This window comes from Hymenobacter polaris (genome assembly GCF_012927305.1).
GTDB classification, from domain to species: Bacteria; Bacteroidota; Bacteroidia; order Cytophagales; family Hymenobacteraceae; genus Hymenobacter; species Hymenobacter polaris.
Map to the genome: position 1 here is coordinate 1 of NZ_JABBGH010000003.1, position 112,562 is coordinate 112,562.

General features: G+C 63.6%; 102 protein-coding genes (1 of these 102 running past the window's edge). 55 read left to right on the forward strand and 47 right to left on the reverse strand.

The annotated features are described in order from the left end of the window. Positions 1-141: 141 nt before the first annotated feature. From HHL22_RS16355 to HHL22_RS16365, 3 genes are all read left to right on the forward strand, one after another. Complete coding sequence (locus HHL22_RS16355; RefSeq protein WP_169532497.1) at positions 142-1,515, forward strand: lysophospholipid acyltransferase family protein; 1,374 nt, start codon at positions 142-144, stop codon at positions 1,513-1,515. A gap of 82 nt (positions 1,516-1,597) precedes the next feature. Continuing rightward, complete coding sequence (locus HHL22_RS24405) at positions 1,598-2,878, forward strand: AAA family ATPase (RefSeq protein ID WP_169532498.1); 1,281 nt, start codon at positions 1,598-1,600, stop codon at positions 2,876-2,878. An 8-nt stretch (positions 2,879-2,886) separates the two neighbouring features. Continuing rightward, positions 2,887-3,924 (forward strand): 5-methylcytosine restriction system specificity protein McrC, encoded by a 1,038-nt coding sequence (locus HHL22_RS16365; protein ID WP_169532499.1) that lies wholly within the window; start codon positions 2,887-2,889, stop codon positions 3,922-3,924. 270 nt (positions 3,925-4,194) lie between these two features. Here HHL22_RS16365 and HHL22_RS16370 read toward each other — a convergent pair whose 3' ends face one another. Next, on the reverse strand, positions 4,195-4,437 hold the full coding sequence (locus HHL22_RS16370) for a hypothetical protein (protein WP_169532500.1): 243 nt from the start codon (positions 4,435-4,437) through the stop codon (positions 4,195-4,197). 135 nt (positions 4,438-4,572) lie between these two features. Here HHL22_RS16370 and HHL22_RS16375 point away from each other — a divergent pair, with 135 nt between their 5' ends. The 5 genes from HHL22_RS16375 to HHL22_RS16395 all read left to right on the forward strand — a co-directional run bounded on the left by HHL22_RS16375 (position 4,573) and on the right by HHL22_RS16395 (position 10,430). Further along, positions 4,573-5,172 carry an RNA polymerase sigma factor gene (locus tag HHL22_RS16375; protein WP_169532501.1) on the forward strand — a complete coding sequence of 200 codons (600 nt, stop codon included), beginning with the start codon at positions 4,573-4,575 and terminating at the stop codon, positions 5,170-5,172. A gap of 102 nt (positions 5,173-5,274) precedes the next feature. Beyond that, entirely contained in the window at positions 5,275-6,429 is a 1,155-nt protein-coding gene (locus HHL22_RS16380) for a S1C family serine protease (protein ID WP_169532502.1), read from the forward strand. 271 nt (positions 6,430-6,700) lie between these two features. Then, positions 6,701-8,407 (forward strand): DUF1800 domain-containing protein, encoded by a 1,707-nt coding sequence (locus HHL22_RS16385; RefSeq protein ID WP_169532503.1) that lies wholly within the window; start codon positions 6,701-6,703, stop codon positions 8,405-8,407. 109 nt (positions 8,408-8,516) lie between these two features. Beyond that, complete coding sequence (locus tag HHL22_RS16390) at positions 8,517-10,094, forward strand: DUF1501 domain-containing protein (RefSeq protein WP_169532504.1); 1,578 nt, start codon at positions 8,517-8,519, stop codon at positions 10,092-10,094. Positions 10,095-10,190: 96 nt separating this feature from the next. Then, the gene (locus tag HHL22_RS16395; RefSeq protein ID WP_169532505.1) at positions 10,191-10,430 is read left to right on the forward strand and encodes a hypothetical protein; all 240 of its coding nucleotides are present in this window, start codon (positions 10,191-10,193) and stop codon (positions 10,428-10,430) included. Between the two features lie 149 nt (positions 10,431-10,579). Here the strand turns inward: HHL22_RS16395 and HHL22_RS16400 are convergent, their stop codons facing one another. Beyond that, positions 10,580-11,410 (reverse strand): septal ring lytic transglycosylase RlpA family protein, encoded by an 831-nt coding sequence (locus tag HHL22_RS16400; protein WP_206680736.1) that lies wholly within the window; start codon positions 11,408-11,410, stop codon positions 10,580-10,582. A 497-nt stretch (positions 11,411-11,907) separates the two neighbouring features. Between HHL22_RS16400 and HHL22_RS16405 the strand changes: the two genes are divergently transcribed. Next, positions 11,908-12,822: a DUF72 domain-containing protein gene (locus HHL22_RS16405; RefSeq protein ID WP_169532506.1), complete on the forward strand. Its 915-nt coding sequence runs from the start codon at positions 11,908-11,910 to the stop codon at positions 12,820-12,822. A 69-nt stretch (positions 12,823-12,891) separates the two neighbouring features. Here the strand turns inward: HHL22_RS16405 and HHL22_RS16410 are convergent, their stop codons facing one another. After that, positions 12,892-13,578 (reverse strand): DUF1345 domain-containing protein, encoded by a 687-nt coding sequence (locus HHL22_RS16410; RefSeq protein ID WP_169532507.1) that lies wholly within the window; start codon positions 13,576-13,578, stop codon positions 12,892-12,894. A gap of 34 nt (positions 13,579-13,612) precedes the next feature. On the opposite strand from HHL22_RS16410, the gene HHL22_RS16415 reads away from it, so the two are divergent. Beyond that, on the forward strand, positions 13,613-15,112 hold the full coding sequence (locus HHL22_RS16415) for a nicotinate phosphoribosyltransferase (RefSeq protein WP_169532508.1): 1,500 nt from the start codon (positions 13,613-13,615) through the stop codon (positions 15,110-15,112). 6 nt (positions 15,113-15,118) lie between these two features. Here the strand turns inward: HHL22_RS16415 and HHL22_RS16420 are convergent, their stop codons facing one another. The 16 genes from HHL22_RS16420 to HHL22_RS16500 form a co-directional block, all read right to left on the reverse strand. Then, on the reverse strand, positions 15,119-15,802 hold the full coding sequence (locus tag HHL22_RS16420; RefSeq protein WP_169532509.1) for a hypothetical protein: 684 nt from the start codon (positions 15,800-15,802) through the stop codon (positions 15,119-15,121). Next, complete coding sequence (locus HHL22_RS16425; protein WP_169532510.1) at positions 15,795-16,892, reverse strand: AIR synthase-related protein; 1,098 nt, start codon at positions 16,890-16,892, stop codon at positions 15,795-15,797. Before HHL22_RS16425 ends, HHL22_RS16420 begins: the two co-directional genes overlap by 8 nt. Positions 16,893-16,945: 53 nt before the next feature. Then, positions 16,946-17,338, reverse strand: coding sequence for an endonuclease domain-containing protein (locus tag HHL22_RS16430; protein WP_169532511.1), 393 nt, complete (start codon positions 17,336-17,338; stop codon positions 16,946-16,948). 113 nt (positions 17,339-17,451) lie between these two features. Continuing rightward, complete coding sequence (gene purF / locus HHL22_RS16435) at positions 17,452-18,948, reverse strand: amidophosphoribosyltransferase (RefSeq protein WP_169532512.1); 1,497 nt, start codon at positions 18,946-18,948, stop codon at positions 17,452-17,454. Positions 18,949-19,136: 188 nt separating this feature from the next. Next, a complete protein-coding gene (purN, locus tag HHL22_RS16440; RefSeq protein WP_317172680.1) occupies positions 19,137-19,868 on the reverse strand; it encodes a phosphoribosylglycinamide formyltransferase in 732 nt (243 codons plus the stop codon). Positions 19,869-19,873: 5 nt separating this feature from the next. Further along, the gene (purD, locus tag HHL22_RS16445; protein ID WP_169532513.1) at positions 19,874-21,166 is read right to left on the reverse strand and encodes a phosphoribosylamine--glycine ligase; all 1,293 of its coding nucleotides are present in this window, start codon (positions 21,164-21,166) and stop codon (positions 19,874-19,876) included. Positions 21,167-21,181: 15 nt separating this feature from the next. Further along, entirely contained in the window at positions 21,182-21,928 is a 747-nt protein-coding gene (locus HHL22_RS16450; protein WP_169532514.1) for a nuclear transport factor 2 family protein, read from the reverse strand. A gap of 32 nt (positions 21,929-21,960) precedes the next feature. Continuing rightward, complete coding sequence (gene purC / locus HHL22_RS16455; protein WP_169532515.1) at positions 21,961-22,884, reverse strand: phosphoribosylaminoimidazolesuccinocarboxamide synthase; 924 nt, start codon at positions 22,882-22,884, stop codon at positions 21,961-21,963. Positions 22,885-22,978: 94 nt separating this feature from the next. Next, a complete protein-coding gene (locus tag HHL22_RS23655; protein WP_195809329.1) occupies positions 22,979-24,328 on the reverse strand; it encodes a phosphoribosylformylglycinamidine synthase subunit PurQ in 1,350 nt (449 codons plus the stop codon). 85 nt (positions 24,329-24,413) lie between these two features. Beyond that, positions 24,414-27,500, reverse strand: a complete 3,087-nt coding sequence (locus tag HHL22_RS16470; protein WP_169532516.1) for an AIR synthase-related protein — start codon at positions 27,498-27,500, stop codon at positions 24,414-24,416. Positions 27,501-27,625: 125 nt separating this feature from the next. After that, on the reverse strand, positions 27,626-28,249 hold the full coding sequence (gene pyrE / locus HHL22_RS16475; protein ID WP_169532517.1) for an orotate phosphoribosyltransferase: 624 nt from the start codon (positions 28,247-28,249) through the stop codon (positions 27,626-27,628). Positions 28,250-28,364: 115 nt separating this feature from the next. Further along, entirely contained in the window at positions 28,365-29,120 is a 756-nt protein-coding gene (gene pyrF / locus HHL22_RS16480; RefSeq protein WP_169532518.1) for an orotidine-5'-phosphate decarboxylase, read from the reverse strand. Positions 29,121-29,714: 594 nt separating this feature from the next. Next, on the reverse strand, positions 29,715-30,500 hold the full coding sequence (locus HHL22_RS16485; RefSeq protein ID WP_169532519.1) for a S1/P1 nuclease: 786 nt from the start codon (positions 30,498-30,500) through the stop codon (positions 29,715-29,717). Between the two features lie 242 nt (positions 30,501-30,742). After that, on the reverse strand, positions 30,743-31,336 hold the full coding sequence (locus HHL22_RS16490; RefSeq protein ID WP_169532520.1) for a Uma2 family endonuclease: 594 nt from the start codon (positions 31,334-31,336) through the stop codon (positions 30,743-30,745). Between the two features lie 52 nt (positions 31,337-31,388). Continuing rightward, positions 31,389-32,822, reverse strand: coding sequence for a carbohydrate porin (locus HHL22_RS16495; RefSeq protein WP_169532521.1), 1,434 nt, complete (start codon positions 32,820-32,822; stop codon positions 31,389-31,391). 253 nt (positions 32,823-33,075) lie between these two features. Beyond that, the gene (locus HHL22_RS16500) at positions 33,076-35,139 is read right to left on the reverse strand and encodes a M13 family metallopeptidase (protein WP_169532522.1); all 2,064 of its coding nucleotides are present in this window, start codon (positions 35,137-35,139) and stop codon (positions 33,076-33,078) included. 125 nt (positions 35,140-35,264) lie between these two features. Here HHL22_RS16500 and HHL22_RS16505 point away from each other — a divergent pair, with 125 nt between their 5' ends. From HHL22_RS16505 to HHL22_RS16515, 3 genes are all read left to right on the forward strand, one after another. Continuing rightward, positions 35,265-35,738: a hypothetical protein gene (locus HHL22_RS16505; RefSeq protein WP_169532523.1), complete on the forward strand. Its 474-nt coding sequence runs from the start codon at positions 35,265-35,267 to the stop codon at positions 35,736-35,738. Between the two features lie 28 nt (positions 35,739-35,766). Continuing rightward, positions 35,767-36,033 (forward strand): hypothetical protein, encoded by a 267-nt coding sequence (locus HHL22_RS16510; protein WP_169532524.1) that lies wholly within the window; start codon positions 35,767-35,769, stop codon positions 36,031-36,033. A 120-nt stretch (positions 36,034-36,153) separates the two neighbouring features. Then, on the forward strand, positions 36,154-36,624 hold the full coding sequence (locus HHL22_RS16515) for a GNAT family N-acetyltransferase (RefSeq protein ID WP_169532525.1): 471 nt from the start codon (positions 36,154-36,156) through the stop codon (positions 36,622-36,624). A 49-nt stretch (positions 36,625-36,673) separates the two neighbouring features. On the opposite strand, the gene HHL22_RS16520 is transcribed toward HHL22_RS16515, so the two are convergent. After that, on the reverse strand, positions 36,674-38,803 hold the full coding sequence (locus HHL22_RS16520; protein ID WP_169532526.1) for a T9SS type A sorting domain-containing protein: 2,130 nt from the start codon (positions 38,801-38,803) through the stop codon (positions 36,674-36,676). Between the two features lie 215 nt (positions 38,804-39,018). Here HHL22_RS16520 and HHL22_RS16525 point away from each other — a divergent pair, with 215 nt between their 5' ends. From HHL22_RS16525 to HHL22_RS16550, 6 genes are all read left to right on the forward strand, one after another. Continuing rightward, on the forward strand, positions 39,019-39,426 hold the full coding sequence (locus HHL22_RS16525) for a carboxypeptidase-like regulatory domain-containing protein (RefSeq protein ID WP_169532527.1): 408 nt from the start codon (positions 39,019-39,021) through the stop codon (positions 39,424-39,426). 125 nt (positions 39,427-39,551) lie between these two features. Further along, positions 39,552-39,851 (forward strand): hypothetical protein, encoded by a 300-nt coding sequence (locus HHL22_RS16530; protein WP_169532528.1) that lies wholly within the window; start codon positions 39,552-39,554, stop codon positions 39,849-39,851. A gap of 142 nt (positions 39,852-39,993) precedes the next feature. Next, positions 39,994-40,617 (forward strand): response regulator transcription factor, encoded by a 624-nt coding sequence (locus HHL22_RS16535; RefSeq protein WP_169532529.1) that lies wholly within the window; start codon positions 39,994-39,996, stop codon positions 40,615-40,617. Positions 40,618-40,729: 112 nt separating this feature from the next. Next, on the forward strand, positions 40,730-41,251 hold the full coding sequence (locus tag HHL22_RS16540; protein WP_169532530.1) for a hypothetical protein: 522 nt from the start codon (positions 40,730-40,732) through the stop codon (positions 41,249-41,251). Next, positions 41,238-42,425: a hypothetical protein gene (locus HHL22_RS16545; protein WP_169532531.1), complete on the forward strand. Its 1,188-nt coding sequence runs from the start codon at positions 41,238-41,240 to the stop codon at positions 42,423-42,425. Before HHL22_RS16540 ends, HHL22_RS16545 begins: the two co-directional genes overlap by 14 nt. Before the next feature lie 20 nt (positions 42,426-42,445). Then, positions 42,446-42,925, forward strand: a complete 480-nt coding sequence (locus tag HHL22_RS16550; RefSeq protein ID WP_169532532.1) for a hypothetical protein — start codon at positions 42,446-42,448, stop codon at positions 42,923-42,925. Between the two features lie 51 nt (positions 42,926-42,976). Here HHL22_RS16550 and ettA read toward each other — a convergent pair whose 3' ends face one another. Further along, positions 42,977-44,647 (reverse strand): energy-dependent translational throttle protein EttA, encoded by a 1,671-nt coding sequence (gene ettA, locus HHL22_RS16555; protein ID WP_169532533.1) that lies wholly within the window; start codon positions 44,645-44,647, stop codon positions 42,977-42,979. Positions 44,648-44,910: 263 nt separating this feature from the next. Here ettA and HHL22_RS16560 point away from each other — a divergent pair, with 263 nt between their 5' ends. The 3 genes from HHL22_RS16560 (at position 44,911) to HHL22_RS16570 (ending at position 47,344) form a co-directional block, all read left to right on the forward strand. Then, positions 44,911-46,233 (forward strand): DUF349 domain-containing protein, encoded by a 1,323-nt coding sequence (locus HHL22_RS16560; RefSeq protein WP_169532534.1) that lies wholly within the window; start codon positions 44,911-44,913, stop codon positions 46,231-46,233. A gap of 75 nt (positions 46,234-46,308) precedes the next feature. After that, positions 46,309-46,530, forward strand: coding sequence for a DUF2795 domain-containing protein (locus tag HHL22_RS16565; protein WP_068339058.1), 222 nt, complete (start codon positions 46,309-46,311; stop codon positions 46,528-46,530). Positions 46,531-46,615: 85 nt separating this feature from the next. Next, positions 46,616-47,344 carry an ABC transporter ATP-binding protein gene (locus HHL22_RS16570; RefSeq protein ID WP_241738162.1) on the forward strand — a complete coding sequence of 243 codons (729 nt, stop codon included), beginning with the start codon at positions 46,616-46,618 and terminating at the stop codon, positions 47,342-47,344. 62 nt (positions 47,345-47,406) lie between these two features. Here the strand turns inward: HHL22_RS16570 and HHL22_RS16575 are convergent, their stop codons facing one another. Continuing rightward, a complete protein-coding gene (locus HHL22_RS16575; RefSeq protein ID WP_169532535.1) occupies positions 47,407-48,621 on the reverse strand; it encodes a lycopene cyclase family protein in 1,215 nt (404 codons plus the stop codon). A gap of 153 nt (positions 48,622-48,774) precedes the next feature. On the opposite strand from HHL22_RS16575, the gene HHL22_RS16580 reads away from it, so the two are divergent. From HHL22_RS16580 to HHL22_RS16590, 3 genes are all read left to right on the forward strand, one after another. Further along, positions 48,775-50,853 carry an OmpA family protein gene (locus tag HHL22_RS16580; protein ID WP_169532536.1) on the forward strand — a complete coding sequence of 693 codons (2,079 nt, stop codon included), beginning with the start codon at positions 48,775-48,777 and terminating at the stop codon, positions 50,851-50,853. 120 nt (positions 50,854-50,973) lie between these two features. Beyond that, on the forward strand, positions 50,974-51,990 hold the full coding sequence (locus tag HHL22_RS16585) for a PorP/SprF family type IX secretion system membrane protein (protein WP_169532537.1): 1,017 nt from the start codon (positions 50,974-50,976) through the stop codon (positions 51,988-51,990). A gap of 69 nt (positions 51,991-52,059) precedes the next feature. Continuing rightward, a complete protein-coding gene (locus HHL22_RS16590; RefSeq protein ID WP_169532538.1) occupies positions 52,060-53,337 on the forward strand; it encodes an SUMF1/EgtB/PvdO family nonheme iron enzyme in 1,278 nt (425 codons plus the stop codon). Between the two features lie 226 nt (positions 53,338-53,563). Here the strand turns inward: HHL22_RS16590 and HHL22_RS16595 are convergent, their stop codons facing one another. Further along, positions 53,564-54,259 (reverse strand): ComF family protein, encoded by a 696-nt coding sequence (locus HHL22_RS16595; protein ID WP_169532539.1) that lies wholly within the window; start codon positions 54,257-54,259, stop codon positions 53,564-53,566. 178 nt (positions 54,260-54,437) lie between these two features. On the opposite strand from HHL22_RS16595, the gene HHL22_RS16600 reads away from it, so the two are divergent. The 3 genes from HHL22_RS16600 (at position 54,438) to HHL22_RS16610 (ending at position 56,095) form a co-directional block, all read left to right on the forward strand. After that, positions 54,438-54,836, forward strand: coding sequence for a carboxymuconolactone decarboxylase family protein (locus HHL22_RS16600; RefSeq protein ID WP_169532540.1), 399 nt, complete (start codon positions 54,438-54,440; stop codon positions 54,834-54,836). Continuing rightward, complete coding sequence (locus HHL22_RS16605) at positions 54,826-55,200, forward strand: hypothetical protein (RefSeq protein WP_169532541.1); 375 nt, start codon at positions 54,826-54,828, stop codon at positions 55,198-55,200. The genes HHL22_RS16600 and HHL22_RS16605 overlap by 11 nt, the downstream gene beginning before the upstream one ends. Positions 55,201-55,321: 121 nt before the next feature. Beyond that, a complete protein-coding gene (locus HHL22_RS16610; protein ID WP_169532542.1) occupies positions 55,322-56,095 on the forward strand; it encodes an exodeoxyribonuclease III in 774 nt (257 codons plus the stop codon). Positions 56,096-56,246: 151 nt separating this feature from the next. Here HHL22_RS16610 and HHL22_RS16615 read toward each other — a convergent pair whose 3' ends face one another. Beyond that, positions 56,247-58,403, reverse strand: coding sequence for a hypothetical protein (locus tag HHL22_RS16615; protein ID WP_169532543.1), 2,157 nt, complete (start codon positions 58,401-58,403; stop codon positions 56,247-56,249). A gap of 324 nt (positions 58,404-58,727) precedes the next feature. Here HHL22_RS16615 and HHL22_RS16620 point away from each other — a divergent pair, with 324 nt between their 5' ends. Then, a complete protein-coding gene (locus HHL22_RS16620; protein WP_169532544.1) occupies positions 58,728-60,098 on the forward strand; it encodes a sigma-54-dependent transcriptional regulator in 1,371 nt (456 codons plus the stop codon). Positions 60,099-60,462: 364 nt separating this feature from the next. Here the strand turns inward: HHL22_RS16620 and HHL22_RS16625 are convergent, their stop codons facing one another. Further along, the gene (locus HHL22_RS16625; RefSeq protein WP_169532545.1) at positions 60,463-60,843 is read right to left on the reverse strand and encodes a T9SS type A sorting domain-containing protein; all 381 of its coding nucleotides are present in this window, start codon (positions 60,841-60,843) and stop codon (positions 60,463-60,465) included. A gap of 139 nt (positions 60,844-60,982) precedes the next feature. Here HHL22_RS16625 and HHL22_RS16630 point away from each other — a divergent pair, with 139 nt between their 5' ends. After that, positions 60,983-62,134 carry an NAD(P)/FAD-dependent oxidoreductase gene (locus HHL22_RS16630; protein WP_317172681.1) on the forward strand — a complete coding sequence of 384 codons (1,152 nt, stop codon included), beginning with the start codon at positions 60,983-60,985 and terminating at the stop codon, positions 62,132-62,134. Positions 62,135-62,372: 238 nt separating this feature from the next. Beyond that, entirely contained in the window at positions 62,373-63,533 is a 1,161-nt protein-coding gene (locus HHL22_RS16635) for a type III polyketide synthase (RefSeq protein ID WP_169532546.1), read from the forward strand. A 14-nt stretch (positions 63,534-63,547) separates the two neighbouring features. Here HHL22_RS16635 and HHL22_RS16640 read toward each other — a convergent pair whose 3' ends face one another. After that, complete coding sequence (locus HHL22_RS16640) at positions 63,548-64,711, reverse strand: PA14 domain-containing protein (protein ID WP_169532547.1); 1,164 nt, start codon at positions 64,709-64,711, stop codon at positions 63,548-63,550. Between the two features lie 204 nt (positions 64,712-64,915). After that, entirely contained in the window at positions 64,916-65,635 is a 720-nt protein-coding gene (locus HHL22_RS16645) for a methyltransferase domain-containing protein (RefSeq protein ID WP_241738163.1), read from the reverse strand. A gap of 170 nt (positions 65,636-65,805) precedes the next feature. Between HHL22_RS16645 and HHL22_RS16650 the strand changes: the two genes are divergently transcribed. Further along, positions 65,806-66,711 (forward strand): NHL repeat-containing protein, encoded by a 906-nt coding sequence (locus HHL22_RS16650; protein WP_169532548.1) that lies wholly within the window; start codon positions 65,806-65,808, stop codon positions 66,709-66,711. Positions 66,712-66,802: 91 nt separating this feature from the next. On the opposite strand, the gene HHL22_RS16655 is transcribed toward HHL22_RS16650, so the two are convergent. Beyond that, entirely contained in the window at positions 66,803-68,023 is a 1,221-nt protein-coding gene (locus tag HHL22_RS16655; RefSeq protein WP_169532549.1) for an NAD(P)-dependent oxidoreductase, read from the reverse strand. 222 nt (positions 68,024-68,245) lie between these two features. On the opposite strand from HHL22_RS16655, the gene gcvP reads away from it, so the two are divergent. Together gcvP and HHL22_RS16665 are read left to right on the forward strand one after the other, a co-directional pair. Then, the gene (gcvP, locus tag HHL22_RS16660; protein ID WP_169532550.1) at positions 68,246-71,170 is read left to right on the forward strand and encodes an aminomethyl-transferring glycine dehydrogenase; all 2,925 of its coding nucleotides are present in this window, start codon (positions 68,246-68,248) and stop codon (positions 71,168-71,170) included. Positions 71,171-71,498: 328 nt separating this feature from the next. Beyond that, positions 71,499-72,122 carry a DUF4136 domain-containing protein gene (locus HHL22_RS16665; RefSeq protein WP_169532551.1) on the forward strand — a complete coding sequence of 208 codons (624 nt, stop codon included), beginning with the start codon at positions 71,499-71,501 and terminating at the stop codon, positions 72,120-72,122. A gap of 135 nt (positions 72,123-72,257) precedes the next feature. Here HHL22_RS16665 and lipA read toward each other — a convergent pair whose 3' ends face one another. Continuing rightward, positions 72,258-73,193, reverse strand: coding sequence for a lipoyl synthase (lipA, locus tag HHL22_RS16670; RefSeq protein ID WP_169532552.1), 936 nt, complete (start codon positions 73,191-73,193; stop codon positions 72,258-72,260). 116 nt (positions 73,194-73,309) lie between these two features. After that, positions 73,310-74,146 (reverse strand): hypothetical protein, encoded by an 837-nt coding sequence (locus HHL22_RS16675; protein WP_169532553.1) that lies wholly within the window; start codon positions 74,144-74,146, stop codon positions 73,310-73,312. Positions 74,147-74,224: 78 nt separating this feature from the next. Between HHL22_RS16675 and HHL22_RS16680 the strand changes: the two genes are divergently transcribed. From HHL22_RS16680 to HHL22_RS16690, 3 genes are all read left to right on the forward strand, one after another. Next, the gene (locus HHL22_RS16680; RefSeq protein WP_169532554.1) at positions 74,225-74,644 is read left to right on the forward strand and encodes an OsmC family protein; all 420 of its coding nucleotides are present in this window, start codon (positions 74,225-74,227) and stop codon (positions 74,642-74,644) included. Positions 74,645-74,793: 149 nt separating this feature from the next. Then, a complete protein-coding gene (locus HHL22_RS16685; RefSeq protein WP_169532555.1) occupies positions 74,794-75,435 on the forward strand; it encodes a sulfite oxidase-like oxidoreductase in 642 nt (213 codons plus the stop codon). Beyond that, positions 75,432-76,175, forward strand: coding sequence for a ferredoxin reductase (locus HHL22_RS16690; protein WP_169532556.1), 744 nt, complete (start codon positions 75,432-75,434; stop codon positions 76,173-76,175). Before HHL22_RS16685 ends, HHL22_RS16690 begins: the two co-directional genes overlap by 4 nt. 26 nt (positions 76,176-76,201) lie before the next feature. On the opposite strand, the gene HHL22_RS16695 is transcribed toward HHL22_RS16690, so the two are convergent. Then, complete coding sequence (locus HHL22_RS16695) at positions 76,202-76,615, reverse strand: hypothetical protein (RefSeq protein WP_169532557.1); 414 nt, start codon at positions 76,613-76,615, stop codon at positions 76,202-76,204. Positions 76,616-76,952: 337 nt separating this feature from the next. Between HHL22_RS16695 and HHL22_RS16700 the strand changes: the two genes are divergently transcribed. Further along, positions 76,953-77,993, forward strand: a complete 1,041-nt coding sequence (locus tag HHL22_RS16700; protein ID WP_169532558.1) for a glycoside hydrolase family 43 protein — start codon at positions 76,953-76,955, stop codon at positions 77,991-77,993. Positions 77,994-78,067: 74 nt separating this feature from the next. After that, entirely contained in the window at positions 78,068-78,769 is a 702-nt protein-coding gene (locus HHL22_RS16705) for a TMEM175 family protein (RefSeq protein WP_169532559.1), read from the forward strand. A gap of 61 nt (positions 78,770-78,830) precedes the next feature. Here HHL22_RS16705 and uvrA read toward each other — a convergent pair whose 3' ends face one another. Further along, a complete protein-coding gene (gene uvrA, locus HHL22_RS16710) occupies positions 78,831-81,713 on the reverse strand; it encodes an excinuclease ABC subunit UvrA (RefSeq protein ID WP_169533492.1) in 2,883 nt (960 codons plus the stop codon). Positions 81,714-82,121: 408 nt separating this feature from the next. On the opposite strand from uvrA, the gene HHL22_RS16715 reads away from it, so the two are divergent. From HHL22_RS16715 to HHL22_RS16740, 7 genes are all read left to right on the forward strand, one after another. After that, a complete protein-coding gene (locus HHL22_RS16715; protein ID WP_169532560.1) occupies positions 82,122-82,535 on the forward strand; it encodes a hypothetical protein in 414 nt (137 codons plus the stop codon). A gap of 138 nt (positions 82,536-82,673) precedes the next feature. Next, complete coding sequence (locus HHL22_RS16720; protein ID WP_169532561.1) at positions 82,674-83,084, forward strand: hypothetical protein; 411 nt, start codon at positions 82,674-82,676, stop codon at positions 83,082-83,084. 258 nt (positions 83,085-83,342) lie between these two features. Then, on the forward strand, positions 83,343-83,825 hold the full coding sequence (locus tag HHL22_RS16725) for a hypothetical protein (protein ID WP_169532562.1): 483 nt from the start codon (positions 83,343-83,345) through the stop codon (positions 83,823-83,825). Positions 83,826-84,060: 235 nt separating this feature from the next. Next, positions 84,061-84,882: a hypothetical protein gene (locus HHL22_RS16730; RefSeq protein ID WP_169532563.1), complete on the forward strand. Its 822-nt coding sequence runs from the start codon at positions 84,061-84,063 to the stop codon at positions 84,880-84,882. Between the two features lie 84 nt (positions 84,883-84,966). Continuing rightward, complete coding sequence (locus tag HHL22_RS16735; protein ID WP_206680737.1) at positions 84,967-85,938, forward strand: MBOAT family O-acyltransferase; 972 nt, start codon at positions 84,967-84,969, stop codon at positions 85,936-85,938. A gap of 21 nt (positions 85,939-85,959) precedes the next feature. Next, complete coding sequence (locus HHL22_RS23750) at positions 85,960-86,442, forward strand: MBOAT family O-acyltransferase (RefSeq protein WP_206680738.1); 483 nt, start codon at positions 85,960-85,962, stop codon at positions 86,440-86,442. Positions 86,443-86,454: 12 nt separating this feature from the next. Then, entirely contained in the window at positions 86,455-87,825 is a 1,371-nt protein-coding gene (locus HHL22_RS16740; RefSeq protein ID WP_169532564.1) for an alginate O-acetyltransferase AlgX-related protein, read from the forward strand. Here HHL22_RS16740 and HHL22_RS16745 read toward each other — a convergent pair. The 3 genes from HHL22_RS16745 to asnS all read right to left on the reverse strand — a co-directional run bounded on the left by HHL22_RS16745 (position 87,822) and on the right by asnS (position 91,929). After that, the gene (locus tag HHL22_RS16745) at positions 87,822-89,450 is read right to left on the reverse strand and encodes an FAD-dependent oxidoreductase (RefSeq protein ID WP_169532565.1); all 1,629 of its coding nucleotides are present in this window, start codon (positions 89,448-89,450) and stop codon (positions 87,822-87,824) included. The two genes, HHL22_RS16740 and HHL22_RS16745, sit on opposite strands and share 4 nt — an antisense overlap. Before the next feature lie 84 nt (positions 89,451-89,534). After that, positions 89,535-90,215 carry a S41 family peptidase gene (locus HHL22_RS16750; RefSeq protein WP_169532566.1) on the reverse strand — a complete coding sequence of 227 codons (681 nt, stop codon included), beginning with the start codon at positions 90,213-90,215 and terminating at the stop codon, positions 89,535-89,537. A gap of 295 nt (positions 90,216-90,510) precedes the next feature. Beyond that, positions 90,511-91,929, reverse strand: coding sequence for an asparagine--tRNA ligase (gene asnS, locus HHL22_RS16755; RefSeq protein WP_169532567.1), 1,419 nt, complete (start codon positions 91,927-91,929; stop codon positions 90,511-90,513). A gap of 178 nt (positions 91,930-92,107) precedes the next feature. Here asnS and rpoN point away from each other — a divergent pair, with 178 nt between their 5' ends. The 3 genes from rpoN (at position 92,108) to HHL22_RS16770 (ending at position 95,062) form a co-directional block, all read left to right on the forward strand. Further along, positions 92,108-93,724: an RNA polymerase factor sigma-54 gene (gene rpoN, locus HHL22_RS16760; RefSeq protein ID WP_169532568.1), complete on the forward strand. Its 1,617-nt coding sequence runs from the start codon at positions 92,108-92,110 to the stop codon at positions 93,722-93,724. Between the two features lie 42 nt (positions 93,725-93,766). Then, a complete protein-coding gene (locus tag HHL22_RS16765) occupies positions 93,767-94,327 on the forward strand; it encodes a hypothetical protein (RefSeq protein ID WP_169532569.1) in 561 nt (186 codons plus the stop codon). 90 nt (positions 94,328-94,417) lie between these two features. Next, positions 94,418-95,062: an NAD-dependent epimerase/dehydratase family protein gene (locus tag HHL22_RS16770; protein WP_169532570.1), complete on the forward strand. Its 645-nt coding sequence runs from the start codon at positions 94,418-94,420 to the stop codon at positions 95,060-95,062. Positions 95,063-95,074: 12 nt separating this feature from the next. On the opposite strand, the gene HHL22_RS16775 is transcribed toward HHL22_RS16770, so the two are convergent. Then, entirely contained in the window at positions 95,075-96,622 is a 1,548-nt protein-coding gene (locus HHL22_RS16775; protein ID WP_169532571.1) for a hypothetical protein, read from the reverse strand. 392 nt (positions 96,623-97,014) lie between these two features. Between HHL22_RS16775 and HHL22_RS16780 the strand changes: the two genes are divergently transcribed. Then, positions 97,015-97,278, forward strand: a complete 264-nt coding sequence (locus HHL22_RS16780) for a CsbD family protein (RefSeq protein ID WP_169532572.1) — start codon at positions 97,015-97,017, stop codon at positions 97,276-97,278. Between the two features lie 96 nt (positions 97,279-97,374). Here the strand turns inward: HHL22_RS16780 and HHL22_RS16785 are convergent, their stop codons facing one another. Beyond that, entirely contained in the window at positions 97,375-98,286 is a 912-nt protein-coding gene (locus tag HHL22_RS16785; RefSeq protein ID WP_317172682.1) for a histone deacetylase family protein, read from the reverse strand. 177 nt (positions 98,287-98,463) lie between these two features. On the opposite strand from HHL22_RS16785, the gene HHL22_RS16790 reads away from it, so the two are divergent. Beyond that, positions 98,464-98,667, forward strand: coding sequence for a hypothetical protein (locus HHL22_RS16790; protein ID WP_169532573.1), 204 nt, complete (start codon positions 98,464-98,466; stop codon positions 98,665-98,667). 23 nt (positions 98,668-98,690) lie between these two features. On the opposite strand, the gene HHL22_RS16795 is transcribed toward HHL22_RS16790, so the two are convergent. The 6 genes from HHL22_RS16795 to HHL22_RS16820 form a co-directional block, all read right to left on the reverse strand. Continuing rightward, positions 98,691-99,473: a TIGR00266 family protein gene (locus HHL22_RS16795; RefSeq protein WP_169532574.1), complete on the reverse strand. Its 783-nt coding sequence runs from the start codon at positions 99,471-99,473 to the stop codon at positions 98,691-98,693. A 127-nt stretch (positions 99,474-99,600) separates the two neighbouring features. Then, positions 99,601-100,008, reverse strand: a complete 408-nt coding sequence (locus HHL22_RS16800) for a hypothetical protein (protein ID WP_169532575.1) — start codon at positions 100,006-100,008, stop codon at positions 99,601-99,603. Between the two features lie 126 nt (positions 100,009-100,134). Next, the gene (gene gltX / locus HHL22_RS16805; protein WP_169532576.1) at positions 100,135-101,682 is read right to left on the reverse strand and encodes a glutamate--tRNA ligase; all 1,548 of its coding nucleotides are present in this window, start codon (positions 101,680-101,682) and stop codon (positions 100,135-100,137) included. An 81-nt stretch (positions 101,683-101,763) separates the two neighbouring features. After that, positions 101,764-102,150 carry a RidA family protein gene (locus HHL22_RS16810; protein ID WP_169532577.1) on the reverse strand — a complete coding sequence of 129 codons (387 nt, stop codon included), beginning with the start codon at positions 102,148-102,150 and terminating at the stop codon, positions 101,764-101,766. Positions 102,151-102,281: 131 nt separating this feature from the next. Next, positions 102,282-104,117, reverse strand: a complete 1,836-nt coding sequence (gene glmS, locus HHL22_RS16815) for a glutamine--fructose-6-phosphate transaminase (isomerizing) (RefSeq protein WP_169532578.1) — start codon at positions 104,115-104,117, stop codon at positions 102,282-102,284. Positions 104,118-104,337: 220 nt separating this feature from the next. Further along, entirely contained in the window at positions 104,338-105,150 is an 813-nt protein-coding gene (locus HHL22_RS16820; protein ID WP_169532579.1) for a glycogen/starch synthase, read from the reverse strand. 117 nt (positions 105,151-105,267) lie between these two features. Here HHL22_RS16820 and panC point away from each other — a divergent pair, with 117 nt between their 5' ends. Beyond that, positions 105,268-106,116: a pantoate--beta-alanine ligase gene (gene panC / locus HHL22_RS16825; protein WP_169532580.1), complete on the forward strand. Its 849-nt coding sequence runs from the start codon at positions 105,268-105,270 to the stop codon at positions 106,114-106,116. Positions 106,117-106,252: 136 nt separating this feature from the next. On the opposite strand, the gene HHL22_RS16830 is transcribed toward panC, so the two are convergent. Continuing rightward, the gene (locus HHL22_RS16830) at positions 106,253-107,263 is read right to left on the reverse strand and encodes a sugar phosphate nucleotidyltransferase (protein ID WP_169532581.1); all 1,011 of its coding nucleotides are present in this window, start codon (positions 107,261-107,263) and stop codon (positions 106,253-106,255) included. 157 nt (positions 107,264-107,420) lie between these two features. On the opposite strand from HHL22_RS16830, the gene HHL22_RS16835 reads away from it, so the two are divergent. The 3 genes from HHL22_RS16835 (at position 107,421) to HHL22_RS24260 (ending at position 109,460) form a co-directional block, all read left to right on the forward strand. Next, positions 107,421-108,086: a LemA family protein gene (locus HHL22_RS16835; protein WP_169532582.1), complete on the forward strand. Its 666-nt coding sequence runs from the start codon at positions 107,421-107,423 to the stop codon at positions 108,084-108,086. A gap of 64 nt (positions 108,087-108,150) precedes the next feature. Beyond that, positions 108,151-108,612: a TPM domain-containing protein gene (locus HHL22_RS16840; protein WP_169532583.1), complete on the forward strand. Its 462-nt coding sequence runs from the start codon at positions 108,151-108,153 to the stop codon at positions 108,610-108,612. Continuing rightward, positions 108,609-109,460: a TPM domain-containing protein gene (locus tag HHL22_RS24260; RefSeq protein ID WP_169532584.1), complete on the forward strand. Its 852-nt coding sequence runs from the start codon at positions 108,609-108,611 to the stop codon at positions 109,458-109,460. Before HHL22_RS16840 ends, HHL22_RS24260 begins: the two co-directional genes overlap by 4 nt. Before the next feature lie 67 nt (positions 109,461-109,527). Here the strand turns inward: HHL22_RS24260 and HHL22_RS16850 are convergent, their stop codons facing one another. From HHL22_RS16850 to HHL22_RS16860, 3 genes are all read right to left on the reverse strand, one after another. Next, positions 109,528-110,154: a 3'-5' exonuclease family protein gene (locus HHL22_RS16850; RefSeq protein ID WP_169532585.1), complete on the reverse strand. Its 627-nt coding sequence runs from the start codon at positions 110,152-110,154 to the stop codon at positions 109,528-109,530. A gap of 96 nt (positions 110,155-110,250) precedes the next feature. Then, a complete protein-coding gene (gene recJ / locus HHL22_RS16855; RefSeq protein WP_169532586.1) occupies positions 110,251-112,125 on the reverse strand; it encodes a single-stranded-DNA-specific exonuclease RecJ in 1,875 nt (624 codons plus the stop codon). Between the two features lie 247 nt (positions 112,126-112,372). Further along, positions 112,373-112,562 carry the 3' end of a tetratricopeptide repeat protein gene (locus HHL22_RS16860; RefSeq protein ID WP_169532587.1) on the reverse strand. Its footprint extends 1,667 nt past the window's final position, so only the last 190 of its 1,857 coding nucleotides appear in the window; its start codon lies off the right edge, out of view; its stop codon occupies positions 112,373-112,375.

A 112,562-nucleotide genomic window follows, 5' to 3' on the forward strand; every position in this document is an offset into this window, starting at 1 on the left:
TGTCTTGCCCGCGTCCACCCTTGCACCCTTCCCGACCTGGAAGCAGCGGGGCAATCCGCGTCCACTGCGCGTCCGTCAACAGGTATTCCATACCCAAACATACCCTAGACTGTTAACACCTCCTAGTCACTAATATTGCCCATGCTCTTTTATACCGTGATGAAGCCCCTGGTGAGCCTGGGGCTGCGCGTGTTTTTTCGCCGCTACGAGGTGCGCCACCTCGACCGCCTGCGCCTGCCGGGGCCGCTGCTGCTGTGTAGCAACCACCCCAATACCCTCATGGACCCGCTGCTGACGGCCGTGCAGCGCCGGGCGCCGGTGGCGTTTCTGGCCAAGAGCACCTTTTTCAAAAACCCCATCCTAGGGGCCATTATGCGCTCGGGCAACTGCATCCCCATCTACCGACGGCAGGATGTGGAGGGCGGCGCCGAAAAGCTGACGGCCCAGCAGCTGGCCGCCAGCAACGAGGCCAGCTTCGGGCGCTGCTACGACTACCTGGAGCACGGCGGCACGGTCATGATTTTTCCGGAGGGCACCAGCGTGAGCGAGCGCCGCCTACGCCCTCTCAAAACTGGCGCCGCCCGCATTGCGCTGGGCACCGAGGCCCGGCACGACTTCCAACTGGACTTGAAAATCGTGTGCGTGGGCACCAACTACTTCGACCCCACCCGCTTCCGCTCCGATGTGCTGCTGAACGTGGCTCCGCCCATTCGGGTGGCCGACTACGCCGACCGCTACCACCAGAGCCCCGACGACGCGGCCGACGAGCTAACCGAGGAAATTGCCCGTCGCCTTAGCCGCCGCCTCGTCATCAGCCGCGCGGCCGACGACGATGCTCTGGCCCTGCGTGTAGAGCGCACCTTCGGCGACCACCTCAACCCCGACGACGACCCCAACACGCTGTGGGACAACTTCCAGCTCAGCCGCACCTTGCTCAACGCCGTGGCCTGGTTTGAGGAGCACGCCCCCGGCCGCCTGGCCACGCTGCGCGCCAGCCTCGACGAGTACCTGGCCGCCCTGCACCAGCACCGCCTCACCGACGACGCCCTCGACCAGAGCCGCCGCCCCGGCACCCGCCTGGCCGACTATTTTAATTTGGTGCTGGGGTTGCCTGTGTGGCTTTATGGCTTGATTACCAACTACATTCCCTACAAGATTCCGGCCGAGGTAGCCAGCCGCGCCACCTCCGACACAGCCTTCGTGGCGGCCATTCTGCTGGCGGTGGGCATGGTTACGTTTCCGCTGGCCTACGCCCTGGAAATCGCCGCCGTGCAGCACTGGCTCACCCACGACTGGCGGCTGACCACCTTATTTGGGCTGAGCTTGCCCTTGGCCGGTTTTTATGCCCTAGGGTACTGGCAAACGCTAACGGCCCGCCGCGAGCGGCTGCGGGTGCGGCGCCTGCCCGCCACCACGCTGGCCGCCTTGCGCCAGCAGCGGGCGCAGGTACTAGCCCGGCTCGATGAGGCGCGCACCGAGTTTTTGAGCCGGCGGCCGGCCCCGGCCCAGGGCTAGCGTTCCTCGCCAAGGCCGGCCCTATGGGCTTTCTTTTTGGTAAGGCTGCGCACTTACCGCTTCTCAGCGCTGTTTTTTTGTGGTGACAACTTCTGACCCGGCCCCGCTGCTCACCCGCGAGCAGGTGCTGCGCGCCCTGCGCCTAGTGGAGCGCGAAAACCGCCGCCTGCCGCCCAGCACCGTGTACGAACTGCTGTACCGGGGCCGGCGCTACCCGCCCCGCGCCGTGGCCGAGTTGGCTTACCGCCTGGCCCAGGCCGATGCCCAGGCGCGCTGGCCCCTGCCCGCCGGCCAGCCCACCAACGCCCAGCTCGAAGCCCTCGATTTTACGGTGGTAGCCAAGCGCCCCGTGCTGGCGGCCGGCTCGGCCCAAGACCAGGAGCAGGCCGCCGAGCAGCAAGCCGAGGCCCTCTACACGGGCTCGCCGGTGGCGCCGCGCGCCGGGGCGTCGGCGCTGGCGGCCGAGCCTGCCGCCCCCTACGCCACCGCTTCTTACACCAAGGCCGACGCCCTAGGCGAGCTGTTTAGTACGGAGCAAGAATTGGATGACGCCCTGGCCGGCCTGCGCCGCCGCCGGGCGCTGCTGCTGCAAGGCCCGCCCGGCACCGGCAAAACCTATTTAGCCCGCCGCCTTGCCTGGCTGCTGCTGGGAGCCCGCGACGAGCGCCGCATCGAGCTGGTGCAGTTTCACCCCAGCTACGGCTACGAGGACTTTGTGCTCGGCTTCCGGCCCGGCCCCGGCGGGCAGTTTCAGCTAGTGCCGGGGGTGCTGCCGCTGCTGTGTGCCCGCGCCGCCGCCGACCCCGACCGGCCTTACTTTCTGCTGATTGACGAGCTGAACCGGGGCAACGTGGCGCGCATCTTCGGCGAGTTGCTTTTGCTGCTGGAGCCCGACAAGCGCGGCCCCGCCCACGCCCTGCGCCTACCCTACGCCCCGCCCGAGGCCGCCCGCTTCTTCGTGCCCGACAACCTCTACGTCATCGGCACCCTCAACTTGGCCGACCGCTCGCTGGCGCCGCTCGACTACGCGCTGCGCCGCCGCTTTGCCTTTGTGCCGCTGCGGCCGCAGTTTGGCGCGCCGCTGCGGGCGCTGCTCACCCAGGCCGGCGTGCCGGCCGCACTCATTGCGCAGCTCCTCGAGCGCCTGACGGCCCTCAACCAAGCCATCGCCGCCGACCCCGAACTGGGGCCCGACTTTGAGATTGGCCACAGCTACTTCTGCACGCCGCCCCTAGGGCCACCCGCCGAAGCCGAAGCCTGGCTGCGCCTGGTTTTCGAGCAGGAAATCGGCCCGCTGCTGGCCGACTACTGGCGCGAGCAGCCCGACAAAGCCGCCGCCCAGCTACGCAAGCTACTAGCCTAGGGGAAGTTATGATTCCGCTCGCCACGCTCTACTACCTGCTGTGCTACGCCTGGCAGCGCCTGCCCGAGCCGGCCGTGCTGCAAGCCGTGAAGGCCACGCCTTTTCACCGGCCCCTGGAACTGCTGACCCAGATGCTGCTGCACGCCGCCCGGCCCCTACTGCGGGCGGGCCTGCCCCTAGGGTATGTAGCTACCGAGCAAGAGGAGAGTGAGTTGCGTGGCCGCATAATGCTGGCGCCCACCATCGGACGGGGGCTGCTGCCGCGGGGCCGCGCCGCGTGCGAGGTAGATGAGCTGACGCCCAACCAGCCCCTGGCGCGGCTACTGGCCGGCACCTTGGCGGCGCTGGCCAGCCTGCCGGCCCTGCCCCTGGCCTTGCGCCGCGAGGTAAGCCAGCTACACCGCCGGGTGCCCGCTACCGTGCCGGCGCCCGCTCCTACGGCTGAGGCGCTGGCCACTTTGCGCCGCCAGCGTCTACCCGCCGCCCAGGCCTTCGTGCTGCACGTTTGCCAACTACTATTCGACACCGCGCTGCCCGCCCCGGCCGCTGAGGGGCGCCGCCGCTTCGCCGACTTCCGGCGCGATGAAGCCTTGATGGCGCGCATTTTCGAGCAGGCCGTGCGCAACTTCTACCGCCGCGAGCAGCGCCAGTACCGCATCTTTACCGAAACCATTACCTGGCAGGCTACCGCTGCCCAGCCCGCCGACCTGGCCCTGCTGCCCACCATGCTCACCGACACCACCCTGGAGAGCCCGGCCCGCAAAATCATCCTCGATACCAAGTACTACGCCGCCGCCCTGCGCCCGCGCTACGACCAGCCGCGCCTCATTGCGCCGCACCTCTACCAGCTCTACGCCTACCTCCAAAACCAGCGCCCTAGCCCCGGCCAGGCCCTCGAAGGCATCCTGCTCTACCCCGCCGCCACCGCCACCGTCGATGCGCGCTATACCTTAGGCGGCCACCCCGTGCGCATCGCCACCCTCGACCTGGCGCAGCCCTGGCCCGGCATTGCGGCCAGCCTACTGGCGCTGGTGAGCGTTAGCTAATAGCCAGTTAGCAGTCAACGCCGGAAGCGCAGAGTAAGCCAAAAAGCGGTCATGCTGAGCTTGTCGAAGCATCTCTATCGCGCCGCCTAGGGGTTGGTTCGGTAGGGATGCTTCGACAAGCTCAGCATGACCGCTTTTTGGCAAGCCTGGCCATTTAATGCCGTTGCTCACCCCTAGGGCCGGCCACAAAAAAAGCCCCAGGCGCGGGGCCCAGGGCTTTTCCTCCACAGAGGGAAACTGCTGTGCCGGGCCGCGAAGCCCGGCGCGCAATTACATTTTCTTCTCTTCGGTGGTGGTAGTGGTGGTCGAGCCGTTGGCAGGAGCCATCATCTTGGTGGTGTCACCAGCCATCGGGGCAGCACCCATGGTGTTGCTCGAGTCGGTGCTCATCGTGGTGGTCGACTCGGTGGTAGCGGGGGTCGTGGTGGTGGTTTCGGTGGTCTTAGCGCCATCGCCGCACGAAGCCAGGCCTACAGCCAGGAAAAGGGCCGATACTTTCAGCAGATTGTTCATCTTGGGTAAATTTGAGGGGAGATTAGAAAAAAATCTGCTCTTAATAGCACTGCGTACCCCTAGGTAACCCACCCGAAAAAATCTTTTTTCGGCGGGTTACTACTACTGGCTCGCTGGCATTAACCCCCGAAGCGAATGAATACAGACAGCACCTCGGCGGCGCTGGCGGCAGATGCCCAGCTCATCCAGGCCATCCGGGCCGGCGACGAGCGGGCCCTGAGCCGGCTCTACCGCCTGCACTGGCCCATGGTGTCGCACTTCGTGCTGCAAAACAGCGGCTCGGAGGACGACGCCCGGGACGTGTACCAGGAGGGCGTGATGGTGTTTTACGAGAAGGTGCGCGAAGGCTCGCTGGAGCTGAGCTGCCTCATCAAAACCTACCTCTACGCCGTGTGCCGCCGCCTGTGGCTCAAGCGCTTGACTACCAAGAGCCGGCTGCACGGTGTGCGCCTGCTCGACGAGGAAGAGTACGGCCCCTACCTCAACACGGGGGCCGAGGACGACCTGCTCGAAGCCGAAGAGCGCGACCGGCGCTTTGCCACCATGAGCGAGGCGCTCACCCACCTGGGCGAGCCCTGCCGCTCGCTGCTCGAAGGCTTCTACCTGCTCGACAAATCTATGCTCGACCTCACGGCGGAGCACGGCTACACTAACGCCGACACCGCTAAAACTCAGAAGTACAAGTGCCTAGCGCGCCTGAAAAAATTATTTTTCGCCAGTTATAAAGAAGCTTGATTTTTTGCTGTTAGCCCTTAGCTGCCAGCTGTTCGCCCTGACAATTCAGCGCAGCAGCCAAGCCGCCAGTTGCTACCAGCCGAAAGCCGTCAGCTAACCAAGATGCAAACCGAAGCCGACTACTACGCCCTCTTCGAGGCTTACCAGCAGGGAGCGCTGGCGGCCCCCGAACGGGCCAGCCTGGAGGCTCGCCTCACTGCCGAGCCCCGGCTGCAACAGCTCTACACCGACTACCTGGAGCTGACCAGCACCCTGCATGACTATGCCGAGCGTCGCCGCACGCGCCGCACCATTGGCGCGCTGCACACGGCCATGCTGGCTGCCGACGCTACCGTCGAGGAAGCCCCCGCGCTGAAAGCCACCGTAAACCCACGCCTGCGCATTTCGCGCACCGAGCAGCGCCTGCGCGAGTTTTGGGGTGGGCACCGCGCCACCGTGGGCGTGGCCGCCTCGGTGGCGGTGCTGGCCGTTTTTGGCACGCTGCTGGGCCTAGAGGCCTACCGCACGGCCAACACGCCCTCGGCGGGTGGCTACCAAAAGCTGCGCCTCGAAATGGCGCAAATTCGCCACAGCCAGCAGGCTCTTATTAACAAGGTGAACACGCGGTTGCCGGGCGCCGAAGTGCCCCCGGTGCGCGAAAGCAAATACGGCGGCACTGGCTTTGCCCTTACGGCCGACGGCTACCTAGTTACTAGCGCCCACGTCATTCAGGGCGCCGACTCGCTGCTGGTGGAGGGCCGCGACCACCAGCGCTTCCACGCCGAAACGGTGTATGCCGACCAGAAGCATGACCTGGCTATTCTGCGCATCAAGGACGCTGATTTTAAGACCTTCGGCAAGCTCCCCTATACCTTCAAGGCCGGGCAGGCCGACCTGGGCGAGCGCGTGTACACCCTAGGCTACCCGCGCGAGGACGTGGTGTACGGCGAAGGCGCGCTGAGCGCCCGCTCGGGCTTTGACGGCGACACGGCCTTTTACCAAGTCAGCATTCCGCTGAACCCTGGCAACTCGGGCGGGCCGCTGCTCGACGCGCAGGGCAACTTGATTGGCGTCGTAAACGGCCGCGATAAAGACGTGCAGGGCGCCGCTTTCGCCACCAAGTCGTCGTACCTGGTGCGGCTGGTTGACTCGCTCAAGAACCGGCAGCCCGCGGCGGCCTACCACCTGCCCCACCTCAACCAGCTGGCGGGCGCCGGCCGGCCCCAGCAGCTCAAGCGCCTGCAAGATTTTGTGTTTGTTGTGAAAGTATACGAGTAAGCTTTTCTCCCTTTTTTCTGCCTTGGTTACGCAAAGCCTCGCCCTTCCCGGTGGGGCTTTTTGCTGCCCGCCCCCTAGGGCCAGCGGCGCAGCCAGACCACCTATTTTAATCCTAAATTTCTTTCAGTCAGTCATTAAACTTTCATTCGGCAGCGTCATCTTTAGGGTAAGGTGCGCCACCTGGCCCTCGCCAGCTGGTAAAGCCTTTCGGATTTACTCACTTGCTTTCGCGCGCCGACTGCCCTAGGGAGCGCCGCCCAGCCTGCTGCCTATGGAACGTAGAGCTTTCCTCCAACGCCCTCTGGCGGGCGGCCCCATCAAGCCCGCCCAGCCGGCCACGCCCAGCCTGCTCGACCAGGCCAGCCCCTTTGCCAATACTACGCTGCCGGTCCGCACTAGCGCCGCCACCGCCACTACGCTGGCGCCCTACACCGGGCCGTGGAGCGCGGCGCAGGCGGCCCACTTGCTGCGGCGCTGCCTATTTGGGCCCACGCGCGCCGAAATCCAGATGGCCGCTACCACCACGCTGGCCGCCACCCTCGACAAGCTGCTGACGCCGGCCGCCACGCCCGGCCCGCCCCTGAACATCAGCGCCGCCGACACCACCGTGCCCCTAGGGCAAACCTGGGTAGGCCAGCCTTTCGACCAAACGCTGGAGGGCGCGCGCCGCACCTCGCTGCGCGACTGGTGGCTGGGGCTGCAGCTCAGCCAGGGCACTTCGCTCACGGAAAAGATGACGCTGTTTTGGCACAACCACTTCGTGGTAGAGTTTGGCGACATCAACAGCGCGCAGTACGGCTACGCGTATGCGCGGCTGCTGCGCCAGCACGCGCTGGGCAACGTGCGCCAGCTGGCCACCGACGTGACCGTGAACCCGGCCATGCTGCGCTACCTCAACGGCAACGCCAGCACGGCCGCCGCGCCCAACGAGAACTACGGCCGCGAGCTGCTGGAGCTGTTTACCCTGGGCAAAGGACCGCTGATTGGGGCGGGCAACTACACCACCTACACCGAGGCCGACGTGCAGGCCGCCGCCAAGGTGCTGACCGGCTGGCGCGACGACGCGGCCACCGTGGCGGGCTACTTCACGGCCAGCCGCCACGATACCAGCACCAAGCAGTTCAGCGCCGCGTTTGGCAACGCCAGGATTGCGCCCAACGGCGCGGGCGAGTACCAGGATTTAATTAACCTGATTTTTCGGCAGCCGGCCACGGCGGCATTTCTGGTGCGCAAGCTCTACCGCTGGTTTGTGTACTACGTGATTGATGCGCAGGTAGAAAGCGATATTATTCAGCCGCTGGCCGCCCTGCTCATTGCCAGCAACTACGAGGTGGCGCCGGTGCTGCGCGCCTTGTTTAGCTCCGAGCACTTCTTCGACGCGGCCAACGTGGGCTGCCTCATCAAGAGCCCGCTCGATTTTGTGGTGGGCGTGTGCCGGCAGCTAGAGCTGGCGCTGCCCCCCGCCAGCAACTACCTGGGCCAGTACGGCGTGTGGGACTACCTCTACGGCCTAGGGGTGGTGCAGCAGCAAAGCCTGGGCGACCCGCCCAACGTGGCCGGCTGGGTGGCTTACTACCAGGCGCCGCAGTTTCACGAGCTATGGATAAACGCCGTGACGCTGCCGCGTCGCAACCAAGCCACCGACTTGTTTATCGGCACAGGCATTACCAAGAGCGGCTTCGCGTTCAAGGCCGACCCGGTGGCGCTGGTGCAGGCCCTGCCCGCCGCCACGGCCCAGGACCCCAACCTGGTTATTGCCGAATTCGTGCGCCTGATGGTGCCCATCGACCTGACGGCCAGCCAGCTGGCTTTCCTCAAGAACGCGCTCATCCCCGGCCTGCCCGATTTTGAGTGGACCAGCGAGTGGAGCCAGTTTTTGGCCACGCCCACCAACACTGCCAAGCGCGCCGCCGTGCAAAGCAAGCTGCAAGCCATGCTGCGGGCCCTAGCCGGCCTAGCCGAGTACCAGCTGAGTTGAGCTGCTGGCAGCTGGCTTTTCCGGCTGGAAGCCCCTAGGGTGCGTCAACTTCTAAACTACTCATTTATAAAGAGCTAACAGCCATTGGCCAGCAACTAACAGCTATTCTATGAAACGGCGCACATTTATTCAAACGACGGGCGCGACAGTAGCGGGCGCGGCTTTTTTGGGCGGCTTCCCCATTGGCGCCTACGGGCACTCGGCCGAGCTGGCGGCCCTCACCAACGCCACTACCCAGACTGATAAGGTGCTGGTAATCGTGCAGCTGCAGGGCGGCAACGACGGGCTGAACATGATTATCCCCCTCGACCAATATTCGGCCCTGATGGCGGCGCGGCCCACCCTGGCGCTGCCTCAAAGCCAGGTGCTGCCCCTCACGCAAGCCACTGGCATGCACCCGGCCATGGCCACGGCCCAGCAGCTCTATAAGAATGGGCAGCTGGGCGTGGTACAGAGCGTGGGCTATCCCAACCCCAACTTCTCGCACTTTAGGGCCACCGACATCTGGACCTCGGGCTCGGCTTCGGACGTGATGTGGAACACCGGCTGGGGCGGGCGCTACCTCGACGGCGAGTTTCCGAACTACCCCACTGGCTACCCCAGCGCCCAAAACCCCGACCCGCTGGCCATCAGCATCGGCTCGGTGGTGAGCAACTGCGTGCAGGGGCCGGCCGTGAACATGGGCATGGCCATTGCCAGCACCAGCAGCTTTTATCAGTTGCTGAGCGGCGGCGTCGATGCCGCGCCCGCCACCCCGGCCGGCCACGAACTGACGTTTATTCGGCAGGTGGTAGCCCAAACGCAGGTGTACACCACCACCATTCAGGCGGCGGCGGCCAAGGCCAAAAACCTGTCGCCCCTCTACCCCACCGCCGGCCAGAACGCGCTGGCCGACCAGCTCAAAATAGTGGCTCAGCTGGTGGCGGGCGGCCTGAGCACCCGCATCTACGTATGCCAGCTCGGCGGCTTCGATTTGCACTCGCTGCAAGTGCCCGCCACTGGCAGCCCCACCACCGGCGCCCACGCCACGCTGCTAGGCAAGCTGGCCGACGGCATCAACGCGTTTCAGGACGACCTGCGGCGCCTAGGGGTGCAGGACCGGGTGGTGGGCATGACCTTCTCGGAGTTTGGCCGCCGCATCAAGGCCAACTCGGGCTACGGCACCGACCACGGCGCCGCTTCGCCGCTGCTCGTGTTTGGGGCGCAGGCCAACCCTATTGTGCACGGCCCCAACCCCACGCTGCCCGCCAACGCCGGCGTGAACGACAACGTAGCCATGCAGATTGACTACCGCAGCGTGTACACTAGCATTTTGAAAGACTGGTTTCAGGTGCCGCAAGCCACGCTCAATCAGCTCTTTGGCCAAGCGTTTCCCTACGTGCCGGTTATCAAGCCGCAGGGCGCGCTGGCTACGGCGGGCGCGGCGGCAGTCGAGGGCTTCAGCGTGTACCCCAACCCGGCCATCGACCAGGCCACGGTGTTGTTTGAGAGCCAGGGCGGCGCGGTGCAGCTGCAGCTGCTCGATGGCCTAGGGCGCGTGGTGCGCCGCGTGGTGGAGGGGCGCCCGCTAGGCACGGGCCCGCAGCGGGTGCCACTGCCGGTGCAGGGCCTGGCACCCGGCGCCTACCACTGCTTGGTGCGCGAGGCCGACCGCAGCAGCTCGCTGGTACTGGTGGTGGCCAACTAAGCTGAAGCGTGGGAACGCAACGCTGAGTTTTGCGTAAGGTAGCGAGCGGCCCCGCGCCCACTTCCTTTGTCAACTCCTTCCCCTAGCCCCTTTGTTATGGCCGACCAGCTTCAACCCCTCGATAAGGTTCAACCCGAAGACATTGCCCGCACGTTTGAGGCGGCCGTGAACGTGTTTCAAGGCAAGACCGAACACATGGACGATCTGCTGAAAAATGGTGGCACGCTGCTGCGCAAAGTTTCGAAAAATTTCTCGCCTACGCAACTCGTGCTCACGGTGGCCGCGCTAGCGGTGGTGTCCATCTACGTTATCAACCGCGCTACGGAAGAGGAATAGCCCCTAGGGCTCCTACCCACGCAAAGGGCCGCCCTCTACCAGAGAGGGCGGCCCTTTGCTATTAGGTCGAAGCCGCCGAGGCGGCCCTAGGGGTGAGCGGCGCACTGCTGGCAGGCTTTCGAGCTGGTCTGCTACCGGCGTCTACGCGCTTAGTCCATGGCCGCAACCGTGGCGGGGGCGCTGGCTACCGGTTGAGGAGCCACGTCGGGTAGCTGGTGCCGCCCCAGGCCTACCATGCTCCACAGCTGCAAGTTGCGGCGCACGGTTTCGGCCGCCAGCCAGCTATCAAGCTGACTGGTAACTACCGGGTTGGCAGGCTGCTCCCCCATGCTGGCCGCTTCCGGGGGGCCGAGTAGGCTGGGGTCAATACTATGGCGGGTTAGGGCCGCTTCGGCCCGCTGGGCATCCGCAAAGAGGCCAGTTGGCACTTCAAACCGCGACCCTGGCACTGCGGGCGCCGTGGCGGTAGCCGCAGAGGGCAAGCTGGCAAGCGGCCCGGCGGGGGCAGTGGCCACGGCGGCCACTAGCTCTTGCGACTGCCGCAGCAGCGGCAGCAGGTAGGCCGTGAAAGGGGCGCGGGGGCGCGGGTCGCTGGCGCGCAGCAGGGCTAGGTCGGCGGGGGTATCGGCCAGGCCCAGCGGGGTAGTGTCGGGCACTACTACGGCAATTACCGTGGCAGCCCCAGCCTGCACTAAGCCCAGGGGCTTGGCGGCTTGCTCCGATAAATCGAGAATGCGCTCGTGGCGGAAAGGTCCGCGGTCGGTCACGCGCACCACCACCGTCACGCCATTGTCCACGTTGGTTACGCGCAGGCGGGTGCCAAAGGGCAGCTTTTTGTGGGCGCACGTGTATTTGAAGCGGTTGTATCGCTCACCGCTCGCCGTTTCCATGCCCTGAAAAAATTTACCGTACCAAGAGGCGCGGCCCCGCAGCACGGTTTGATAGCCCTCGCGGGCGGTGGGAAGAATGGTGGGCAGCATTTTTGGGATGAAGATGCGACCGTGGTGAGGCACTGGTTTGGGGCGGGCAATCGCCGTTGCCGCGGTGCTCCATGCGAGGGCCAGCAGGCACATAAAGCGGCCCCACGCAGTAACTGATTTAAGAGAAATTAAATGCATACGCAATTGCTTGCTTTGCCGAATGGTGAATCAACCGAATGTAACCCCGCTCATTACATTATCACCACTTCTCAATTTGCTAATTGAGTTAACATGCGTTAGTAATTGACCTTTTCTAATAAACCTTGCATTTAAGATGACCGGTGAACGAGTAGCGCGAGGTCAATTGTGTTTAGTTAAGGCACACAAACCCTTATTATTGCATTTTTTTTAGGTGGCGCTCATATTAGATTATCCGACGGGTGTAAAATTTTGGCTTAAAGCTTTAGTTTAAGTCTGGCCTTAGCTTGCACGCTTACTAAGTTCTTTGTATATTCCCGCGCCCGCGAATCCTTAGTAAAGCCTCCTACCTTTGCCGCATGGATTTTGGCCGCCTACCCGACCTGCGCTACGTAGACTTCCGCCTGCCCCCCGACCACCCCGAAACTGCCCACGTGCTAGCGCGGGCCCAAGCCACCGCGTCGCAGCCGCCGGGCCTGTACGTAGGCTGCCCCATCTGGACCAATAAAGAGTGGCTGGGCAGCTACTTCCCCCTAGGGGCCAAGGAGCCCGACTATCTGCGCTATTACGCCCGGCAGTTCAACAGCATTGAGCTGAATACCACCCACTACCACATTCCGGATGCGCCCACCGTGCGGCGCTGGCGCGAGGCCGTGGGGCCAGACTTCAAGTTCTGCCCCAAGCTGCCGCGCAGCATCAGCCACGAGCGGGAGCTGTACAACGTGGATGCGCTGACGCTCACCTTTACCCGCGCCATGCAGGAACTGGAAGGCAACCTAGGTACCTGCTTCTTGCAGCTACCGCCCCACTTCGGCCCCGAGCACCTGCCCCGGCTCGAGCGCTTCCTGCTCGACTGGCCTGCCGAGCTGCCGCTGGCCGTGGAGCTGCGCCACCCGCGCTGGTTTGCCGACCGTGCCTTGGCCGATGCCACCTTGGCCACGCTGGAGGCCCTAGGCAAGACACTGGTGATAACCGACGTAGCCGGCCGGCGCGATGTGCTGGTGCAGCGCCTCACCACGCCCGTGGCCTTTATTCGCCTCAACGGTCACGGCCTAGTAGGCAGCGACTTCGAGCGCGCCGACGCCTGGGCCGAGCGCCTGGCCGCCTGGTTTGCGCAGGGCCTGCATACGGCCTATGTATTTATCCATCAGAAGGATGTGCGTCACGCCCCCATCTGGGCCCAGCACTTTCTGGGCCGCGTGCACGCCCTCACCGGCTTGCCTGTGCAGCCCCCGCGCCCCATCCCGCAGCAAGTGCAGGGCAGCCTGTTCTAGGTCAGTTACCAGTAAAAGAACGTCATGCTTCGACTGCGCTCAGCATGACGTTCTTTTACTGGTAACTGATTAAAGGGCTCCGGCTACGCCGTTGATGACCAGAGCTACCAAGGCTGTGTTGAAGCCGAAGCTGATGAGGCAGTGCACGAGGGCCAGGCGACGCAGCTTGCGGCCGCTGATTTCGACGTCGGCGGTTTGGGCGGTCATGCCGATGACGAAGGCGAAGTAAGCCACGTCGAGGTAGTCGGGCTCTTTCTCATCGCCGGGGAAGTCGAGGCCGCCGTTGTCCTGGCCGGGCTGGTCCTGGTCGTAGTACTCGTGGGCGTAGCGCAGGGTGAACACCGTGTGCACCAGCAGCCACGAGCTACCCACTGCTACCACTAGTAGCCCTAGGCGGCGGGCCTGGGCAGCCCCATCCAGGTTATGCAGGGTGCTAAGCAGGGCCACCACGGCGAGCAGGCTGGCGCTGGCCGCCACTAGGATGAACAGCGTCGCCACGGTGCGGCTGAAATCCTCCTGCGCCGCCACTTCGCGGATGCGGTCGATGTCGGCCTGGTAAATGCTTATCCACACCAGCGCCAGCGTCACCAGCGCGAAGGCATCCCAGCCCGATACCAGCCGCACCAGCAGCGAGTGGTGGCTGAAGCAGCCTGCCGCGACGCCGGCCCCTAGGGCTAGCAGCAGCCGGATGGCGGTGGGCAGGCGGCCCACACGGCCAAGGAAGGAAACGGGCTTGGGGTTAGAAGTAACGCTCACGCAGCAAAGGTGCGGCGGCGCTTACTTTCACGGCATGAACGACGCGCCCATCTCCGGCCTCTACCAGCCCTCGCTGGCTTTGCTCACCGACCTCTACCAGCTCACCATGGCCTACGGGTACTGGAAAAACAATATGCACGAGCGCGAGGCCGTATTTCACCTATACTTCCGCAAGGCGCCCTTCAACGGGGGCTACGCCGTAGCTGCCGGCCTGGCGCTGGCCGTGGACTACCTGCAAACCCTGCGCTTCTCGGACGGCGACATTACCTACCTGGCCTCGCTGACGGGCAGCAAGGGCACCCGCCTGTTTCCCGACGATTTTCTGGCCTACCTGGCCGACTTCAAGTTTACGTGCAGCGTCGATGCCATTGCCGAGGGCACGGTGGTATTCGGCAACGAGCCGCTGGCGCGGGTGCAGGGCCCGCTGCTGCAAGCGCAGTTGGTGGAAACGGCGCTGCTCACCCTCTTCAACTTCCAGACGCTCATTGCCACCAAGGCCGCCCGCATCCGCGACGCGGCCGGGCCGGATGATGCCGTGCTGGAGTTTGGCCTGCGCCGCGCCCAGGGCCCCGATGGCGGCCTCGAAGCCAGCCGCGCCGCCTACCTGGGCGGGGCCGACGCCACCAGCAACGTGCTGGCCGCCCGCCGCTACAACCTGCCCGTGCGCGGCACCCACGCCCACAGCTGGGTCATGGCGTTTGACGATGAAAAGGAAGCCTTCGCCAAGTACGCCGACGCCTTCCCCGACGACTCGGTGTTCCTGGTCGACACCTACGACACGCTCGACGGCGTGCGCCACGCCATCGAAGTAGCCCTAGCCATGCGCGCCCAGGGCCACGAGCTAGGCGGCATCCGCCTCGACTCGGGCGACCTGGCCTACCTCTCTAAAGAGGCCCGCAAGCTGCTCGACGCGGCCGGGCTGGATAAAGTGCGCATCGTAGCCAGCAACGATTTGGAAGAAAGTCTCATCGTGAGCCTCAAGCAGCAGGGCGCCCGCATCGACATCTGGGGCGTGGGCACCCAGCTCGTAACGGCCTACAACCAGCCGGCCCTGGGGGGCGTCTACAAACTGGCCGCCCTGCGCTCGGCAGATGGCCAAAGCTGGGACTTCATGATTAAGCTCTCGGAGCAGCAAGCCAAGACCAGTATCCCCGGCATCCTGCAAGTGCGTCGCTACCAGGCCGAAGCCGGCGGCCAGCCCCGCGCCGACATGATTTACAACGTGGCCGCCGAAGCCCCGCTGCCCGAAGCCCCCACCATCCTCGACCCCGCCGACGCCACCCGCCGCCGCCCCGTGCGCCCCGGCGCCCCCTACCGCGACCTGCTGCAACCCGTGCTGCGCCAGGGCCAGCTGGTGCAGCAGCTACCCACCCTGGTCGAGAGCCGCGCCCACGCCCGCCAGGAAGTTGGCGCCCTCGACCCCAGCATCCGCCGCTTCCTCAACCCCCACACCTACCCTGTGGGCCTGGAGCAAGGCCTCCACGAGTTCCGCACCCAACTGATGCTGGACAAGCGACCGGGCCGGGCGGTGTGATAACACTTATACAACACCTTCGTAGTTCGCCGCTTGCAATTCTATTTTCAATTGACTTACCAAGTCTTCTACTCTGCGCTTTTCTAATAAATACTGCTTCACCTCTAGTACTCCTGCGCTTCGCTGCTCAAGTAATATTTCTAATTGACGGCGTAACCGACGTATTTGAACAGCTTTTTCTCGAAGTGCGAAATCAGCTGCTTTAAGCTTTCTAACTTCTGTCGATTCACTAAATGTAGTATCTGGCACCACACTAAAACTAGAATCGCCACGCTCTTCAGGTAATACCTGCTGGCCAGTTTGCAGAGTGGGCTGTCGCCTAACTACTTGCCGGAAAGAATCAGCAGTAATCGTGATAGTACCTTGGTGAGTTTCAATGCACCACTCCGTACTTCCACTGCTTGCAACACGTCGTTGTATATCTTCTACTTCTAATTGTTGACTAATTCGGCAATCAACATTAAATAAAATGCTAGTAGGATTTAGAAAGACGAGCGTAACGGGCGCAACAACAAACGAGAAAAAGTCATCTGCGTCTGACTTAACCCATTCAAAAATATAGTCAACGTCGAAGCTGATGTCTTTCCCAAATTGTACCGCATAAATTCTAGCATCATGCCAGCCCATTCGGTCAAAATCAGCTTCTGACCACGCCCATTTCTCCAATTGATAACTCACAGAATTACCCATACCGCAGCTCCCCCGCCGCCACGCGCAGCGTCACGCCCGCTTCCGCCATGAGCCGCCCGGCCACCTGGGCGGCGTAGCCTAGGGCCGTGAGCTGCTGCACCACAGCGTCGGCAGCTTCGGGGGCTACTACCAGCAACATCCCGTTGCCCATGTTCCAGTAGAGGTATGCGGTTTCGGCCTCTATGCCGCCGATTTCGCAGAGGCGCTGCATGGCGGGCAGGGGGGGGAAGAGGTTATCTAGCTCGGCGCCTAGGCCGTTTTGCAGCACGCGCTGGAAGTTGTCGGCCACGCCGCCGCCGGTGATGTGGGCGGCGCCGCGCAGGGGCTGGCCGGCGTCGAGCAGGGCGGCCACGGCCGGCGAGTAGATGAGCGAGGGCGCCAGCAGGGCGTCGCCCCAGGTGGGGTACTGGGCGGCGTCGGGGCCGTCGTAGGCTTGCTCGTGCCACTTGTCGCCGAAGAGGCGCTGCAAGGTCTTGCGGGCCAGTGAGTAGCCGTTGGAGCGGAACGAGGGCGACTGCAACGCCACCACAGCATCGCCCGGCTGGGCGGCCGCGCCGCTCAGGGGTTGCGCCAGGCTCGGGTGCAGTACGCCGATGGCGGTGCTGGCCCAGTTGAAGTTCATGCGGGCGCCGGGGTAGCCGCCGATGCGCGAGCCTAACTCCGCGATTTCGCCGCCGGTAATGGCGATTTTCGAGAACTGGCAGGCGTCGTGCAGGCCGCGCATCAGCTCGTCTACTACGCTGTAGCTGAGCGTATTCACGTCGATGATATTCGACAGGTTGGTGGGCACGAAGCCGGCGGCGATGAGGTCGTCGGCGGTCATGGCTACCAGGTCGTAGCCTAGGGTATCGTAGCGGTCGAGGCGCTCGGCCAGTTCAATCTTGGTGCCGATGCCGTCGGAGCTGATGCCCAGGCGCTCCTGGCCGAAGCGGATTTCGTTGCTGAAGCCGCCGTCGAGGCCGCGGGCCGGCTCGCCGGGCAGGCCGGCGCGGGTGGTGAAGGTTTTCTTGGCCCAGGCGTAGGCGTTGCGCGAGGCGTTATTGCCTTCTTCGATGGAGTAGCCGGTGTCGGGGGTGTTAGAGGCAGACATAGAAAAGAAAAAACTCCTCTCCTTAGCCAAGGAGGGGACGTTAAAGCGCAGCTTTAACTGGGGTGGTTGAGGTCGTTTGCACCGTCAGAACTCACTAGCGCCGACAAAATAGCGTGGGTTATCTCCTCAAAATTGCTCCAAACCAGCTTGTTTTCAAACCGAAGCACTCGAATGCCCAGCGCCCGCAGGTAGCTGTCGCGCTCCGCGTCGTGCGCTTGGCCTACCGCATCTGCATGGCCGGCACCATCCAGCTCCACGGCCAGCCGGGCGGCCGGGCAGTAAAAATCCAGCACGTATGGCCCCACCCCGTGCTGGCGGCGGAATTTATAGCCGCCAAGCTGGGCGCTTTTCAGTGCTCGCCACAGCGTGGCCTCGGCCGCCGTGCCGTTGGTGCGTAGGGCTTGGCGGAAGGTTTTTTGGTGCGGGAGGTTGTGGAGCTGGGCCATGTGGGAGGGTTGGCTTAGCGGGCGGGTCGTTCAACGAGGTCAACCACCCCAATTTTTGCTTCGCAAAAATGTCCCCTCCTCGTCTGAGGAGGGGAGTTTTTTTCTGGCTTGGTTTAATGCTCGGTCGGTGCGGGCGCTTTCGCGCTCACCGACAACATCTTATCGGGTTCGCGGTGGCTGAGGCGCTCCTCCTGGATGTGGCGTAGGTAGCGGGTCACGTCGCCGGTGGGGTACTGGCCGGTGAAGCAGGCGAAGCACGAGCCGCCGTGGCCGCGCTCCTCGGCGAAGAGGTCTTTCAGGTCCTGCAGGTCCTGGTAGATGACGCGGTCGGCCTCGATGTAGCGGCAGATTTCCTCTTCCGAGTAGTTGGCGGCAATCAGCTCGGTGCTCATGGCCATGTCGATGCCGTAGATGCAGGGCGACACGATGGGCGGGGCGCTGCTGATGAAGTACACCTCCGTGGCGCCGGCCTCGCGTAGCAGGCGCACGATGCGGCGCGAGGTAGTACCGCGCACGATGCTGTCGTCCACGACGGCCACTTTCTTGCCCTCCACGAAGGCGCGGATGGGGTTGAGCTTCTTCTTCACCACATCCTCGCGGCCGGCCTGGGTGGGCACGATGAACGAGCGGCCCATGTGGTTGTTCTTGACCATAGCGCGGCGGTAGGGCACGCCGATGGCTTCGGCCAGGCCCGAGGCCGAAAAGTAGCCGCTGCTGGGCACGTCAATCACCATGTCGGGCCGAAGGCCGGCATCGACCACCTTGCGGGCGATGATTTTGCCCAGGCGCACCCGCTCGCGGGCCACCAGCCGGCCGTGAATGGTGGAGTCCTCGCGGGCGAAGTAAATCTGCTCGAACACGCAGAAGGCCTTGGGCACCGTGTTCTGGTTCTTGTAGTGAACCTGGAAGTTGTTGTCGATAAACACCGCCTGTCCCGGCCCCACGTCGGCCAGAAACTCGAAGTCGAGGTAGTCGAAGCAGGTGCTCTCGGAGGCGAAGGCGTACACCGGGCCGTCGGGCGTGTTGCGGCGGCCCAGCACCAGCGGCCGAATCCCTAGGGGGTCGGTAAAGGCCAGCAGGCCGTGGCCGGCGATGATGGTGATGGTGGCATAGGCGCCCTTCACCAGCTCCTGGGTGGTTTCGACGGCATCGAAGATATCCACCACCGAGATGCGGTCCAGGTCTTTCACGCGCAGCTCCGAGGCGAAGGTGTACATGATAAGCTCCAGGTCGTTGGTGGTTTTGGGCAGCACGTGGTACTTCTCGTGCAGCAGCTTGGCCACGTCGCGGAAGTTGATGACGTTGCCGTTGTGCACCATCGCCAGGCCGAAGGGGTAGCTGGTGGTGAAGGGCTGGGCCAGGTCGGAGTCGTTGGCGCCCTGCGTGGTGTAGCGCACGTGCCCGATGCCGGTGTTGCCGGTCAGCTTCTTCACCGCCTTGGGCCGGAACACGTCATTGACCAGCCCCTGCCCCTTGTGCAGGTGGAAGGCGTCGCCGTCGAAGGTGGCAATGCCGGCCGCGTCCTGCCCGCGGTGCTGCAAGGCGGTGAGGCCGATAATCATGTCGCCCACCACGCGCTCGGGGCCGTGAAAACCTACAATGCCACACATAAGCAATTAACAATTAGCATTTAACAATTAACAGTTGGGCGGGAGGGCTGGGCGGAACGAGGTCAGCAGGACGTCGGTAAAAAGGCGGTCATGCTGAACTTGCCGAAGCACCTCTACCGCGTCGTTGGCTTGCGCCTTTCTTCGGTTGAACGGTTCGCTAGCGGCGTGGCAGAGATGCTTTGGCAAGCTCAGCATGACGTTCCTTCGGGTTGGGCGGCGTTGCGTTTAATCAAGTCGGCCAGCGTTTCGGCGTAGAGCACGTGCTCGACGGCGAGGCCGCGGCGCTGCACTTCGGCCAGCGAGTCGGCCCCTTCCAAATTTACGACTTGCTGGGCCAGGATGGGGCCGGTATCGAGTCCTTCGTCCACGAGGTGCACGGTTATTTTCGTTTCGGGCAGGTGGTTGTCGAAGGCCCACTCGTAGGCGTGCAGGCCCTGGTGCTGGTGCGTATCGGCGGGGTGGATATTGATAATGCGCCCGGCAAAGGCGCGCACGAACGTGGGCGAGAGCACGCGCATGTAGCCGGCCAGCACCACGTAGTCGGGCCGGTAGGCTTGCAGCGCGGCCACCACGTCCTGGTCAAACTCCGCCCGCTTGCGGCCTTTCGAGGGCAGGCTGGCGGTGGGCAGCCCTAGGGCCGCGGCAGCTTCGAGGCCGGGCGCGGCGGGGTCGTTGCTGAATACTACGGCCACCTCGGCCAGCCCGCGCAGGGGGCCAGTTTTGATGGCTTCAGCCAGGGCCAGCATGTTGGAGCCGCGGCCGGAAAGCAGGATGGCGAGTTTTGCCTCACCCCCCCGGCCCCCCTCTCCTTCAGAGAGGGGGGAGCCTGACGACTGCAACCATCCGCTGACGGTTGGCTCCCCCCTCTCTGAAGGAGAGGGGGGTCGGGGGGGTGAGGCATTGCGCATCTCGTCCATCATCACACCTAATAAGCCTTGGTTTCGAGCAGCGGCGCGGGGCGCTGGCCGATGTCGGGGCGCACGTACTTATCCTGGAAGTTCACTTTCTCGGCTTCGGCGTAGGCCAGCTGCACGGCGGTGGGCAGGTCGGGGCCGTGGGCCACTACCACGGCCACCCGGCCGCTGGCCGTGAGTAGTTCGCCGGGCTGCTGGCCGGGCTGCACGCCACCCACAAATACGTGGGTGCCCTTGGTCTGCTGGCCGATGCCGTGGATAGGGAAGCCCGTCGGGAACTGCGCGGCGGGGTAGCCGCCCGAGGCCAGCACCACGCCCACGAAGGCACCGGGGCGCTGCCGCGTGATGGTCTGGGCCAGGCTGCCGTCGAGGGTGGCTTCAATCAGCTCCAGCAGGCTGCTTTCGAGGGCGGGCAGCAGCACCTCGGCCTCGGGGTCGCCGAGGCGCACGTTGTATTCGAGCAGCTTGGGGCCCTGGGGCGTCAGCATCACGCCGAAGTAGAGAAAGCCCACAAAATCGAACGGCTCGGCTTGCAGGCCGCGCAGGGTGGGGTCGATGATGTCCTGGCGGATGGCGGCCAGGGCGTTATCGTCCAGGAAGGGCACGGGGCAGTAGGCGCCCATGCCGCCGGTGTTGGGGCCCTGGTCGCCGGCCAGCAGCTGCTTGTGGTCCTGGGCGGGCGCCAGCAGGCGGATGCGGTTGCCGTCGGTGAGGCCGATGAGGCTGACCTCGGGGCCGGTGAGCTTTTCTTCGAGCAGGAAGCTGAACCAGCCCTCGTGCAGCTCGCGCAGCTCGGTGAGGGCGGCCGTGGCCTCGGCTACCGAGCTGCACACGTACACGCCCTTGCCGGCGGCCAGGCCGTCGTACTTCACCACCACTTGGCCCCCCAGGGCTTCGGCCTGGGCCTGGGCCTCGGCAAACTGGTCGCTGCGGTAGCTCCAGGCGCGGGCCGTGGCGATGCCGTGGCGGCGCATAAAGTCCTTGCTCCACACCTTCGAGCTTTCGAGCGTGGCCGCCTGCCGCCGCGGCCCGAATACCCGGATGCCCGAGCCCAGGAAGTAGTCGGCCACGCCCGCCGCCAGCGGCGCCTCGGGCCCCACCACGATGAGCGTGCTGCCGTGCGCCTCGCAGAAGCTCTTGATAGCCGGAAAATCGGTGGCGCTGATGCCGGGCACGCTGCCGGCAATGCCGGCGTTGCCGGGCAGCACGTGCACGGTGGCGCCATCCTGGCGGAGCTTCCAGGCCAGGGCGTGCTCGCGGGCACCGGAGCCGAGGAGGACGAGTTGTTGCGTGTTGCCGCTCACGATACGAAAGAAACCTTAGCTAAAATCTTGAATAAAAGCGATTAACCCATCGCGAAAAGAGAACCGCGAGCGGCCCGAGAACTGCAGGGTCGTACCGGCCTTCACCCCGTTGGGCAGGTCGGTAGCCGTCACGGCGTGGTAGTCGATGGCCGCCTCCACCTGCTCCGCCTGCCACTGCAAATCCGTAATGCGCTGCGTGCGCTCCGTGAACCACGCGGCGGCCCGAATGGCCTGGCTCTCAAACGCCTCCTTGCTGTCCAGCCGCACCGTTACGTCGCCGTTGGTGGAGTGCTCGAACCGCACGTCGGGTTGCAGGCAGGCCAGCATGCCGGGCACGTCGAAGCGGTTGTACGCCTCAATGTAGCTCTCTATCAGTAACTTGGCTTGCGCTGCGTCCATCGGGTAAAGGGACTGAACATCCATCCGCGCAATCAGTCCATCGCGCAAGTGGTAGATGTGCTGCACCGTCGTATCCAGGAGCAGCGTGCCGGCCAGGTCGTGCACTACCTGATGTACTGTGACGGCCACGCGGCCATCGGGCAGCAGCTCGAAGCCGGTGGGGTCTACGTGCGGGTCGATTCCACTCCACTGCTGGGCCCAGTACGCCCGCACGGCGGCGGGGCCCTGCACGTAGCCACCCAGGAAGGCCTTGGGCCACTGCACATCGGGCTGCATCAAGGCCAGCACGGCTTCGGTATCGCGGGCGTTGAAGCCTTGGTACATCCGCGTTAGCAAGTCAGTCGTGGCTTGGTTGAGTTGCATGGGGCACAGGAGAGTACTGAGGTGGCGCTGACTTAGGAGGCGGACAGCAGCCCAGCTTGCACCAGGTTATGGGTCAGGCGTTCGGTTACGTCCCCGGTTTCGTCGGCTGTGGGCAGCGGGTGGCCCACGATACGCGCGTAGATGTCGAGGTAGCGGTTGACTGCTTCCTGGGTTACCTCGGGCGTGAGGGCCCTAGGGTACTTGCCGTCCACCTTGTGGGCAATCAGCCACTGGCGGATGTACTCCTTGTCCATCTGCTCGGCGCCTTCGGGGTTGCGGGCGTAGTCTTCGGCGCTCCAAAAGCGCGACGAGTCAGGCGTGTGGATTTCGTCAATCAAAATCAGCTCGCCGTTGAGCAGGCCGAACTCGTACTTGGTATCGACCAGGATGATGCCCTTCTCGCGCAGCAGGTCGGAGCCTAACTTAAACAGGGCTAGCGATTTCTCAGCCATCTGCTCGTACAGCTCGCGGCTCACCCAGCCTTCGCTGACTAGGTTACTAGGGGTGATTTCGCGGTCTGACTCCTCCTTGGTGGTTGGCGTCACGATGGGCGCCGGAAACTGCTGGTGCTTGGTGATGCCGTCGGGCACGGTCACACCCGAAAACGTGCGCTGGCCCTGCTGATAGCCGCGCAGCATCGAGCCGGTGAGGTAGTGGCGCACCACCATCTCCACCTTGATGGGCTGCGCCTCCTTCACCAGCGTGGCATTGACATCCACCAGTTTCACCACGTGGTTGGGGATGATGCCGCGGGTCTGCTCAAACCAGAAGTTAGCCAGCCCGTTGAGCACCGCACCCTTGTGCGGAATCGCGGTTTCGAGCACGCTATCGAAGGCTGAGAGGCGGTCGGTGACGACGATGAGGCGGGTGGTATCGTCGATGCGGTAGCTGTCGCGGACTTTGCCGCGGTGCAACAGCTGAAGCTGGGGGGTAGCAAAGTGCGGGAGGGTGTTCATAACTAGTGGTTGGCTGGCGGCGCGGGTGGTGGCCTCACCCCCCGGCCCCCTCTCCTTCAGAGAGGGGGATCCTGACGTTGGTAGTTGTGGTGAGTTAGTTCTTTTGACCTGCCTTGTTCGGTTGTGCGGCTTGCCGGATAGCTTTTAGCACTTCCGGCAAATGATTGTGTACTTCCTCGTTGGAGAAGCGAAGCAGTTGGTAACCTTGGCTTTCCAGCTCGTGCGTGCGCCCTTGGTCATATTCAGCCTGTTCGGCGTCTAAATGCATCCCACCGTCTACTTCCACTATCAAGCTGTGTTCCAAGCAAATAAAGTCGACAATAAAATGCTCAACGGCGTGCTGCCGCCGAAACTTCAGGCCATCCAATTGCCGATTGCGCAGCGCCTGCCATAATTGATTCTCCGCCGCAGTTGGCTCTTTGCGCATCTGCTGCCCAAACTGCTTGTGCGTTTTAAACCAGCTTTTCTTATCAGCTGTCAGATGCAATGGCACCGCGCCCGCCCGCCGATAGTCAGCGGCACCCTCCTCCACCAAAAACTCCTCCTGCTCGCTACCACTCTCACCATACGCGCCGCCAAGGCTCTCCCTCTCTGAAGGAGAGGGGGCCGGGGGGTGAGGCAACGACGTAAGGTGCTTCACAATGTTCCGAAACAGCGCCAGCCCATCCCCCTCTTCCTTCAATTCCCCCAGCCGCTTACGCCGCCCCCAATCGGGGTGGTTGCACCCCGCCAGAAACGCCTCTGGGTGCGGCATTAGTCCAAAAATCTGCCCCGTCGGGTCACACAGCCCCGCACAATTCAAATCCGCGCCGTTGGGGTTGAGGGGATACGTGCCCGTTTCCTGGTCGTCGCCATCGGCGTAAGCCAGGCAGTTGAGCCCTAGGGCTACAATCCGTTCGCGGGTCGCCGCGTCGGGCACCACCAAGCGGCCCTCGCCGTGGCGCACGGGCACCTCGAACGAGGTGAGGCCGCGCAGGAAGGGCGTTTGCGAAGCGGGGTTCACTTTCAGGCGCACCCAGCGGTCCTCGTAGCGGCCCGAGGCGTTATGGGTCAGCGTCACCTCGGGCTCGAAGTTGCCCCCTAGGTTGGGCAGCAGCCCCAGCTTCACCAGCACCTGAAAGCCGTTGCAGATGCCGAGCACGAACTTGCCGGCGGCCACGAACTCGCGGATGTCGGAAAGCAGCGTGCGGCCGGCGGCGTCGGTTTGGCGGTAACGCAGCTTGTTGGCCAGCACCACGCCCGAGCCCAGGTCGTCACCGAAGGAGAAGCCGCCGGGGAAGTTGAGGATGTCGAAGTCATGGATGCTCACCCGGCCGTGCAGCACTTCGTTGAGGTGCACGATGGTGGGCGCGCCGCCCGCCAGGCGGTAAGCCGCGGCCATCTCCTCTTCGCAGTTGATGCCGAAGCCGGTCAGGATAAGCGCTTTGGGTGCTTGATTCGTCATGGTTGGCTGACGTCGTGGCCTCACCCCCCGGCCCCCTCTCCTTCAGAGAGGGGGAGCCTTGGCGGCGCGGCTTCTTAGTGCTTACTTATAAATAATCGTCCAGCTCCCCCTCTCTGAAGGAGAGGGGGCCGGGGGGTGAGGCTGCCGGCTCCAAGCCAATCGTCTGGTTCACCGGCCCATTCGTCCAGGCCGCCCGCAGCTCCGCCGTGGCTGCATCCAATAGCAACTGCCCCTGCAAGTGCACCCGCAGTTGCCCGTCGTCCGTCACTACCCCTAGACGCGTCGCCCGCTCCTCCAGAATGCTCTCGAAGGCCGTTACGTCTTCCGGCGCCACCGTTACCACGAAGCGCGAGTGCGACTCCGAGAACAGCGCCGCCGGGGCCGACAGGTCGGTGGCGGGTAGCTCCAGGCGGGCCCCTAGGCCATCGCGGCCGAAGCAGCACTCGGCCAGGGCCACGGCCAGGCCGCCGTCGCTCAGGTCGTGGCTGCTTTGGATGAGGGACTGGTCGTTGGCTTCGCCCACCAGCGTGTACAGCTCTTTGGCCTTTTGGAAATTAACCTGCGGCACGTTGGCCCCTAGGGTATCGAACAGCTGGTAAAACTCCGAGCCGCCCAGCTCGTCGTAGGTTTCGCCCAGCAGGTACACCACGTCGCCGGCCTGCTTGAAGTCGCTGGTCACGGCCGCCCGCACGTCGGGCATCTTGGCCGTCATCGAGTAGAGGACCGTCGGCGGCACCGAGATTTTCACCCCGTCGGCCTTGAAGTCGTTCTTCATCGAATCTTTGCCGCTGGTGAGCGGGATGCAGTAGGCGGCGCAGGCATCGCGCAGGGCCTGGCACATCTGCACGAGCTTGGCCAGCTTTTGCTTGCCGTCGGGGTTGGTGGCGGGGTCGTACACCGAGTCGGGCACGCAGAAGTTGTCGTTTACCGACCAGAAAATCCCGTCGCCCGGCGTGAGGTTGGGCAGCCTGCCGCCCACCGAAATAATCTGCCGCACGGCCTCGTCAAACGAGCCGGCCGACATCTGGTAGGCGTCCAAATCGCCCAGGCGGGGCAGGATGCCGTTGCTCACGGCCACGCCCTCCCAGTTCTCGAAGTTGAAGCGCACCACGGCCGCATCCTGCGGGGCCTGGCCGGTGGCGCCCATCAGGGGCTTCACCACGGTGCGGCCCTTCACCTCGTGGTCGTACTGCCGAATTACCGACTCGCGCGAGCAGATGTTGAGCGAACCCAATAGCTTCAGCAGCACCTCGTTGTAGTCCAGCCCGGCGGGCAGCGTGGGCTCCTGGGCGGCGGGCTTCACGTACTCGGCCGTCAGCGTCTTGCGCGGCACGCCGTCGTGCAGAAACTCCAGCACCAGGCCCGCAATCGGTTGGTGGTCAAAGAGAACGTGCAGCGTGCCGCTGGCGGTAAACTCGCCGATGTCGGTCAGCTCTACTTCCATCTCGCGCCCTAGGGCCAGCAGCTCGTCGAGGCGGGCGGGGTCTACGGCCAGGGTGAAGCGCTCCTGCGACTCGCTCAGGAAAATCTCCCAGGGGCGCAGGCCGGGGTATTTCAGCGGCACGCGGGCCAGCTCCACGGTGGCGCCGCCCGAAATCGTGGCCAGCTCGCCGATGCTCGACGAGAGGCCGCCCGCCCCGTTGTCGGTGCTGCACCGCACCAGGCCGCGCCGGGTGGCCAGCAGCAGGAAGTCCATGGCCAGCTTCTGCGTTATCGGCGAGCCGATTTGAACGGCCGTGGTGGGGGCGGCCTCGTCCAGCTCGATGCTGCTGAAGGTGGCGCCGTGGATGCCGTCCTTGCCCACCCGGCCGCCGGCCATGAGGATGCGGTCGCCGGGCAGGATAATTTTCTCCCAGCTGTCCTGGCCGGCCAGCTGCATGGGCATCACGGCGCCGGTGCCGCAGTACACGAGCGGCTTGCCGGCGTAGCGGTCGTCGAAGATGATGGCGCCGTTCACCGTCGGGATGCCCGACTTGTTGCCGCCGTCCTCGATGCCCTTGCGCACGCCCTCAAAAATGCGGCGCGGGTGCAGCTGCCCCGTCAGCAGCGGCCCGTCGTAGTTGGGGTCGCCAAAGCACAGCACGTTGGTATTGAACAGCAGCCGCGCGCCCCCGATGCCGGTGGCTAGCGGGTCGCGGTTGTTGCCCAAGATGCCCGTGATGGCCCCGCCGTAGGGGTCGATGGCCGAGGGCGAGTTGTGCGTCTCGACCTTCCACACAAACAGCGACTCGGCGTTAATCCGCACCGCCCCCGCATTATCCGAGAACACCTTGATGAGCCAGTCGTTGCCATTGGCCCGCAGCTGCCTATCCACCTCGGCCGTGGCCCCCTTGATGTAGGTTTTGAACAGCCCGTCGATGGTTTCCTCGGCGCCCGTTTCCGCGTTCTTATAGTGAATTAAGGCGCTGAACTCCTTGTGCTTGCAGTGCTCCGACCAGGTTTGGGCAATGATTTCCAGCTCGCAGTCGGTGGGGTCGCTGGGCAGGCCCTGGGCGGCGCGGGCTTCGCGCACGGCGGCCCCGGCGAAGTAGTCGCGCACGGCCTGCATCTCGGCCAGGTTCAGGGCGTACACCTGGTCCTTGCTCAGCTGCACCAGCTGCTCATCCGTGAGGCCCAGCAGGGGCACGGTTTCGGTGCGGGCGTCGGCGCCGCCGCCGGGCCTAGGGGTGTAGTCGCGCACGCCCTCGGCCACGCGGCCCACTTCGAAGCGGCTGATGAGCTTGTTGGCCAGCAGCTCTTCGGCAATGCGGCGCAGGTCGCCGTCGGCCAGCTCATTTTCCAGCCAGTACAGCCGCTTGCTGAAAATGTGCTGCGTCCGCACGTCAATCGGCTCGTTCAAGAAGTCCGAAAGTGCGTTCTGGGCCGAGGTGCCTTCGTCGTCGGTCACGCCGGGCGCCTTGGCCACCACGATGTAGCTGCGGGCGCCGGCCGGCGCGGGCAACTCGTTGATGGCCAGCGTGTGCAGCACCGGGTCTTGCAGGCAGGCGGCGGCGAAGGCGGCCACCTGCGCGGCGCTCAGGCCGGGGTAGCGCACGGCGTAGAGGGCCGCGCTGTGCACCTGCCCCGTGCGCAGGCCCAGGTGCCGGGCCGCGTCGGCGGCCACCCGCTGCCCGTCGCCGTCGTGGCGGCCGGGCTGCAAAGAGAGGAGAATCGAATGCTGGTTGGTTTCCAAACGGAAAGGACGGCCCGAGGGCCGCCCGTTAGGGTAAGCAGTCGAGCGGCCGATTGCCGCTTGTAGCGCGGCCTTGCGGTCCGCGTAATAGTATATTCTGGTAACTCGCGGACTGAAAGTCCGCGCTACTTGGCGTCGGGCCGAGAGCCCGGCTTGATGGCCGGCGTACCGGCCAAGTGGGCCGGCACCGCATCGGCCGCAAAGACGGCCGCCTGCACCGGCAACAGCGCAAAGTTCGGGAACGGAAGGCCAGCTTTCCCACTGGTGCGGTCGATTAAGGAGGCCACGGCCAGCACTTCCACCCCCATTTCGCCCAACACCCGGGCTACTTCGAGGGTGCTTTTGCCAGTCGTAACTACGTCTTCTGCAATGACTACCTTCTCGCCAGGGGTCAAGGTAAATCCGCGGCGCAAAGTCATTTCTCCATTAGCATCGCGCTCAGTAAAAAGTGCCGGCACGCCCAGTTGCCGGGCCAGCTCGTAGCTCACGACCACGCCGCCCATGGCCGGGCCCACCACCACGTCGGGCACCAGCCCGGCTTCGCGCAGGCGCTGGGCCAGCACCGCCATGGCGGGCGCTGCCAGCTCCGGCTTGCGCAAGAAGCGGGCGCACTGCACGTAAGTATCCGAGTGCAGCCCCGACGAGAGCTTGAAGTGCCCGCTCAACAAGGCGCCCTCCTCGCGCAGCTGCGCTTCGAGGATGCGGGCCACTTCGGCGGCGGGAAGGCTGGGGGTGAGTTGATTGGTCATTGTCAAAACTTGACGTCTGTTATGCTGAGCTTGTCGAAGTATCTCTGCCACGCCACAAGGTTCGGTAGAGATGCTTCGACAAGCTCAGTATAACAGACGACTTAAAATTAATTATTTACGCTATCACCGTCCGATGCTCATTTATCTCGTTCATCAGCTCGCGCGCGGCGGCGCCAGCATCCTCAGCTTGCCAGATGCTGCGCGAGGCGTTAATCAGCAGCCCGCTGCCATCGGCCAGCAGGCCCGCTTTGAGTACGGACGCCAGGTCGCCGCCCTGCGCGCCAATGCCGGGCACCAGAAACCACTGCGTCGGGCAGAGCTGGCGCAGGCGGCCTAGGGCAGCCGCGTCGGTAGCGCCGGCTACCAGGCCGATGTTGCCGTGGGTGGCGTCGAGGCCGGCTAGCAGCTGGGCGGTGAAATCGCTCACGGGCTCACCGCTTTGCAGCACGGCGTCTTGCACGGCCGACTGGTTCGAGGTTTTAGCCAGGGCGAAGACGAACTTGCCGGGGCGGGCGAAGGGCGCTACCGCGTCGGCGCCCATGTAGGCGTTCACCGTCACGGCGTCGGCGCCCACCACGTCGTAGGCAAACTGCGCGTAGTGCAGGGCCGTGTTGGCGATGTCGCCAAACTTGCCGTCCAGGATGACCGGGATGCCCTCGGGTACGCTCTGCATCACCTGACGCAGCAGCTGTACGCCGTTGGCGCGGCTCAGGAAGAAGGCCAGGTTGGGCTTGAAGGCGGCGGCGTAGGGGGCGGTTTCGGCCACCACCTGGGCTAGGCGGCGCGTCACGTCTTCGTCCGAGCCAATTGGGTCGAGGCCCACGCACAGCAGCGTATTGGCCTGGGCAACGCGGGTGAGGAGCTTTTGCATACGGTGATAGTGGCTTTGGCCTTGGCGGCGGGGGCGCGGAGCATATGGGTATCCGCGACGAAGCGCGCGCGAAATTTTCTTGGGTTGAGGAGGCTAAAAACCTACTCCTTACTTAAGTGGAACGCACCGGCCGGGCACAAAAAAACCGCCTCAAACTACTGAGGCGGCAACGGGCGCGAAGAACGTAGCAAACGAAAAAAACAGGGCAGCAACGACCTTGCTGGCTTCTCGCAACAGAGCTTGGCAGCTCGCGTTGCGCTCTTTCAACTGGTGGTTGAGCGAGTTCACGGTGCAAAATTACCCATTCTTGCATGGGTGCCACATTATCATTGGCAAATGATTTTTTCTGTTCTGTTTCTGCCAGAACGATTTTTGCAGCTGCCTAGTCGCTTAAGCCCAGTTTTCAGGTGTTTCCGCTAAGTTAAAAAAATTAGCCCGTAGGCGCCGCCTTGCGCTCCGGCCAGTAGTGACCGTAACTTTGGCTGTTTAGTGCGCCAGCCTTTTTGCTGGCCTAGGGCCCTAGGCCAGCAAAAAGGCCCGCTGACAGCGGGCCTTTTGTTTACTAAACCGGGTATCGGCCCCTAGGGCCTTCGGCTAGCCGAAAGCGGCGTTGAGCACGGCTGCCAGGCGCACGCCGGCTTGCTCGATGCGCTGCTGCAGCACGTCGGCGTGGGCGGGGTAGTAGCGGTAGTCGGGGTTGGGGTTTTGGGCGGCCTCGTCGTAGAGCTTACCCGAAATCTGGTACGACTCCCAGAGCCACTCGGCGGGGTCGGTGGTGGCCTGCCACTGCTTGCGCTCGGCGCTGGGCAGCACGCTGTACTGCTGGCCCATCTCGGTGTAGGTTAGGCCCTGGTAGTCGAGCAGGCCGCTGTCCCAGAGGCTGTGCAGGTTGGTATCCTTGCCCCGGTAGGTCATCTTGATGTCGTTGCCGCCTTTGTCTTCGGCGTGGCCGGTGTGCATGGGCTGGTGGATGTCGCCCACAATGTGCACCACGAAGTATAGCGCCTGCTTGCGCTCAGCCGGGGACTTGCTGGGGTCTTTGGCGATGGCCAGCTGGGCCAGCAGGGCGCTGTAGGCGTTGGGCGTGGCTTGGCTTTTCACGGCGGCCAGGTAGGGGTCGTGCGCTAGGCCAGCGGCAGTGTTCACGTAGTGCCAGGGCGCGGTGTCCTTAAACTCGGGCAGGTAGCGCATCTCATCGGGCAGGGTGCTTATCATCGTCAGGCTCTGGGTGCCCAAGATGGCGGCCAGGTTCTGGCGGGCCTTGGCCGTGAGGTAGTGCTCGGCAATGTTGCCGATGGCGCGGTGGCCCTCAGCGCCCCAGGCCCAGAGGCGCAGTGGCAGGGTGGCCAGCAGCAGCAAGGAGAAAACGACTTTACGCATAAGGATACTTGAAACAACGTAAGCGAGGCAGCCGCCCGGCCGCCTAGGCCCCGCCAGCGGCAAAAGGGCCCGCAAAGATGCTGCCTAGAAGCAGGCCGTTGCATGAAGGCGAATTCTTCTGCTACCTACACAGTAGAACGTCATGCTGAGCGCAGCCGAAGCATCTCTACTGCATCGTTGGACGGCGTGGTAGAGATGCTTCGGCTGCGCTCAGCATGACGTTCTACTAATTAACTAAGTGCCTAGGGCGAGGTGAAGATGTCGCTCCAGTCGAAGGTGAGGCCGGGCAGGGTGCGCACGGGCACGGGGCCAGGCTCGGCATACTCGGTAGAGAGGCGGTAGCGGCCGCCTTCGAGCAAGTACACGGCAATGGTTTGCTCGCCCGGAAATAGTATCCAGTACTCGCCCACGCCGCTTTCCTCGTAGAGGTCGAACTTGATTTTGGTGTCGCGGGCGGTGTGGCCGGGCGAGATAATCTCAATTACCCAGTCGGGCGCGCCCAGGCAGCCGCGGTCGTCGAGCTTGGCCGGGTCGCACACCACGCACACGTCGGGCTGAACCACGGTGTAGACCTGCTCGTCGAAGTTGGCGCCGCCGGGCGGGGGCAGGCGCACGTCGAAGGGCGCGTGGTAGGCGCGGCAGGGCTTGCCGCGCAAGAAGGGCAGCAGCTGACCCAGGATGTTGGCGACGTAGTCTTGGTGGCGGCGGCTGGGGCCGCTCAGGGGCCGCAGCATTTTGCCTTTTACCAATTCAATCAGCTCAAATTTCCAGGTCAGGTAGTCGGCGTAAGTATAGTTGCGGGAGAGGTCGAAGTGCGATAATTGAGCGGGAGACATAGCGGCGGCACTGGGATGCCGGGGTAAATATAGGCGGATATCTACTAGGTTGTCAGAACTCTACGTGTAATCGCAGGCCGGCCACGTGGATGGGTCCCTTACGGTCTTGGTTGTAGCCGGGGTTCAGCACCAGTTGATAATCGGGGCTGAGGGCGGCGTGGTACTTTGGGAAGTCTATACTATAATATAGCTCCGTAATGAATTCGGTAGCGTAGGTAAGTGCCCCATCGCCAAGGATAAAGCCGTAGCCCCCGCGGGCCAAATACGCGCGGTGCTCGGGCGCGAGGCCGTTGCCCACCACGGCCAGCCCTAGGCGGTCGGTGGGCCGGTGCCAGCGCTTGCCGTCGCTGGTGATGCCCAGGCTCAGGCTGCGGTCGATTTCGGTGAAGGCCCAGGTTTCGTTCTTGCCGTCGTCGTAGCTGAAGCGCCCAAACAGGCCCACCGAGGGGCTCAGCTCCTGCTCGGCATTCACCACGAAGCCGTACTTGGTGCGGTAGGCCTGGCGGGTGGCAATGAGGTTGGGGCGGTAGCGGCCGTTTTCGTAGAGATTGTACTGCGGCTCCAGCGCCTGGGTGTAGTTGCCCATGCCGGCCTGGTTGCGGTAGCCCAGCAGGCGCACCGTGCCGGGGTGGCCGCGCAGGCTGTACACCTTGGTTAGCTCCAGGGTCTCGGCGTGGGCCTTGCCGTAGTCGTAGTCCAGGTCGGGGCCGTTGGCGTAGGTGGGCATCAGGGAGGTAGCGGCCCGCACCGCAAAGCCAGGGCTGATGTACTGCACCACCACGGCCCCGGTGTAGCCGCGGGTGTTGGCCGGGTAGTCCCAGCCACCGGCGCTCATCAGGCTCCAGTTGAAGAACTGCGTGCGCGGGTCGTGCGAGTAGCTATTCTGGTCGAAGTAGTCGGCCAGGCTGATTTTACCCACCACGATGCCCAGGTAGCGCGTGGGCCTAGGCCCCCCTAGCTGGTTGAAGTCGTCCTCGTCGTCCACCACCTCGTCGGTGAGGGCGAAGCGCTGCTGCAAAAACAGGCGGGCCAGGTAGAGCACCGGCTCGGCCGAGCCCACCCGGAACGTTTCGCCGTTGAGCGCGCCGGCCACGCCCGAGGCGCCACTGAGCCCGCTGCCACCCGACACCTCGGGGTTCACAAAAATGGCCCCGTTGTGCCACAGCCGCCGCCCGATGAACGCCGTAGTGGTGAGCGAAAGCTTGGCATTTTCGCGCACTTGCAGGCTCAGGCTATCCTGGTAGGGCGCCCGAAACTCGCTGTGCCACTGCTTAATAATGGTTTGCTGAAAGTGCACGCTCCAGCCGTGCTTGTCGCCGGGCTCGCCGTACTCGTAGTGCACCGGCTGCTGGGCCGAGGCCGCCGCCGGGGGCTTGGCGGGCAGCACCGACGAGGGCGGCGTCACGCCGCCTTGGCCGTAGGCCGCGCTGGCTAGCAAGGTGCCTACCGCGAGCAGTACTATTCCCCGAAAAGTAGAAGTTATCAAAACAGTAAAAGCTAAGCCCTAGGGTATACTACCGGGCAAAGGTAGCTACTACCCTAGGGCTCAGGCTTTACTCATGTATTCTTCACGCAAGTTGGTGGCCATTTGCAATAACCAGCACGTCATGCTGAGCTTGTCGAAGCATCTCTACCGCGCAGCTAGCCCCTAACGGTAGGGGTTACTTGCGCGGTAGAGATGCTTCGGCAGGCTCAGCATGACGTGCTTCTACCTTTTACTAGTACCACCCCCTAGGGCCCTACCAGATTTTCACCCGCGCCGAATCAGGCCGGTAGAGCTTCTGGCCGGGCTTCACGCCGAAGGCTTCGTAGAACTCGGGTACGTCAGCCATAGGGCCGTTCACGCGGTACTGGGCGGGCGAGTGCACGTCGGTCAGGATTTGCGAGGCCAGGGCCTCCTGGCGCTGCTGGTCTTGCCAGCCCAGGGCGTACCCGAGGAAGTAGCGCTGCACCGGCGTGAGGCCGCCAATCTTCTTGCCCTCCTGGTACTCCTTGGTTTTCTTGAAGGCGTCGAGGCCGATGACGATGCCACCTAGGTCGGCGATGTTTTCGCCGGCCGTAGCCTTGCCGTTCAGGTGCAACGAGTCGAGGGCGGTGTAGCCACTGAACTGCCGCACAATGCCCGCCACGCGCTGGTTGAAGCGCTTACGGTCGCCCTTGGTCCACCACTCGTGCAGGTTGCCCTTGGCGTCGAACTGGCTGCCCTCGTCGTCGAAGCCGTGGGTTAGCTCGTGGCCGATGGTGCTGGCGCCCGCGTAGCCGTACACCACCGCGTCGTCCACGTCGGCGTCGAGCATGCCGGGGATGGCGAAGGCGGCGGCGGGCAGCACAATCTCGTTGTTGCTGGGGTTGTAGTAGGCGTTGTAGGTCTGGGGCGTCATGCCCCACAGGGTGCGGTCTACGGGCTTGCCCAGCTTGCTCAGGTCGTAGTTCCAGTCCCAGCGGTTGGCGCGCATCACGTTTTCGGTTAGCGAGTTGCGGCCAATTTGCAGCTGGCCGTAGTCCTTCCACTTGTCGGCGTAGCCCACCTTGCGGGTTATCTGGCGCAGCTTGGCTTCGGCCACCTGCTTGGTGGTGTCGCTCATCCAGTCAAGGCGCTTGATGTGGTCCGAGAACGACGACACGATGTTAGCCACCAGCTTTTGGTAGCGCTCCTTGGCTTCGGGCTTGAAGTACTCCTTCACGAACAACTGGCCCAAATCGTCCCCTAGGGCCCGCTCCTCCATATCGAGCACGCGCTTCCAGCGGGGGCGCTGGGCGGTGGCGCCGCGCAAAATGGTGCCGTAAAAATGGAAGTTCTCGTCGGCAAACGCCTGGCTGAGGGTGGGCGCAAAGCGGCGCGTGAGCTGCCAGCTCAGGTAGGCCTGCCAGTCCTCAAGGCCAGTGTTTTGAAGCAGCTTACTCACCGCCTGGTAAAACTCGGGCTGGCCTACAATTACGCTGTCTTGCTTCGGAATGCCCATTTCACCCAGCCATTCTCCCCAAGTAGTTTGGCTCAGAGGCGCCAGCTTATCGAGCTGTTTTAGGCTCATCTTGTGGTAGTTGGCATAGGGGTCGCGCAGGGCTTCGAGCTTGCGCGACGACCTAGCTAGTGTAGTTTCCAGCGCCATCACCCGCGCCGCATTCGCCTTGGCCGTAGCCGAATCTTTGCCGAGTTGCTGGGGGTCAAGTAGTTGAAATATGCGGGCCACATGGCGCACGTACTGCGCGCGAATTTTTTTGGTGCGTGCGTCGGTGTTGAAATAATAGTCACGGTTGGGCAGTCCCAGGCCGCCCTGCCATAAATACAGCGCCATGCGGTCAGAGTGCTTAGCATCTTGCTGCACGTTGGGGCTAATGAGCGCGTTTACTCCTAGGGGCACCAAGTGCGCTACTACCTCAGGTACTTGGTATATCGACTCCATCTCCGTTGCTTCATTCAACTCTCGCTGAATGGGCTGCGCGCCCAGCTTATCGGCCCGCGCCGAGTCGAGGCCCACGGCCCAGAAGTCACCGATTTTCTGCTGGGCCGAGCCTTCGGCCGCCTTGGCCCCGGCCGCTTGCTGGCTGATGGTGCGCAGCTGGGCATACACCTCGTTCTGCACTTCGCGCCCGATGCCCCAGCTGCTTTCCGAGGCCGGAATGGGGTGGTTTTTGAGCCAGGTGCCGTTGGCATAGGTGAAAAAGTCGTCGCCGGGCGCCACGGTAGTGTCGAGGGCGGCTTGCAGCACGTCGGGCTTGCCGGCGCCCGACGACGACGAGGGCCCCGACTGGCAGGCCGCGCCCAGGGCCGCCAGCAGCGGCAGGTAGAGGTAGTTTTTCATCAAGCAAAAGTTAAACGCCGCGCGCCGCGCTTGGCGCCGCAAAGTAGCACCCGGCGGCCTAGGCACCTAGAAGTCGGCGGTTTGCGTAGGAGCGTTGCACGGGGCGGCGCCCCGCCCGCTCTGCTATGTCGCTCCCGCACCTGCTGCTGCTCAATTTTGCGCTGGCCGCCTACCTCACCGGGCTGGTGTGGGTAGTGCAGCTCGTGACGTATCCGGCCCTGGGGCTGGTGGGCAAAGCGGAGTTTAGCCGCTACCACGCTGCCCACACGCAAGGCATGGGCTGGGTGGTGGCCGCCCCCATGGTGGCCGAGCTGGCGCTGGCCGGCTGGCTAACCTGGGCGGCCTGGCGGCCCCTAGGGCCCGCTTTTGCACTAGGGCAGGCGGGACTGGTGGCGCTCGTCTGGCTGGTCACGTTTTTCGTATCCGTGCCCTTCCACAATCGCCTCGGCGCGCAGGGCTTCGACTACGTGGCCATCGACGGGCTGACGCGCACCAACTGGCTGCGCACGCTGGCCTGGACGGCCCGGCTGCTGTGGCTGGGCGCGGTGCTGTGGGCGCACATCTGCTTTTCGCCAACGCTCATTCCGGCTTCTGCGTAACTTGCAGCCTGAAAATCGGCTTACCCTCATGATGATGAAACGCTTCCTGCCCGCGCTCCTCGCGTCGGCGGCCCTCACCCTGACCCTGGCCTCGTGCAATGACGAGTCGCCGAACAGCGGCGCCTCCACCTCGTCGGAAGACGACGTAGCTACTACCACGCTGCCCCCCCTGCCCCCCGTAGTGGACACTACCGGCGGCAAAAAAGCCCCCGAGCCGGCTGCCAACAGCGTTAACCGCGAGCTGAACGCGCAGAACGCGACCGAAGACATCAAGAAAATGCAGGAGCAGCTGTAGCCCGGCGCGCGGGCCTAAGGCCAGCGCCAGCCAGCTGCTTTTACTCGTTTAATTCATCGGCCTGGGCTGGTAAGCTACCGGTAGTTTACCAGCCCAGGCTGCTGCATTTACCTCCGCCCCATGCCCACCCCAACCATTCGCCGCGGCCAGGAAACCGATTTGCCCCGCGTGCTGGCCCTCATCCAGGAGCTGGCCGAGTATGAGCGCGCCCCGCACGAAGTCACCAACACCCTGGACATGATGCGCCGCGACGGCTTCGGGCCCGAGCCAATTTTCGGGTTTTTCGTGCTCGAAAGCGGCGCCGACTTGCTGGGCCTGGCCCTCTTTTACACCGCCTACTCCACCTGGAAAGGCCGAATGCTGTACCTGGAAGACCTGGTGATTACCGAAGCAGCCCGGCGCGGCGGCTACGGCCGGCAGCTGTTCGAGGCCGTGGTGGCCGAGGCCCGGCGCACCAACGCCCAGCGCCTGAAGTGGCAGGTGCTGGACTGGAACGAGCCGGCCATCGGCTTCTATAAAAAGCTGGGCGCCCAACTCGATGGCGAGTGGCTGAACGGCAACCTCACGGCCGAGCAGCTCGCGGCCTTTTAGCGCCCTAGGGTCCTAGGGCAGCCTGAACAGCGTGGCCAGCTACCTCACCTCACAGGCGCAGCAGGCGCACGGTGTAGCTGGGCTGGCCGCTGGCGGTGAAGCGCAGCAAGTACAGGCCCGGCAGCAGGCCTTCCGCGTTCAGGCTGAGCAGGTTGAGGCCCGCCTGCACGCTCACGGCCTGGGCCAGGCAGCAGCGGCCCACGGTGTCGTAGAGGCGCAGCACCAGGGTGCCGGCTGCCGCGGCTGGGTAGCTGAGCTGCAGCTGGTTGGCGCCGAGTGGATTGGGAAATACCTGGGGCCCGGCCGTGGCGGTATCAGCGCTGGCGGGCAGGGGCGCGGCGTAGTCGGTGGTGCCATCGGGGCGGCGCACCCCCAGGCGGTAGTAGCGTAGGCCGGTGGCCGGCTGCGGGTCGGCCAGCTGGTACTGGCCGCTGGCTTGGCCGGCGCTGGTACTGGCTACCGCCTGCCAGCCAGCCGCGGCGGCCGTGGTGTCGGGGCCGGCGCTGCGCTCCAGCACAAAGCCGCTCACGTAGCATTCGTCGCGGGTGCTGAACGGGAAGGTGGCGCCACCTGGGGTGGTGGCCCCCAGGCTGGTGAGGGGCGCGGGCAGCATGGCCGGCCCGCCGCACCCGCGCTGCCGGAAGCTGCGCGTGCGCAGCACCAGCCGCCCGCCCGCCACGTCGGACGCCGGGTTGAGGGTGCGCAAATTGGCCCCCGCCGCAATGCCGTAGTGCATGATGGCCCCCGGCCGAATGAGGTGGCTCAGCTGCTGGGCGTGGCCCAGCTCGTGGGTGGCTACCGACTCAAAATCGTATTGCCCGGCCGTGGCCAGGGCCGGCCCGAATTGGAAAGTCAGGCTGGTAGCAAACTGCTGGTCAATCTCCTGCGTGTAGAAAACCACCTCGCCCTGGAGGTTGTAGCAGCCCGAGTAGTAGGTGGAAGTGCGCCCCAGCACGCGCGCCGGCAAGCTGCCATCATCGAAGGCCACCACGTTGGCTTGGTCCAGGGCAATGGTATTGGCCGCGGCATCGGGGCCTAGGGCCCAGTTGATGCCGGTGCGGCAGCGCCACTGCGCCAGGGCCCGCTGCCAGGCCGCCACGGCCGCCGCGTTGGCCCGGAAGTTGGGCGCCAGCTGAAAGTTAAGGCCGCCCGCGCCGTTGGTAGCCACGTGGTTGGGGCGGTCTACAAACGTCGAGCTGGTGTTATTAATGGTGGTGAGGGCATACACGATGGTGAGCGGCGTGGCCGAGTCGGCGGTGCTACCGTCGGCGGCCGTCACGCGCAGCAGGCCGGTGCCGGCCGGGTGCCCATCACTCGCCAGCGACGGCACCCGCACTTGAATGCGCGTGTCGCTCCAGCTGAGATAATCGAACGCCAGGGCGCGGGTGGTGGTGGCCCCGCCATCGTCGGCATTGCGAAAATCGACGCCCCCACTGCCCCGGCTGCTGCCAAAGCCGCTGCCCACGATGGTAAGCACCGCACCCGTGCCCGCCGTGGTTACGCTGGGGCTAAAGCCGCTGATGGCCACGGCCTGGGTGCGCTGGGTAGCGGCGGCCGCAGCTCGGGCAGCCGCTTGCTGCGCGGCGGCCGCCAGGGCCGGGTTGGGACGCAGCACCTGGGCGGGCTGGCCGCTCAGCTGAATGGTTTGGGCGAGGGCCGCGGCCGGACTGGCGTAGGGCCGGGTGGGCTCGGCAGCCGTATTCTGGGCTAGGTCGAAGGCGATAACGCCCTGGCTGGAAGCGTAGGCCGCCCAGGCGGAAGCCAGGCCGGGCCAGGGCGCGGGCATTAGAAAAAAAATACCCTGCTGGCCCGGCGGCAGCGGCCGCAGGGTGTTGGTCAGCTCCTGGCGGATTAGGCCCACCTGCCCGCCCTCTACCAGTAGGGGCAGGGCGGCCGTGTCGGGCAGCGCACCCTTTAGCACCCGAAACACGCGCAGGTGCTGCCGGGTGAAGATGCGCTGGTGGCCGGCATCCCACTCGCCCTGGGCGTCCAGCACCTGCGCTTCTACGATGAGCGGCGCGGCGGCCACCCGCTCGGCGGGGCCTAGGGGCAGCAGCAGGCAGGGCAACGGGGCCGGGGCGGGCAAACCGGGGGCAAGCTGAGCAGCAGCGGAGGTAGCCCCCAGGAGGCCCGCCAGCAGCCCCATCAGCCAGCCAGGCAGCAACGGGTAAAAGCGCATAAGCGAAGGTAACGGTGGAACGGCGGCTATCTGGCACGTTTTTTTCACTGGCGCCCCTAGGGCTAGGCAGGCGGCTAAGCCCTGGGGCGCTGGCTATTTTATGCTACCTTGCTAGCCTGTTGCCAGCGGGCCCGCACCCGCTGAAATATTCAATTTTATTTTAGCATTATTTTGTTAATCACCGCTTTATCTGCTTTATAAACAGTAGTTACTTTATGAAATACTTTTTGCTTATAGGAGGTTTTTTGCTGGCTGGCGCCCGCGTGGCCGGGGCCCAAACCGCGCCCGTGCCTGCCCCCGTAGCTGCCGCGCCGGGGCCGCCCTGCTCGGCCCTTAGCGGCTACGTAATGGGCAGCGACAGGCCCCTGGCTGGCGCCACGGTCGCCATCCCAGGCACCCGGCTGCTGGCTATTACCAACAGCGAGGGTTACTACACCCTGCCCACGGCCAACGTAGCCAAGCCCACCCTGCTTTTCAGCGCCGCTGGCTACGAGCCCCAGTCCATTACGCCCACCACCTGCGCCGACGAGCACGTCGAGATGCAGCTGCTGCCCGGCACCCGCATCAAACAGCGGGGCAAACGCAAGGGCTTCATCATGAAAACCGCCCCGTCAGTGCAGTAGGCCCCTAGGGGCATGGCACCCGCCTAGGGGTGTTTAGGGCGAATGGGCGCGGCGGCCTGGCTATCCTGGTCCGGCCGCCGCGTCCGCGTGGCCGCCCGGCGCGGCATTTTTGCGTAGCAGGCGCTATGTCTACTGCTGTTTTTTGGGTCGCCCGCAGCCTGCGCGTGCCGGGGCTGGGGCTGCTGGTACTGCCCGCGCCGCCCGCGCCGGCCTGGCTGGCCGCCCCGCCGCTGCACGCCGCCCTACGCCTGCTGCTGCGCCGGCCCGGCTACCCGCCCCTGGCCCTGCCCGCCACCATCGAAGAAGTAGCCCCCGAGGGGCAGCCCCCCACCCGCGCGCTGCTGCTCGACGCCGACCCGGCGGGCGAGTTGGGCCAGGGTGCGCAGCTCGCGCTGGTTGAAGTAGTACCGGATGACTTGCTTTAGCAAATTCTATCCTTTAATTTTCATAAAATTAATGCCGGCCAGCTGTTTATAAGCTCTACCCTACCGATTACCCCGGTGGGTGGCTTACCGCGCTGGTCGGCGGCATACTGCTTTTCTCACGCTATGAAAACCGCCTTGCTGCATGGGTCTATCACCGTCTTCCCCCACGGGGCTGCTGGTAGCGGCCCCGCCTACCCTGCTGTGCCGGGGCCTCTTGCTGACCCTACACGAAACCTGGCCCGAGCGCACGGCCACCTTGGTTACCGACCCTAGCCAGCTGCTGGCCCATTTGCGCACGCACGCCTACGCGCTACTGATTGTGGATAGCGCCGCGTTTGCGTCGCCCCTGCTGCCCGGCTTGCTGCGGCAGGCGCGCCAGCTGCGCGCCAACTTGCCCTTTCTGGTGCTTACGGGCCGCCGCCCGCCCGCGCTGCCCCTAGGGGCGATTACCTCGCTGCGGCTGCTGCCCCGCCACGCCACTCCAACTGAGGTAGCAGCTACGGCCACCGAGCTGCTGCGCGGTAGCCCGCCGGGCACGGCACCCCAGCCGAGCCGCCGCACCCCCAACGCTGGCTTCAGCCCCCGCGAGCTGGAGGTACTGGCGCTGGTGGTAGCCGACCTCGGCAACGTGCAAATTGCGCAGCGCCTGTGCCTGAGCGTGCGCACCGTCGAAAGCCACCGCCGCACCTTGCTGCACAAAGCCGGGGTGCGCACTCCCGTGGGCCTCACCGCCAGGGCGCTGCGCGAAGGCTGGGTGCCCATGTAAAATTTCGTGCTTTACGGCTGGGGCCCGGCCATCGGGCCTTGGCGCTGCGCCGACCGGCGCCGCTATTTGTGGCTGCTCGCTTACCTCATCCCTGGTTTTAACTTCCTTAGGTATGCTCGAAAACCTATCCAACCTGCTTACCGTGGTGCTGGCCCTGAGCGTGGCTTCCGAGCGCCTGGTAGCTATTGTCAAAAACCTGGTGCCGTGGCTCCGCACCGAGCAGCCGCGCAACGAGGCCACCCGCAAGCTCGTGCTGCAAGTGCTGGCTGTGCTGGCGGGCATTGCCACCGCATTTTTGGCGCAGGAGCTGCTGGCCGCGCCGCTCCAGGGCCGGGGGCACCTGGTGGTGCTGGGCCTGCTGGCCAGTGGCGGCTCGGGCTTTTGGAAGTCGGTGCTGGGCTACGTGAGCAGCGTGCAAGACATCAAGCGAACGAAAGCCGTTGAAACCAAGGTGCAGGCCGCGCACGCGGTAGCCACCATCGCGCGCAGCGCCGCCACCCGCCCGGCGGCCCCGGCTAGCTTCCGCGCTACCGATGCGGAAGCCCCCCAGCCTACCGCCGCCGCTGACCAGCTGCAAAAACAGGCCGACGCCAACCTGGCGAAAGCAATTGCTCTAGCCAATGCAACGCTTTAAAGCCGGGCTTGCCGCGCGCGCCGCGCGCTACGGGCGCGGCCTAGGCCTACTACTGCTAGGGCTGCTGCTCAAAAGCTGCGAAGTACCCGATGTGCAGCCTTTTACGAAAGCCACCATCGCCATGGGAACGGCCATTGAGGAGAGCTTGCGCCGCGTGGTGGCCGACCTAAACCGGGTGCAGCTGCCCGCTGCCGAAACCCAAAACCGGATTCAGCTCGACACCGCCCGGCAGCAGCTAACCCGCAAGGCGCACAAATTTGCCGAGGTGGCGCACGCCTTCGATGCCTACGCCCACGCCCTGGACGCGGTGGCGGCAGCCGGCCAAAAGCGCGGCGCGGCCATCAACCAGGTTTTTGCCGCTACGCAAGCTATTGCTACGAAAAGCGCGGAGTTTTTGAGTGCCGCGCTGCCGGTAGCAGCCCCCATCAACGCGACCGCGCAGCCCATCTTGAAGGCGCTGGGCAAAGTGGCGACTGACCTCAACGCTGCCAAAACAATTCATAGCCTCGGCAAGCTGGCCTCGCCCGCGCAGGACTCCGCCATTCAGCTATCGGCGCAGCTACTGCGCCTGGGCATGCGGCACTTCTACGCCATCGACTCGACGGCCTACCAGCTTTCTTACGCCAACTTGCCCGACGGCTACCGCCAGGCGCAGTACTGGTACCAGTTTACGCTGCAGCGGCAAGATTCGCTGGTGAGCCTGCTGGCAGCGCTCACGCAGGCCGATAACTTGGTGCGGGCCGGTAAGTATGCCTCGCTGGAAAACCCCATCGACCACGACGGCCCCCTGGACCACATCCGGCAGTGGGACTACGACCCCCAGCGCACGGTAGCCACCGCCTATGCCGCCTGGCAGCGCCGCCGCAGCCCCGCGCAGCAGCGCCTGGCCAAAGCCGCGCTCCTGGATGCCCTGCGCCGCCGCGAGCTGTATTACCGGCCGCTAACCGAGCTGCCCCAGGCGCAGCTGGCGGCCGCCCAAGCCCGGTGTGGCGGCCCCGCCCGCGACGCGGCGCTGCTCAGCAAAAGCACCCAGCTGCTTGACACCTGGGCCAGTAGCCACCACGAGCTGCGCCTGCTGCTGGCCAAGGCCAGTCAGGTGAGCCGCCAAGACCTGGTGAGCTACGCCCAAACCGTGCAAACGCTGGCCGAAGAGTTAAGAGCCGCTAAAAAGTAACCTTTCTCATCCCCTACCCAATGGCCGCTATTGATTGGAATTCGCTCAGCTCCGCTACCGACTGGGAAGAGGCCCTAGGCACCCTGACCCAAGACGCCGCCGCAGCCAAAGCCGGCACCCCCGCCGACCGCCAGGCCGTAGAAAGCGAGCTAACAAACTTTTGGGTTATTCCCTGCCCCTTCACGAAAAAGACTGACCGAGCTCGGCAGCTGTACAATGAGTTGGTTTTAATTGACTTAAGTAGGCTCATTGACCAAGCTACCTTACCGCCGCCCACTACTGCCCGCTTAGCCGCAGCAACTTCGCCCCGCCCCCTAGGGTTGCCCGAAACGAAGTTGGCCCACCAGGCACTCCAAGCCCTGAATGGCCTGCGCGAGCAGCACCGCCAGCAGCTGGCAGCGCACCTGGCTATGGCTTGGCAAATCAGCGCGTTGCAAGCTGCCGTGCAGGCCTTGCTGCCCGCGCCCCGACCTATGCGCGGCAAGCGGCCAGCCAAGTAGCAGCCGGCCCTAGGCCGGCTGCGGACTAAATGTGCCTGACTAGGTAGCTGGCTAGCTTAGCTTACGGTAGCGCACGCGCTTGGGCTCCACGTCGCCGAGGCGCTTGCGCTTAGCTTCCTCGTAGTCCGAAAAGTTGCCCTCGAACCACACCACTTCCGAGTCGCCCTCGAAGGCCAAGATGTGGGTGGCCAGGCGGTCGAGGAACCACCGGTCGTGCGAGATGATGACGGCGCAGCCGGCGAAGTTCTCCAGGGCATCTTCCAGGGCGCGGATGGCGTTCACGTCCAAGTCGTTGGTGGGCTCGTCGAGCAGCAGCAGGTTGGCGCCCTGCTTGAGGGTCATGGCCAGGTGCACGCGGTTTTTCTCGCCGCCTGAGAGCGTGCCGACCTTCTTTTCCTGGTCGCCGCCGCCGAAGTTGAACTTGCTGACGTAGGCCCTAGAGTTCACCGGCCGGCCGGCCAGCAGCATGGTTTCGGTGCCGCCCGTAATGGTGTCAAACACCGATTTGCTGCCGTCGAGCGAGTCGTGCTGCTGGTCGATGTAAGCCGTTTGCACCGTGGGGCCCACCGCGAAGGTGCCCGCATCAGGCTGCAGCTGGTCGGTTATCAGTCGAAACAGCGTGGTTTTGCCCGCCCCGTTGGGTCCAATGATGCCCACGATACCGCCCTGCGGCAGCGAAAACGACAGGTTCTCGAATAGCAGCCGGTCGCCAAACGCTTTGCGCAGACCCTCGGCTTCAATTACTTGCGCCCCTAGGCGCGGGCCGTCGGGGATGAACAGCTCCAGCTTCTGCTCCTTGTCTTTGGCTTCCTCGCCGGCCAGCTTTTCGTAGTTGGCTAGGCGGGCTTTACCCTTGCTCTGGCGGGCTTTGGGCGACATGCGCACCCACTCCAGCTCGCGCTGCAGGGTTTTAGCGCGCTTGCTTTCGGTGTTCTCCTCCTTGGCCAGGCGCTCGGTTTTCTGCTCTAGCCAGCTGCTGTAGTTGCCCTTCCACGGAATGCCGGTGCCGCGGTCCAACTCCAAAATCCAGCCGGCCACGTTGTCGAGAAAGTAGCGGTCGTGGGTGACGGCAATGACCGTGCCCTTGTACTGCTGCAAGTGCTGCTCGAGCCAGAGCACGCTCTCGGCGTCGAGGTGGTTGGTAGGCTCATCAAGCAGCAGCACGTCGGGCTCTTGCAGCAGCAGGCGGCACAGGGCCACCCGGCGCTTCTCGCCGCCCGAGAGATTGCCAATAATGGCCTCCTGGGGCGGGGTGCGCAAGGCATCCATGGCGCGCTCCAGCTTGCTGTCGAGGTTCCAGGCGTCGAGTTGGTCCAGCCGTTCCTGCACGGTACCCTGGCGCTCCAGCAGCTTGTCGAAGTCGGCGTCTTCGGCCCCGAAGGCCTCGTTTATCTCGTCGTATTCCTTGAGCAGGGCCACGGTTTCGGCGGCGCCTTCCTGCACTACTTCGAGCACCGTTTTGGTGGGGTCGAGCTGGGGCTCTTGCTCGAGGTAGCCCACTGAGTAGCCGGGCGAAAACACCACCTCGCCCTGAAACTGCTTATCGACGCCGGCAATAATTTTGAGCAAGCTCGACTTGCCCGAGCCGTTGAGGCCAAGCACGCCGATTTTGGCGCCATAAAAAAACGAGAGATAGATATTTTTGAGAACTTGCTTCTGAGGCGGGTAAATCTTACTTACCCCAGCCATGCTGAAGATGATGGTGGGCTGCTGGTCGGACATGCGAGGAGGCGAAGAGGTGGGGAACGCGCACGACCCTAGGGGCCGTAGCGCAAAGCTAGCGCGTTTTGGCGGCCAAGAACCAGGCGCCTCCCCTGGCCAAACCCCAAGTGCAGCTAGTTATTTTCTTGATAATCAACCTGTATTTAAGGCTACACTTCGCAAAAGTCCTAAACACGCAATTTCCCCCGTAAACTTGTAGTTCATTCTCTTCTTGCGCGCGCAGCTATCGGCTGCGTGCGGCGGCTCCACCCTATCCTCTCCTAATGCAACACCCCGACCACCCACTCACGGAAGCCAAGCGCTACGGCTATGTGGAAGACGGGGGCGTGTGGCTGCGCCCCGTACTGGGCCAGCCGGCCCGTCGCATCGGCTCGGTCAAAGGCACCGACGACGATGCTCTCCGCTACTTCGCCCAACGCTACACCGCTTTTCAAGCCAAGATTGACGAGCTGCTTGACCGCCTGCAAACGGCTGACAACCAAGGCTCTTACCTAATGAAGCTGCTGCACCTGCAGGAGCAAACCAAGCAGCACGACGGCCTGGGCGACTACCAGGCCCTTTACGACCGCCTGCACGCCGCCGAGGAGCAGCTGAACGGCTCGGTAGCCCGCAACCGCGAAAAAAACCTGGTCACCAAGCGCAGCCTCATTGCCCAGGCCGAAGCCCTACGCGACACCGTGGACTGGGTGGCGGCCAGCGAAACGGTGAAGGAGCTGCGCCAGGCCTGGCTGAAAACCGGCCCCGTAGATAAGCAGCTGACCGAGGAGCTGGAAAACCGTTTTCACACCGAAATCCAAGGCTTTTTCGACCGGCGCAAAGCCTTCCAGCTCGACCGCAAGGCCCTGACGCGCCGCACCGTGGAGCGCTACCGCGAGCTGGTGTGGGAAGCCGAGAAGCTGAAGAACTCCGAGCAGTTTGAGGCTACCTCGCGCCAGCTCAAGCAGCTGCAAACCGCCTGGCGCGACGTAAACGGCAACTTGCCCAAGAAGCAGGCCGCCGAGCTGTGGACCAAGTTTCGGGCGGCCAACAACCATTTCTTCGAGCGCCTCAAAAAGCACATCGAAAGCCAGCGCCCGGCCGAAGCCGCCGCCAGCACCGGCGTGCCCAGCACCCCCGAGCAAAGCCTGGTGCGCAAGCGCGAGCTGGCCCGCCGGGCCGAGGGCCTGCTTGGCCTGCCCCCCGCCCAGGGCGTAACGCAAGCCAAGGCCCTGCAAGCCGAGTGGAAGCAAAGCGGCGCCGTGCGCGGCCCCGAAAGCGACCAGTTGTGGCAGCGCTTTATGCTGGCCTGCGACAAAGTATTTGAGATGAGCGCCCTCGACTACTACCTGCGCAAGCGCCAGGGCGAGGGCGGCGAGCCCCTAGGCCCCGCAGAGCGCGCCCAAGCCAGCGTGGTGGCCCTGCGCAAGTTTATTGAGAGCGACCGGCAAGAACTGGCAACCTTACGCGACAATTTGGGTAAGCTACCCAACTCGGCCGCCAACGACCAGCACCGGCAGCTGCTGCAAGGCAAGATTCGTACTTTCGAACGGAAGGTGCAAACCAAAACTGAGCTGATTGCGCTTTTCCAGCAAGCCGCTGGCGCTTAACTTCGGGCGGCGCTCGCACGTAGCGCTTTGTTTAACTGACTTTTTCCTGCACTTCAAGCTTAACTCCCTCCCTCTATGTACTGGACCCTCGAACTAGCCTCTTATCTGGAAGATGCGCCCTGGCCCGCCACCAAAGACGAGCTGATTGACTTTTCCATCCGCTCGGGCGCTCCTATGGAGGTGGTCGAAAACCTGCAAGGCCTTGAGGATGACGGCCAGCCCTACGAGAACATCGAGGAGGTATGGCCCGACTACCCCACTAAAGAGGACTTCATGTTCAACGAAGACGAATACTAGATTAGTGACTAATTACTAGTGACTAGTGACAACTCTTCAACGTTAGGCGGGCCATGCTTGCTTTTACTTATTAGTCACTAGTCGCTTGTCACTAGTCATTCAAAGCTTAGTCGCGGAGTACCCCAACCGGGTGCTGCTCCGCGACTTTTCGTTGGTGCTGCCCCCTAGGCCCACGTTTGTAGCCATCCTGGGGCACAACGGCGCGGGCAAAACCACCCTGCTACGGGTGCTGACGGGGCAGCTGCCCTACCAGGGCTCGGTGCGCCTAGGGGGCCCCGAGGAGCTGCGCACCCTGCGCGGCCCGGCCCTGGCCCGGCGCCTGGGCTACCTGCCCCAGCGCGGCACCTTAGAGTTTGGCCTGCCCGTGCGTGAGCTGGTGGTGATGGGCCGCTACCGCCACCACGGCCTACTGGGCACCTACGGCCCCGCCGACTACGCCCGCGCCGATGCGGCCCTGGAGGTTGTGGGCATCGCTCAGCTGGCCAACCAGGACTTCCGGCAGCTGTCGGGCGGCGAGCAGCAGCTGGTGTGGCTGGCCCAGCTCTCGCTGCAAGCGGCGCCGCTGTACCTGCTCGACGAGCCTACCCAGCAGCTCGATGTATATTACCGCCAGCGGGTATTTGAGCTGATAACCAGCTGGGTAGAAGTGGATAAGCGCACCGTGCTGTGCACCACTCACGATTTGGATAGCCTACCGGGCCTGCCAGGCTATTTACTCAATTTATCGCGCCCTAGACCCGTACTGGTGCCCATCAGCCCCGAGGCCGTGCGGACCGAATATAATTTTTTGGCGCGCAAGGGTCCGCGAGGTTAAGCGAGGTTTCGCCAGGTTTTTGCTGGCTAAATAGCAATGATTCTAACCTGGCGAAACCTCGTCTAACCTTGCGAACCCTTGCGCCGCCCCGGCTGGCCGCGCAGCACCTGCCAGATGGAGCGCAGAAAAGGCCCCGCCGATACTGAGTTCATAATGCGCAGGTTATCGGCCCAGGAGGTTTGTTCGTTTAGAAACTGCAGGATGCGCGCCACTGGGTTGCGCTCGAACAGCTGCCGGAAGATGTCGCGGGTGCGCTCGCCCCGGCGCTGCATGATGTCGAGCAGCAGCGTGTCAAAGAGGCGAAACTGCCAGCGGTCGCCGGTGGCGTCGGCGGGCGGGTGGCCAGTAGTCGCCAGCGCCGCCACCAGCCGCGCCGACTGCGCCTGAATGCGCTGAAAGGCGTAGCCGGTGCTGGGCTTGGCCCGGCCGGCGCGCGTGCCCAGGTTAATGATGCGCGCCCCCGCGCGGGCCGGCAGCGGGTGGTCGCTCATCGGGATGGCGCCTATTTCTTCCTCCACCACGCGGTAATGGCCGTCGGCGAGCCCTAGGGTACCACGCAGGTAGTCAAGGATGTACGCCTCATACTCGGCCTTAGGCAGGCGCTGGGCCGAGAAGAGTGTGTACTCGACCAGCGCGCGGCGCGGGCCGAAGGGCAGCACGTACATAAAGCGCGCCTCGTAGTGCTGCGGCCCCCGAAAGTCCATAAACTCCACCACGGTGGGGTCAAATACGTCGCGGTCGGTTTCAATTTCCCAGCCTACGAAGTGCTGCAGCAGGTAGCGGTGCCTATCGGGCCTAGGGGCAATAGCGGGCGGGCGGCTGTCGAAGGCGTAGCGGGCGCGGTAGCGGCGGCCGTCGGCCAGGCGGGCTTCTACGCCGCCGGGCACTTCTAGCACGCCGCTCACCTCGCCCTGCACCTGGGTAAACTGCCGGGGCCGCGCCGCCAGCGCCGCGTGCACGAAGCGGTAAAAGTCGAGCCCCCGAATGCTGTAGTAACGGTAGGACCCTAGGGATAGCACCCGCTCGAAGCCCGGCGCCCGGAAGGCAATGGCGTCCCACCGGCCGCGCGCCAGGTGGTCGAAGGGGCCGGGCGCGTCGGCCCAGTAGCTCCAGGTGCGGTCGTTCTGGGTTTTGGGCTCGGGCTCGATGAGCAGCACGCGCTGGCCAGCCAAGCGCGGCTCCTGAGCTAGGTGGTAGGCCAGGCTGAGGCCGGCCGCGCCGCCGCCCACCAGCAGGTAGTCGTAGGTATCAGCGGCGTCGGGGGTGGCCTTGGGCATGGTGCAAAGATGGGGCCGCCGCCGCCCCGATTTGGCTGGGCCGGGCCTGGGTGTTAGGTTCGTAGTGGCAACGCCTTGATTTACCTAATTATAGCATTTTATCAACTTCCAGCGTTACGATACTTAGCAGGACCCATTTTATTTGGTATTATTATGAATTCTAGTTCGGGTTATTTTTTAGTGGCCGCGCTACTGGCAGGCTCGGCCGCACAGGCGCAATCGGTACTGTGGGCCACCAAGGTAACGGAAGTTTCATCGCAGAAAGCCAAGGGAAAAGAAGACTATTCGCCCGAGCAGGTGCTGGGCGAGCCCAACGCCCTACCCCTAGGGTCGGCTAGCGAGAAAGCCTGGACGCCCGGCAAAGATGGCAGCACCGAGTTTATTGAAGTGCGCTTCGCCCATTCTATTAAGGCCCAGCAGGTTACGGTCATTGAGAACGTCAACCCCGGCGCCATCATCAAGATTGAGCTGGTGGATACTAAAGGCCAGCGGCACCAGGTGTACAAAAACGACCAGCCTGGCCCGCTGCCTTCGTCGTTTCGCACGCTGCAAGTCACCTTCAAGCCCGATAAGTACTTGACCATCGGGGCGGTAGTGACGCTGAACGGCAGCAAGGTGACCGGCGAAAACCAGCTCGACGCCATCGGCGTGGCCAACGTGGAGGCCCAGATGGTGAAGTCGGACTTCAAGAACGAGGCCTCGGAGGTGCAGGCGGCCCAGATTGACTCGACGCTGAAGAACCTGGGGCCCAACGTGAACAGCAAGTACGTGGATACCCACCCGGTGATTTCGCCCGACGGGCGCACGCTGTTCTTCGCCCGCCAGTTTCACCCCGACAACATCGGCGGCACCCACGACCCGCAGGACATTTGGTACGCCAAGATTACCAGCGGCAAAAACCAGACATGGGGCATTGCCAAGGGCCTAGGCTCGCCGCCCAACGGTGGCGACGAGCCCAACGGCCTGGCCTCGGTGACGGCCAACGGCACGCAGGCGCTGCTCATCGGCGTGTACGAGGACGGGCTGATGCGGCCCAACGGCTTCTCGATGAGCCGGCGCTCGCCGGGCGGCTGGAGCGTGCCCGCGAAGGTGGAGATTGATGACTACAAAAACGAAGACCCCGAGCACATCGACGGCTTTCTGGCTACTTCGGGCAAGGCGCTGCTGATGGCCGTGCAGCGCCCCAACGGCCGCGGCGGCCAGGATATCTACGTGAGCTTTCCGAAGCCCATTCCGGTGGGCGAGCAGGACCGCCCCGGCCGCGCCGTGAAGTGGGGCAAGCCCATCAACCTAGGGCCCAATATCAACACGCCGGGCTCGGACTTTGCCCCCTTCCTAGCTCCCGACGACAAGACGCTGTACTTCGCCTCGGACGGACACGGCGGCTACGGCAAGAGCGACATCTTTTACTCGAAGCGCCTGGACAGCACCTGGACCAAGTGGAGCGTGCCGCGCAACCTGGGCCCGGTGGTGAACTCGCCCGACTTCGACGCTTATTACACCGTATCGGCGGCCGGCGACAACGCCTATCTGGTATCGTCGCGCGAGGGCACGCAGGGCTCGAAGGATATTTTCCGGGTGGCCTTGTCGCCCGCCTTCAAGCCCGAAGTGGTAACGCTGGTAACCGGCAAGGTGCTGGACGCCGTGACCAAGAAGCCCATCCGGGCTAAGATTCACTACGAAAACCTGCTGACGGGCGAGGAGATTGGCGTGGCCGAAAGCTCGCCCATCGATGGCTCGTACACGATTGTGCTGCCGGCCGGCGTGCAGTACGGCTACCGCGCCGAGGCCGCCGATTACCTGGCCGAGGACGCCAGCCTCGACAACACGACGGCCAACAAGTACAGCGAGAAGCAGCAGGATTTGTTCTTAGTGCCCTTCAAGGTGGGCCAGAAGGTGAAGATGAACAACATCTTCTTCCCGCAAAGCAAGTTCATCTTGCAGCCCAGCTCGTTCCCCGAGCTGAACCGCCTGGTGAAAATCATGCGCAACTACCCGACGCTGGAGATTGAGCTGGGCGGCCACACCGACAACCAGGGCGACCCGGCCCTAAACGTAAAGCTGAGCGAAGACCGGGTAAATGCCGTGAAAGCCTTCCTGGTAGCCAAGGGCATCGAAGCCAAGCGCCTGACCACCAAAGGCTACGGCGGCGCGCAGCCCATTGCCAGCAACGAGCAGGAGGAAACCCGCCGCTTCAACCGCCGCGTGGAATTTACCATTACCAAAAAATAAATAGCTTTGTAAATCAGCAAAAAGCAGACCGTCATGCTGATTTACTAATTGACCCAGGCGCCAAAAACAACCCCTAGGGTCAAGTACCTTCGCAGCCCTTGCCAGCGTTAGGGCTGCACCATGAAGCTTCCACTACTCGCGCTTACGTTGCTTGCCACGGCCGCTCACGCGCAGGACGTGTATTTTTCGCAGCCCTACGCCAACCGCCAGCAGGCCAACCCCGCCTGGGCCGGCCTTGTGGACGACTACAGCGCCACGCTCAGCTTTCGCGACCAGCTGCCGCAGTTCGCGGGCTCGTTCATCACCACGCAGCTGGCGGCCGACTGGCGCCTGCCGCAGCCGGGGCTACACCACGCCCTAGGGGTGGTTATTACCCGCGACCAGGCGGGCACCGCCGGCTACACCCGCCTCGAGGCCAGCGCTCAGTACGCTTACCACACCCGCCTCACGCGTGAACTGGCGTTGAGTGGCGGCGCCACGGTGGGTTACGGCCGCCAGCGCGTGGGCTACGGCAACCTCACTTTCGGCGACCAGCTGGCGGCCGACGGCACACTGACGGGCCCCACGGCCGAGAGCCTGAGCGATTTTCCGGCGGCCAACTACCTGACCCTAGGGGTGGGCGCGGTGCTGTACACCCAGCAGTTTTGGCTGAGCGTGAGCGGGCACCACCTGAATAGGCCCGACCTAGGGTTTCAAACCCAGGCGCAGCTGCCGGCCCGGCTGGCGGTGAGCGGCGGCTTTAAGGTTTACCTGCGCCCGCCCGAAAGTCACGGCCGGGTCGAAACCCACGAAATCAGCTTTACGCCGGTGGCCGGCTACAGCCAGCAGGGCGGCTCGCGGCGCACCGAGGCGGGCGTGTACTTTTTGGCGCAGCCCATCACCCTAGGGGCCGTGTATCGCAACCTCACCGGCTTTGAAACTAGTGGCACCCAGCACGTGTTGGCGGCGGTGGCCGGCGTAGCGGTGGGCGACCTGAGAATTGGCTATAGCTACGACGTGGGACTGAGCCGGTTGGCGCAGGATTTGGGGGGGGCGCACGAAATAACTTTAACCCTGCGTGCGTTTGACAGGCTCGAAAGCGCCTACCGGAAGCTGAAAAGAAGAAATTATCCGGCTGCCCCTTGCCCAAGTTTTTGAACTTTTGTAATATTGCAGGCAGATTGCTCGAAATAATTAATTACAGCCTTTAAAAAATTGTCTTTACCTATGAAATTCAATAACTATCTCGGCCTGGTGGCTGCCGGTAGTCTGGCATTTCTAGCCAGCTGCGGCCACAAGGGGGCTCCTACCGCCACCAACCCTGGCAAAGCATCGTCGACGACCGGTATAGAGTACAATACGGACGAGGGTATGAAAGTGGCCAGCTTCAAGAAGATTCCGACCGGTCCCGGTTTGGTATATATCGAAGGTGGCCGCACGGTGCTGGGCTCGGCCGAGGAGGACGTGACCAACAACCACGACAACATGGAGCGGACGGTGACTATCGCCTCGTTTTACATGGATGAAGCGGAAGTGGCCAACATTCACTGGCTGGAGTATTTGCACTTTTTGCGTAAAGATTCATCGGAAGAGAAGTACCGCGCCGCCCTGCCCGACACCACCGTGTGGGCCCGCGACCTGTCGTTCAACGACCCCTACGTAACCTACTACCTGCGCTACCCCGGCTTCCGCTACTACCCCGTAGTGGGCGTAAACTGGCTGCAGGCCGACAGCTACTGCGCGTGGCGCACGGCCAAGGTGAACGAGAACCTGGCCAAGAGCAACAGCGGTAACTCGAAGGGGGGCGGCTTATTTGGCAAGAAGAAGGATAAGAAAGGGGATGCCTCGGCCGCTAGCGGTGCCGAAGGCGGGGGCGCCGGCGCCCTGGCCAACGGCAAGAATGGCCCATCCATCGAAAACGGCAACACGCTGCCTAACTACCGCCTGCCCACCGAGGCCGAGTGGGAATACGCCGCCCAGGCTCTCATCGGCACCCAGGAAGTGGGCAACGAAAACCAGGAGGAGAAGCGCATTTATCCCTGGGATGGTCGCTCGCTGCGCAACCCCTACGGTGGCAAGCAGGGCCAATTTTTGGCTAACTTCAAGCGCGGCCGCGGCGACTACGCCGGCCTGGCGGGCAGCCTGAACGACGGCGCCATGATTACGGAGTATATCTACGCTTACCCGCCGAACGATTTCGGCCTGTATAACATGGCTGGCAACGTCAACGAGTGGGTGCAGGACGTGTACCGCCCGCTCTCGTTCCAGGACGTGGAGGACCTCAACCCCTTCCGCCGCAACGGCGTGGGTGACCCGGCCGACAAGTACGACAAGAAAGGCTACCAGAGCATGATTGACGACCACGTGCGCGTGTACAAAGGCGGCTCGTGGCGCGATGTGGCCTACTGGCTCTCGCCCGGTACCCGCCGCTACATGGCGGAAGACTCGGCCACGGCTACCATCGGTTTCCGCTGCGCCATGATTAACGCCGGTAGCAACAAATAATCGCGGATTTAACTAATTTCGGGAATACGCTTGCTGCGCAAGCTGACTACGTGAGCAGTAAAGTTGAAAGGACAGGCCACCCATAAGTGGCCTGTCCTTTTTTGCTACTACTAACACAAAATCCCTAAACCAGGCGAGAAGCAGGCACGCGCCAACTCGCCAGTCGCGTAGTCAGCTGCGAAGCAGCGTATCCCCGAAATCAGTTAAATCCGTTAAATCTGCGGTCCTAGGCGGCGGCCACGGTGGCAATGCTAATAGCGCGGGCACCCGCTTGGAGCAAGGCCGCGCCGCAGGCTTCGAGGGTGGCGCCAGTGGTGAGCACGTCGTCAACCAGCAGCACGTGGCGGCCGGCAATGGCCCTAGGGTCGGCCACCTCGAAAACGGCGGCTACATTTTGCCAGCGCTCGGCGCGGCTCTTCCGGGTTTGCGACTCGGTATCGGCCAGGCGGCGCAGGGCGTGAGCGCGGCTAGGGCAGCCCAGCGCTTCGGCCAAACCGCTGCCGAAGGCCTCGGCCTGGTTGTAGCCGCGGCGGGCCAGCTTGCGCGGGTGCAGCGGCACGGGCACAATGAGGTCGAACTCACGGGCCAGGCCAGCGCCGGCCAGCTCGGCACCGTAGAGGCGGCCTAGGGTGTGGCCCACATGGCGCTGGCCCCGGTACTTGAGCTGGTGCAGCAGCAGTTGAGTGCGGCCGTGGCGCATAAAGTGCAGGTAGCTAAGCACCTGCTGCACCGGCAGCCGGCCCCAGAAGCGGCGAGCCAGCGGGTTGTCGGCGGGCGGCAGGCGGTGGTAGTCGGTGTAGGGCAGCTCGATGCGGCAGACGGTGCACAGGTGCTGCTCGCCGGCCACCAGGGGCTGCTGGCAGGCTAGGCAGGCTTGCGGAAAAAACAGGGCCAGGCAGTCGGCCAGCAGCGAGCGGAGCATCTTTTCGGGAGCGAAGCGGTTATGGGACGTAAGTTCGCCGCCCGCGCGTGAAAGCCAGTTGTCCCGGCTCTTTCTAGGACTGCTAATTTGCCCTAGGCCCCTTGGACCAAGCAACGCGCTCCCACCTCCATGGGGCCCCGCAGGGCATCAGAACGCAACTTTTAACTTTTAACCTACCATGTCGCTCACTACCGACTTCAATGATTACCGCCAGCGCATGAACGAGCGCGTGCTGGCCTATGATAACAAGGTTATCAAGCGCTTCTTTAACCTCGATACCAACGCCTATCAGGCCGGGGCCATTGATGTGAAAACCAAGGAGATGCTGGGCCTGGCCTGCTCGCTGGTGCTGCGCTGCGACGACTGCGTGAAATACCACCTGGGCAAGTGCCATGCCGAAGGGCTGAGCGACGACGAGGTGTTCGAAGTATTCTCCATCGCCAACCTCATCGGGGGCAGCATCGTGATTCCGCATTTCCGCCGCGCCGTAGAGTACTGGGAGGTGCTGCGGGCCGAAGCTGCCCTAGGAACCCCCGGCGCCGCCCACGCCGCTACGCACCCGCCCCATGCGCACTAATCCCGCCTTCGCCGCCGAAACCGAGGCTGAGTTCAATGCCCGCTGGGAAGCGCTGCTCACCGAACTGCACGCGCGCTTTGGCCGCCGACCCGACCTCAATGCGCTGCTGCTGCTCATTGGCGTGCAGGAACTGGGGCAGGGCGTGGCTGCCTTCACCAAAGAGCAAAAGCAGGACCTGATGCACATTGCCACCTGCAAGCTATTCAGTCTCAGCCACTACTACGAACTGGAGCGCGTGGATGACGAGGGCTGGCCGCACTACCGCCTGCTGACGCCGGTACCCTTCGCCAACCTCAAAGAGCAGGAGCGCATGCTGAAATGGCACATGCTGGAATATTTTGATGCCCTGAAAGACGAGGAGTAAGGAATGTGCGAAGGTGGCAGATTTGGAAATGTAGGGAATGTAAAGCTGCGCCTGACCGTCTTTTTCCTGCGCTACCCCCATCCTATACATTCCCACCTCTTCTCATTTCCCTACATTCTCCTTGAAAATCGTTTCGTATAACCTTAACGGCCTGCGCTCGGCGCTGGGCAAGGGCCTGCTCGACTGGGTGGCCCAGGCGGCACCCGATGTGCTATGCGTGCAGGAAATAAAGGCTGGCACCGCCTCGCTCGACGTGAGCGGGCTGGTGGCCCTAGGCTACCATGCCTACCTGCACCCGGCCCGGAAGCCCGGCTATAGCGGCGTGGCCACCTTCAGCCGCCAAGTGCCCCTAGGGGTAATAGAGGGCTGCGGCAACCCGCTCTACGACGACGAAGGGCGGGTGTTGCGGCTCGACTTTGAGGACGTCTCGGTGCTCAATACCTACATGCCCTCGGGCACGAGCGGGCCGGCGCGGCAGGCGTTTAAGGTGGCGTGGCTGCACTGGTTTCGGCAGTACGTGGCTGGGCTGCGGCGCGACCCGGCCGTGCCGCCCCTGGTAATTGGCGGCGACTTCAACTGCTGCCAAACGGCCATCGACCTGCACAACCCCAAGGCTAACCAGCAAAGCCCCGGCTACACGCCCGAAGAGCGGCAGTGGTTTCGGGATTTTCTGACGGACGGGCTGGTTGATTCGTTTCGGCACCAGCATCCCGAAGCACCCGGCCACTACTCGTGGTGGAGCTACCGCGCCGGCTCGCGGGCCCGCAACGTGGGCTGGCGCCTCGACCACCTGCTGCTGGAGCCCGCCCTGCTGCCGCGCCTGCACGGGGCCGGCCTCTGGCCCGACGTGGTGCATTCCGACCACTGCCCCGCCTGGCTCGAGCTGACACCCTAGGCCGATTCCAATTAAAAAGCCCCGCACTCCTGCGGGGCTTTTTTTTTGTGACTAATAGCTAGCCATATAGCAAGGAATGAAGGACCTACGAATAACAGGACGTTGGATTACGGACAGGAACAGGAATCAGCATAACAACTTGCGCGGCCACTTACTGGCCAGCTACTTGCAGGCGCTGCGTGGTAAGGACTTGGCCGGCCGCATCGCGCAGCACCACGTAATAGAAGCCGGGGGCTAGCCCGGCGGTAGGCAGCGCCAGCGTGGCCTGGCCCTCGGCCGCGGCCGCCGAGTGGTGCAGCGGCTGCCCGAGGCTTGAGTACAGGTGCGCCACGGCCCCTAGGGGCAGGTTGCCGCTGGCTCCCAGCGTGACGACCGCGGCGGCTACGGGGTTGGGGTAGAGGCTAAAACTAGCCCGCGGGGCACTGCCGGCCAGCGCCACTACCTGCGAGAGCGTGGCAGTGCCATCGCGGTCGAGTTGGCGCAGGCGGTAGTAGAGGGTGCCCGTCAGGCTGGCGGCTTCGGAGTCGCGAAGGCTGTACTGGCGCGTGGTGGCGCTGCTGCCGGCCGCGGCCACCTGCCCTACGGCCGCAAAACCCTCGGCCGGGTCGGTGGCGCGCTCCACCACAAAGGTGGCGCTGTTCAGCTCGCTAGCCGTCGCCCAGCTAAGTTCGGCTTCGCCGGTGGCGGCCAGGCGCCGCACCGCCACGCTCACTAGCTGCACGGGCAGGGGCGCCGCCGGGGCCACCAGGTTAATTTGGCCGTTGGAGTCGTCGGCGAAGGCGTAGTAGATATTGGTATTATCTACCAGCCCCAGCACCCCGCCGATGGTTACGCCCACCGCGGCAAAGTTGCGGGTGGTGCGGAAGCTGACGGTTTGGCGGTTATCAGGCAGCACATCCAGCGTGAGGAGCGACGAGCCGGTTTTGGTTTCTAGCACGTTATTATCAGCGTCGTAGGTAGCCACCGTCACGCGGTCGAGGGCTGCGGCATCGAGCAGGCCGCCCTGGTGGGCCAGTACTAGGCCGGCGCGGTTGCCAGCCTGGCCGCCGCCGTTCAAATCCAGCTGTAGGCTAGCCGAGCTGGCCACGCCTACCGCCACGTTCAGGCTGGCGTAATTGGTTAGGTTGACATCGGCCGCGTTGGCGCCATTGCTTACGCTGCAGCTCGTCGGGGACGCGCACAGCAGCCCGTTGCTGTAGGTGCGGAAGTGGCCGGCTGCGTTGCCCCAGGCCGAGCGAATTTGGGTGGCGGGGGTGGCGGCCACGCCCACGCCGTAGTACAGCTGCAGGTTGTCAAGCACCGTCACGGCGCCCACCCGCTCGATGGATACCGCATCAAACTCCTTGGTGGTGGGAAAGCTGAGCAGGCTTTGGCCGCTGGGCAGCACGCCTAGCTCCAGCAGCGACAAGCCCTCGGTAGTTTCCTGCATCGCGCCGTTGCGGTAGGTTTTCAGCACCACGCCCCCTAGCAGGTCGGCGTTCAGCAGGTTGTCGCGGTTGCCCACCACAAAGCCGGCCCGGTAGCCCGCCGGCGCCACGCCCTCCAGGTTAGTGCGCAGCTGCTGCGGGCAGCTAACGGTGGCCAGGCTGGCGAAGGTGGCGTAGTTGGTGAGGTCGTTGTCTACCGTCAGCTCGGGGTTGTTGATGCCGCTAGTGCAGCCGCCGGTGGCGTACTGGCCGGCCGGGTTGCCAAAGCGCGATACGTAGCCTGCCACCTGCCGGGCCTGGTTGGGCTGCACCCCGTAGGCATACTGCACCCGCAGCCCCGACCCTAGGCTGAGCACGCTTCCTAGTTCCAGCTCCACTTGGTTGAAAGACAAGGTAGACGTGAACTCCAGCTGCTCGGGCGCACCAGCCCCGGCCAGCAGCGCCGCTCTCAGCAGCGATAGGTCTACCGCTTTGGTTTCCCGCAGCGCCCCATCCAGGTACGTGCGCAGGGTGGCCGTTTTCAGCGCCGAGATATTAAGGCCCCCTAGGGCTGCTACCAGCATGCCGGCGCGGTAGCCAGCGGGCGCCGTGCCGCTGAGCGGCAGCCGCAAGACAACCGGGGCAGTAGTGGCCGTATACACATTGGCGGCGAATGACAAATCAGCCAGCTGCGCGGCCGTACCCACCGCTACCCCGCCGCACAAAAGCGGCGTGCACCCAAAGCCCGTAGGCTGCGTGGCCACCACCGGGCTGGCCGAGGAATAGTAGGCCGCCCCGCGCGCCGCGGCGGCCGCCAGCAGCAGGCTTAGCAGCAGCAGGCGCCCCATATAGGCGCCAGTGGCGCGAGTAGAACCAATTGTGGTTTTATCAAGAGAATACATAACGGGCGGGTATACTGTGGAGCTATGCCACACCTGTTACAAGGAATTTGCCAATTAATATAAAATGTTTATAGTCAAGATTTTAATTTAATGACATAAGATTTAAACCATCTCAAATTGGAAATTATATATCCGTATTTCTACTAACTATTACCCTATTTACCGGGGTGATACTTGCACTGTAAATTTTATACCCGAATTTTGCCTATCGTATATATAATTAGTGCGTTAATTATAATTATTCTATTATCAAGTTGTCCTGCTTATCTGCTTACACTCTTTCTGATAGTGCCATCAGGGACTATCTGCCTTCGCTATCGTTAAATGCCTACTCCTTCTTCCTACATTATCTGGCTTATTGGGCCAGATAGCTATTACGTTACCCGCCTCTGCCATCGCCTTTGCCTGAACCCCGACTACCAGGTGCGGCGGTTTACGAGCGTGGCGGCAGCCCTGGCCGCCCGGCCTAGCCCTGGTTCGCCCCTGCCCAACGCCCTGGTGCTCGATAGCGACGATGCGGCGCAGCAGCTGCCCCAGCGCCTGCTGGCCAAGCTGCGCGAGCGCCTGCCCGAGGCCCCCCTCTTTGTGCTGGCCGACCAGGCCAACGCCACCCTAGAAGCCCAGCTGCTGAGCCAGGGCATTACGGCCTATCTGGTGAAGGATGCCGGCAGCCCCGAGCGGCTATGGCAGGCGCTGGCCAAAACCCGCGAGCCGCAGCCCACCCCGCCCCCCGCAGACAGCCCCGCCTCGCACCTGCTGCTGGGCGAGCACCCCACTATTCTGCGGGTGCGCGAGTTGATAACTAAGGCAGCCCGCACCAGCATTACCGTATCGGTGAGCGGTGAAACGGGCACGGGCAAGGAGGTGGTGGCCCAAGCCATCCACGCGCAGTCCAGCCGGGTGGGCAAGCCGTTTGTGGCGCTCAACATGGCCGCCATTCCGCGCGAGCTGCTGGAAAGCGAACTGTTTGGGCATGAGAAGGGCGCTTTTACCGGGGCTGCCAGCCGGCGCACCGGGCGCTTTGAGGAAGCCAGCGGCGGCACCCTGTTTCTGGACGAGATAGCCGACCTAGAGCTGACGCTGCAAGCCAAGTTGCTACGCGTGCTGCAAGAGCGCACCATCACGCGCGTGGGAGGCCGCGACGCCATTCCGTTTGATGTGCGCCTAGTAGTGGCCACCCACCGCGACTTGGCCGCTGAGGTGCGGGCGGGCCGTTTTCGTGAGGACTTGTATTACCGCCTGCTGGGGCTGCCCATCGAGCTACCGCCCCTGCGCAGCCGCGGTCAGGATGTGCTGCTGCTGGCCACGGCGTTCGAGCGGGCCTTTAGCCAGCAAAACGGGCTGCCCTCGCGGCCCTTTAGCAAGGAGGCCCGCCAGGCGCTGCTCAACTACGCCTTTCCGGGCAACGTGCGCGAGCTGAAGGCGGTGGTGGAGCTGGCTACCGTGCTGGCGGAGGGCGCGCAGCTCGAAGCCGCCGACCTGCCCTTCCGCAACCTAGCGCCCGTGGCCGACGGCCCAGCTCCCAAAGGCCAGCACCCCTCGCTACGCGAGCAAACGCTGGCCATTATGCAGCAGAGCTTGAACGATATGCAGGGCGATGTAGTAGCGGCGGCCGGCCGCCTGCGCGTGGGCCGCTCCACGCTCTACCGCCTCATTCAAAGTGGCGAGCTGCGGCTGCCCACCTCTGCTACCTAGCCGGCCGGAGCGCGCCAGGGGCCACCACCGGGCCGCCAGCCTAGGGGGCTTGGCCGGCCGGCAACCCTAGGGGGCATAAAAACCCGAATCTTACTGTAACCCTGCCCGGCCAATCCTGGTTAAACACCCACCCCGTCCCGCCGGCCGGGCGTTCCTATTCCTTCACGTTAATTGCCTTGTACTATGAAATGGGTATTTCTTGCGTTGGTGGTAACTACCGCCGTACTCGCCCTCGATACTGCTCGCCGCGTGCGTAACCTAGCCACCGGCGAGTCCCGCTAGGCTAGTGGCGCTTAGCGCATAAAAAAAGCAGCCCGACGGGCTGCTTTTTTTATGCGCTAAGCGCTGCTGGGGCAATACCCTTTCAGCGGATAACCAGCTTGCAGAGCTGGCTGGCGTTGTCGGCCTCAATCTTGACGTAATATAGGCCATTAGCCAAGCGGCTCAAGTCCAGCGTCTTAGTAAAATGGTCGTTCAGTTCGCTCAGCGACTCGCGGTACACTACGGTGCCAATCACGTTGAGCACGCTCACGTCAACTTTACGGCCTTCGAGGCCGCTGATGGTGAGGTGCACAATGCCAGTGCTCGGGTTAGGATATACCGTCAGGGAGCGGTCGTCGAGAAAAGCGCGCGCCGGGGCTTGAAGCGGGTGTACCGGCGTAGCTTGCGCAGTGAGCGGCAGCGCCGCCAAGGCCAGCCCTAGCGCATAAAGCGAGCAAATAACAGTAAGTAAGCGTTGTTTCATACTAAACTCAACCAGAACACGATAGCGGGGTTGGACTCAGGTTAACGTCCAAGGCTGGTTTTGGTTTTACAAAGTTAGGGAGCTAGTATAAGCGCCGCATACTAAACTACACAAATATTCGTTTTTTCTCCTTGACTACGTGCAGCTAGCCCCTATTCCTACGGCAGAGGTAATCCCGGTTTTGGTGCTGGGGGGCGGGCTGGCGGGGCTGGCCGCGGCCCTGGACCTAGCCCAGCGGGGGCAGCGCGTGGTGGTGGTAGAGCGCCGCACCTATCCCTTTCACCGGGTGTGCGGCGAGTACGTGAGCAACGAGGTGCTGCCCTACCTGCGCCGCCTGGGCGCCGACCCGGCCGCGCTGAACCCGGCCGCTATTCAGTATTTCGAGCTATCATCGCCGGCGGGGCGCACCTTGCGCAGCCCGCTCGACCTGGGTGGCTTCGGCATCAGCCGCTACCAGCTCGACGCTTTTTTGTACGAGCGGGCCCTAGGGGCGGGAGTCGAGTTTATCTTGCCCGCCACGGTGGCCAGCGTCGAGTTTGAGGCCGCTGCCGGCCTACACCGCGTGGCGCTGGCCGACGGCCGCCGCCTGGCCGCCCGGCTGGTGCTGGGCACCTACGGCAAGCGCGCCAACCTGGACCGGCAGCTGAACCGCAGCTTTTTTGGGCAGCGCTCGCCCTACCTGGGGGTGAAGTACCACCTGCGCCTGCCCGGCTTCGGGCGCGACGTGATTGCGCTGCACAATTTTCGGGATGGCTACGCGGGCATTTCGGCCATAGAAGACGACCGCCTGTGCTTCTGCTACTTAACCACGCGCAGCAACCTCAAGGCGGCTGGCAGTATTCCGGCCCTGGAGGCTACGGTGCTGGCGGCCAACCCGCGCCTGGCCGACATCCTGGCCGCGGCCGAGCACCTGTACGCCCAGCCCGAAGTGATAAACGAGATATCTTTTGCCCCCAAAACCTGCGTTGAGCAGCACGTGCTGATGGTGGGCGACGCGGCGGGCCTCATCACACCGCTGTGCGGCAACGGCATGGCCATGGCCCTGCACGGCGCGGCGCTGGTGGCCCCGCTGGCCGAGGCTTTTTTGCGCGGGCAGCTACCCCGCCCGGCCCTGGAAGCAGCCTACGCCCGCACTTGGCGCGCGCATTTTGCCGGGCGGCTGCAAGTGGGGCGGGCGGTGCAACGCCTCTTTGGTGGGCCGCGGCTGAGCGAGCTGGTGGTGGGCGGCCTGCGCCACTGGCCCGCCGCCGTGCGGGCCCTGATGCGCCGCACGCACGGCACCGAATTTTAGGCGCACGGCCTGGCAGCTAGGCAAAACAAGTGTAAAATTTGCGCTATCTGTGCCCCTAGGGTCCGGCCAGCCCTGGAGCCATTTAGCTATTAACCAGCATCATACTAGCAATACATGCAGCTACCCGGCCCGCCCCAGCCGAAAACTTGGGGCGGGCCCGACTGCTACCGGCCGCGCCTTTGCGTAGATTGGCCCAAGCCCTAGACGCCTGCGCTGGCCTAGGGTCCTTCTTTTTCTCATGCCTAGCTACCTGGGTGCCATTGGCACCGCCGTTCCGCCCCACCGCCTGGCCCAGCCGGTTATTGCTGGGTTTATGGCGCGGGCCCTCGAGCTAGACGAGGCCGCCACACGCAAGCTGCGGGCCCTCTACCGGGTGTCGGGCATCGAGCACCGCCACTCGGTGCTGCCCGACTACGGCCGGGCAACGGGCGAGTTTGAGTTTTTTCCTAATACGCCCGGTCTGGAGCCTTTTCCGCGCGTGGCTTCGCGCCTGGCGGCCTACCGGCGCGAGGCCCTGCCCCTGGCCCTGGCGGCCGTGCGCGACACCCTAGGGCAGGCGCCGGGCATAGAAGCGGCCAGCCTTACGCACCTGCTTACCGTGAGCTGCACGGGCATGTACGCGCCGGGGCTAGATATTGAGCTGGTGCAGGCCCTAGGGCTAGCGCCGAGCGTGCGGCGCACCTGCATCAACTTTATGGGCTGCTACGCGGCCGTAAACGCCCTGCGCCTGGCCGATAGCCTGGTGCGGGCCGACCCGGCGGCGCGGGTGCTGGTGGTGAGCGTGGAGCTGTGCACCCTGCACTTCCAGAAAAGCCCTGAGCCCGACCACCTAGTAAGCAACGCCTTATTTGGCGACGGGGCGGCGGCCGCGCTGGTGCTGGGCGAGCCCCTGCCGGGCCCGCAGCCTAGCCTAGCGCTGCGCGCCTTCCACTGCGGCCTCGAGCCGGCGGGCCTGGCCGACATGGCCTGGCACATCGGCGACTTTGGCTTCGAGATGACGCTCTCGGGCTACGTGCCGGCGCTCATCGAGGGGGGCATTGGGGCCTTGGTTGCGCGGCTGCTGCACGAGCTGCCAATAGAGGCCGAAGCCATTCGCCACTTCGCGCTGCACCCCGGCGGCCGTAAGATTCTGGAAGCCATCGAAAAGGCCCTAGGCCTCTCGGCCCACGACAACCGCCACGCCTACCGGGTGCTGCGCGACTACGGCAACATGTCGTCGGCCACGGTGCTTTTTGTGCTGCGCGAGCTGCTGGCCCACGCCACCCCCGCCGACCACGGCGCGCCGGTGCTTAGCTGCGCCTTCGGGCCGGGGCTGACGCTGGAGGCTATGCTGCTGGAGGTGGTAGCCTTGCCTAGCCCAGCAGCCCTAGGCCCGGAGCAAGCCGCAACCTTTGCTTAGCTGCGTTAAGTACCCTAGTAGTCCAGCGACAACTTGCGGCTGTAGGTGCCGCGCTCGGTGCTGAGAAACAAGCGGTAGATGCCCACTGCCAGCCCCGGCTTGATGAAGTGCGGCTGGCCATCCTCCAGGTTTAGCGACTGCTGAAAAACCAGGTGCCCCGCAATGTCCACTATCTTGAGCTGGCCCATGCTGCCAGGTCCCAGCGGCGGCACCTGCAAGTAAAAGGTACCATTGTTGGGCACCGGGTACAGGCTGAGCACGAAGGGGGTTGGCTTCACTTCCACGGCCAGCATGGGCGAGTACACCGGCGAGCGGTCGCTGCGCAGCTGTTCGAGGCGGTAGTAGTTTTGGCCAAGGGCGGGCTTAGCATCCAGAAACTCGTAGGTGTGCGGGCCCCCGCCCACGCAGGCCTGGCGCTGCACGGTTTCGAACACCACCCCGTCGGTAGAGCGCTGCACCACGTAGGCCTCGCAGTTGTATTCGGCTACTACGTTCCAGCGCACCTGGACCCGCTGCTGGTCAGGCGTCAGCTCCAGCTCACTGAGCGTGGGCTGGATGGCGCCGGTCTGGCTATAAAGCACTCCGTTGGGAATGAGTTGCTTAGGCAAGTTGGGGCCGCTGTATTGCAGCACCAGGCCCTGGCTGCCGCCGTGCTCCCCGTAGGCTACGCGCAGCGTGTGCAGGCCGGCAGTAAGGGTGCAGGTGCCCACTGCTTCGCGGAAGCCCTGCTGGTCGCCCTTGTTGCTCGCCAAAGCCTGCGGACCGGCATCCAGCCAGAGGTAGGCGGCATCATCCGAGCCCAGGTAAAAGCTGTATTGCCCCGGCGTCAGCACGTAAAGCTGCCCCTGGAAGTAGCCGCTGAACTCGTCGGGATTGCCCGGCGCGTTGTAGACTGCGATGGCGCCCACCTTAAAATTATCCGTTTCGGCCTGCGGAAAGTTAAGCTGGTCGACGGGGCGATTCACGATGGCGGCCGGCTGCTGGAAGAAAGACAGCGCGTCGTTGAAATAGCCCCGGTAATAATCGGCCCGCAAGCCCGGTGTGCCCACTGGTGCCTGCGCGGCCGCCGCCGTTGCCCCCAGCAACAAAACTCCCCACCACAGCAGGACCAAGCCGCGCCGGGCCGCCAGCAGCCGCTGGGGTGGGTGGTAGAATAAAAGCGCGTACAGTGAATTCATAATAAGTCGGGTGGGATAGAAGGAAAGTGAATGTTAAACGTGCCTGCTGGGCGGTGCGGTTAAGCAGATGCGAGTTCTTTTAAAATAATATTATTTTTTTACTTTTTTCTTGTAAAAAGACTTTACAAAGCTAATGCATCATTTTTACCCTCAGGTGGTTTACAGGCTTAAAATTGTTATATTTAGTTAATTTTAAGTGAAAGTTCAAGGGGCATTTGCCGCGCCCGCCAGCACCAGCTGCCAGCGGAAAGCCCAGCACCAGCGCAGTGAGTAGTGCCTGATGCCCGCCGCCGCCAGCAAGCGCCGCCAGTCGGCCCGTGAAAAGGCGCGGGCGACCGACAAGGGCGCATCGTGCTGCACCAGGCGCGAACCCCCTAGAAGCTTGGTTAAGAGCCGAATGCTGTGGTAAGCCAGCCAATGCCGGTGCAGGTCGTTGATGACAACGGCTACCCTAGCCTGCTGCTGCCAGCGGCGCAGCAGCGGCACCAGCTCGGCATCGGTGAAGTGGTGGCAAAAGAGGCTGGCGGTGAGTACATCGTAGGGCTGGCTGGCAAATTCGGTGCCGAAAATGTCAAGCTGCTGGTAGCTGATTTCGGGGTAGGCCTGGCTTTTGGCAGCGGCGTAGCGCAGCATAAAGGCGTTGGCATCGATGCCCACCAGCTGGGCGGGCTGGTGCTGGCGGCGAACCCAGCGGGCCACGTGGCGCAGGGTATCGCCGCCGCCGCTGCCCAGGTCGGCCAGGCGCAAGGGCCGGCCCGCCGGAAAGCGCGGGCGCAGCCGGGCTAGCGCCGCCAGCACCGGGCGGTAGCCACCGAGCCAGGTATTGATAGTTTCCAGCTCATCCAGGTTTTGGCGCAGCTCCTCAGTAGCCAGGCTTAGGTCGTCCATCAGCTCGGGCGTAGTGGCGCGGGTGCGAAGGTTCATGTAGGTAAAGGTCGGGCAGTGGTTGGGCTAGCAATTGGATTCATTCAGCCTTTTTTTGGTTGCTACCAAGCCAGCCAATAGAATTAATTTGGCAATCAATAGAACCTTATTTATCTTAGCCAGCGTATTCGCTTAGGGAATAAGCATTTGCTTTTAGCTATACTCGCGCTGTGACTCTCCCTTTTACTCTCCTGTGGCTGCTGAGCGGAGGTCCTGCCTCCCACTTAGCCCCTAGCCACCCGGCGCCCCAGCACCGGCCCGCGCCCGCCGTCCAGGCTGAATTTGGCTACCCCGACGGCGTGGCTCTCGGGCGCGACGGCTCGCTCTACGTGGTAGACACCGATAACAGCGTGGTGAAAAAGATATCACCGGCGGGCGAAATCACCACCGTGCTCAGCGCCAACCTAAAGTATCCCACCGGCGTGGCCCTAGGTCTCGACGGCACCCTTTACGTGGCCGACGCGGGCAGCCGCGCGGTGTGGCGCCTGGCGCCTGCCGCCACCGCCGCCGACAAGCTCACGGGCCGCGGCTTCACCTTTCCGAGCGCCGTGGCAGTGACCCCCGACGGCACGCTCTACGTAGCCGATGCGGGCGCAGGCGCCGGGGGCTCGGTGCAGAAAATCAGTCCCGCGGGCCAGGCCGAGGTGGTGGCCAAAAACCTGCATAAGCCCAGTGGCCTGGCCCTAGGGGCCGATGGCACGGTGTACGTAGCCGAAAGCACCACCAATACCATCCTTCAGCTAACGCCTACCGGCCAAACCAGCGTGGCCGCCCAGGGCCTGGCGCTCGACCAGCCCCACGGCCTGGCCGTGGGCACCGATGGCGTGCTGTACGTGGCTGATTCTTACCACCATCGGGTGCTCACTATCAGCCCCACCGGGCGGGTGGCTACCCTGGCCGAGGGCCTCAGCTACCCCTCGGGCCTGGCCGTGGATGCGGCCGGCACCGTGTACGTAGCCGATACCGGCCACGGCGTCCTCAAGCGCGTGAGCGCAGCCGGCACTATTTCGGCCGTGCCCGCCCCGGCGCTCGATATTAAAGCCAGCGCGGCCGGCTCTCAATCTACTAAGCCATAGTTATTTATAAGCATTAAGCTATCGTTTCGGCGGGCTCTCAAACTAGGTTTGGGAGCCCGCTTCCTTTACGTTGCTGCCGAGCGCGCTGCCCCTAGGCCCCCGCGTAGCTGGCCAGGTACTGGAAGCGTGGCTGTAGCTGGCCGCTGCGGGCGATGGTGGCGCGGGCCAGCACCCCGTCCGGGTCGCCGCCGAGCAGGTGCGGAAACACTTCGTCGAGCAGCTGGCGGGCGAAGTCGCGGCTAGCGTTGCGGGGCAGCTCGCAGGGCAGGTTATCCACGGCCATGACGGTGATGTGCCCTAGGCCCGAGTAGGGCGCTACAAGCTGCCTGCTGGCCGGGTCGTAGTCGAAAGCCGGGGCTTCAATGGTGGTACTGCGCTGGGTAAGCGGGATGGAGCCATCCACGTCGCAGGTGACGTCGGCGATGGTATCGAGCTTAAAGTCAGGGCGCTGCGTATCGGCTTCCGTAAAAAGCCTAGGGGCGGCGGGGTCCCAGTAGGCGCAGGCAATGAGCAGGTCGGTGACGGGCAGAAACTGGCCGAAGGTGCTTTCGTAGGCCCTAGGCTCCTGGTGGAAATTGGGCGTGTCCCAGACCCGGCCGTCGGCGCGGCGGTTGTAGTCGGAGCTACGCAGTTGGGCGTACACCGGCTCGTTGAACGTGAGGTAGAGGTAGTCGTAGACGCTCACGCGGCGGATGCCCATGCGGCCCAGCACCTCTAGGGCGCCCTGGGCCACGCGGCCCGAGCCCGTAACGGCAATTTTGATGGGCGGCAGGCGGCGCACCTTGAAGAACTCCTCCTCCATGTCCTCCAAATCGACGCACTGCCAGGCCGGCCGCAGCTGGTAGAGGCCATGCTTGCGGCCGTAGGTGAGCAGGCCGTTGTAGGCGCCCACCACGCCGGCCCAGTAGCCAAAGGCCACCACCCGCTCGCCCTGGGCATTGGTCAGCAGCTCGTAGTCAATCAGCGTAAGGTCCTGGTCGAGCACCGTCCGCAGCAGCGCCCGGTTGCGCGGCTGCTGCTTGATGGTGTGGGAGAAAAACAGGTAGGTTTTGCTCGGAATCAGCTCCTGCACGGGCACTTCCTTCACGCCCAGCAGCACGTCGCAGGCGGCCATGTCGTCGCTTACCTCCAGGCCCAGGTCGCGGTACTCCTGGTCGGCAAAGGCGCGGTGGGGGCTGGGCTGCACCCGCACCCGGATGCCACCGGGGTAGGCATCCTGCAGCTCCACGCACTTTTTGGGGGTGAGGGCCACGCGGCGGTCGGGCGGGGTGCGGCCTTCGCGCAGCAGGCCGATGAGCAGAGGGGTGGGCATGGAGGGAGAGGAGATTGTAAAAGAACGTCATGCTGAGCGTAGCCGAAGCATCTCTACCGCAGTCGTCCGGGTATCGCGCGGTAGAGATGCTTCGGCTGCGCTCAGCATGACCGCCTTTTTATTCCGGCGGCAACGGTAAGCGAGCCAAAACTAGCACCCGCCCCGCACCCGGCCGGGCGTACCTTTGTTACCGGATTTGTAGCCATCCTTTTCTACTAGTTTATGTCGTTTCGTTTCGCGCCCGCCGACGTATTTGAAACCCGCCACAATGCTCCCGACCCCGCCGACCAGCAGCAGATGCTGCAAACCATCGGGGTGGAGAGCCTGGAGCAGCTAATTGCCGAGACGGTGCCCGCCGGCATCCGGCTGCCGGAGGCCCTGCAGCTGCCCCCGGCCCAGAGCGAGCGGCGCTTCCTGCGCAGCTTCAAGCAGCTCACGGGCCAGAACAAGGTGTACAAGAGCTACATCGGCCTAGGGTATCACGATACCACGCTGCCCCCGGTTATCCAGCGCAATATTCTGGAAAATCCCGGCTGGTACACCGCCTACACCCCCTACCAGGCCGAAATCGCCCAGGGCCGCCTGGAAGCGCTGATTAACTACCAGACGCTCATCATCGACCTCACCGGCCTGCCCATTGCCAACGCCAGTTTGCTCGACGAGGGCACAGCCGCCGCCGAGGCGCTGCACATGCTGCACGCCCAAACCAAGAAGAAGCCCGCCACCAAGTTCTTCGTGAGTGAGCAGGTGCTGCCCCAGACCATCGACGTGCTGCGCACCCGCGCCACCCCGCTCGGCATCGAGCTGGTGGTGGGCGACCACCGCACGGCCGACCTCGCCGACCCGGCGCTGTTCGGGGCCATGGTGCAGTACCCAGGGGCCGATGGCGAAATCTTTGACTACAAGGAGTTTATCGAGCAGGCCCACCAGAATGGCTTGTACGTAATAATGGCCGCCGATTTGCTGGCCCTCACCTTGTTGACTTCGCCCGGCGAGCTGGGCGCCGACGTGTGCGTGGGCTCGTCGCAGCGCTTCGGGGTGCCGATGGGCTTCGGGGGGCCGCACGCCGGCTTCTTCTCCACCAAGGACGAGTTCAAGCGCTTCCTGCCCGGCCGCATCATCGGCCAGAGCATCGACGCGGCCGGCAATAAGGCCTACCGCATGGCCCTGCAAACCCGCGAGCAGCACATCCGCCGCGAGAAAGCCACCAGCAACATCTGCACCGCCCAGGTGCTGCTGAGCGTGCTGGCCGGCATGTTTGCCGTGTACCACGGCCCGAAGGGCATCCGCCAGTTTGCCGTGAACACCCACCTGCTGGCCCAGCAGCTCGAAGCCGGCCTGAAGGCCCTAGGGGTGCCGCAGCTCAACGAGAGCTACTTCGATACCCTGGCCCTGCGCCTGGAAAGCCACGAGCTACAGCAGGCGCTGAAGGCCGAGGCCGAAAGCGCTGGCATTAACTTCCGCTACTACGGCGAGAATATGGTAGGCATCTCGCTGAGCCAGAACACCGAAGCCGACGACGTGCAGGACATCCTCGACCTGTTTGCCAAGGTGCTGGGCAAGGAGGAGCAGACGCCCGCCGCCCCCGAGGCCACGGCCGACTACGCCCCCAAGTGGCCCGAGAGCCTGCACCGCCGCAGCGAGTACCTGACCCACCCCGTCTTCAACACCCACCACGCCGAGCACGAGCTGCTGCGCTACATGAAGCAGCTCGAAAACAAGGACCTGAGCCTGGCCCACAGCATGATACCGCTGGGCTCGTGCACCATGAAGCTCAACGCCACGGCCGAGATGATTCCCGTGACCTGGCCCGAAATCGGCCAGCTCCACCCCTTTGCCCCCGCCGACCAGACCCTAGGGTACCAGGAGCTATTCCGCAACCTGCAAGCCTGGCTGTGCCAAGTCACTGGCTTCGCGGCGGTGAGCCTGCAGCCCAACTCGGGCGCCCAGGGCGAGTACGCCGGTCTGCTGGCCATCCGCGGCTACCACGAGGGCCGCGGCGAGGGGCACCGCACGGTGGCCCTCATCCCGGCCTCGGCCCACGGCACCAATCCCGCCTCGGCCGTGATGGCCGGCATGCAGGTAGTGGTGGTAAAGAGCACCGAGGACGGCAACATCGACGTGGAGGACCTCAAGACCAAGGCCGCCCAGCATGCCGACCACCTGAGCTGCCTGATGGTGACCTACCCCAGCACCCACGGCGTGTACGAGGAAACCATCAAGGAAATCTGCGCGGTAATCCACCAGCACGGCGGCCGCGTGTACATGGACGGCGCCAACATGAACGCCCAAGTGGGCCTCACCTCGCCCGCCAGCATCGGCGCCGACGTGTGCCACCTCAACCTGCACAAGACCTTCTGCATCCCGCACGGCGGCGGCGGCCCCGGCGTGGGTCCCATCGGCGTAGTAGAGGACCTTATTCCCTACCTGCCCGGCCACGTGGTGGTGCCGGTAGAGGGCCGCGCCAGCGGCGCCGTATCGGCCGCGCCTTGGGGCTCGGCCAGTATCCTGCCCATCAGCTACGCCTACATCTCGATGATGGGCGGCGACGGCCTGACGCGCGCTACGGAGCTAGCCATCTTGAACGCCAATTACATCAAGGCCCGCCTCGATGGGCACTACCCGGTGCTCTATGCCGGCGCCAACGGCCGCTGCGCCCACGAGATGATTCTCGACTGCCGCCAGTTCAAGAAAGCCGGCGTAGAGGTCGAGGATATCGCCAAGCGCCTCATGGACTACGGCTTCCACGCCCCCACTGTGAGCTTCCCCGTGGCCGGCACCCTGATGGTGGAGCCCACCGAAAGCGAGAGCCGCGCCGAGCTCGACCGCTTCTGCGACGCTATGATTGCCATCCGCCAGGAAATCGCCGCCGTGGAAGACGGCCGCGCCGACCAAAAGAACAACGTGCTCAAGCACGCCCCGCACACCGCCGCCGTGGTGCTCACCGAAGCCTGGGACCGCCCCTACACCCGCGAGCAGGCCGTGTACCCGCTGCCCTACGTGCGCGACGCCAAGTTCTGGCCCAGCGTGAGCCGCATCGACTCGGCCTACGGCGACCGCAACCTCATTTGCTCCTGCACCCCGCTGGAAGAGTACGCCGATGAGCCCGAGCAGCTGGTAGCGACGGACAAAGGCCCATCATATTAAGCGGCCTAAGCAGCCCTAGGGTCAGCGCCCCTGTAAAAAGGCGGTCATGCTGAGCTTGCCGAAGCATCTCTACCGCGCCATGTTGTTCGGTAGAGATGCTTCGGCAAGCTCAGCATGACCGCCTTTTAGCATTGTGCCAGCACGTTGTTGGCCCGCAATTTGTCCGCTTTCTACGCGTTAAACCGCTGCCTTTTGCCCCGGTCTAACCCTAGGATTTGCTAGTCGAGGCAATCGGGCAAATAGTCGGCTTGCCTACTAAAAAAAGGAACATTGCCTAAGCTGCCAACGTTAGCAATTTACCTTCCTGAAACCACTCATTTAAAGCCATATGAACCGCATCAATCATTTCCTGGGCCGCTCGGCTGCCGCCGCGGCTCTGGGCCTTACGCTGGCCCTAGGGCTGGGTGCCTGCACGACCGCTAACGTGGGTGTATCGAGCGATTTTGACCACGCCGTAAACTTCCGCGCTTACAAAACCTGGGCTTGGTATCCGCGCCAGGCCAGCGACACCGAGGGCGGCCCCGCCCGCGGCTACGAGTCGTTCACCGACCAGCGTATTCGCGCGGCCCTCAGCAAAGATCTGGAGTCGAAAGGCCTGACCGAGGTAGCCAGCAATGCCAGCCCCGACGTGTTTGTGGCCTACTCGGTACGCGTTGAGAACAAGCAGAACCTCTCGCCCGGCTATGGCGGCTTCGGCTACCCCTACTACGGGTACGGCTACGGTGGTTTTGGCGGCTACCCCTATGGCGGTGGCAGCTACACCTACAAAGCCGGTACGGTTATCATCGACATCGTAGATGCCCGCCGCAAGGAGTTAGCCTGGCGTGGCACCGGCCAGGCCCAACTTGATAACAACAGCATCTCGGAGCAGGAAACCTTCCGCATCGTGAATAGCGTGATGGGTAACTACCCGCCCACCGACAGCCCCCGCCAGCAGGCTGCCTACCGCTAAGTCCTAGGCCCCCTATCAGCAAAGAAGCCCCGCTGCTCAGCGGGGCTTTTTGTTTGTACTGCGGGTACGGCGAGTCTACGCACAGAGCCGTCTGCTTCCTTACCCGTGCGGACTCACAGAGCCCACGATGCAGCACTATATCGGCACGTTGACGTGGCGCTCGGCGTGGTAGCTGCTGCGCACTAGCGGGCCGCTTTCCACGTACTTGAGGCCGCGCTTCAAACCCTCCTCCTTATAGGCCGCGAACGCGTCAGGGTGGATGAACTCGGCTACTTCGAGGTGGCGCTTGGTGGGCTGCAGGTACTGCCCTAGGGTCAGGATGTCGAGGCCGTTGGCCACGAGGTCGTCCATAGCCTGGTGTACCTCGTCGGGCTTCTCGCCCAGGCCCAGCATAATGCCCGACTTGGTGCGGTGCCCGGCCAGCTTGGTGCGCCGGATTTGCTCCAGGCTGCGGTCGTACTTGGCCTGCGGGCGCACCAGGCGGTAGAGGCTGCCCACGGTTTCCATGTTGTGCGAAATCACCTCCTGGCCGCCCGAGGTCATGACCTCCAGCGCCTCCCAGTTGGCTTTCACGTCGGGTATCAGGGTTTCGATGGTGGTGCCGGGGCTCAACTGCTTGGTAAGCACCACTGTATCTCGCCACACGCCGGCGCCGCGGTCCTTCAGCTCGTCGCGGTTCACGCTGGTGATAACGGCGTGCTTCACCTTCATCAGGCTGATGGCCTCGGCCACGCGGCGCGGCTCATCCAGGTCCAACTCGGAGGGACGGCCGGTGGCCACGGCGCAGAACGAGCACGAGCGGGTGCACACGTTGCCCAGAATCATGAACGTGGCCGTGCCGGCACCCCAGCACTCGCCCATGTTGGGGCAGTTGCCGCTCTGGCAGATGGTGTGCAGCTTGTGCTCGTCCACCAGCTGGCGCACGGCAGCGTAGTCGGGCCCGATGGGCAGTTTCACGCGCAGCCAGTCGGGCTTACGGGCGCGGGCGGGCGCGGCCGGCTCGGCGGGGGCTAGGGCCGCCGTCTGGGGCTGCGCCTGAATAACGGGAAGCGTAAGCAATAACGAATCCATCTTGATGAATTATGAATTATAAGTTATGAATTACGAATTGATAAACCGGGAAGTAGGAATTAAGTATGCCACTGCGCTCAATTCATAATTTCTAATTCATAATTCAAAATTAAGCATTAGCTGCGGTGGCCCAGGTACAGCGTTAGGTACACCGAGGGGTAGAACTGTTTGTTGAGCGTATTGGGGTCGGTGGGAGCCGGGGGAGCCAGCACGTCGAGGCGCTTGGTGTATACTTCCATCAGGAAGCCTACCTCGGCGCCGGCCACGGCGTCGCGGTAGCGGCCATACTCGAAGCTGAGGCCGCCGCGCAGGTGGGCGCCGGGCACAATCTTGGTTTGGCCAATGCCGCTGAAGAGCGGGGCGCGGTCCACGATGAAGTCCGACTCGGCGTGCTTGCTGGGGTCATACTGCTCGTTTATAATAATATCGCTGGCCCCAAACTGACGGCGGCGCTGCGCATCGTAGTCGAAGCTGATGTAGTAAGGCATCAGAAAGGCGATGGACGGGCCCGCGCTCAGCAGGGCGTTCACCTGCACCCCCGACTCGGCCGCCTTGCGAAACAGAATGCGCTGCACCCCAAACGAGGGGCGCAGGGCTAGGGCGTAGTTGGTTTTGTAGCGCGTGTAGGTGCCGCCGGTGTAGGGGTTGGTCACGCGCTCCTCCTTAGGGTTTTTAAACGACACCCCCTCCAGGCTCCAAAAGCGCAGCAAGTGCTCGTCGAGCACGCTGGCCACGCGCACGTTGACGCCCCCAATGAGGCCGCCCTGGGTGTTGAAGTTGAGGCCGAACACCACCTCGCGGCGGTACGATTGCTCGTCGGAGGGCATGGCCCCGGCGGGCGCCTCGAAGGTAGGGCCGGTGGGCGGGGGCGTCTGGTTGGCTTGGGCCAGGGCCGGCGCGGTGGCTAGCAGGCTGCTACCTAAAACAGAAGCTAGGTAAAGTAGCTTTTTCATAGAAAACCAAAAATATCCGCTGAGCGTGGCTTTTTTGTGAGCGCGCACCTAACAACGCAGAACTGATAGCTTTGTGATATGAGCGCTTCCCACACCACCGCTACTGCCCGCTACGAGGGGCAGCTCCGCACCGAAGCTACGCACACGGCTTCGGGTACTACCATCCAAACCGATGCCCCCGTGGACAACCACGGCCGGGGCGAGGCGTTTTCGCCTACCGACCTGGTAGGTACGGCCCTCGGTACCTGCATCTTAACTACCATGGCCATCGTGGCCGAGCGCCACCAGGTAGACCTGGTGGGTGCCTCGTTCAAGATGGAAAAAACGATGAGCCCGGAGCCGCCGCGCCGCATTGCGCAGCTCCGTGTAGAGCTACACCTGCCCGCCAGCCTCGGCGAGCGCGACCGCGCCCTGATGGAGCGCACCGCGCACACCTGCCCCGTAGCCCTGAGCCTGAACCCGGAAATCAAGCAGGAAATTCAATTCGTGTACGAGTAAGGTACTAGTGATTAACGGTTAGTGTGTAGTGATTACTACGTAGCAACTGCGTACGAGCTACTTATCTACACCTTGCCCTAGGCCCATCAACAACCTTTAGGGGCCTTTCGTTATTACTCACTACACATTAACCGCTAACCATTAGCCTCATGGGTCTCTTCACCAACCGCGGCTTCCGGCCCAAGCACCCCAGCAACCCCAAGCTGCCGCCGGGCCAGTACGAAACCACCGATTTTCCGGTGCTCACGGCCGGGCCTACGCCGCGCATCAACCTGGCCAACTGGGAGTTTCGGCTCGAAGGCCTGGTGGCAGAGCCCGTGAAATGGAGCTGGGAGGAGTTTAACAAGCTGCCCATGCAGGACTTCAACCCCGACATTCACTGCGTGACGAAGTGGTCGAAGTTTGATACTCACTGGCGCGGCGTGAGCGTGGATACCCTGCTGGAGCACGTGCAGCTGAAGCCCGAAGCGCAGTTCGTGACCGAGTTCAGCTATGGTGGCTACACCACCAACCTGCCCCTGGCCGACCTGCGCGACGGCAAAGCCTTTGTGGGCCTCTACTTCGATGGCCAGCCGCTGGCGGCCGAGCACGGCGGCCCGGCCCGGCTGGTAGTGCCGCACCTCTACTTCTGGAAGAGCGCCAAGTGGGTGCAGGGCCTGCGCTTCACGGCCCAAGACGAGCCCGGCTTTTGGGAGCGCGCCGGCTACAGCATGTACGGCGACCCGTGGAAGGAGCAGCGCTACTCGGACGACGACGAGCCCATGGCCAGCCCCTCGGCCCTGCGCCTATGAGTGCCCGCGACTGGCAACTCGCCACCGTGCAGGCCATTAAGCCCGAAACGCCCCACGTCAAGTCCTTCACCCTCAGCCTGCCCAACTGGACGCCCCACCTGGCTGGCCAGCACTACGACCTGCGTCTCACGGCCGAGGGCGGCTACCAGGCCGAGCGCAGCTACTCCATCGCTTCGCCGCCCGAGCAAACCGGCGAAATTGAGCTAACGGTCGAGATTATCGCCGACGGCGAGGTGTCGGGCTACCTCAACGAGGGCGTGCAAGTGGGCGACCAGCTGGAGGTGCGCGGGCCCATCGGCGGCTACTTCGTGTGGCCCGGCGCGCCCGATGCCCCGCCCCTGCTGCTGGTGGGCGGCGGCTCGGGCGTGGTGCCGCTGATGGCTATGCTGCGCCACCGCCAGCGCCTAGGGCCGCGCCCGCCCGCCATCCTGCTGTTTAGCGTGCGCACGCCCAAGGAGGTTATTTACCGCGCCGAGTTGGAGGCGATGGCGCAGGCTGACCCCAGCTTCACGCTACTGCTCGACTACACGCGCCAGGCGCCGCCCGGCTGGACGGGCTACCAGCGCCGCCTCGATGCGCCGCTGCTGGCCGAGGTAGTGGCCCGGTTTGGCCAGGCCGCGCCGCAGGCCTTCGTGTGCGGGCCCACGGGCCTGGTAGAAGCCGTGGCCAATGGTCTGCAAGCCGCTGGCCTGCCGCCCGAGCGCATCCTGACCGAGCGTTTTGGGCCCACGGGGGCCTAGGCGCTGGGTACCGAGCGCGTCGCCGGTTATTTGGTGGGCTTGGTAGCCACGGCCGACCAGACCAGTTCATTTGAGTCGCAGCGCTGGGCGCGGTTGGTGAGGCGCAGCTTGCCGTTGGCCGCCGCGCCCGCCACGCGGCCGCTCAGCTCGAAGCAGTTGCCACCCTCCTGGCACAGGCGGCCCGCGATGCGGCCGCTGGCCACGGTGTAGGTGCCCCTAGGGCCGCCAGCCGGCAGCGGCACCAGCGTACCGCCGCAGCGCCAGTAGCCCTTAAATTTTAAGTCGCTGATAGTCTGGCCATCGGGCGCGAGCACGAAGCTAAGCGTGTCGCCCTTGGCTCCGTTCGAAAACGTGCCGAGGTAGTGGGTGCCGGGCGCGGGGGGCGCGGGCGCGGGGCCAGCCAGCAGCCCGAGCAGCGAAAGCAGGAAGAAGGGAGGCATGGGGCAAAAGTGCTAATTCAGCCTTTTTTACTGCTACCCGCGCCGACTGGTTTCCACTGGTTTGCGTGGGCGTGGCGCCCAGGGGTGGCCAACCACGAGAAAAGCGACTTCTATCAGGCAGGTAATCTATTGCTAATAAATAGCTTACACCTAGTGTATTGCTGGTTTTTAGCACGGTAGCTGCCTAGGCAACCGCGGGGGCCTGGCAGTACCCTAGGGGCCAGCGCTGGGCAGTGCGGCCACAAGAAGCGCGGCGCAACGGGGCCGAGACGATGACGTCTTTGGGCTTACCAGCCAACTATCGCTTGGTTTTTCTACCCCTAACTCCGTTCTGCTTATGCGCGCTTGCCTGTTATTCGTTGTGTGCGTGCTAATGGGGGGCCGGACCTGGGGCCAAGCCACGTTCACCAACCCACTGCTGCCCAGCGGGGCCGACCCCTGGGCCATCTACCACGATGGCAGCTACTACTACATGCACACCACGGGGCGCGACCTCAGCCTTTGGAAAACACCCGACTTAGCCCAATTGAGCCAAGCTCAGAAGGTAACCATCTGGACGCCACCTGCTAACGGACCCTATTCCAGAGACATTTGGGCGCCCGAGCTGCATTTTTTGGCTGGCAAGTGGTACGTATACTTCGCCGCCGACGATGGCCGTAACGAAAACCACCGCCTCTACGTGCTTGAGAACCCCGCCGCCGACCCCACCACTGGCCAGTGGACGCTGAAGGGCGAGCTGAAAACGCCCGACAACAAGTGGGCCATCGACGGGTCGGTGTTTGAGTACCAGGGCCAGCTATATGCCATTTGGAGCGGCTGGGAGGGCGACCGCAACGGCCGGCAGGACATTTACCTGGCCCGCATGCGCAACCCCTGGACGATTACCGGCCCCCGCCTGCGCATCTCCGACCCCGGCCTGGCCTGGGAGCAGCACGGGCTGCTGCCGCGCTTTGGTTCCGGCGAGCCAGCCTACATCCTGGTCAACGAGGGCCCGCAGTTTTTGGCCAGCCCCAACGGGCGGGTCAATATCGTGTACTCGGCCAATGGCTGCTGGACCGATTTTTACGCCCTAGGGCTGCTGTGGGCCGCGCCGGGCGCCGACCTGATGAACCCCGCCGCCTGGCACAAAGAGCCGCGGCCCGTGTTTGCGGCCACCAACGTGAAAGGCACCTACGCCGTGGGGCACAACAGCTTCTTCAGCTCGCCCAATGGCCAGCAAAACTGGATTCTGTACCACGCCAACTCGCTGCCCGGCCAGGGCTGCGGCCGCGAGCGCTCGCCCCGCATGCAGCCCTTTACCTTCGCCGCCGACGGCGCGCCCGTTTTCGGCGACCCGCTGCCGACCGACCAATCGCTCTCGACGCCTACCGGGCGCTAAGTAAGGCTGAGCCAAGTACTTGGGAGCATGCGCCCGCCGCGCCTACCTTAGCTAGGCAGCTACTCCTTGCTCGTATGGATTCTTCGCATCACCCGGCCTCCGACCACCTCGACCGCACCGCGTTTCAGCTAGAGCGGCTAATACTGTTTACCGACGCGGTGTTTGCCATTGCCATCACGCTGCTCGTGATTGAGATAAAGGTGCCCGAGCTGCAGCAGCGCACCGAGCAGGCGGCGGCCAATGGCCTACTGCACCTGATTCCAAAGTTTATTGGCTTCTTTATCAGCTTCTTCGTCATTGCTATCTACTGGGTGGCGCATCACCGCATCTTCCGCTTCGTGCGGCGCCTCGATACCCGGCTCATCTGGCTGAACCTGCTTTTTCTGCTGGCCATTGTGCTGATACCCTTCACCACGGCCTGCCAAAGCGAGTACTTTGAGCTACGCACGCCCTGGGTGTTGTATAGCCTCAATGTGATGCTGGCCGGCTTCCTGCAGGCCGGCATGCAGGCCTACCTGCGCCACCGGACCCACGGCCTCACGCACGGCCACGAGCACGCCCACCCCGACCTCGACCTGTTTCGGCCCATTACCTCGCCGCTGGTCTTTGGCCTGAGTATTTTACTCGCCTTCTTTCTGCCAGGCATGCTGCTGCGCCTCGTGCCCGCCGTGGCTTTTCCGCTGCTGGGCATCCTGCACGGCCGCCGTCACCACCGCCTCAGCACGGCGTATGCGCGGCTGGTGCAGGTGCATGCCACCCCTAGGGCCGAAGCGTAAAGAAGCCGGACCACTCAGGTGGCCCGGCTTTCTAGCTTACGCGCCTATTCAGTTAAGGCACCTACACGTACTGGCTTGTTTTCAGCTCCTCGGCCAAAAACCGCCCCGTATGCCCTTTGCCAGCCTTGGCTACCTGCTCGGGGGTGCCCTGGGCTACGATGGTGCCGCCGCCGGCGCCGCCTTCGGGGCCGATGTCGATGACGTGGTCAGCTACTTTTATCAGGTCCAGGTTATGCTCGATGATGAGGACGGTGTTGCCCTTGTCGGCGAGCTTGTGGAGCACGTCGGCGAGGTGGCGGATATCCTCGAAGTGCAGGCCGGTGGTGGGCTCGTCGAGGATGTAGAAGGTCTTGCCGGTGTCCTTTTTGCTCAGCTCGGTGGCCAGCTTCACGCGCTGGGCCTCGCCGCCGCTGAGGGTAGTAGCTTGCTGCCCTAGGGTCAGATACCCTAGGCCTACATCGGCTAGGGTCTTGATTTTGCGCAGGATGCGGGGCTGGAACTCGAAGAACTCGACGGCTTTTTCTACCGTCATGTCGAGCACGTCGGTAATGGACTTGCCCTTGAAGCGCACTTCCAGCGTTTCGCGGTTGTAGCGGCGGCCTTTGCAGGTTTCGCAGGGCACGTGCACGTCGGGCAGGAAGTTCATCTCGATGGTCCGTAAGCCCGCTCCCTCGCAGGTTTCGCAGCGCCCACCCTTCACGTTGAACGAGAAGCGGCCGGGGCCGTAGCCGCGAATCTTGGCCTCGGCCATCTCGGCGAAGAGCTGGCGGATTTCGGTGAACACGCCCGTGTAGGTGGCCGGGTTCGAACGCGGGGTGCGGCCGATGGGCGACTGGTCGACCTCTATTACCTTGTCAATCAGCTCCAGACCCTCGATGCTGCCGTAGGCTAGGGGCTCGCGATGGGCGTTGAAGAAGTGCTGGTTAAGAATGGGGTAGAGCGTGTTGTGGATGAGCGACGACTTGCCCGAGCCCGACACGCCGGTCACGGCGATGAGCTTGCCCAGGGGAAACTTGGCCGTGACGTTCTTCAGGTTGTGGCCCTTGGCGCCTTTCAGGGTCAAGAACTTGCCCTCGCCCTCGCGCTTTTTCTTGCGCACCTCCACGTGGCGCTGGCCGCTGAGGTATTGCGAGGTGAGCGAGCCGGAGTTGAAGATGGCTTCGGGCGTGCCCTCGGCCACGATGTGGCCGCCGTGGATGCCGGCCCCTGGGCCGATGTCGAGCACGTGGTCGGCGTGCAGAATCATGTCCTTGTCGTGCTCCACCACAATCACCGAGTTGCCGATGTCGCGCAGGTGCTGCAAGGCCTTGATTAGCCGCTCGTTGTCGCGCTGGTGCAGGCCGATGCTGGGCTCGTCCATGATGTAGAGCACGCCCACGAGCTGGGTGCCAATCTGGGTGGCGAGGCGAATGCGCTGGCTCTCGCCGCCGCTCAGCGTGCGCACCGAGCGGTGCAGGCTGAGGTAGTCGAGGCCCACTTCCAGCAGGAAGCCGATGCGCTTGCGGATTTCCTTGAGCAACTCGCGGGCAATGAGGTTCTGGCGCTCGCTCAGGCGCTCTTCCAGGCCTACAAACCAGTCGCTCAGCTCGTTGATGTCCACCACCGACAGCTCGCCGATGTGCTTGCCGGCCAGCTTGAAGTGCAGGCTTTCCTTCTTAAGGCGATAGCCCTCGCACACGGGGCAGGTCTGGGCCTGGGTGTACTGCTGAATCCAGTCGCGGATGCTGTCTGAGTCGGATTCCATCTGCCGGCGTAGGAAGGGGATGATGCCCTCAAACGGCTCGTCGTGCACGGCCTTGGCGTCGTCGGCCTCGTCCTGGCTGATGCCGTGCAGCAGGCTGTGCAGCAGCGCGGGCGGCAGCTTTTCGATACTGGTATTCAGGCCCGCTTTGTGCTTCTTGAGGATGCCCGCGAGCTGCTGGAAAATCCAGATGTCGCGGTACTCCCCTAGGGGCGCGATGCCGCCGCGGCTGATGCTGAGCTTGGGGTCGGGAATGACGGTTTCCTCGGTAATCTGCTGCACCTCGCCGAGGCCCGCGCAGTGGGGGCAGGCGCCGTAGGGCGAGTTGAAGCTGAACGTGTTAGGCGCCGGGTCGTCGTAGGCGATGCCGGTGTCGGGGTCCATGAGGAAGCGCGAGAAAAACTGCGGGTCTTTCTTCTTGGCGTCGGGGTCGAGCACCAGCATGGTACCCTTGCCGTGGGTGAGGGCATTTTGCACCGAGCCCGAGAGGCGGAAGCGGTCGGTTTCGGTCACCACCAGCCGGTCAATCACGATTTCGATGTCGTGAATCTTGTAGCGGTCCACCTGCATCTTGGGCGTGATGTCCAGGATTTCGCCATCGACCCGCACCTTGGCGAAACCGAGCTTGGCAATCTTCTGAAAATCTTCGCGGTAGTGACCCTTGCGGCCCTTCACCACCGGCGCCAGCACCACCAGCTTGCGGCCCTCGTAGTGCTTAAGGATGTAGTTGATAATCTGGTCGTCCGACTGCCGAATCATCTTCTTGCCGGTGGCGTAGCTAAACGCCTCGGCCGTGCGCGCATACAGCAGGCGCAGGAAGTCGTAAATCTCGGTGATGGTGCCCACCGTCGAGCGTGGGTTACGCGAGGTGGTCTTCTGCTCGATGCTGATAACCGGCGAGAGGCCCTCAATCTTATCCACGTTGGGCCGCTCCAGCCCGCCCATGAAGCTGCGGGCGTAGGCCGAGAACGTCTCCATGTAGCGCCGCTGCCCCTCAGCATAAATCGTGTCGAAGGCCAGGCTGCTCTTGCCCGAGCCCGAGATACCCGTAAATACCACCAGCTTGCCGCGCGGAATCTGCACGCTCACGTTCTTGAGGTTGTGCTCGCGGGCGCCGTACACCTCGATGTAGGGCGTGTCCAGGAGTTGTCCGTTGACAGCTGGCAGGTGACCGTTGCTGGTGGGCGGCAGGGTGTCGGGCATTTGGTGCCCTAGGGCTACCTGGGCGCCGTCGGGGCTGGGCTGGCGGCCCACGGGCAGGTCGTGGTGCAGGTCGGGGGCCGGGTGCTGGGCGGCTTCCAGCAGCTCGTCGGCGGGGGTGGCCGTCAGCACTTCGGCCGCGTCAGCGCGCAGCTTAGTGGGTTTGGTAGGGGCAGCTTTCGGTTTCTTAGGCGCGGGAGCGGCAGGGGCGGTAGCCGTTTTTTTAGCCATGCGGGGCAATACAGGGGAACGAGCAAAAGTACGGGCGCGGCCGGCCGGGGGTGGCATTCCGCCCGCTTTTTGTGGCCGGCCGCGCCGGGGGCGACTAGCGGCAACACGCCGTTGGCACAATTGGTGCCTGATTAGTGCAGTCAGTTTCGGCTGCTGTCCCCTCCTTTACTCTGCACTGCTATGCTCCCCTTTTCCACCTGCTGCCGCCGGGCGCTGCTTGGCGCGGCCCTGCTCTTACCCCTAGGGGCGCTGCCGGCCGCGGCCCAGGGCACCTTCGCTACCACCACCTTTCATCAGCCGCCGGCGCTCGAATACCTGACGCTGACTTTCATTGAGTCGGCTAAGCACGAATTTGCCAAGATGGTGCTGGCGCCGTCGTTTCACGCCACCAGCGAAACCTCGCTGGACGCCTACGACAGCTTCACCGAGGCCGGCAACTCCTGGGCCTACCAGCACAACCAGGAGCGCCTGGCCAAGCAGCTCGACGAGCTGGCCACCGAAGGCTGGGAGGTGTTTGAGGTGCACGCGGCCCCCTACCTGCCGGCCAGCGAGGCCTATAGCACCCGCTACCTGCTGCGCCGACCGCGCCGCTAGGGCCAATGCTGGCTGGCTTGGTCGGGACAACTAGCCGGTTGAACCACAAAATCCGGGCGTCCGAATGCTTGAGGCTACTTGCGGCATCTTAGTTGCCAGGTTCGGAGTATCAGGCTTATTCACCTGATTCTTTCCGCCATGAACTTGCAACCTAACGCCCTGCTGCTGGCCGCCGGCCTGGCCCTGGCCGGGGCCGCCGCCCCCAGCGCCGCCCACGCCCAAATTAACGTCAACATTAACACGGCCCCGCCCGTGGTGGTGGGCGCCCCGGCCGATGCGCAGTACTACTACATCCCGGAGGCCAACGCCTACTACGACATCCCGGCCCACCGCTACCTCGTGCAGCGCAACGGCCGCTGGGAGCGCTACGAGCGCCTCGACGGCTACGACCCGCGCAATTTCCACCCCCAGTACATTGACTACCGCGGCGCCGAGCCCTGGACCTATAAGACCCACGGCAACCCCCACGGTCTGCCCCCCGGCCAGGCTAAGAAGCTGTACAAGTACGATAAGCACGACGACCACGGCCGGGGACACGGCCACCGCTAGCCTGCCACCCCGCAGCAAAAAGCCCCGCCCACCGGCGGGGCTTTTTGCTGCGGAAGGCCCTAGGCGGCGGGCCGCTACGCGCTCGGCACGGCCACTTTGCGGCTTTTTCGGGCCCCGCCAGGCTTGGTCGGCACAAATGGCCGGTTGGTCCGCAAAACGGGGCAGGCGGCCCACTAAGCACTAGGTACGGCACCGGGTTTGCCTTAGGTAAAGCATCCCGCTTACCCTTACCTCTTCCACCTTTCTCCCCTTTCCGCCATGAACTTGCAACCTAAAGCCCTGCTGCTGGCCGCTGGCCTAGCCCTCGCGGGCGCTGCTGCTCCCAGCGCCGCCCACGCCCAACTTGCCGTCAACGTGCAGCTTGGCCACCCCACCTGGGGTCCGGCCGTGCCAGCCGGCGTGCAGTACTACTACATTCCCGAAATCGGGGGTTATTACGACCTGGCTGCCCAGCGCTACCTTGTGCAGCGCAACGGCCGCTGGGTGCCGGTAGCTGCGGTACCGGGCTACGACCCCCACAGCTTCCATCCGGTGGTGCTGCGCGACTACCGCGGGCGCGAGCCCTGGGTGCAGTACCGCACGCACTACGCCCGCTACCCCAGGCCCGTGGTAGTGCAGCAGCCGGTGGTGGCGCGTCCCGTGGTGGTGCGGCAGCCCGTGGTGGTGCAGCGCCCCACCCGCCCAGTGGTCGTGCAGCACGTCAACCGCCGGGGCCGCGTAGTGGAGCGCGTGCGCTACTAACGCCGCGCGCCACCTGGCGCCCTGCCCGGCGGCCGCCCCGGGCCCCTAGCCCCCCCAATTGCGTACAGCCATTGGCTAGCCGGCCACCGCTGGCTGGGAGCGTGGGGCGGCTTTCGTCGGCATATTTCGCCCGCTGGTCCGCCGCAGTACCCTAGGGAGCCCGTTTCCTAAAAACCGGCACTTTACTTGCCTTATCGTTGGTGGCGCTACTGCCGCTTCTTTTCTTTCATTAAGTATGAAACGCTCGCTTCGTTTGCTTGCTGTTGCGCTGGGCGCCGGCCTGGCCCTTACTGCCCCCTCTGCCGCGCACGCGCAAGTGAGCGTAGGCGTGCAAATTGGGGCGCCCGCCTGGGGGCCACCCGTGCAGGCGGGCACGCAGTACTACTACATCCCGGAGATTGACGGGTACTACGACATTTATAACCAGGTATATATCGTGTTCGACGGCCAGCAGTGGGTGCAGCAGCCCTACCTCGATGGCTACGACCCTTATTACTTTCACCCGTACCCGGTGAGCTACGTGGGGCCGCAGCCTTGGCTTTACATTAGCACGTACCGCAACCGCTACCCGCAGTACGTAACCGGCTGGCGGCGCGGCGGCTACCCTGGCCAGTTTTATGGCCACGAGTACGGCGCAGGCCACGTATATGGCTATGACCGCGGCGGCTACGGCCGGCCAGGCTACAATGGCTTCGGCGACCGGGGCAGCTACGGCCGCCCTGGCTACGGCGGGGGCCGCGACAACCGCGGCGGCTACGGCCAGCCCGGAGGCTTCGGCGACAACCGCGGGGGCGGCAGGCTGCCCGGCAACAATGGCTTTGGCGACCGCGGCAATCCGGGCCAGCTTAGCCCCAACAACCCCGGCAACGGCGGGGGCTTCGGCAACCGGCCCGCGGCGCCCGGCGGCTTCCCGGGTGGGGGCATTGGGGGCGGCCAACCCCAGCGCGGCAATTTCCCGGGTGGCCAGCCCGGTGGGGGGCAGCCCGGCGGCTTTGGTGGCGGCAACCACGGAGGCGGCGGCCAACCTGGCGGCGGGGGCCGGCGCGGCGGCCGCTAGGCCCGGCCCCTACCCTACTTGTGACTAGGCGCGTAGCTTTGAAGCTGCTCTTTCGCAAGGGCAGCTTCTTTGCTTTTACCCCCTATGGTTTTTAGCAGCACGCTATTCCTCTTCTACTTTTTACCCAGCTTTTTGGCGCTGTACTGGCTGGTGCCGGCACGCTTCAAAAACGCGGTTGCCCTAGGGGCCAGCCTGCTGTTTTACGCCTGGGGCGGCCTCAGCTTTTTGGGGCTTTTCCTGGGGTCGGTGGTGGTCAATTTTTTCCTCATTCGGGCCATGGCGGCCACCCCAGCCCGGTGGAAGCAGCGTATTTTTCTGATAATCAGCATTCTGCTCAACGTCAGCCTGCTTTTTTACTTTAAGTACGCCAACTTCTTCCTCGACAACGTGAGCGCGGTGCGCGGCTACTTCGGCGCCGGGGAGCTGACCTGGGAAAAAGTGGTGCTACCCATCGGCATCTCCTTTTTCACCTTCGAAAAGCTGACGTACACCATTGATGTATACCGGGGCGTGAACCAGCCCCTACGCTCGTTCTGGGATTTCCTGCTCTACATCATGCTCTTTCCCAAGCTGATAGCCGGGCCCATCGTGCGCTTCCACGAAATAGCCGGGCAGCTCACCGACCGCCGGGCCTTCGACACAGTGGACGAGAAGCTGGCGGGCTTCTTCCGCTTCATGGTGGGCCTAGGCAAGAAAGTACTGATTGCCAACGTACTGGGCCAGCAGGCCGACCGCCTGTTTGCCCTGCCGCCCGAGGCCTTGCCCACTGGCCTGGCGTGGGTAGGCGCGCTGGCCTACACGTTCCAGATTTACTTCGACTTTTCGGGCTACTCCGACATGGCCATCGGCCTGGGGCGGCTCATGGGCTTTCAGTTTCCCGAAAACTTCAACTCGCCCTACGTGGCGCGCTCCATCACCGAGTTTTGGCAGCGCTGGCACATCACGCTGGGCCGCTGGATGCGCGACTACCTCTACGTGCCCCTGGGCGGCAACCGGGTGCGGCCCAGCCGCTTATACCTTAACCTATGCACCGTGTTCGTGCTCTCGGGTTTGTGACACGGCGCCGCCTGGACGTTTGTGGCCTGGGGGGCCTACCGCGGCGTCTTTCTGGTGCTGGAGCGGCTCTTTCTACTGCGCGTTTACCGCCGCCTAGGGCCACTTAGCATCTTGCCCACGTTTGCCATCACCGTAGTAGGCTGGGTGCTGTTCCGGGCCGAAACGCTGGCTGGCGCCCTGGCCTACGCGGGACGTATGCTGGGCCAAACTCCGCCCGTGCCCGACGTGGGCTGGGGCGGCCCGGCCGTGGCGGCGCCCGTGGTGCCGGCCAGCTGGCAGCAGTTCGATGCGCAGTTCTGGACCCTGCTGGCCCTAGGGGCCCTCTTCGCTTTCATGAACGTGGTGCCGGGCCTGGAGCGCCGCAACTTGAGCCTGTACGCGGCGCATACGCTGTCATGGCGGCGCTCGGTGGCGCTGGCGGCAGTGTCCGCTGCGCTGCTGCTAGTTAGCACTAGTTCACTGGTTAGCAGCTCGTTCAACCCTTTTATTTATTTCCGTTTTTAGCTATTCGCTCTAATGTCTTCTACTCTTCGCCCACCAGGGATGCTGGGCAAGCGCTTAGTGATAGGCTTGCTCTTTTTGCTGTTGCTGCTACCAGCCATACAAGCCTACTGGCCTCTGGTGCCAATGGGAGCCCTAGGCGGCGTAACTGCCGAGGCTGCCGCGCCCCAATTTAATTGGGAGGCATTGAAAACTGGCCGCTTGCAGCCCGCTCTCGAAACATATACCACTGACCATTTAGGATTTCGCCCTTGGTTGGTACGGCTGTATAATCAATTAGTGTTTTCAGGCTTCAGTATCACTCGCTCGCCGGATGTACTGCTAGGTAAAAATGGGGTGCTGTTCATGCCCACCTACATTCAGGCTTATTTAGGAAAGGATGTGATGACAGCCGATGACGTACGCTATCAAGTTATAAGAATCAAGATGTTACAGCATGACTTAGCGCAGCATGGCATCAACTTTCTGTTTGTATTAGCGCCCAGCAAAGCCCGCTTCGAGCCCGAGAACTTACCGCCACATTCGCCACCTACTACCTCCAAATATGACCTATTTACGCGTCAGGCAGAAGCTAGCCACTTACCACTGCTTGACTGTGTAAAGCTGTTCGCCGCTTGGAAACGCACTAAACCGTATCCGCTCTATCCGCGGGGTGGCACCCATTGGAGCGGCTACGCAACTACCCTGATAGCCGACACCTTGCTGCGGCAGCTCGAAGCTAGTGGCCACTACAAATTGCGCGATTTTCGGCCGGTAGGCCGCCCGGATATTGTGCGAGCCAGTGACTTGCTGCGAGGCACCGACAACGACTTAGGCCAGACACTCAATTTATTATGGCGCAAGGAAATTACCCCTTTAGCTTACCCGCACATTCATTTTGAACCACTACGCGCCGGGCAAAGCCAGCCTTCTTTGCTGCTGGTTAGCGACAGCTATTGCTGGGGCCTAACGCAATTTGTACCGTATTTGCAGCAAGAGTTTGCCACTGATTCGCGCATCTGGTTTTACAACCGCACTGCCTTCGCTCCCGATTCCAGCGATAAAACCAATGGGGCGCGCAAGGAGGGTGAAGTAGAAAAGCTCAATCTGCGTCAGGAGCTGGAAAAGCGCCGGACTGTGGTACTAATGATGACCGAATTTAATTTGCCTGAGTGCGAGTTCTGGTTTACCAGCCAAGTATTCCAGCTTTACCACCCCTTCACCGACGCAGACCACGCCGCTATCGACCAATTGGCCGCTAAGTATCAGCAGGAATACTTGACTGGCAGTTGGGATGCCAAGGCCTTAGAGCCCGAACATGCTGCTTACCTAGCCCATCGCAACGCCCTTCAGTACTACGAAGCCGAGCAGATGACGCGCTTGTTAGCGGCTTCTTCTGCCCCCTAGCCCGCCAGCTCGGCCCAGCTGGTGGCGTCGCTTACCTCGGCGGGTGCGGGCATCTGGTTGTTGTTCAGCAGTTCGGCGATGTAAATCATGTCGGCGTCGCGGCCCATGCCGGCCACGGCCGTAATGCGGCCCTGCTCGATGTAGAGGGCCAGGAACTCCTGCTTGGCCAAGTCGCCCAGGATGCGGGTTTCGTCGGGCTTCGTGGCGTGGCCAGCGTAGCGCAGGCTCTTGCCGTACTGCTGCGTCCAGAAGAAGGGGGCGGCGGTGTAGGCCTCCTGCTTGCCGAGCATGTTGCGGGCGGCGGTGCGGCCGTGCTGCTGGGCCAGGCGCCAGTGCTCGATGCGGGTGGCCTGACCGCCGGCCAGGGCCAGCGGGAAAGTGGCAATGTCGCCGGCGGCGTACACGTTCTTAGCTACTTGCAGGTACTGGTCGGTTTTGAGGCCACCGTCTTTTTCGAGGGGCAGCGCGTCCTGCAGCCAGTCGGTGGCCGGGCGCACGCCCACGCCCAGCACCACCAAATCAGCGGGCAGAATCTGGCCGGATTTCAGCTTGACGCCACTCGCTTTTCCGTCGTCACCCAGCAGCTCAGCCACCTCGGCTTCGGCCTCAAATTTTACGCCCTTCTCCTCGTGCAGCTTCTGAAACATGGCGCCCACCTCGGGGCCTAGGACTTTCTCGAAGGGTACCTTCTCCTGGGCCACCACGGTCACGGCGCGCCCCTCCACGAGGCTGCTGGCGGCCTCCATGCCAATGAAGCTGCTGCCGATAACTACCACCTGCTTGGCCTCCTTAGCGGCGGCCAGCAGGGCGTCTGCGTCCTGCTGGGTGCGCAGGGGCAGCACGTTTTGCAGGTCGTGGCCGGGCAGCTTGGGCAGCCGGTTGGGGGTGGCGCCCAGGGCCAGCAGCAGCTGGTCGTAGTGCACGGCCGGGCGGCCCTTTAGGCTGATTTCCTGCTTATTTAGGTCGAGGCCGGTGGCTTCGGCGCCGCCGATAAAGTCGATTTTCTGCGCTTCGTAAAATGCCTGCTGGCGCAGCGGCAGGCCCTCGGGCTTGGCCTTGCCGGCCAGGTAGGCTTTGCTGAGCTTGGTGCGGTCGTAGGGCGCCGCGCCGTCGGCCGAGATGAGCACCAGGCGGCCCGTAAAGCCCTCCTGGCGCAGGGTTTGGGCGGCGTATTCGCCGGCCGCGCCGCCGCCCACGATGACGAAGGTGTGGGTATCGGCGGGCTTGGCATCAGCCGGGGCGGGCGGGGTGCCGCCCACTTCGGCCGTGGGCGTGGCCTCGGGCTTGTCGGTGCTGGCGGTGGGGCTAGGGGGCACCTGCACCAGAATGCGGCCATTGGCCTCGCGCACTTCGTAGGCGGGCAGGTCGTCGAGGGCAGGCGGCTCGCAGAGGTGGCCGTTCTCGACGCGGAAGCAGGCGTGGTGCCAGGGGCAGACGAGGCGGCCGGCCACCACCTTGCCCTTTTCCAGCGGGGCGCCGTAGTGCGGGCAGTTGGGGGCGAAGGCGTGCACCTGGCCCTGCTGCCGCGTCAGCAGCACCTTGGGGCCGTCATTCGGCGCAGCGAAGGTTTGGAGGCCGCCTTCGGGCAGGCTGGCCGAGTCAACAAGGTCTATTTCGGAAATCATAACGGGCGTAGTAAGGTGGCTTTGCTGAACGCAAGGCTGGGCGGCCGGGTTGGCCCTAGGGCCAGCCGTGAAGCCTTAGGGCTGCTACCACTTGCCCGCCGGCGCCGGCTGCCGCAGCCAGGAGGCAGCCGCGTCCAGCGTTGCATCGGCGGCGCCAGCCGGAGCGGCGGGCACCAGTTCATCGGACACCAGCGGCCCGGTGCGCACGCGGTGGGGGCGGTCGGCCTCGTTAACCATAGCGATGTCCAGCTCGGCGCCGTCCGGCAGCCGGAAGAGGTTGTTGGCCGTGGTATAGCCCGCCGAGGGCTGCCCAAACAGCCACGTGGCGGGCCGGCCGATGAAGGCCATTGCTGTCACTTCGCCGCTGCTGCCCGTGCCAGGGCCGATGAGCACCGCCACCGGACTGGCGGGCCGGCGCAGGGGCTGCGCGGGCGACAAGCGAGCACCTTGGCTGCGCCCGTTCACGCTCGCGACCATCTCGCGGTAGGTAATGGGCTTCTTCCAGCGGCCCGCTACAAAGTACGCCAGGGTGCCGGTGCCCGTCAGCGCCCCTAGGCCCGCCAGCATGGGGCGCATATTGCCCCCGCCGTTGCCGCATAAATCCACGACCCACCCGGTGACGGTGTGCTCGGTATCGAGCTGCCGGATAAGGGTTTGCAGCTCACCGGCGAGTGCTATCTGGCGCTCGTTGTTGTCCGAGGTGAACTCCGGCACCGCCATGTAGGCCAGGCCTTCGCCCAGGTAGCGGGCGCTGGGCGCGGCCACGGCGCCTTGTCGGCGCTGACGGCGGCCGGCAATCGGAACGTGCTGTGTTTGTTGCCGTGCTGGCGTAGCCACCCTATCAGGCAGGGAAAGAGGAGGTAGGTTTCGCCCATCGTTTGCATACCGTGGGCCCGGGCCAGCAGAAGCAGGTGTTTCATAGCACTATTAAGAACGTCCCGAGCTTGCCGAGGAACCTCACTCGGCGCCGCCTAGGGTGCTCCTGACGGCGCAAGCGAGACTCCTCGACAAGCTCGAAATGACGTGCTAGATAGTTGCTATCGTTCGCAGTATTTATCCCCTAAAACTCTGCCTTTTTGGGGTAGCGGGGGAAGGGGATGACGTCGCGGATATTACCCATGCCGGTTACGAACAGCACCAGGCGCTCGAAGCCCAGGCCGAAGCCCGAGTGCGGCACGGTGCCGAAGCGACGGGTGTCGAGGTACCACCACAGCTCGTCGGCGGGCACGTGCATCTCGGCCATGCGGGCTTCGAGCTTCCCTAGGTCTTCCTCGCGCTGCGAGCCGCCGATGATTTCGCCGATGCCTGGAAACAGCACGTCCATGGCCCGCACGGTGCGCCCGTCGTCGTCGAGCTTCATGTAGAAGGCCTTGATATCCTTCGGGTAGTTGGTCAGGATAACCGGCTTCTTGAAGTGCTTTTCCACCAGGTAGCGCTCGTGCTCGCTTTGCAGGTCGGTGCCCCAGTCCACCGGAAACTCGAACTTCTGCTTGGCCGTCTTCAGAATCTCCACCGCCTCGGTGTAGGTGAGGCGCTGGAACTGGTTGTCGACTACAAACTGCAGGCGGCCGAGCAGCTCCTTGTCGTAGGTGTCGTGGAGGAACTGCAGGTCGGCGGCGCAGTGCTGCAGGGCGTAGCGCACCAGGCTTTGCAGGAAGTCCTCGGCCAGGTCCATGTTGTCGGGCAGGTCGTAGAAGGCCATTTCCGGCTCTACCATCCAGAACTCGGCCAGGTGGCGGGCAGTGTTGGAGTTCTCGGCCCGGAAGGTAGGCCCGAAGGTGTACACCTGCCCTAGGGCCATGGCGGCCAGCTCACCTTCCAGCTGCCCGCTCACCGTGAGGTTGGTTTGCTTGCCGAAGAAGTCCTCCGCAAAATCCACCGAGCCATCAGCCGTGCGCGGCGGGTGCTCGGGCGGCAGAGTGGTGACGCGGAACATCTGGCCGGCACCTTCGGCGTCGGAGCCCGTGATGATGGGCGTGTGCACGTAGTAGAAGCCGTGCTCGTTGAAATACTGGTGGATGGCGAAGGCCAGCGCGTGCCGGATGCGCAGCACCGCCCCGAAGGTGTTAGTGCGGGGGCGCAGGTGGGCAATGTCGCGCAGGGCTTCCAGTGAGATACCTTTTTGGTCGCTGCCGCGCTTTTGCAGCGGGTAGGTTTCGGGGTCGGCGGTGCCGAGCACGGTAATTTCCTCGGCCTGCACCTCCACGGCCTGGCCCTTGCCCTGGCTGGCCACCAGTTGCCCGCGCACGGCCACGCTGGCGCCGGTGGTGATGTCCTTCAGGCTCTCCTCCGAGAACTTGCTCAGGTCGGCCACTACTTGCAGCGTGGCTAGGCACGAGCCATCGTTGAGGGCAATGAACTGCACGTACTTGTTGCCGCGGCGGGTGCGCACCCAGCCCTTCACCAGCACGTCGCGGTTGAGGTCGGTGCTCGTCAGCAGGTCGTTGACGCGGGAGCGGCGGAGGGCTTCGGGGGGCATAAGCGAAGAAAAGCGGGTTGGGCCGCAAAAATAAGGCCGCTTTGCGCGCTTATACGCGCCTTAGCGCTAACCCCAGCCCGACCTTCGCAGTATTTAGGCACGACCAAGCCCAACGCTACTACGTAATTACTTCGTCCGCCCCGGCCCCCCGGCCACTTTTACTAGTCTCCTAGCTGCTATGCAACGCCTCGACCTTACCCAAAGCCTATCCCAGCGCCTTTCGCCCCAGCAAATTCAGTTTATCAAGCTACTGCAGATACCCACGGCCGAGCTGGAAACGCGCATCAAGGAGGAAATGGAAGTGAACCCGGCCCTGGAAGAAGGCGATGGCGACGAAGCGGAGCGCGACGACAACGCCGACGATACTGCCGACGAAGCCCCCGAGGCCGACGACCCCAACGATTCGCTCGACAGCGACGACACTACGCTGGACGAAGACTTTGGCGGCAGCGAGGCAGCCGACGACACCCTAGGGCCCGACGACTATGCCGACGAGCGCGCCGAGCCCAGCACCGAGCCCGAAACCCCCGGCCTCGACACCGAAAACCACGAGCCCGACATCAGCGATTACCTCAACGACGACGAAATTGCGGGCTACAAGATGCAAGGCGACGGGCCCGGCGACGAGGAGGAGCGCGAAATGCCGCTGGCCGACACCAGCGCCAGCTTACAGGACTCGTTGCTCGACCAGTTGCACTACGCCCAGCTCGACGAGCTGGAGCAACACATTGGCGAGCAGCTCATTGGCTCGATTGATGGCGACGGCTACATTCGACGCGACCTGGCCGCCATTGCCAACGACCTGGCTTTCAGCCAGAACATTGAGGTGAGTGAGGCCGATATTGAGCGCGTGCTCCACGTTATCCAAGCCTTCGACCCGGCCGGCATTGCCGCCCGCAGCCTGCCCGAATGCCTACTGCTGCAGCTAGAGCGCCGCCCCCAGGACGAGGCCACCCAAAACGCCGAACGCATTATTACCGAGACGTTTGACGAGTTTACTAAGAAGCACTACCAGCGCATTCAGCAGCGGCTCGACCTAGAGGACGACGAGCTAAAGGAAGCCGTGGCCGTGATACTCAAGCTAAATCCCAAGCCCGGCGGCAGCGGCCCCGTGAGCGGCGGGCGCGGCAGCGCGGGCGGCGCGCAGTACCTGATGCCCGACTTCATCCTCACCAACGACAACGGTGAGCTGAACCTGACCCTGAACGCCCGTAACGCCCCCGAGCTGCGCGTGAGCCGCGACTACCGCGAGATGCTGCAGACCTACGACAAGGCCGCCAAAAAAGACCAGAAGATGAAGGAGGCCGTGAGCTTCGTGAAGCAGAAGCTCGACTCGGCTAAGTGGTTTATTGACGCCATCCGGCAGCGCCAAAACACGCTGCTGCGCACCATGTCGGCCATCGTGGAGATGCAGCGCGAGTTCTTCCTGACCGGCGATGACTCGAAGCTCAAACCCATGATTCTGAAGGACATCGCCGGGCAGATTGGCATGGACATCAGTACCGTGAGCCGGGTGGCCAACTCCAAGAGCATCCAGACCGAGCACGGTATCTACCCGCTCAAGTTTTTCTTCTCGGAAGGTATTGCTACTGACAGCGGCGAGGACGCCAGCAGCCGCGAGGTGAAAAGCATCCTCAAGGACCTCATCGGCAACGAGAAGAAGGACCACCCGCTAAGCGACGACAAGCTGGAAAAGATGCTGAATGCCCGCGGCTATAACATTGCCCGCCGCACGGTAGCCAAGTACCGCGAGCAGCTCAACATCCCAGTGGCCCGGCTACGCAAGGAGTTGTAGCCCCCACTTTTCCCTAGGCCCTCGCCACTTGGTTTGCAACTCATGAAGGCAGTATTTGCGTTTTTGCTCTTGCTGGCCACTGGGCCGGCTGGTGCCCAGCAGCTAATGGCGCCCGTACCCGTCGATGCTACCACGCGGCTGGTAACGTACACGGCCGTGGTGCCGGCGCCGGGCGTGGCGCAGGCCAGCCTACTGGCCCGCGCCCGCGTGTGGGCCGCCCGGGTAGGCATTCCTGATAAGCCCCCAGTTATGGTCAGCGAGCTAGGTACCGATGTGCTGGTGGTAGCCGGCATGCAAGCCATTAACAGTGCCTACGATATTTCGCCGCAGTCGCTCTACTTCCTAGCGCGGGTAGCGCTGCGGGAAGGGCGCTACCAGTACCGCCTGGAGGAACTCACCCTGGTAACCACCAGCAGCACCGAACCGCCTATTTACCGGCCGGCCGAGGCGCTTTTCCTCAGCGAAGCCCCACCCAAGGCTACCGGCTCTTCCTACGCCACGCGCCAGCGCAAGGCGTTTGAGGAAGCCGTTGGGCAGGCGGCCGCCACGTTGCAGTTTTCCCTCACTACCCCGCTCACCGCCGGCACCGGCGCCGATTGGTAAGCGAGTGCGCGCTTGAGACTAGGCCTAGGGCCATACTTGCTTGCGGCAGCTGGCCCCTTTAGTCACTCACTACCTGATACTTCCTGCCCAATGCCCCAGCGAATCATTCTTACCGGCGCCACTGGCATGGTGGGCGAAGGCGTACTGCTCACGCTCCTAGGCCAGCCCAACGTCGAAGTGATGCTGAGCATCAGCCGCCAACCCAGCGGCCACCAGCACCCCAAGCTGCGCGAGCTGCTGGTAGCCGATTTCTTTAATCTGGAAAGCATTGAGCACGAGCTGAGTGGCTACACGGCGTGCTTTTTCTGCGCCGGAGTATCGTCAGTGGGCAAGAAGGAGGCTGAGTACACGCACCTCACCTACGACCTGACGCTGCACGTTGCCCGCACGCTGGTGCGGCACTCGCCGCAGGCCACGTTTTGCTACATCTCGGGGGCGGGCACCGGCGGCCGGTCCATGTGGGCGCGGGTGAAGCGGCGCACCGAAACCGACCTGCTGGCCCTGGGCTTCCGGGCCGCCTACATGTTTCGGCCGGGCTTTTTGAAGCCCGAGCGCGGCCAGCGCCACGTGCTGAAGATGTACCGCTGGCTGGGCTGGCTGTTTCCGCTGGTGCGGCGCCTAGGCTACGGCAGTACCCTGCGCGAGTTGGGGCTGGCCATGCTGCACGCCGCCGAGCGCGGCGCCCCCCAGCCCGTGCTAGAAGTGCGCGACATCGTGCGGCTAGCCGCTACCTGAGTACCCTAGGGCCTACTTGGCCGCCAGCCACACCAGGGTTTCGTAGTAGGGCCGGCCCAGCACCCGCGCTTTCAGCCAGGCGTAGAAGCTGAGCACCTGCAAGTCCTCGCGTTCCGACGATACAAAAGCCGGGATGGCCGCCACGCGCTGCGCAAACTCGGGCTGGCGCACTACGGCCGGCTCCTCAATAAGGGCGCGCACGCACTCGAGGTAGCGCAGCACCGGCTGGTAGCGGCCCCCTAGGGGCGCGGCGGGCGCCTCGGCCGTGGCCGGGCTGCCCGGAAATTGCTCGTGCAGACGGCGCTCGACGGCGCGCACGCGGGCTAGGGCCTGGTCGGGGTTGCCTAGTTCCAGCTGAATGAGCAGCTCGCCGATATTATGGTTTATCAGCCATTCCAGGCCTAGGTTATGCTCCAGCCAGTGGTCGGTGCGGTCGAGGCTGATGAGCGTCTGGTTGGCTTTAGCGAAGCTGCCCTCGGCAAAGTAGTGAAACGCCAGTTGCAGGCGGGCGGTGAGCTGGTCGGACGGCAGTAGCGGGGGCTTGCGCTGCAAGGCCTGCTCCAGCATGCCGATGCTTTCGGTATTGCGCTGCAAGAAGGCGTAGTTGGCCGCCAGCAGAAAGCCGAAGCGCGGCCCTAGCTCGGCAAAGCGCTGGCCGGCCGCCGCCAGCACCGCCTGCCCCTGCTCGAGGTAGGCCACCGACTCGGCAAAGCGCCGCGCCCGATACAGCGCGTGGGCCAGCATATAAAGCAGGCGCAGCTGGTGGCCCCGCTGGGCAGGCGCAAAGCCGTGGCGCCGCTCCATCAGCCGGTAGCAGCGCTCCCCAAACTGGGCAAAGGCCGCGTAGTCGCCGCGCACCAGCATGGCGCTGCGCGTAATGCTCAGCAGGCGGGCCAGCAGCGAGGGCGAGCGCGCAAACGCCTCCTGCAAGTCGTACTCTTTCAAGATACTTTGCAAAATCTCGTCGGCCGGCACGGCGCGGCCGTGCACGCGCGCCTGGCGCAGGCGCTGCCGCAGTAGGCTATCGGCAATGCTGGCGCGCTCCTCCTCGTCGGCGGCTTTTTTGTTGCGGTTGCGGCGCACCAGCAGCTCGTCCAGCGGCTCGGCGTGGGGCAGGTGCGCGTACTGAATTTGCAGGTTATACACCGCATTCAGCGGCTCGTACTGCTCGTTGTCCAGGGCCAGCTTCTCGGCCTTGCGCAGCAGGTTCCAGGCTAGGCGGGGCACCCCGGCCTCAAACAGGTAGCGCGCCAGCGAGAGCTGCCCGCGCAGCGAGGTGGCGGCCGTGTCATCGAGCTGGCGCTGGCGCAGCAGCAGGAAGTCGGTGAGGTGGCGCAGCAGGCGCTTGCGCAGGGCGTAGTAGGCGGCCGGGTTGGGCTCGCCCGGATACAGCTTGTCGATAAGCTCGGCCGACGACCACTCGCGCGCCTGCAGCAGCAGGGCCAGCAGGCGCAAATCTTGCCGGCCCGTGGCCTTGCGGCGCTGCCACTGAATGAACTGCGCCAAGTCGCGGCGGTCGTCGGGCGAAAGAGTTTGCAGCGTCAGGCGGAGGTCATCCATGGCAACGGGAGGTAGCGCAAGTGGCGCGGGCAGCCCCGGCCGCGCCCAAAGATACCGCTTGGCCTACTTGGGCAAAGTCGAATTATATCCAATAAAACTTTTTATAATCAGTACTTTATCTATTACAACCTGATTAAACGAAAGTCCCGCACTCACATAAAAATCGCCTGGTGCGGGTCCAGGGCATCACTGGTGCGCTATGCCAACAACCTACACGAGGCGCCGCCGGCCGTGCCATCCGCTAGCTGGAGCCACCTGGGAGGCTAGGCCCGGCTATGAGCGTTAGCGCTTGGCCCGTGCGCGGCCCCAACCTTACGCAAAGCCCCACCGTAGAAAGCCACATAAGCACTCGCTTTCTTTCATACTACCCCACCCCTAACCACTTTTCAGTCATGGACGCTAACAACAATAATGTCAACGACAGCACCGAGCTGCGCGCTCGCGGCAACTGGAATGAAGTAAAAGGCGCCGCCAAGCAGAAGTGGGGCCAGCTTACGGACGACGACCTGACCTACGACGAAGGCAAGCAGGATGAGTGGTTTGGCGACTTGCAAAAGAAAACCGGCCACGCCATCGACGACATTAAGGATTGGTTTTCGAAGACTTTCAGCGGCACCGAGAACGACCCCAACCGCCCTTCCAACCAAAATAGCTAGTAGCGCTGGTTAAACTGCCCTAGGCCCCGCTTCCGCAAGGAGGCGGGGCTTTTTTTAATGATTAGTGACTAACGATTAGTGATTGATAGTTAGCCATTAATCCCACAGGTCGGCGGCCACTCGATAGGTATTGGCGTGCGCCTCCACGATGTCGCTTATTTTTTCGGAATAGCCGCCGCCCATGCACACTACGGTGGGCAGGTTGCGCTGACGCAAGGCGCTCAGCACTAGCTCGTCGCGGCGGCGGCAGCCCGCGCGGCTCAGGCTGAGGTGGCCCAGCTTGTCGGTGGCCAGCACATCAACGCCGCTGAGGTAGAATACGAAATCGGGGCGCGTCGGCCCGTCGAGTAAACCAGGTAGTACGTCGAGTAGCATGGCCAGGTATTCGGCATCGCCAGTGCCGTCGGGCAAGGCAATATCCAAATCGGACTGCTCCTTGCGGCCCGGAAAGTTGCGCGCCCCGTGCATGGAAAACGTGCATACCCGCGGCTCGTGCTGGAATAAAGCGGCCGTGCCGTTGCCCTGATGCACATCCAGGTCGATGATGAGCACCTGGCGCACCCTAGCCCCCTCGTGGGTTAGTAGCCAGTTGGCAGCCACCGCCTGGTCGTTGAGCAAGCAAAAACCTTCGGGGCGCCCGGCAAAAGCGTGGTGCGTGCCCCCGGCAATATTGAGCGCCACACTGGCGTTTTCTAACGCGTACCGGGCGCAGCCGATGGTGCCCCCCAGCAGCACCAGCTCGCGGTGCGCCAAGGCGGGGCTCCACGGAAAGCCGCTGGCCCGCTCCTCCTGCCGCGTCAGCTGGCCGTGCAGCAGGCGGTGCACGTAGCCGGCCTCGTGCGTCAGCAACACGTCGGCCAGCGGGGGCGGCTCGGGGGCAAAAAAATTGCTGGCCGTGGCCGTGCCCTCGTGCAGCAGCTGCTCGGGCAGCAGCTCGTACTTCAGCATCGGAAAGCGGTGGCCCGGCGGCAGCGGCAGCACGTAGCTCGGAGCGAAGGCAATGGTCACGGCCGAATGCTAGAGGTTATAGCTAAATAATGCAACTTTTGTATTCAGCCAAGTAGTTCTTAATTTGCACCCCTCCTAGGGCCCGCCCTACATCCGAAGACGCTAGCAGTTACGTACTTTTGACTTTATAATTACCTACTTTATTATTCTATCCGCGGCCTTTCGCTCTCTTTAGTTATGGCTTCTCCCGCCCATTCCTCCCATTCGCGCCTGCGCGCTGATTATCAGCCCCGCCTGCGCCGCTCTTCTTTCAACGGTGCCAAGCAGCTAGCGGCCGTGCAGGCGCCCAGCCGCCGGGTGCTGCTCGCCGTGGGCCTGCTCGTGGTGGCGCTGCTAGTAGCTATTGGCACCATTGCCTACCACGTAGCCACCAGCAAGTAGGCTCACCGCCGGGCCCTAGGCCCCTACTCGTCGAACAAGCTGCCCGCTAAGCTGCCTAGCACCGAGCCGCTCTCTTTTTTGGCGTTGCCGCCCCATGGGGCCAGGGCCTGAATGAGCTTCTTAACGGGCATCGACTGCAGCCACACCCGGCCGGTACCGCGCAGGGTGGCTAGCAGCAGCCCTTCGCCGCCAAATATCATCGACTTGAGCCCCCCAGCCCGCGCCACGCTGAAGTCGATGCCCGGCTCGAAGGCTACGATGCAGCCTGTATCGACGCGCAGCAATTCATTGTGCAGATGCTTCTCGACGATGGTGCCGCCGGCGTGCACAAACGCCTTGCCATCGCCGGTGAGCTTCTGCAGGATGAAGCCCTCGCCGCCAAACAAGCCGGCTCCGAGCTTTTGGTTGAAGTGCAGGCTGATAGCCGTGCCCTTGGCCGCCGCCAGAAAGCCATCTTTCTGCACGATGAGGCCCGCGGGCATGGTGCCCAGGTCGATGGGAATAATCGTGCCGGGGTAGGGCGCCGAGAAGGCCACTCGACTACGGCCATAGGCCCCGCGGTTGGTGAAGTGGGTCAGAAACAGGCTTTCGCCCACCAGCAGCCGCGTGCCCGCCTTGAAGAGCTTGCCCAAGATGCTCTGGTCGGGCTCCGAGCCGTCGCCCATCTTGGTTTCGAACGCGATGGCTTCGTCCATATACACCATGGCGCCGGCCTCGGCCACCACGGTTTCCTGGGGGTCCAGTTCTACTTCTAGTAGCTGAATATCAGTACCTAAGATGCGGTAGTCAACGTCGTGCGAGCGCATGGCCAAAGTTGTTAGGGGTGAAGTACCGGTCAACGGCAGCTGCTGCATCGCCCGGCGGCGGCCCGGCATTACAGCGCCGCCCCTAGGGGGTTTGCCACTGGCAAAGGCCCTAGGGGCAAGCCGGTGGCTACTCCAGCTCAGCGCGGGTTTCGGCAGCCTCGTCGGCGTCGGTCGCGCCGTCTTTTTTGCGCTTGGACTCGCGGCTGGTACGCTTCATAAACTCCTCGTCCGACTCTTCGGGCTCTTCGGCTTCGGCGGCGTCAATATCCTCATCTTCTTCTTCGCGCGCTTCGCTAGCCGCGGCAGCCGCGGCGCGGGCCTGGGCTTCCTCGCCAAAGTTGCCTTCGCGATGTACTATCTTTTTGTCGCGCACGTGGCGGCCCAAAAACTCGTTTATCTGCTCGATGGAGTAGTTGGAAGTGATTTCGCCCAGCGGGTTCACGCCGATTTCAAAGCCTTCGAGGTCTTTGTGCACGCGCGCTTTTTTTTCGGGCTCGGCCGGCTTTTGCTTGGGTTTAGTGGGTTTCTTGGCCATGGTAAGGTAAGGGTAGTAGTCATCAATAAGGAGCAACTGCCGTGCATACGCAAAAAGCCGCCCTCGAGTGTCCGAGCGCGGCTTTTTGCGTATGGATAGGCTGCCAAAAGCCCTTAGTAGCCCAAGCTACCCTAGGCGCTCGCGCGCTGCGCGCAGGCGCTGGGCCACCTCCCCGGTACCCAGAATGGCCAGCGTTTCGAACAGGTCGGGGCCGGCGCCGGCGCCCGTCACGGCCACGCGCAAGGCCTGTAGCACCTGGCCGGGCTTGAGGCCCTGGGCTTCCATGGTTTGGTTGAAAATACTTTTAAGCACCTCGGCGTTGGCGCTGGGCTCCGAGTCGGCGGGCAGGGCGTCGGCGTAGGCCCCTAGGGCCGCCGAAACCTGCGCGTTCCACTTCTTGGCAATTACCGCCTGGTCGTACTCAGTCGGCGCTTCAAAGAAGTACTTGGCTTCCTGCCAAAAATCCTGCGGGAAGCTCACGCGCTCCTTCATCACGCCCACTACCTGCGCGGCCTTTTCCGCACTGCACTCGATGCCGTGCTCCCCTAGGGCCGCTAGCAGGTAGGGCGCCAGCTCGGCGTCGGGCTTGGCGCGCAGGTAGTGCTCGTTGTACCATTTGGCCTTGGCCACATCAAACTTGGCCGGCGACTTGCTCACGCGGTCAATCGAGAAGGCCTCAATCAACTCGGGCATTGAGAAAATCTCCTGGCTGGTGCCGGGGTTCCATCCTAGGAAAGCCAGAAAATTGACCAGCGCCTCGGGCAGGTAGCCATCTTCGCGGTAGCCGCGGCTCACGGTGGGCTCGCCGGTTTCGGGGTCGGTGCCGTGCCACTCCAGCGCAAACACCGGGAAGCCCAGGCGGTCGCCGTCGCGCTTGCTGAGCTTGCCCGTGCCGTCGGGCTTAAGCAGCAGCGGCAGGTGGGCGAACTGCGGCATGGTCTTTTCCCAGCCCAGGTAGCGGTACAGCAGCACGTGCAGCGGCGCCGAGGGCAGCCACTCCTCGCCCCGAATCACGTGGGAAATTTCCATCAGGTGGTCGTCCACGATGTTGGCTAGGTGGTAGGTCGGCATGCCGTCCGACTTCATCAGCACCTTGTCGTCCACGGCGCTCGAATGCACCACCACCCAGCCCCGAATCAGGTCCTGGAAGCGGATTTCTTCCTTGCGCGGCACCTTGAGGCGAATAACGTAGGGCGCCCCCGCGTCGAGCAGGGCCTGGGTTTCGTTTTCGGGCAGGGTCAGTGAGTTGCGCATCTGGGTGCGCGTGATGCTGTTGTACTGCGGGTTGGGCACCTTGGCGGCTTGCAGGCGCTCGCGCATGGCGTCCAGCTCCTCGGGCGTGTCGAAGGCGTAGTAGGCGTAGCCGTCGCGGATGAGCTGGTCGGCGTATTCGCGGTAGATGGGCTTGCGCTCGCTTTGGCGGTAGGGGGCATGCGGGCCGCCCTTCCAGGGGCTCTCGTCCAGCTCAATGCCCACCCACTCCAGGCTCTGGCGAATGTAGTCCTCGGCGCCGGGCACAAACCGGTTCTGGTCGGTGTCCTCGATGCGCAGTATCATAGTGCCGCCCAGCTTGCGGGCCAGCAGGTAGTTATACAAGGCCGTGCGCACGCCGCCAATGTGCAGCGGCCCCGTCGGCGAGGGTGCAAAGCGCACCCGAACAGGTCTTTCACTCATAATGCCGCAAAGGTAGGCAGTAGTGAAATGGTGAGGTGGTGAGCTTTAAATAGATTAACTCACCACCTCACTATTTTACCGCTACTGCTCCACTGCGATGCACGAAATTTCCACCTGCACGTCGCGCGGCAGGCGGGCTACTTCCACGGTTTCGCGGGCCGGCGCCGTAGCTTCCTCGAAATACGAGCCATACACCTGGTTGATGGTGGCAAAGTTGCCCAGGTCCTTCACGAAGATGGAACACTTTACTACGTCGGGCAGCCCTAGGCCCGCGGCCGCCAGCACGGCTGTCAGGTTCTTCAATACCTGGTGGGTTTGCGCGGCCACGTCGCCGTCGCCTACCAGCTGGCCCTGCGCATCAAGTGGTATCTGGCCCGATACGTACACGGTAGCGCCCGCCTTCACGGCTTGCGAGTAGGGGCCAATGGGCGCCGGAGCCTGGTCGGTGAGGATGATTTGGTGGGGCATGTTTTTGAATGTGCAAATGTGGAAAATGTAAAAAGGGACGTAATAGAAATGCAAAAATGGGGGAGATGTGAAAACTGACTTGCTTAGCCAATTTTCACATCTCCCCCATTTCTACATCTTCACATTTCTTATTATTCCACCGTCACCGATTTAGCCAGGTTGCGGGGCTGGTCAACGTTGCAGCCGCGCAGCACGGCAATGTGGTAGCTGAGCAGCTGCAGCGGTACCACCGACACCAGGGGCATCAGGATTTCGGACGTGTGGGGCACCTCAATGACAAACTCGGCCATCGCCGGAATCACGGTGTCGCCCTCCGTTACCACCGCGATAATGCGGCCCTTGCGGGCTTTCACTTCCTGAATGTTGCTCACCACCTTCTCGTACGAGCTGTCCTTGGTGGCGATAACGACTACCGGCATGTTCTCGTCGATGAGGGCGATAGGGCCGTGCTTCATCTCGGCCGCCGGATAGCCCTCGGCGTGGATATAGCTGATTTCCTTGAGCTTGAGCGCGCCTTCTAGGGCCACCGGGAAGTTGTAGCCGCGGCCCAGGTACAGGAAGTTGGGCACGTCCTTGAAGATTTCCGAAATCTGCCGAATTTCGGTATCCAGCTCTAGCGCCTTCTCCACCTTAGTGGGGATGTTGTGCAGCTCGGCAGTTAGCTCGCGCAGCTTAGTTTCTGGGATGGTGCCGCGGCGCTGGCCGATGCACATGGCCAGCAGCGTGAGCACCGTCACCTGGGCCGTGAACGCCTTGGTGCTCGCTACCCCAATCTCGGGGCCGGCGTGGGTGTAGGCGCCGGCGTCGGTGGCGCGCGCGATGCTGCTGCCTACCACGTTGCAAATGCCGAAGATGGTGGCGCCTTTGCTCTTGGCCAGCTCCAGGGCAGCTAGGGTATCGGCCGTTTCGCCGCTCTGCGAGATGGCAATCACGATGTCGCGCTCCGAGATAACCGGGTTGCGGTAGCGGAATTCCGAGGCGTACTCCACCTCCACGGGCAGGCGCGCCAGGTCCTCAATCAGGTACTCAGCCACCAGCCCGGCGTGCCAGGAGGTGCCGCAGGCCACGATGATGATGCGCTGGGCATTCACAAACTTCTGCTCGTAGGCGCGGAAGCCGGCCATGTTCAGGTGGCTGCCCCCCAGCTCCAGGCGCCCCCGCATCGAATCGAGGATGGAGCGGGGCTGCTCAAAAATCTCCTTGAGCATAAAGTGCTCGTAGCCACCTTTCTCAATGCTATCCAGCTCCAACTCTAGGCGCTGAATGTAGGGCGTCTGCGTCACGTCCTCGCGCGAGCGAATGGTGAGCTGCCCGTCGCGGATAACGGCCAGCTCGTAGTCGTTCACATACACCACCTCGTTGGTGTATTCGATGATGGGCGTGGCGTCGGAAGCCACGAAGAACTCGCCTTCGCCAATGCCAATTACCAGCGGCGAGCCTTTGCGGGCCGCAATCAACTGGTTGGGCGCATCCTTGCTCAGCACCACAATGGCGTAGGCGCCGATTACTTCGTGCAGGGCCAAGCGCACAGCTTCCTCCAGCGTGCAGTCGTTCTGCTTCTGAATTTCCTCAATCAGGTTGACGAATACCTCCGTATCGGTATCCGACTGAAACACGTGGCCCTGCTGCTGCAAGTGCGTTTTGAGCGCCGCGTAGTTTTCGATAATGCCGTTGTGGATGATGGCAATACGCTCGGAGGTAGAGTAGTGCGGGTGCGCGTTCACGTCGTTGGGCTCACCGTGGGTGGCCCAGCGGGTGTGGCCCATGCCCACCGTTGCGTGCGTGTCTTTCGAGGCTAGAAAGTTTTCCAGCTCGGCCACTTTGCCCTTCTTCTTATATACGTTCAGCGCGCCATTGAGCAGGGCCACGCCGGCTGAGTCGTAGCCGCGGTATTCGAGCCGATGCAGGCCTTTTAAAATAATAGGACAGGCCTCCCGATGGCCTAGATACGCAACGATGCCGCACATGTGCAGTAGGATTAAAAAGAGTTAGAAAATAACTGGTAACAGCCTCAAATAATTTGCGGCCAAATAGTGAAGCAATTTACGGGTAGGCGGCGGGAAATGCCGCTGCACCAACTGGCGCAAAACAGTTCCGGCCGCTAGCCCCGCCCAAGGCGAGGCCAGCGGCCGGAAAGGGAACGGCAAAGTTACGGCACTCCGCAGTTTCTTAGCAGCTAGCTAACTACTAATTGGCCAGTTCGTTATAAAGTGCCTGGTACGACGAAAGCAGATTTTCGTCGGTAGCCACCTGGGGCAGGCTCTTGCGCGAGGCGTACTCGCTGAACAAGCCGTTGAGGTTGTCGGAGAAGTCCTCGTCGGAGCGCACCACGGTGTCGGCGTAGTCCATGCCCATCTTCACGAAGCCCGAAAAATCGGCGGTTTGCAACGAAGTCAGCATCTGGTCGTCGATGTCGAGCATCTTGGCTTTTTCCACCAGGTTGCCCTCAAACTTGTCCATGAACTCGTTGTTGTAGACCGTGAAAACCGACTTGGCATCCTTGAATACCGGGTCCTTCTTGTACGTCGTTTTCAGGTACAGCGGGATAAGCGAAGTCATCCAGTCGTTGCAGTGCACGATGTCGGGCTGCCAGCCGAGCTTCTTCACGGTTTCAAGTACGCCCTTGCAGAAAAAGATGGCGCGCTCGTCGTTATCAGTGTAGAACTTGTCGTTTTTATCAACCAGGGCCGACTTGCGGTGGAAGTAATCCTCGTTGTCGATAAAGTAAACCTGTAGCTTCGCGGTCGGAATGGAGGCTACTTTGATAACCAGCGGCTTTTCGTCGTCGCCCACGGCAATATTGATGCCCGAAAGGCGCACTACCTCGTGCAGGCGGTTCTTGCGCTCGTTGATAATGCCAAAGCGCGGCACGAAGATGCGCACCTCGGCCCCGCTCTCCTGCATAGCAGCGGGCAGGCGGCGCAGCAACTCCGCTACTTTCGTGGTGTGGAGAAAGGGGTCAATCTCGGTGGCCGCGTACAGGATGCGCAACTTCGACATGGGGGGGCTGGCTAATGGGTTGAGAACGGGCCATAGTTTGGCTCCACAAAATTACGCATTTTTTCGTGTATTTGCAACAAAATTCGCTTAACCCTATTCGTTTGAAGCTCAACTAAAATGCTAAATTTTACATCCGCCACCGAGTGGCGGAGCTACACCGAGCAAGCGCGTTGCGCCGGCCGCCGCCTAGGGCTGATACCCACCATGGGGGCGCTGCACGCCGGGCATTTGCAGTTGGTGCAGGCCGCGGCCGCCGAGTGCGACGAGGTATTGGTCAGCATCTTCGTCAACCCCACCCAGTTCAACAATCCTGAGGATTTACGCCTTTACCCTAGGGTGCCCGAGCAAGACGCGGCCCTGCTGGCGCCGGCGGGCTGCACGGCCTTGTTTCTGCCCTCGGTGGCCGACATGTACCCGCAGCCCACGGTGCTGCGCTTCGACTTTGGCGCGCTGGAGAGCGTGATGGAGGGCGCCCACCGCCCCGGCCATTTCAACGGCGTAGCCACAGTGGTAAGCAAGCTGTTTCACCAGGCCCGGCCGCACGCGGTGTACTTCGGGCAAAAGGACTTTCAGCAGGTAGCTATTGTGCGCCAGCTCATTGCCGACCTTAGCTTTGACTTGGAGCTGGTAGTGTGCCCTACCGTGCGCGAAACCGACGGGCTGGCCATGTCGTCGCGCAACCGCCGCTTGGGGCCTGAGGCGCGGGCCCTAGCCCCCTTCCTCTACCAAACCCTGCAGGCGGCGGCCCAGCAGGTGCGCCAGGGCGTGGCACCGGCCTTAGTGCAGCAACAGGCCCTAGGGACGCTAGCGGCCGAAAAGGCATTTACCCCCGAATACTTCGAAGTAGCCGACGCGCAAACCTTGCAGCCGCTGGCCGCCTATGCGCCCGGCCGCGCCGTGGTGCTGTGCGTGGCCGCGTTTTTGGACGGCGTGCGACTGATTGATAACGTGGTGGTGGAAGCCTAGGGGCAGTTAAAGAACTAAAGAACGTCATTCCGAGCCCGCGAGGAATCTCGCTCGCGCCGGTTGGTTGTCGCCCACACGACCCCTAGGCGACGCGGGCGAGATTCCTCGCGGGCTCGGAATGACGTTCTTTAGTTCTTTACTTGCTCTGCTGATAGTCGATGTCGGTATTATCGCCCAGGTTAAGGCTGTGGTTGAGACCGCGGAAGGAGGCGTCGGAACCCACGATGCAGTCGCTCATCACGGCCGAGCTTAGCTCGGAGTACGAGCCGATGATGCTGTCGCTGACGATAGTGTGCCGGATGATAGTGCGGTCGCCGATGGCCACGTGCGGGCCGATAATCGAGTGCTCGATGCGGCAGCCCGCGCCGATGCTCACGGGCGGGATGATAACGGTATTGGGAAAGTCGGGGTGGGCAGGCACGGTCCGAAACTCGGGCGCGTCGAGCAGGCGGGCGTTGGCTTCGAGCAGGGTTTCCTTGCGGCCGCAGTCAAACCAGTTGTCCACGGCGGCGGTGCGCATGGGCTCGCCCTGCTCAATCAGGTGCATGAGCGCGTCGGTGAGCTGAAACTCCTCGTGGGTGCGGGTGCCGCTGGCAATGAGCCACTCCAGGGCTTCGGCTAGCTTTTCGGCGTCGGCAATTTTATAGAGGCCCACCAGCGCGTAGTTGCTCTTGGGGATGCGCGGCTTCTCGACCACGCGGCTGACCTGGCCGGCGGCGTCGGTTTCGACCAGGCCAAACAAACTGGGGGTTTTCACTTCTTTCACGGCCAGCACCGTGCCGGGCTGGCGCAGCAACGCGGGCAGGTCCACGTCCACGATGGTATCACCCAGCAGGATGAGCACGCCGTCGGGGTCGTGGCGAAACGTGTCGCGGGCCAGGTACAGGGCGTGCCCTAGGCCCTCGCGCGGCTCCTGCACCACGAAGGTGGCGTTGAGGTCGGGGTAGTGCAGGCGCACGTAGCGCTCTACTTTTTCGCCCAGGTAGCCAATCACGAACACAAACTCGGTGAGGCCTGCCCCGCGCAGCCGGTCGATGATGTGGCCCAGAATGGTATTGCCGGCCACCGGCACCAGGCTTTTGGGCTGGGTGTGGGTGTGGGGGCGCAGGCGCGAGCCGATGCCGGCAACGGGGATAATGGCTTTCACGGGAAGCGGATTTTACGAGCGAAACACAAACGGACCGGCCAAGCTACTCAACCGCGCGTATTAGTCTGCGTACTTTGCGCCGACTCGCGGCCGGGTTTAACCAGGCTCGCGCCGCGAAGTTGGCTCTCATCCCTCAATTTCTTTCTTTCATCGGATTATGAAACGTCTTCTCCTTTACTTCGCGGCTCTCGTGACGCTGATTTCGCAGTCCTCGTGCGGCTACAACGGCATGGTGCAGCGTGACCAGGCTGTTAAAACCCAGTGGGCCAACGTGCAAAGCGCCTACCAGCGCCGCGCCGACCTGATTCCGAACCTCGTAAACACGGTAAAAGGGGCTGCCAATTTCGAACAATCGACCCTGGAAGGCGTGGTGGAAGCGCGGGCCAAGGCCACCAGCGTCAATATCTCGGCCGACAACCTGACGCCCGAAAACATTCAGAAATTCCAGGCCGCGCAAGGGCAGCTGACGCAGGGCCTGGGGCGCCTGCTGGCCGTGGCCGAAAACTACCCGCAGCTGAAAGCCAACGAGAATTTCCAGGAGTTGCAGGCCCAGATTGAGGGCACCGAAAACCGCATCAACGTGGCCCGCGACAACTTCAACTCCTCGGTGAACGACTACAACACCTTCACGCGCTCGTTCCCCAACAACCTGTTTGCGGGCATGTTCGGCTTCCCGCCCAAGGGCTATTTTGAGGCCGACGCCTCGGCCAAGGACGCGCCCAAGGTTGATTTTGGCGACATGGGCAACAAGGGCACTTCGAGCGCCCCCAACACCAGTTCCAGCCCGAGCAATAACGCTAGCAACGGCAACGGTCAGTTTTAAAGGCCCTAGGGGCGCGGCGGGCCCCTAATGCCCGTCGCGCCCCTAGCTTTTTCTTATCCTTCCCATGACCCACCCGCTTACCGCCGCCCAGGAGGCGACGCTGGTTGCCGCCATCAAGCAGGCCGAGCTGCGGACTTCGGGCGAAATCCGGCTGCACATCGAGGACCGCTGCCCCACGCCCGAGCCTCTCGACCGGGCCGCCCAGGTATTTGCCGAGCTGAAGATGCACCAAACCAAGCTGCGCAACGGCGTGCTATTTTACCTGGCCTGGCAAACGCGGCAGTTCGCCGTCATTGGCGATGCGGGCATTAATGCGGCGGTGCCCGACGAGTTTTGGGAGGCGGTGAAGGAAACAGTGCTCGACGACTTTCGGCAGGAGAAGTACGTGGCGGGGCTCGACCACGGCATCCGGCTGGTGGGCGAGCAGCTGCGCCAGTTTTATCCCTACGACGCGGCCACCGACGTGAACGAGCTATCCGACGACATTTCTTACGGCGACGACGCCCCTAGCCCCACTCGCTCATGATTGACGCGCCGCGTTTGGTACCCGCCCCCCCCAGGGGCTGGCTTTGGCTGCGCCCTAGCTGGCTGGGCGGCTGGCTACTGGCTTTGCTGTGGCTGCTGGCCCTAGGGGCAGCGCAGGCCCAGCAGGTGCCACCGCGCCCCGACCCGCCCAAGCTGGTAAACGACCTGGCCGGCATGCTGCAGCCCGACCAGGTGGCGGCGCTGGAGCAAAAGCTGGTGGCCTATAACGACAGCACCTCGTCACAAATCGCCATCGTGACGGTGCCTTCGCTGGGCAACAGCGACATTTTCAGCTACGCCCAGAAGCTGTTTCAGGATTGGGGCATCGGGCAAAAGGGCAAAAACAACGGCATTTTGCTGCTGGTGGCGCTGCAAGACCGGCAGGCCCGCATCCAAACCGGCTCGGGCATGGAAGGTGCCGTGCCCGACGCCCTGGCCAAACGTATTATTAACTATCGCCTCAAGCACGCCTTTCAGCAGCAGCAGTACTACCAGGGCCTCGACGAGGCCACCGACGACCTGTTTAAGCTGCTAAAGGGCGAATACAAGGCCGACCCCGAGCAAGCCCGTGGCCGCCGCGATAACTCCGGCTCCGGCTGGGGCTTCTGGCTGATTATTGGCGTGCTGGTGCTGGTATTTCTATTCCGCTCGCGGGGCGGCGGGGGCCGGGGCGGGCGCGGCGGTATTGGCGGCGGCTTCGTGCCGCCCATCATCTTCGGCGACTTCTCGGGCGGCCGCGGTGTGTTTGGCGGTGGCGGCGGCGGCTGGGGGGGCGGCGGAGGAGGAGGCGGCTTCGGCGGCTTTGGCGGGGGCAGCAGCGGCGGCGGCGGCGCCAGCGGCAGCTGGTAGCGGCAGGCCCCGCAGCCCTGACACGTAGCTAAAAGGCGGTTGAGCTTACGTGGCTCGGCCGCCTTTTTTAGGCGCCATCTGCACCGAGCTGCACCTCCTTGTAGAAGGGCTTGTCGTAGAATGGCCGCAGCAAGCGCACCACTTCCAAGGCATCGGCCAGGGCCTGGTGGGCCACGTGGGGCTCGGCCTGGCCGGCGCGGGCCTGGCAGATGAGCATGGTGGGCAAGCGCGAGTCCTTCTGCCAATTGAGATAAAAAGCCGCGGGGTCGAGGGTGGCCGGCTCGGACCGGACCAGGGTGCCCCAGCCGGGCAGCTCGCGCAGGAAAAGTAGGTCGAAGGTGGCCACGTTCTTGCCAGCCATCACTACGCTCACGCAGTCTTTCTTATTGGGCTTGAAGCCATTGGCTAGCAAAAACTCGCGCAGCTGCGGCAGCACCTCGTCGGGGCGGCAGATGTCGGGCGCGTCGCGCTTGTTTTTATCGGCCAGCTCGGCTAGCAGGCCCGCGTTCAGGGCCAGCGCCCCGGCCGTACCGCAGATTTCGGGGTGGCGCAGGGCGCGGCGAAAGGCCGGCAGCTCCCCTAGGGGGGTGGCAGACGTGCGGCGGGTATCCTCCACTACGGCGGCCAGTTCCAGCACCTGGTGGCGCAAGGGGTCGGGGCCGCTCATTTCGAGGTCAATGGAAACGTAGCGCATGCGGTAAATGAGCGAGTGAATAAAGTAGCTGGAATACGGCCCGTTGCCAGGGGCGTTTACCTACCGACTACTTTACGCAGTTACTCACTTGCTCATTTACTCTTTCCAACGCAAGTCCATTAGGCGCAGCTGCAGCGTGCGACTACCGCGAAACTCATTCATTTCCAGCATGTAACATGACTCCAGAATGGCATCCGGGTTGTCGAGCAGCCTAGGCAGGTAGTGGCCTAGGCCAAAGCCGATGGCCTCCACCACCAGGCCTGGTGACTGCTGGGGCTGGGTGAGACGCATTTTGAGGTGGCCGGCCACGCCCACGGGCCGCACCGAGCCGGGCACGGCGCGCAGGTCGGTGCTGGCGAAAATGGGCTGCGGGTTGCCGGGCCCAAAGGGTTCGAGCTGGCTCATCTCGTGCAAAAACTCCTCCGTCAGCTGCCGCAAATCGAGCCAGCCATCCACATCGATGGGGCGCACGGGGCGCTGGCCGGCGGGCTGCCGGGCGGCCACCTCGCGCATAAACTGCTCGCGAAAAGCCTCCACGTTTTCGATGGGCAGGGCCAGGCCCGCCGCCGCCTTGTGGCCCCCAAACTGGCGCAGCAGCGGGGCGCAGGCCTCCAGCACCTCGTGCACGTCGAAGCCGGCCACCGAGCGGGCCGAGCCGGTAGCCAGGCCGTCGCGCTCGGTGAGGATGACGGTGGGGCGGTAGTACTGGTCGAGGCAGCGCGAGGCCACGATGCCTAGCACTCCCTGCGGCCAGTGCGGCTGGTAGAGCACGGTGGCCGGCGCGGTAGCCCCTAGGGGGTCGGCCTCAATCATGGCCAGCGCCTCCTGGGTGGTGCGCGCGTCCGAGAGGCGGCGCTCCTGATTCATGTGGTCCACTACTTCGGCCGTGTAGCGGGCCTCTTGCTGGGTGGGGGCCAGCAGCATGTTCACGGCGCGGTGGGCGTCGCCCATGCGCCCGGCCGCGTTGATGCGCGGCGCAAAGCCAAACACCAGCGAGCTGAGGCTGAGCGGCCCCTGGCGCGGCGCGGCCAGCTCGTGCAGCGCGGCCAGGCCGGGGCGCAGGCCGTCGGGGGGGCTAGGGGGCGCCAGGTGCAGCGGCACCGGCCCGTCGAGGGTGTCGGCGGCGGTGTAGGCCTGGGGCTCGGCGGGTGCGAAGGCGGCGGCCTGGGTTACGTTGAAGCGGCGCAGGCCGTGGGCGGCCAGAATGCGGTTTTCACCCGTCACGGGCACCACGTCGGCGGCAATGCTCACGGCTACCAGGTCGAGCTGGGCGTAGAGGGGGGCTAGGGGGAGGTCGAGCTGCTCGGTCAGGGCCTGCATCAGCTTGAAGCCCACGCCGCAGCCCGACAAATCGGGGTACGGGTAGTGGCAGTCGGGGCGCTTGGGGTCGAGCACGGCCAGGGCGGCGGGCAACTCCTCGCCGGGCAGGTGGTGGTCGCACACAATAAAGTCGACCCCCTGCGTATTGGCATAGGCCACTTGCTCCAGGGCCTTGATGCCGCAGTCGAGCGTCACGACCAAGCTAAAGCCGTGCTCCTTGGCAAAGTCCACGGCCTGCATCGAGATGCCGTAGCCCTCGCGGTGGCGGTCGGGGATGTAGGGCTGCAGGCGGCTTAGCTCCTCGGGCGTGCCGGGGGCGTCGGCCAGGGGGCGCAAGTAGCTCACCACCAGCGCCACCGACGTAATGCCGTCCACATCGTAGTCGCCCAGCACCAGCACTTTCTCGCCTTCTTCCAGGGCGCGGCGCAGGCGGGCAATGGCCACATCCATGTCGCACATCAGCCAGGGCGAAGGCAGGTCGGTCAGCTTAGGGTCGAAGAAAGCCTGGGCGGCGGCGGCCGTTTCGATGCCGCGCTGGGCCAGCAGGCGAGCCAGCACCGGCCCAATGGGCAGCGTCCGCGTTAGCGTGGCCACTGCCTCGGGAGCCGGGTCAGGAGCAAATACCCATTGCTTAAGCGGAATAACAGACATAGATAGGGTTAACGTAGGAATAACCTCAAAATTACGGCATAATTACCCGCCGTACCTTCGGCTCCCGTTTCCGTCCGCCCCATGCGTCCCCTCCGCGAGTTCTATCAGCGTTACCGTCAGTACGTTTCCACCGATGCACTGATGTACTTGGTCTTCATTGTGGTGCTGGCTTTACTGTTCCTTTTTTTCCGCTAGGGGCCCTAGACACCCCGGCTACTGCTACTGCGGCGGCCAGCCGCCCTGCGCGCTACTGCACCGCGTCGCCGCGCAGGTGGCGGAAGCGCTTGCGGGCCTCCGCCACGTAAATGCTGCCGGGATACTTAGTTAGCACCTGCTGGTAGTGCTCCTGCGCCTTGGCCTTGTCGCCCAGGTTCTGCTCCTCAATTTCGGCCAGCAAAAACAAGGCGTCGTCGCTCAGCACGTCGTACTTGGGGTTG

Bases quoted from the DNA above. Each gene is read 5' to 3' on its own strand.
- HHL22_RS16395 (WP_169532505.1), top strand. From the start codon at position 10,191: ATGGCCGACCAGCTTCAACCCCTCGATAAGGTTCAACCCGAAGACATT.
- uvrA (WP_169533492.1), bottom strand. From the start codon at position 81,713: ATGCCCGACACCCTGCCGCCCACCAGCAACGGTCACCTGCCAGCTGTC.
- HHL22_RS16720 (WP_169532561.1), top strand. From the start codon at position 82,674: ATGAACTTGCAACCTAACGCCCTGCTGCTGGCCGCCGGCCTGGCCCTG.
- HHL22_RS16800 (WP_169532575.1), bottom strand. From the start codon at position 100,008: ATGGCCAAGAAACCCACTAAACCCAAGCAAAAGCCGGCCGAGCCCGAA.
- HHL22_RS16695 (WP_169532557.1), bottom strand. From the start codon at position 76,615: ATGCCTCCCTTCTTCCTGCTTTCGCTGCTCGGGCTGCTGGCTGGCCCC.
- HHL22_RS16550 (WP_169532532.1), top strand. From the start codon at position 42,446: ATGGCCGCTATTGATTGGAATTCGCTCAGCTCCGCTACCGACTGGGAA.
- HHL22_RS16605 (WP_169532541.1), top strand. From the start codon at position 54,826: ATGCGCACTAATCCCGCCTTCGCCGCCGAAACCGAGGCTGAGTTCAAT.
- HHL22_RS16615 (WP_169532543.1), bottom strand. From the start codon at position 58,403: ATGTATTCTCTTGATAAAACCACAATTGGTTCTACTCGCGCCACTGGC.
- HHL22_RS16425 (WP_169532510.1), bottom strand. From the start codon at position 16,892: ATGTCTGCCTCTAACACCCCCGACACCGGCTACTCCATCGAAGAAGGC.
- ettA (WP_169532533.1), bottom strand. From the start codon at position 44,647: ATGTCCGACCAGCAGCCCACCATCATCTTCAGCATGGCTGGGGTAAGT.
- panC (WP_169532580.1), top strand. From the start codon at position 105,268: ATGCTAAATTTTACATCCGCCACCGAGTGGCGGAGCTACACCGAGCAA.
- HHL22_RS16740 (WP_169532564.1), top strand. From the start codon at position 86,455: ATGTCTTCTACTCTTCGCCCACCAGGGATGCTGGGCAAGCGCTTAGTG.
- HHL22_RS16770 (WP_169532570.1), top strand. From the start codon at position 94,418: ATGCCCCAGCGAATCATTCTTACCGGCGCCACTGGCATGGTGGGCGAA.
- HHL22_RS16530 (WP_169532528.1), top strand. From the start codon at position 39,552: ATGTCTACTGCTGTTTTTTGGGTCGCCCGCAGCCTGCGCGTGCCGGGG.
- HHL22_RS24260 (WP_169532584.1), top strand. From the start codon at position 108,609: ATGATTGACGCGCCGCGTTTGGTACCCGCCCCCCCCAGGGGCTGGCTT.
- HHL22_RS16580 (WP_169532536.1), top strand. From the start codon at position 48,775: ATGAATTCTAGTTCGGGTTATTTTTTAGTGGCCGCGCTACTGGCAGGC.
- rpoN (WP_169532568.1), top strand. From the start codon at position 92,108: ATGCAACGCCTCGACCTTACCCAAAGCCTATCCCAGCGCCTTTCGCCC.
- HHL22_RS16705 (WP_169532559.1), top strand. From the start codon at position 78,068: ATGGATTCTTCGCATCACCCGGCCTCCGACCACCTCGACCGCACCGCG.
- HHL22_RS16510 (WP_169532524.1), top strand. From the start codon at position 35,767: ATGATGATGAAACGCTTCCTGCCCGCGCTCCTCGCGTCGGCGGCCCTC.
- HHL22_RS16640 (WP_169532547.1), bottom strand. From the start codon at position 64,711: ATGAATTCACTGTACGCGCTTTTATTCTACCACCCACCCCAGCGGCTG.
- HHL22_RS16730 (WP_169532563.1), top strand. From the start codon at position 84,061: ATGAAACGCTCGCTTCGTTTGCTTGCTGTTGCGCTGGGCGCCGGCCTG.
- HHL22_RS16525 (WP_169532527.1), top strand. From the start codon at position 39,019: ATGAAATACTTTTTGCTTATAGGAGGTTTTTTGCTGGCTGGCGCCCGC.
- HHL22_RS16600 (WP_169532540.1), top strand. From the start codon at position 54,438: ATGTCGCTCACTACCGACTTCAATGATTACCGCCAGCGCATGAACGAG.
- HHL22_RS16380 (WP_169532502.1), top strand. From the start codon at position 5,275: ATGCAAACCGAAGCCGACTACTACGCCCTCTTCGAGGCTTACCAGCAG.
- HHL22_RS16535 (WP_169532529.1), top strand. From the start codon at position 39,994: ATGGGTCTATCACCGTCTTCCCCCACGGGGCTGCTGGTAGCGGCCCCG.
- purC (WP_169532515.1), bottom strand. From the start codon at position 22,884: ATGAACACCCTCCCGCACTTTGCTACCCCCCAGCTTCAGCTGTTGCAC.
- HHL22_RS16390 (WP_169532504.1), top strand. From the start codon at position 8,517: ATGAAACGGCGCACATTTATTCAAACGACGGGCGCGACAGTAGCGGGC.
- purN (WP_317172680.1), bottom strand. From the start codon at position 19,868: ATGATGGACGAGATGCGCAATGCCTCACCCCCCCGACCCCCCTCTCCT.
- HHL22_RS23655 (WP_195809329.1), bottom strand. From the start codon at position 24,328: ATGACGAATCAAGCACCCAAAGCGCTTATCCTGACCGGCTTCGGCATC.
- HHL22_RS16690 (WP_169532556.1), top strand. From the start codon at position 75,432: ATGAGTGCCCGCGACTGGCAACTCGCCACCGTGCAGGCCATTAAGCCC.
- HHL22_RS16675 (WP_169532553.1), bottom strand. From the start codon at position 74,146: ATGAAAAAGCTACTTTACCTAGCTTCTGTTTTAGGTAGCAGCCTGCTA.
- asnS (WP_169532567.1), bottom strand. From the start codon at position 91,929: ATGCCCCCCGAAGCCCTCCGCCGCTCCCGCGTCAACGACCTGCTGACG.
- HHL22_RS16745 (WP_169532565.1), bottom strand. From the start codon at position 89,450: ATGATTTCCGAAATAGACCTTGTTGACTCGGCCAGCCTGCCCGAAGGC.
- gltX (WP_169532576.1), bottom strand. From the start codon at position 101,682: ATGAGTGAAAGACCTGTTCGGGTGCGCTTTGCACCCTCGCCGACGGGG.
- HHL22_RS16490 (WP_169532520.1), bottom strand. From the start codon at position 31,336: ATGTCTCCCGCTCAATTATCGCACTTCGACCTCTCCCGCAACTATACT.
- HHL22_RS16590 (WP_169532538.1), top strand. From the start codon at position 52,060: ATGAAATTCAATAACTATCTCGGCCTGGTGGCTGCCGGTAGTCTGGCA.
- HHL22_RS16575 (WP_169532535.1), bottom strand. From the start codon at position 48,621: ATGCCCAAGGCCACCCCCGACGCCGCTGATACCTACGACTACCTGCTG.
- HHL22_RS16700 (WP_169532558.1), top strand. From the start codon at position 76,953: ATGCGCGCTTGCCTGTTATTCGTTGTGTGCGTGCTAATGGGGGGCCGG.
- HHL22_RS16725 (WP_169532562.1), top strand. From the start codon at position 83,343: ATGAACTTGCAACCTAAAGCCCTGCTGCTGGCCGCTGGCCTAGCCCTC.
- HHL22_RS16420 (WP_169532509.1), bottom strand. From the start codon at position 15,802: ATGGGTAATTCTGTGAGTTATCAATTGGAGAAATGGGCGTGGTCAGAA.
- HHL22_RS16840 (WP_169532583.1), top strand. From the start codon at position 108,151: ATGACCCACCCGCTTACCGCCGCCCAGGAGGCGACGCTGGTTGCCGCC.
- gcvP (WP_169532550.1), top strand. From the start codon at position 68,246: ATGTCGTTTCGTTTCGCGCCCGCCGACGTATTTGAAACCCGCCACAAT.
- HHL22_RS16680 (WP_169532554.1), top strand. From the start codon at position 74,225: ATGAGCGCTTCCCACACCACCGCTACTGCCCGCTACGAGGGGCAGCTC.
- HHL22_RS16685 (WP_169532555.1), top strand. From the start codon at position 74,794: ATGGGTCTCTTCACCAACCGCGGCTTCCGGCCCAAGCACCCCAGCAAC.
- purF (WP_169532512.1), bottom strand. From the start codon at position 18,948: ATGTGTGGCATTGTAGGTTTTCACGGCCCCGAGCGCGTGGTGGGCGAC.
- HHL22_RS16370 (WP_169532500.1), bottom strand. From the start codon at position 4,437: ATGAACAATCTGCTGAAAGTATCGGCCCTTTTCCTGGCTGTAGGCCTG.
- HHL22_RS16585 (WP_169532537.1), top strand. From the start codon at position 50,974: ATGAAGCTTCCACTACTCGCGCTTACGTTGCTTGCCACGGCCGCTCAC.
- HHL22_RS16560 (WP_169532534.1), top strand. From the start codon at position 44,911: ATGCAACACCCCGACCACCCACTCACGGAAGCCAAGCGCTACGGCTAT.
- HHL22_RS16620 (WP_169532544.1), top strand. From the start codon at position 58,728: ATGCCTACTCCTTCTTCCTACATTATCTGGCTTATTGGGCCAGATAGC.
- HHL22_RS16780 (WP_169532572.1), top strand. From the start codon at position 97,015: ATGGACGCTAACAACAATAATGTCAACGACAGCACCGAGCTGCGCGCT.
- HHL22_RS16415 (WP_169532508.1), top strand. From the start codon at position 13,613: ATGAACGACGCGCCCATCTCCGGCCTCTACCAGCCCTCGCTGGCTTTG.
- HHL22_RS16790 (WP_169532573.1), top strand. From the start codon at position 98,464: ATGGCTTCTCCCGCCCATTCCTCCCATTCGCGCCTGCGCGCTGATTAT.
- HHL22_RS16385 (WP_169532503.1), top strand. From the start codon at position 6,701: ATGGAACGTAGAGCTTTCCTCCAACGCCCTCTGGCGGGCGGCCCCATC.
- HHL22_RS16635 (WP_169532546.1), top strand. From the start codon at position 62,373: ATGCCTAGCTACCTGGGTGCCATTGGCACCGCCGTTCCGCCCCACCGC.
- HHL22_RS16835 (WP_169532582.1), top strand. From the start codon at position 107,421: ATGAAACGTCTTCTCCTTTACTTCGCGGCTCTCGTGACGCTGATTTCG.
- HHL22_RS16595 (WP_169532539.1), bottom strand. From the start codon at position 54,259: ATGCTCCGCTCGCTGCTGGCCGACTGCCTGGCCCTGTTTTTTCCGCAA.
- lipA (WP_169532552.1), bottom strand. From the start codon at position 73,193: ATGGATTCGTTATTGCTTACGCTTCCCGTTATTCAGGCGCAGCCCCAG.
- HHL22_RS16625 (WP_169532545.1), bottom strand. From the start codon at position 60,843: ATGAAACAACGCTTACTTACTGTTATTTGCTCGCTTTATGCGCTAGGG.
- HHL22_RS16775 (WP_169532571.1), bottom strand. From the start codon at position 96,622: ATGGATGACCTCCGCCTGACGCTGCAAACTCTTTCGCCCGACGACCGC.
- HHL22_RS16430 (WP_169532511.1), bottom strand. From the start codon at position 17,338: ATGGCCCAGCTCCACAACCTCCCGCACCAAAAAACCTTCCGCCAAGCC.
- HHL22_RS16500 (WP_169532522.1), bottom strand. From the start codon at position 35,139: ATGAAAAACTACCTCTACCTGCCGCTGCTGGCGGCCCTGGGCGCGGCC.
- HHL22_RS16715 (WP_169532560.1), top strand. From the start codon at position 82,122: ATGCTCCCCTTTTCCACCTGCTGCCGCCGGGCGCTGCTTGGCGCGGCC.
- HHL22_RS16365 (WP_169532499.1), top strand. From the start codon at position 2,887: ATGATTCCGCTCGCCACGCTCTACTACCTGCTGTGCTACGCCTGGCAG.
- HHL22_RS16810 (WP_169532577.1), bottom strand. From the start codon at position 102,150: ATGCCCCACCAAATCATCCTCACCGACCAGGCTCCGGCGCCCATTGGC.
- HHL22_RS16515 (WP_169532525.1), top strand. From the start codon at position 36,154: ATGCCCACCCCAACCATTCGCCGCGGCCAGGAAACCGATTTGCCCCGC.
- HHL22_RS16400 (WP_206680736.1), bottom strand. From the start codon at position 11,410: ATGCTGCCCACCATTCTTCCCACCGCCCGCGAGGGCTATCAAACCGTG.
- pyrF (WP_169532518.1), bottom strand. From the start codon at position 29,120: ATGCAAAAGCTCCTCACCCGCGTTGCCCAGGCCAATACGCTGCTGTGC.
- HHL22_RS16505 (WP_169532523.1), top strand. From the start codon at position 35,265: ATGTCGCTCCCGCACCTGCTGCTGCTCAATTTTGCGCTGGCCGCCTAC.
- HHL22_RS16795 (WP_169532574.1), bottom strand. From the start codon at position 99,473: ATGCGCTCGCACGACGTTGACTACCGCATCTTAGGTACTGATATTCAG.
- HHL22_RS16520 (WP_169532526.1), bottom strand. From the start codon at position 38,803: ATGCGCTTTTACCCGTTGCTGCCTGGCTGGCTGATGGGGCTGCTGGCG.
- HHL22_RS16545 (WP_169532531.1), top strand. From the start codon at position 41,238: ATGCAACGCTTTAAAGCCGGGCTTGCCGCGCGCGCCGCGCGCTACGGG.
- HHL22_RS16450 (WP_169532514.1), bottom strand. From the start codon at position 21,928: ATGCAACTCAACCAAGCCACGACTGACTTGCTAACGCGGATGTACCAA.
- HHL22_RS16375 (WP_169532501.1), top strand. From the start codon at position 4,573: ATGAATACAGACAGCACCTCGGCGGCGCTGGCGGCAGATGCCCAGCTC.
- HHL22_RS16765 (WP_169532569.1), top strand. From the start codon at position 93,767: ATGAAGGCAGTATTTGCGTTTTTGCTCTTGCTGGCCACTGGGCCGGCT.
- HHL22_RS16355 (WP_169532497.1), top strand. From the start codon at position 142: ATGCTCTTTTATACCGTGATGAAGCCCCTGGTGAGCCTGGGGCTGCGC.
- recJ (WP_169532586.1), bottom strand. From the start codon at position 112,125: ATGTCTGTTATTCCGCTTAAGCAATGGGTATTTGCTCCTGACCCGGCT.
- glmS (WP_169532578.1), bottom strand. From the start codon at position 104,117: ATGTGCGGCATCGTTGCGTATCTAGGCCATCGGGAGGCCTGTCCTATT.
- HHL22_RS16405 (WP_169532506.1), top strand. From the start codon at position 11,908: ATGGATTTTGGCCGCCTACCCGACCTGCGCTACGTAGACTTCCGCCTG.
- pyrE (WP_169532517.1), bottom strand. From the start codon at position 28,249: ATGACCAATCAACTCACCCCCAGCCTTCCCGCCGCCGAAGTGGCCCGC.
- HHL22_RS16540 (WP_169532530.1), top strand. From the start codon at position 40,730: ATGCTCGAAAACCTATCCAACCTGCTTACCGTGGTGCTGGCCCTGAGC.
- HHL22_RS16820 (WP_169532579.1), bottom strand. From the start codon at position 105,150: ATGTCGAAGTTGCGCATCCTGTACGCGGCCACCGAGATTGACCCCTTT.
- HHL22_RS16485 (WP_169532519.1), bottom strand. From the start codon at position 30,500: ATGCGTAAAGTCGTTTTCTCCTTGCTGCTGCTGGCCACCCTGCCACTG.
- HHL22_RS16735 (WP_206680737.1), top strand. From the start codon at position 84,967: ATGGTTTTTAGCAGCACGCTATTCCTCTTCTACTTTTTACCCAGCTTT.
- HHL22_RS16850 (WP_169532585.1), bottom strand. From the start codon at position 110,154: ATGCGCTACGTTTCCATTGACCTCGAAATGAGCGGCCCCGACCCCTTG.
- HHL22_RS16665 (WP_169532551.1), top strand. From the start codon at position 71,499: ATGAACCGCATCAATCATTTCCTGGGCCGCTCGGCTGCCGCCGCGGCT.
- HHL22_RS16565 (WP_068339058.1), top strand. From the start codon at position 46,309: ATGTACTGGACCCTCGAACTAGCCTCTTATCTGGAAGATGCGCCCTGG.
- HHL22_RS16655 (WP_169532549.1), bottom strand. From the start codon at position 68,023: ATGCCCACCCCTCTGCTCATCGGCCTGCTGCGCGAAGGCCGCACCCCG.
- HHL22_RS16645 (WP_241738163.1), bottom strand. From the start codon at position 65,635: ATGAACCTTCGCACCCGCGCCACTACGCCCGAGCTGATGGACGACCTA.